This is a genomic window from Paenibacillus sp. NPDC093718 (assembly GCF_050279985.1).
GTDB lineage: Bacteria > Bacillota > Bacilli > Paenibacillales > Paenibacillaceae > Paenibacillus_AQ.
The window spans coordinates 111,694-227,036 of the sequence record NZ_JBNNUS010000011.1; the positions used below are offsets into that span (position 1 = coordinate 111,694).

Below are 115,343 nucleotides of genomic sequence, written 5' to 3' on the forward strand. Positions count from 1 at the left end.
AGTGGGTGACCTTGTAGAAACCGCTGGTACGCTTGCAAAAGGACCGCTGGAATTGGTCAAGGGTGCCATGGATTTGACCAAGGGGATGTTTGGTGGCGGTGGTGCCAGCGGCATCGTTTCCGGAGGCGCGGCGGGCGCTGTTAAGACCGGAGCAGGATCAGATGCAGTAAAACAGGCAGCTGACGGCAGCGCTGGAGCGAGTGCAGTGAAAAATGCCGGCAAAAGCGGTCTAGGCTCCGGCTTGATGAAAGGCCTTGGCAAACGGGTCCTCGGCCCATTGAGTTATATAGCCGATGCGACCGCAATTGCCTCAGCCAAGCCGGGGAAAGAACGAAACCAAGCCATAGGCTCTGCCGTCGGCGGAGGCATTGGAAGCACGATCGGCGGCATCATCGGATCCGTGATTCCGGTTGCAGGTACGATGATCGGCTCAACGCTCGGCGGCACCGTAGGAAGCTTTATTGGCGAGAAGGTGGGCGGCGCTATTACCGGGATTGGTGACAAGTTCAAAGAAGGTAAGGAGACGGTATCGAAGTGGTTCTCCAACACGTTTTCCTTCGGGAAAAAAGACAAGGAAGCTGCTCAACCGAAGGATGTTCCAAAGGCACCACCCTCTAGTGCGGCTGCCCTTCCGGCTCCCATCATTCCGAAACCAGCACCGGCTGATTTCAGCAAGCCGCTGCTGCCGAATCCAGCTTTGAACCCGTACGGCCCGTATGTCCCTCCTAGCCATGCTGTAAGCATGAGTACTTTTGGGCCACCCGCAAGTGCAGCGCAAAACCAAGCTTTTGCAGGGAAGCCAACCTCCCCGCAATCTGTTCAGATCAGCCCGGAGCAGATGAGCACGATATCCGGCTTGCTGATGGATTTCAAAACGGAGACAACCGTGAATTACAATCTTCCTCCAGGCGCGGTGCAGGTAACGGTGCATGAGGAACACCCAATCGATGTAGAAGGATTGATCCTTCTGATCGGGCAACGGCTGAGAGCCGAATTCAGCAAAGCGGCGCAGAACCGGAAGCCGACTCCGATGGCCTATTGAAGATGATGGTTAACAGCAGGCCTAAAGTCGGTCCGAAGGCATCCATACAGAAAGGAGGGGGCCCAGGTGGAGTTTCTTTTGAAGAACGCAAAAGGCATGACGTTCCTATTCCCGGTCAACCCCGAAGAGGTGACCATTTCACGCCAAAAGGGACTGGAAACAGCTACGATTCTCAACTATGGGGAGTTTGATTTTCCGCAAGGCAATCGGATTAAGGAGATATCATTCTCTTCCTTTTTTCCACAAGAGTATGATGCAGCTTATTGCAAAGGAGAAGAGAAAGATCATATTAAACCGCAAACGGCGATGAATAAACTTAACGAGTTTCTGACTTCTAAAACGCCCCTGCAATTCGTTATTACCAAGACGGCAGTGAACGTGCCGGTGTACGTCGCCTCCCATCAGTCCACGTTTCGTGGCGGGGAGATCGGGGATGTGTATTTTGACATCACACTTCGGACATGGAGTGAAATGAAGGTGGCCAAAACAGCAGGCAGCAGCGGGGCATCTGGAACGAATAAAAAGCCCCGGGCCGACATGAAGGAAAAGAACAAGACGTACACCGTGAAGTCAGGGGACTCACTCTCCAAAATCGCTAAGCTGGAGCTCGGGGACAGCTCGAAATGGAACCAGATCTACAAGCTGAATCAGAAGATGATCGGTAAAGATCCGAACGCCATTAAGCCTGGCCAAACGCTGGTGCTGTCATGAGTTACAAGGTGATTTTGCAGGATCAATACGATTTATCTCCCTTGGTGGAAGCTATCAGTCTACGGGATTCGCTTGAACAAGTCGCTTATCAGGGAACCGTCAATCTGGTCGTAACGCCGGATATGCCGCCGATCTCGCCGGGAATGGCGATCCGGATCAGCGGAATTCCTTACGGTAAAAAGGACTATGTCCCCCTGCTGCACCCAGCTGTCGTGTGGGAAGTGGAAACCTCGAATAACGGCGTGAAGCGGATGACCCTCACGATGTACGATCGGACGGTATATCTGGATAAATCGGAGGATGAATATCTGTTCCCGGCAAAGCAGACGGCTACCCAGCGATTCAAAAAGTACGCGGCGGACTGGAACCTGAAAATTGCGGTTTTGCCCGATACCGAGAAGCAGCTGGGGCGTTCCGTTTACCGGACGCAGTCGATTTACGCGAGCATGTTCGCTGATCTGCGGGAGACGGCCAAAGCCGGCGGCAAGCTGTATCATCCGCGGATGATCGCTTCAGGGCTTGAGCTGTATGAGTTGGGAACGAACAAAGAGGTTTACATCCTGGAGGCCATCACGGATACTACGCAATCGCGGACGTTGGAGGGTGCGGCAACTAAGGTCAAGGTGCTGGCGACAGGCGCAAGCGAGACCGGAAAAGAGGTTCCTTCCAAGGTGATGGCCATCGAGGAGAAGGATATCGCCAAATACGGACAGCTCCAAGCTATTATTCAGGATGATGAGGTGAAGTCGCCTGCGGCCGCCCGCCAGCTGGCCCGGAGCAAACTGAGGGGGATTCGGGAGACCATCTCCCTGAATGCACCTGATGTCAATACGATCCGCGCCGGAGATGCGGTCATGCTGGGCTCGATGAAGCTGCTCGTGATTTCCGTCAGTCGGGAGCTGGGCAGTCCCGGAAGCATGATGCTGGAGCTGGGGAGCTATGACGATGTAAAAAGGAGGTTTTACCTTGAATAAAGACCCCTATGGACAATTGGCGTCCTCCTTATACGCCTCAATGAACAAGCAAACCCGTCAAGCCATGGGCGGCGTAGGGGCCGTACTCGGCACGATAACCTCGACGGGACTCAAACTGGATGATTTCAAGCATGAGTTGCAGGACTATATGGTAGCGGAACTGCCAGGAATGCTGTCCTTGCCCCGTTATATGGCTAAGGGCACCGTGACATTGGGGGGCCAGCAGCAGGATATGACGTTTGATGCCGAAGAGAACGAAGTTGAAGATACCCTTTTTGAATTGGGAAAAGGTTTGAAACCGGGGGACCGCGTGCTCGCCGTTCGGGTCAACAGCGGCAATGACGTGGTGGTCGTGTGCAAGGTGGTGAGCAGTGGTGGCTAATTTATTCCCGGAGAACGATGAAATGATCTGGACGGATGTCACAGATCCGGATGTACTGGAAGGAGAAGGGGCTGTTTTTGGACGGAGCTGGCGGTATGATTTTGAAGCTGGCGAGTTCGTGATGTCCCCGACCCGGAAGATTCCGGTTGCGGACGAGAAGGAAGCCTGGGTCATCTGGTGCGAAAAAGCGATTCGCACGCCGCGTTACCGTCATTTGATCTATACGCGCGACTACGGCAGTGAGCTGGAGGAGCTGGTCGGCAAAGGCTATGACCGATCTCTGCAAGAAAGCGAGATTCAGCGCATGGTCACCGAGACGCTGTTGGCGGACGCGCGGACGGAGAGCGTGGATCAGTTCCTTTTTGCCTGGGAAGGAGAAGCTTGCCGTTTCAGCTGCCGCATTACGAGTGTCCGGGATGAGACGGAAATTATAGAAAGCGTGGTGATCTGATGGCAGATTTGCCGTTATATTTGTTGGATCAGACGGAAGAAAACATTATGAACCGTATGCTGAACAAAGTGCCTTTGGACATCGACAAGTCGGAGGGCTCTTTTATTTGGGATGCGCAGGCGCCGGTCGCGTTTATGCTGTCCGAAGCCGCCTTGTGGGCACAGGAGCTGCTGCGCCGAGGCTTTGCAAGCACCGTGGCAAGCGATCATCCGGATATCCGTTCCGCCGAACTCGATCTGAGGACGGCAGAGCATGGGATTACTAGGCGGGAAGCGGTCGCTTCGTCCGGTAGCGTTCTGTTTACGGGGAAGCCGGGGACGACCGTGCCTGCCGGAACCTACGTAGCTACGCCAGCCGATGAGGGCTCCGGGGAATCCTCCGTGGAGTATGTGACCACATCAGACGTTACGCTTAGTGACTACTTGGGTACCGGCGCGGCGCCGATCCGGGCAGTCACGCCGGGCAGTAATGGCAATGTTCCCGCAGGCGTCATTCAGCTCATGATGACGTCGGTCAGCGGCGTAACATCGGTTACGAACCCGGAGCCCACGCGGAGCGGGACGGATACCGAAAGTGATCAGTCGCTCCTGGAGCGTTTTTACGCTAAAGTCCGAAGCCAGGGGACGAGTGGCAACAAAGCGCAGTACATGCAGTGGGCCAATGAGATTGCCGGCGTTGGCGGTGTGGAGGTAGCGCCGTTGTGGAAAGGACCCGGTACCGTCGGGCTGTATCTCATAGATACGGACAAGCGTGCGGCAAGCCAGGATATCGTGAATGCCGTTCAGCAGTACATTGACCCGTCCCAGGATGGACAGGGCGAAGGCGTTGCTCCGGCCGGTCCGGTTATCACGGTGATGCCTGCGGCGGAAGTAGCGATTGATATCTCCGTCAAAGTGCAGCGTACGCAGGAGCAGCCTTCGACGATGGACGAAATCCGGAAGCTGATCGAGGATGGCGTTCGGACGTATTTACAGCAGATCGCTTTTAACCGAAAGGACCCATTGGTGAGGTATACTCGGATTGCCGCCGTACTGCTGGATATTCCGATTATCGTCGACTACTCGGATTTGACGATTAACGGCCACACCGAGCAGCAAAATATTGAAATTGGCTCCGGTCAGGTCGCGGTGCTGGGGACGGTGAGCGTAAGTGAATAATGCCCGAATGAACAGCTTGCACGGTCGCGAGCTGTTTTCTTATCTTCCGGCCTATTACGAGACCTCTCGCGTCATGCAATCCGATATGGAAGCCAAGGGCAGCGAGCTGGATGCGCTCTACCAGGCGCTGAACTCAGCCGCAGACCAGTTTTTTGTCCGTACAGCAACCTGGGGCCTGGAGCGCTGGGAGATGGAGCTCGGCATTCCAACCGACCGGAACAAGCCGATCGAGCAGCGGCGGGCGGTACTGGAGTCCAAGCTGCGCGGAGCGGGAACCTTCTCGGGAGCTCTCGTGAAAAATGTGGCAGAGGCTTATGATGGCGGCACGGTCGATGTATCTTTTCAGCCCGAGGAATGGGGCTTTACGGTTAAATTCGTCGATACGCTCGGCATCCCGCCGAATCTGGAGGACTTGAAGTCCGCGATCGAGGAGATCAAGCCGGCGCATCTGGCGGTGGCGTATGCGTTCAACTACTTGCTCATACGCGATATTCATGACGTGATGACTATGGGCCAGCTGGGGCAGACGCCGTTAAACAAATTTGCAGGAGGTGTATGAGTTGTCCAGTAACACACCGAATTTAGGACTATTAAAGAAAGACCCGATGGTGGATGGCAATGAGACCTTTAACATCGAGACGATGCTGAATGAGAACTGGGATAAGATTGATGAGGCCGTGGGGAATGTTCAGGTGGAGATTCCTGATTCGAGTACAACTCAGAAAGGGATTGTGCAGCTGTCGAATGCTACGAACGGATACCGGGAAAATGTGGCTGCGACGGAGAAGGCCGTAAAGGATGCTGCTCTTCAGGCGAAGTCATACACCGACCAACAGATTAGCCTGGTCACGGAAACAGGCATCCCGAAACTGGTCAGCTACCCGCTATTGGTGACGGCCACAGCCGATAATCAGAAGGTATTCGAGATCCCGCTTGATCTTTTCGACGCCAACACCGACACCTTGCTAGTAGCAATTAACCGGGCCGCTCTGGATCCGACACAATACACCGTGACCAACACAGTCCGGAACGAAGCCGGGGAAGTCACGCAGCGGGCGAAGATTACGCTTCTTTCCGGCGTGGACTCAACGTCTGAGATGGCCATGGTCGTCCTGAAAAACGTCCCTCTCGGTGAAGACGGATCGATCAATGGTGCAGTGCTGGCGGTTGGTAGCGTCCCTATCAATCGGGTAAATGGGTTGCAAGATCAATTAAGAGAGGCTTTTCAAGCTGGCAATGAGCGGAAAGCGGAAGTGGTTGCCGCGCTTGTTGCCATCGGTGTACCGGCATCCACTAGTGAGACATGGGCGCAGCTCATACCCAAAATAGCGGCACTTATCCGGGCGACGGGGAATGCAACCGCGACTGACATCCTTGCGGGGAAAACTGCATCTAATGTAAATGGACCAATAACGGGTACAATGCCGCACCTTACCGGAAATAGGGCGGCGACAGGAACCTCACAATGGCCAGATGGATCACTAGCCGTATACCCTGAAAAGGGTTATCAAAAAGGTGGACCTGGTGATGGAGAAATTAAAGTCACAACAGCACAATTACAGACAGCCGAACCGAATCTATCTCCTGGGAACATCCTGAGAGGGAAGAAGATTTACGGGGTTGATGGAACGCTTTCGCCTGGAGGCCGCGCCATTGTAAACAATAACCCTCCAGAAAAGAACATTCCTTCGCAGAACACTTGGTTGATTACGGACCTGTTTGTAATCCCGTCTAGCGGTAACTATGTGGACGTCTTCACAACAAAAGGTAACACAGTCAACAAAATAGAAGCGTATACCACAACAGACAACTATAGCACAACAAAAACCGCCGCCTTGGTCCTTATTGATGAAGCCGGAGTAATGCACACGCTAGTAACAATCTCATCAGGCGGGGCTGAAGTCAGTAGAAATCTTACAGGTTTTCAAATCGACAGAAAAGGGCGAACGGGAATCATGTATAGCAGGCCTTGGGGCTCAGGCGTTGATCCTGACGTTACGCCAATACCTCAGATTCCTGCTAACTTTAATCTTCTAGGACAGTTGCGATTCTGTGCGGCTCATATGTACTCAGGAAGTGATATTAGACCTATAGGGAGGTCATATGCCAGAGACTTAGTGGTCGTAACAACTTAAAACAAAGGAGGATATGGATATGTACGTAATATACCAAAGGATATCTGACAAGACAGGGCAGGTTCAGGAAGTCATTTTTATACCCACTCCGGCAGATAATAACCGGGAGGGCATAGAAATTGACGCGCCAATGATTTATCCCGAGATCATCCCAAATTTGATACCAAGATTGATGGTAGACTTGGAGGAAAATGAACTGTATTACGATTATTACGCCCCAGAAACATTTGAAACCAAGGTATCTGATTTACAACAGGTGAATACTGAACTGAACCTGATCATCGGGAATCTTATCTTGGAGAGTGCCAACGACAAAGCCACAATTTCATCTCTGGAGGAAACAGTCGGTACGCTGCTCTTTGAAGTGGCCGCCCTGAAAGGAGGCGCAGCATAAATGTGGTATCCGATCGTCAAGCTTTATTACGACAACCAGTATCCTTTATACAATGAAGATAGTTTAAAGACCTTTGTTGTAGCAAAGATGATCACTCCAGAAGAATACAAGCAAATCACAAACGTTGATTATGCAGCATAACGCACTGAGAGGCGTATTTTTTATGCCCCTGGCTAGTCCGGGGGTTACGCCATAACAAGGAGATGAAAAAATATGGCAAAAGGTATCACATCACAGGAGTTGGATACTACGACGGCATCGGGCCTTGTCCCACATCTTGGCCTAACGACTAATAGCGGCAATTCATACAGCGTTACATCCAACACGCCTATCCGCACGAATCAAAAGTTTACGATAAAGTTCAACGTTGCAAGTTCTACAGCACCGACACTCAAAATCAATGACGATACAGCACTACCAATTAAAAATGCAAATGGCAATAACGCAAAGTTATTTGCTGGTGTCTATACACTGTTCCGGGACGGATCGGCTTTTATCTTACAGGGTGAAGGGGGTGAGTATGGAACAGCAACAGCTGCAGATGTACTGGTTGGTAAAACCATAGGGACTGACAACGGACTTGTGCTGGGGGCTATGCCAAACCGGAGCGCGGAAAATCAACATATGCCAGGGCTTGAGAAAACAGCTTGGACTGGAGACCGATATTTTATAAAACCCCCACCGGGGTTCTACGATGGTGCATCATGGGTGACAGCACCCGAACCTCAACTAGTTGCTGAGAATATCAAGCGAGGTGCTAGGATTGGCAATATTGACGGGGTCATGGCCCCAAGCGTTGCAGGTACTGCTCAACTTAACCACTACATTATTGCTCATTTCAGTACATTACGAAACCAGATAGGTCAAACCGTTGAAAACAACGTTATCACCATTCCAGCAGGAGTGCGGTATATCTTAGCTGTGAACGCCCCATCCTTCGGCTCCAGAATGGATAACAACTACGCCTCAGACTATATGGAAGCCTGGTATGTACTGAAAGATAATCAAGGTAATGTATTTACCAAGTGGTTCAGTTATAGACGCGGCGCCCCCCATAACTACCCCGAAGAAAAGCATAGTAATTATTTGCTGGATATTGAAACCGACATCAAACCCACGATTCCCTCATTCAACAACCAAGGTCCTATGACTATTGTCGAGAGACGTATCTACCAAACAGTGAGCCCTCAAGGTAATGACTTCTACCTTACTCGGTGGAATACGGTCCTACTTTACAGTTAAGGAGTGATAGCGATGTATCACGTATAACCCAATAACAGATCAAGTGGGTGAGGTCAAAGCCATCATCCATAATCCGACTCTTGAACAAATCGAAGCCCACGGGATCAACCTAACCGGAGACATCCCACAACCGTTAGAAATCCAAGGCTTCTATCCAGCACCCGGATCGATCTCGTTCAGGAAAAACTATATTTCGATTACATTACCCACGAGTACATTGAAACCAAAATATCAGCGCTTCAAAAAGCAGTAGATGAGCTGATTTTAGGAGGATCATGCAATGGCTGAATATATGGCAACCCGCATCATAGGTCACAGCGGATCGCATTGCTATATCCGAGGTGTCTTGCACAGAAGTCTCAATTGAGACAGTATGTTGCGTTTGGCGTGATCACCTCGGAAGAATATGAAGTCATCACTGGCGAGGCATATTAAACGCTGCTTTGAAAGGCCTAACATGAATGGCTTCAACGGAGAAGGCGGAATCATGCTGGAGAAGCTGAGCGGTCGCCTTTGCCCACGGATTTTAACCCTATCCCTAAAGTTTCAGGAAAATCCGGGGGCAACAGCGATTGGAAGCATGATCCGCATGCGAAGTGGTGTACTGCTTAAAAGGTGTATCTGTGTATTTCTGTTAAAACAGCTATGAATAACTTCAACCCAAGCCCTCGGCTCCCCCGAGGGCTTTTTCACACCTGCAAAACCCTATAAAAGGAGGAAGAATTATGTATGATCACATCGGTCAGTTTTTTAAGATGCTGGTGGCGGGGACGGGGGCCGTGACCGGGTACGTCTGGGGCGGATGGTCGCTGCCGCTGCATCTGTTGTTGTGGTTCGTGGTGATCGATTGGTTGACCGGGTGGGGCGCGGCCTGGATGAACGGCGAGCTGCGTAGCCGTATTGGTTATACTGGTATTGCACGCAAAATGACCATTTTTCTCATTATCGCCTTGATGCATCTGGTGGACCGGGTGCTGGGGGAGATGAATTATTTTCAGAATACGGTGATCTTCTTCTATCTCGCAAATGAGCTGCTGTCTATTATTGAGAACGTAGGAAGAATGGGGGTACCGATCCCCCAGTCCCTGCGTAATGTGGTACAGGTATTCCAGATCAAATCCGAAGAAGGGGATAAGCAAACGGCACGAAAGGAGGAGAAAAAGGATGAAACCCTCTGAATTTATTGCCAAGCTGGCACCTATAGCCACTCAGGACATGCGTCAGTATGGGGTGCCTGCTTCGCTTACGCTTGCCCAGGCAATCCTGGAATCCAACTGGGGAACGAGCGGCCTGACGCAAAAGGCGAACAATCTGTTCGGCATCAAAGGAACCGGTCCGGCGGGAAGCGTCACCATGCAGACAACCGAATACCGGGGGCAGACGCCCTATACGACCAATGCCCAGTTTCGTAAGTACAACAACTGGCATGAATCGGTTGCCGATCATACCCGACTGGTCCTGAATGGCACGCGCGACAAGCCACAGCGCTACCATGGTGTGTTATGGGCGGATTATAAAACGGCGGCGACCGAGATTTGGAGAGGGGGCTATGCCACAGACCCCAATTATCCCAAAAAGCTCATTTCCATTATGGAGCAGAACTCGCTCTATCAATATGATGTGCCTAATCCAGAGGAGGAACGTATGAAAATCGAACAATTAACGGCCGAGCTGCAAAAAACACAAGAGCAAATGCAGCAGCTTAGTAAGCAATATGCTTCTGCGATGAAACTGCTAACGGAGCAAAGCAATACCATTCAGCAGATGAACGTAAGGCTGAAGGCAGTTGAGACCGAGAAACCAGCTAAAGTCCCAGTTTGGGCGGAACCAGCAGTAGAAGCTGCACAGCAGGCAGAAGTATTGCATGATCCTGAGGGGAGTTTTGATTTTTATCGAATCATGACCGTGCTGCACCGTTTGGGAATTTTCGATAGATCGAGTAAGTGAATCGAGAATATAACGTGCAAACTGCTCTCTCAGGTCACATCTATATAATGAAGCGTTATTTTGAACAATAAAGCTGCCCAACCGTAATAAGACGGTATGGGCAGCTTTTGTTGTATGGGTAGATTTATATCAGTTAGTGTTTCACTAGCATATTCGGTTATTCAATTCCCGGAATCGTTCGTATTTTTTAGTGAATTCGAACGTTCCTTACCCTTCCGGCGCATGTCATGCTTAATTGTTCGATGAATCCATGTCCATGCATTCACAATATAAATAATTCACTACGTAAACGTAAAATAACATGCTCCTCATCGTGTGTTACTTAACCAATACAACCCAGCTCACTTCACCCTCACCGTCCCTACTGCCTGCGCTTGATTCCCCGCATGGTCCGTAACGGTATAAGTCACCGTGTAGATCCGGCTTTGGCCACGCTCCGACTTCTCGGCTCGCAGCCGGAAATGGGTATCATTCGTACCGAATTCCGCATCCTGAATATCTGAACCCGTTTTGCCTCCTTTATCTTTATTCCCACTCTCATGTCTACCCGTTTCCTTAACTTTCCCGTTCAAATTCTCTTGTATATCCCAGCCATGCCCTTTGCCGCCTGCACTCTCGATCATGATAGAGGTCAGCACGACTGACGCAACGCCAGATCCCTCATCGCTGGATTCGAGGTCAGCGTGAATATCGACCATTTTGTGGTTCGACGCCTTTAGTACGGAAGGCGAGAGTGTAACCGTAAGCACCGGGGCGATTTTATCGATGTTCGTTACGGTTGCCGTTATCGTACCTTCGTTGCCGTCTGCATCCGCATATTCGAAGGTAAATGAACCGTTCTCCGTAAACCTGTAAGTAGGAGAGCCACCATTATTCGTAACGGTAATTGGACTCTCCGATACTAAGGCTGCAATAACGTCTCCATTTGTGGGGGCGGTCGAGCTGTATTCCAAACCTACCGTGAAGTCGGTATACGTGACACCCGGCGCGGCCGTAAAGTTCTCGCCGATATTGTCCAGCATATTACCGCTTAGCTTGATATTCTTGCCTGCCTTAAGCTGCATCCCGTTACTGTTCCCGGTGATGGTGTTGTTCAAAATCTGCACATTCTCCGGATCTCCGGCTCCAATGCCACCCGCGTTGGTGTCCCCGTTGTCGTGCTCGAGCAGGATGCCCCAATAATGCTCGGCGGTGTTCTGGTGGATCGTGTTGCCCTTGATGATCGTGCCCGGCCCGTTCAAAATGTTGATCCCGGCGGCGTCCGGAATGTCGATGGTGTTCTCGATCCGGTTGTTCTCAATGATGGTATCCGGCGAGCCCATCGATACGACGATGCCTTCCCGTGCATTGCGGATCGTGTTGTCGTGAACATAGTTTTGCGGGCCGGATTTGCTGTGATTGGTTGGGGCGGTTCCCCCGGTATTCCCGATGCCGATGCCGCCGCCATAAGGCATGTCGGTGATCAGGTTATTGTGAATCTCGTTAAAATACTCCAGTTCCCCATGCAGATCAATCGCATCCAGCCGGACTTGGTGGAATTCATTGTGCCGGATCACATTGTTATGGGCCACATATTGAATGAGTGCGCCGTGACGAAGGTAAGGTCCCTCGAAGGAAGAGTCCTCGACCAGATTCCACCTTGTATCATTGGCAAAACCGTTGCGGTCGACCTTCGGCACGCCCTGAATGGATACGCCGTACCCGGCACCGCCCGGCCCGAGATCCGTGGCATTTTGGAATGTGGTATTGCGGACGACGATATCATGGCTGTTCTCGATGCGGACCCCCATGCGGCTGAATTTTTCGATCGTCACGCCGTCGATCGTGATGTTGTACGATGGCGCCTCGCCATAATTAGCGGCAATGATCATCATGTCCGGACCGCCGGCATCCGGGTTGTTGATTCTGTGATCCGTCGTATATTGACCTTCCCAAGCGGAGGTCAGCGTCAGGTTGGAGATGGTCAGATCATGCTGCTTGGCGGATCTCAGCATGGTGCTGTTCCGGACCTTGTTCAGCGAGGTCTTCAGGATCGCGCCGTTCTGGCTTTCCCCCCGTAAATTGACCTCCGATTTCAGTATGAGATTGGTCAGGCCATCGGGAGCGCTGTTTAAGTTATACACGCCGTTCGGGAAAAACACCTCGTCTCCCGGGAGTGCTTCATCTATAGCTCGTTGGATCGCCGAACGGTCGTCCGAACCGTTATCCGACGGATCAGCCCCGTAATCCACCACATTCAACGTCCTTCCGGTAGCCGTATGGGCTTGATGCACCGGATGGTCGCTCCCGTCCGCATTTTTCATGCCGGGAGCGGTAAAAGGGACGGTTCCTTCCGGAGGCTGCGGCACAAAATCCGGAATGATCGCTACGGGCGTATGCCCGTTAGCGAAAGGCGGATAGATATGGACTTCCGTCAGACTCGTATAGGCACTGCCGTCCGAATTTCCGCGCCCGAGTAGCTTCACGTATCGGGCGCTTCTGTCCGGAACGTTAAATGGCTGCATCGCGGTGGTGGTTCCGCTGCTCGAACCGTTGAAAAGGGGAGACCAGGACACGCCGTCATCTGAGGTTTCGATATCGATCTCCGTAGCGCGAACATCCCCTTTATAGAAGGCAATGCCCAGGTAACCGATGTCCCGGGCCTCGCCGAGATCGTACATGATCCACGGACCGTCGCCGGCGGCAGACCAGCGGGTGTACAGATTCTGGTCCAAGGTATTATCTTCGATGTTGCCATCGCTGCCGCTTGCCGTGACGGAGGCCACTGGCCAAGGTGCTAAGGGAGCGCTAAGCGTCGTAACCGACAGCGTCAGCGGAACCGGACTGACGTTTCCGGCGGCATCCACGGCCTCGACCTCATAGCTGTACTCCGTGTGCGGAGACAGTCCTTCCGCTTCATGGCGGGTGATGTCGGAGCCCAGCTCCGATACTTTGACGTCATTTTGATAAACGTTATACTTCGCGACGATCTTGTCGTCCTCTGCCGTCGGCCATGCCAAGTGCACATAATCTTCGCCGATACTGCTGACGGACAGACGGTTTCCGTCCGGCCAGGATGGTGGCGTCGTATCCTGACTGGAATCCACCAACTCGCTTACGACCAGCGCAGGTCTTGGATTGCTGGAACCGTTGGCTTCCTTGGTATAGATATTAACGCTGACACCGGTATGGGCCGCATCCGTAAGGAGAAACGATACGCTGCCATCTGCTAGATGACTGCGGACATAGTCCGTCACATCGACGCTGTACAGCTCCGGCCGGCCGCTATTCTCGGCCTTCACCGTAAACGACCCCACATAATCGGCCGGATCAAGGTTGTTCACAGGCGCATTGTTCCAGGTCAGTTCGCTTTCGTTCCAGTCTGTATTTTCGATCCCGTAGAGGGAGAGCTCAAGATTCGTGTTGCTGGTGCCTTTTTTCGCGGCGACCCGGAATTCGTAGCGGTAGTCAGGATCGCTCAGGGTGAAAGCATCGAATTTGAAATAGACAATCTTTTTGTTGGCGGTACCGGATGAAACGCTAAAAAGACCGACGCTTGAGCCTGTAGCGGAATTGATATTGGTGTCCGGTTTGGAACTGTCGATCAAGGCATCGTCCGTGGGCACCAAACGGCCAACCTCAACTGGACTGCCCGGTGAAGGATCGGTTGGGTCGGTGGGGTCCGTTGGATCAGGAGGCGTGTAGCCGTCTTTGTAGAGGATCGGCGTGGTGACTTCCAGATTCTTCACATGCTGCTCCATGAAGGCCCAAGCTTCCGCATCCGCGGTCGTTTTGGCTTCTCCGGTAAAGCCGTGGCCCTGGCCGGGAACGATTGCGAAATCGACTACAGGAACACCGGCGGCCGTCAATTGATTGGCGAAGGTTATGCTGTCGGTATAAGGGATAGTGGCATCCGCGTCTCCATGCCGAATCCAGAACGGGGGATCATCGGGAGTGGCATACGTTCCGGGCATGGCAAGCCGCGCCTCAATCGGAACGGACAGGGCGTTATGCCCGCCGAGCAGCTTTGTGACCGAACTGTAGCGGTCGGCAAAATCGGTCGTGAAATCGGCAGGTCCGTACCAGTCCACCACGGCCTGCACCTTGGTGGAGTATTCCGGCCAGCCTCCTGCGCCTTCGATATCGGGCAGATGAACCATATCTCCGGTATCCAGCGTGACCGTATCCTCCATGGTCAGGTCTCCGGTCGTTCCCAGCAGGGAAGCGAGATGCCCTCCCGCCGAAGTTCCCCAAACGCCGATCCGGCTTGGATCGATGTGGTATTGATCGGCATGGGCACGCAAATACCGGATGGCCAGCTTCACGTCTTGAATCTGGGCCGGGTAAGGCGCTTCGGGGGTTAGACGGTAGCTTAAGGAAACGCCGATGTACCCGCGTTTTAGGACATAGTTGCAGATGCTGCCGAGGGCATTTTTACGGTCCCCTTTGTTCCAGCCTCCGCCGTGAATGTAGATCATGACCGGCATAGGCTCGGCTGGCGGCGTGCTCGGAACAGCGATGGACGTATAGAGGTCCCGGTCGCCGGCTTTGCCGATCAAAACGTCCTCATAGAGGGTAACACCTGCCGGAGCAGGGTATGGGCCGGTTTCGACCGGCGGGGGTTCAGGCACGGGATCGATTGCTGGCGGTATCCCCGGGATGGCCTGACCTGACAGCGAGACGCTGTCGATGTACATATTCGCGTTCATCGGATCACCTACCCGGAACTGGATTCGTACATTTGGGTTACTGTTGGCTTCCAGCGGCAGCGTCCAAGTCTTCAGCGTGTTGGATTCGCTGCGCGGCGCTTCGGGCGTTCCCGGGGCCAGTTTAAACTCCTCCAGCGTGCTCCAGGTCGCTCCGTCGTCGCCCGACCACTCGGCCACAATGCTTCCGCTGACATAGGATGAGGCTCTCGTGTAATAACCCAGCTTAATGTTGCCGTAACCCGTCGTATTGACGGGCAGATAGACGGAATCGGTCACGTCGATCTTCATAAGGTTCGGAGTTGAAGGAGCGCTGCCGGATACAGAGGTTTTGGCTTTGCTGCCTCCATCACCGGTCTGAATCCAAGGCAGGGGAATGACGACGCCGCCCGTGGTACCGTAGCGCTCTGAATCGAAGTTATCGGAGAAGAACAGGATATCCGGACCCTCTGGTTCCGGTAGGGGTTCGGAATCCGAGGCAACAGATTCATCCGCAAGATCGAATTCTGAAACCGATTGTGCGGATACGGCATGGAGCTGCCCTGGGGATGCCATGATGCTTATGATGATCAGCAGGCAGAGGATCAGGCATGAGATTCGGTTCAATGTCTTCTTCAACGTTCCATCCCTCGCTTTTTAATTTGTAGTTAAAGCGTGTGTAAGAAACCCGGAAGCAGTCGTTTGACTGCTCCGGAATGGGATTAGGCTAGTGGATGTTAAGGGTGCAGGTGCGTTAGAGAGAAGAAAGTAGCTTTGACATGGTCGGATTGATCCGAGGTGGTATCCGATTTGTTTTGGTTGTAGACGCCGGCTTTGAAGTACAGATACTTATCGTTATAACCGCTAGGGAGGGTATGCGTCACCGTGGTGGCCGGTCCGCCCTCAGGGGTTATTTTCACTGTCATAAGAAGCCCGGTCACCTTGATTTCATAGCTCCATTTCTGGCCGAGGGCGATGCCGTTTGCAGGATTAAGCTGGCTTGGTCCGCCGAGAATGTTCACCCAGGTGTTGTTGTTGTCCAGATCATCGGTACCAAAATAAACGGCACCTCTGCTGTCCGAAGGACGCTTGTGGTAATAGAGCCGAATCGGTTCGGTGCTTGGGCCATGGATTTGCCCGACCACGACGCGACCGATTTTATCGGCTTCGTTCCCGCTGACGGATACATGATCCACCCTTAAAGTAGCATTCATCGTTCCGTCCACGCCGCCTGCCTGAGATTTTATGGATGGGGAGGAGGTAGAGGTTACCCAGTTGTTGGCCCATGAGGAGGCGCTGTTCGTCGACGGATTCAACATTTCTCGAAGCTCGGAGCGGGTGTAAGTGCTGTTCGTGGTGGTCTCACCGATATTAGGCGATGTGAACACCATGCCGCCGGTGACGGGATCGGTATAGAACCAATCCGGATGCACATACCCGCTGGCGAGTGCTCCGGCCTGGACCTCGGACGCGTCTGGCAGGGTGATTTTCCACTTGCTTAGGTCAAAATTGCCCGAAGGAGGCTTGGCAGGGTCAAGGCCCCCGCCTCCTCCATCCGCAGTGCCTCCCCATATTTCAACCTCCGTATAACTGTTCCATTGGTTGAAGGTATTGCCGTAGCCCACAATGCGTACATACCGGGCTTCCACGACGGGGATGGTGAAGGATTGCAGCTGGTTGTTTTGAGCGCTATGGACAGCGTTTCGTGCTTGAAGCCAGTTGGAGCCGTCGGTTGAGGTTTGAATATCGAAGGTGAATGTACGCGAATCTCCGTTGTAAAACGCAATTTTAACCAGTGATACCGGTTTGGCGGACCCTAGATCCAGCCTCAGCCAAGTGCCGTCGCCTTCGGCGGACCAGCGTGTGCTTAGACTGCCGTCCACCGCTTTCGATGCATCGCAAGCGCAGCGGGTGTCATAGCTGCTGGCCGATGCGGAAGCCGAGTACTTGCTCTCTCCAGTGGCAAATCCGTGTCCTTCAAACAGAGGAGCTAACAGCATGGCTGCACTGATCAGGCAGAACGTTATTCTTTTCGAAAAAGCATGCCTTCGTTTCACAGCGATCCCTCCCGTATAATGGTGCAACTCTTATGGAATATCATTTCCCTCCTTTCCGTGGTGCGCTTTAAGACAGGAATGACAGCGCTTATCTAACAACGTAGCAAGAATGCGCGCACAGGTCTTGTGTTAATCCTATAAGCGCTTGGCGTTTTTACATAATGGAGGAATTATTGATGCTTCTGCTCCCTGAGGGTGCGAGATAGCGCGGTGGAGATTGCAATCATCTTTTTAATGATTTGCTCCATCCATCAACCTGACGGGAATATCGTGCTTAGCGGATAGCCGACGTGACTATACGGGTATACAAGGAGTGAATGGCTTACCTTGGGAATCATATTTTTCTTTCAGCTGCCGGATGGCATATAATCATAAGAACGAACGATTCCGAATCGACCATAAATAGATAAAAACAGGAGTGGGATAAATGACACTGAAGGAGCTTAGAGAGCATCGCCAATATCCGGAGCAGACGAAGTCGGATGCTTCGCGCGCGGTATACGAGCGGGATTATTCGCGCCTGATCCATTCGCCGACGTTCCGCCGGCTGCAAGGAAAATCACAGGTATTCGGTGCAGGCACCGGCGATTATTATCGGACGCGCTTAACGCATTCGCTTGAGGTTGCCCAGATTGCGCGCGAAGCGGCACGGAGCCTGACCCGCAATTACCCTGAAGTGATGCCGGAACAGGCGGAAAACGCCGGGCTGATGATTGATCCCGAGGTGGTGGAATGCGCGGCGATCGCGCATGATTTTGGGCATCCTCCATTCGGTCACAAGGGCGAAGAGGTGCTGCAGGGAATTCTGGAGAAGCATATCGATCGCAAAACCGAGACGGAGCTGACACGTCAGCCGGGCACGCCGACACCGGAGCAGGCAGCCGAGGTACAGCAGGCGATGCGGCGAAAGTATGAGCATTTTGAAGGGAATGCGCACAATTTTCGGCTGATCATGTTTTTGGAGAAAAGAGAGAACGTCAACGGACTCAATCTGTCCGATGCGGTGCTGCTTGGCATCAATAAATATCCGTTCTCCGGATTGGATAATCACAAGGGAATGTATCGGCATGAATGGGAATACATCTCCCATATCCGGAAGGAGTGGCAAATTCCTGGCACGCATCGAACGCTCGAAGCGCAGCTGATGGATCTTTGCGATGATATCGCCTATTCCGCGCATGATCTGGAGGATGGCATCAAAGCCGGGAAGATTGAGGTGCATGAACACTTTTTGCGGGACAGTCACTTGAACAAACTGATCGTGCAGAAGATCATGACGCTGGAAGACGAGGTATGGAAGGGATGGACCAAGGAGCAGATCCAACCGAAAGTGGATTTGGTGCTGGACGAGTTTCTGAAAATATGGAACGAGAAAATGCCGACCTGCGAGAATGACTATTCCCGTACCCGGCGGGAAGTCAAGGCCTACTGGGTGAGCCTGTTTGTAGGCAGCTTGGGCGTAATTACGAACGGGGATTGGAAAAAGGTAACGTTTGTCAAAGACGGCGTGGAAGACGAGGATATGCTGCGTACGGTCAGTGTCCTAAAGAGTTTTGCCTGGGTGACCATGATTCGCGACCTGCGGGTGCAGCGCCTGCAGAAGCGCAGCGAATGGATTATCAAGCGCTTGTGGGATGCTTTTCTCGATCCAGTTGCCTCTACGGCGATCATTCCGTCCGACTGGCTTCAGCGCTATGAAGCGGACCAGAAGCGGGCCCAGCCGATCTGGACATGGGAGCATATGGTGATTGATTATATCGCGGGCATGACGGACGCTTTTGCCGAGAAAATCTACAACGAGCTGTATGGCCTTAAGGTAGGCTCGATCTACGATTTGGATTAACAGTGGCGAGCAGGTGTGTGGTTGCACTGATGTTGGTTCGGCCACCATCTGCTAATGAACCTGCATTTTTTCTAATGGATGTTGGAAGGCTGCCGGAAAGGGGGATTGCATGAATAACCAATTGAAACTGAGCGTGCTTGATCTGGTTCCGCGTTTTGGAGAGAGTACGTTCGAAGAAGCCTTGCAGCAAGCGGTGATATTGGCTCAGCATGCGGAAGCATGGGGCTACGGGCGCTACTGGGCGGCAGAGCACCATGATCTGGAGCATTTGTCCTGTGCATCGCCCGAGATTTTGCTATCCCATATCGGTGCTAGGACTAAGCGCATTCGGCTCGGCTCCGGGGCCGTACTGCTGCCCCACTACAGCCCGCTGAAGGTTGCGGAGAATTTCCGCATGCTGGCAGCGCTGTATCCCGGACGCATCGATCTCGGGATTGGGCGGGCTCCGGGAGGTTCGGCACATACGAGCATGGCGCTCAGCGGAAATTTCCTAGGTCATGTAGCGGATTTGCCGCATCGGATTCGGGCTTTAACCGAACTGCTGGAGGATCGGTATCGCTACGAGGACGTTCCAGTGGCTGCGAAGCCGGTGCCCGCTACTCCGCCCGTAATGTGGATGCTCGGCACAAATACGAAGAGTGCGGGTTATGCGGCTGAATTCGGTACGGGCTATGTATTCGGCCAGTTTATGAGCGATACGGACGGGGCGGAAGTTCTCCAATCTTACAGGGAAGCTTATCGGCCAAGCGCTTTTCTGCAAGAACCGCGCACGATGGTGGCGGTAAGCGTGGTATGCGCGGCGACGGAGGAACAGGCGCAGAAGCTTGCCGCGGAGATACCCCGACCAGGGCGGGGTAGCGTACCGACGGGCCGTAAGGAAACGGCTGATCATGAACAAAGCCCAGTCTTGGCTGCGATCGGCCAAGCAGAAGTTGGTGGGGGCGGCGATACACATTCCAGTGGCAGAACAGCCACGATCCATCACAGGGATCCTCAAAGGAATTCCGCGTCAGAATCCGAAGTTCCGGCCCCGTCTGGTTCCGATTCGTCAGGCCCATCCCAGCGGCTAATCATCGGCACGCCAGCAAGTGTGCGAAACAGATTGCAGCATATGGCAGAGCGGTATCGGTGTGACGAGTTCCTGATCGTCACGCCGGTAAGTGATTACAATGCACGGCTGGAATCCTATCGGCTGTTAATGGAGCAGCAGTCAACTGCTGCACATATATAATAGAAGAGAGACAAAATAAATGATGCATTCAAACGATTATGACATTACTTTTGGTCCATCCTTCATAAGCGATAAGTCCACTAATCTGTACACGTATGCCTGTCATGAAACGGAGCGCGAGCTGTGCTTGATGGAGCTGACGGAGCTGTTCGGTCATGAGCCTGACGGTGAGGATTGGCTGGAAAGCGAGCAATGGGTTGATCCGGATCGGAGCCCGTTCTTATCAGCCTGTATCGACGTCAGGATGACTGGAGAATCCATCGAAGAAATGGCTGAGCAAGCAGGCAGTATTCATCTTAACAACGCAAGCTTCAAAGTCGTCTGTCTCAAGGCGGGAGATCGGTTCAGTTATGAACAATCACGCGGGTATGAGCGGGTGGTAGGCCGCCAAATTACAGGAATTGCACAGATGAAAGCCCCGGATGTCACGCTCGGTATGATATCAACAGGCGGCATCTGGAGATTGGGACTTCTTCATGAACCTGAACGCGCATGGCTGAAGCATAAACAGAAGCCGCAAAATTACTCCACAGGCCTAAGCTCGCGCATCGCGAGGGCACTGGTCAACCTGGCAGTTCCTCGATTAAGCGAAGTGACGCTCCTGGATCCCTGCTGCGGTATGGGGAATGTATTAATTGAGGCGTTCTCGATGGGAATCGCGGCCGAGGGGCGTGACATCAATCCGCTTGCCATTCGGGGAGCGAGGGTGAATCTGAGGCACTACGGTTATGATGACAACAAAGTTGCCATTCAGGATATGAATACATTGCAAGGGCATTATGATGCCGCGATCCTGGACCTGCCGTATAATCTGTGTTCTGTTTTCCCTGAAGAAGAGAAGCTGCAGATGCTGCAAAGCTTACGCCGGTTGTCAGATCGAGCTGTCATCGTCAGCACAGAGCCATTACGTGAGCAGTTGATGAGTACGGGCTGGAAGGTCCTGCGTCATTGCACGACCCATAAGGGGAGTTTTGTGAGGGATATCTGGTTGTGCGAATAATGGGGCCTGCTATTTATTCCCCAGGGTCATAACGATATTTCTCTAAATCGATGATGCCTTTGGGATTGACGGCAACGCCCTCGCCTTGGAGGTACAGCTCCTGCATGAGTCTCGATTCATCGTCCTTGATGGCGATTTCTCCTTTTGCGTTGACAACCCGATGCCACGGCAGTTTGTGAATGTGACTGAGGGTGTGAAGTATTCTGACGACTTGTCGTGCGCCCCTTGGGCTGCCGGCCAGTCTGGCTACCTGTCCATACGTCATGACATATCCTTCCGGAATGCTCCGGATCACTTCAATTACACGTTGCGTATACGGCTGCATCGATTCTCTCTCCCATTGCGTATAAATGTAGTTAAATAAATAAAAAGGGGCGTCCCGGAAGGTGTGGAAAGTGAAAACCTCGGGACGTTCCTTTTGTTGTATAGATCTTGTGGTCTTTGTTGCACGATCGATCCCCGGCTCCTTTGAGAGCAGGATTAAAGCTGTATTTAAGAACTTGTTACCTGGTCTTAGTACGACTTGCTATAGTCGATTACATTTCGTGAGAGCGGCTTTCCGCTTACATAGCTCTGTAAATTCTCCAGGAAAATATCCGCGGCACGCTCGCCGTAGCGATCCGTATCGCCCGCCATGTGAGGGGTCATGATGACGTTGTCCATTGACCACAGCGGATGGTCTGACGGAAGCGGCTCTTCCTCGAACACATCCAGCCCCGCACCCGCCAATGACCCGGCTTGAAGCGCCCGAATCATGTCTTCGGTTACTACGGTTTGACCCCGGCCCACATTAACGAAGAAGGCGGAGTCCTTCATCGCCGAGAATCTTGCCTCATTGAACAGTCCGCGGGTATCTTCCGTGAGCGGCAGGATGTTCACGATATAATCACCTTCAGCCAGCGCTTCATCGAGCTGATCGACCTTATACATCGCTTCCACATAAGGATCGGATTTGCCGGAATGACGGACACCGACGGTCCGCATACCGAACGCCTGGGCTACGCGCGCCGTATGACTGCCGATCTGGCCGACGCCGACGATGACGATGGATTTGCCTGCCAATTCCGTGAACGTGCCGGACGTATCCCATTTATTGTTCGATTGCTGTCGAATGGCGAGATGAAGGTTGCGCGTGAAGGCCAGAATCATCGCAAAAATATGCTCTGTGATCGGAACGCTATGTACGCCGCTGGCATTGGTAAGCTGAATGCCCTTTTCTTCGAGCTCTTTGAGCGGCATTTTATCGACACCGGCTGACCATGCTTGAATCCATTTCAGTTTACTGTCTGCAGACAATATATCCTCCTGTACGGAGCGTGACCAGCCGATCATGATTTCGGCATCCTGAACGATGCTTGGCGTAAGCTCTTTCGCTTTCGTAACCAGCAGCTCGTAGTCGGGGGCGATATCTTTGATTTTTTGCTGTTGTTCCGTGGTTAAGTCGTGTATGGAAACGATTTTCGGCATGGTGCTACCTCCTAAGGAATGTGATATAAACCAGAATAAAAGTGTTAAACTCTTTGGGAACATATTATCAGAAATCATCACTTTGCGCATGGACGAACTGTCCCGATTGGAAAATTTGTACATGAATTTTTGTCCGGTTTATGGTAAATTGAAGCTTCATCATATTTTTAGGCGAATTTGATGTACCCCTCATACTATTTTCAGGTATTGTTGCTCAAACTATAAACGAACCAAGAAAACATGGTGCTTATAGCGGCCAGCGGCTGCTTAGGATAAAAGAGGATTGGAAGGAAGTGTCTTAGTTGAGCCATTCGGCTGAGGGAGCTATGGATCGTTTATTTGTTGCCGTACATCTGCCTTCGGAGGTGTCGTCCCGGATTCAGGATTGGACGGAAACATTGGGAGAGCAAGTAACTTTCAAAAAATGGGTTCATCCGCAGGATTACCACATTACCTTACAGTTTCTAGGCGATACGCCGTCAAATCGAATAGCAGAGCTCACAGCGGCGCTGCAGGAAGTCGCTAAAGAGCATAAGCCCTTCAAGCTTGGTCTTTATGATGCCGGCGTGTTCGGGGCAAGCGCCTCGCCAAGAATTTTATGGGCGGGAGTCGGTGGGGATTTGAATGCTCTGTCTCAGCTTCAGCAATCGGTGGTATCGAGGATGGAGGCTTTCGGATTTGTGCCGGAGGAGCGACCGTTTCGTCCGCATATTACGGTTGGCCGGAAGTTTCAAGGGAACCAATTTTCATTGGATGTTATCGGAGCAGGACCCAGGCCCATCCAGTGGGAAGTGCAGCAGCTCGTTCTTTTTCGAACAAATTTGCATGCAACTCCAATGTACGAAACAGTAGGTGTGGCGCGGCTTTCGACCATTTTCTGAAACTGAAAATAGAATGTTCATAAAATTACCATGTTTTCAACGCCTAAAAATGTGGTTACATAGTGTAGGAATGTGCCGACATCATAGGAGGAAAAATATGGTTATGAAAGTGCTACGGCAAAATCGCTGGGTTGCGCTGCTCATCGGAGCGCTCTTTGTGAGTTTGTCTCTTATAAGTTTACTTGGAATGCAGACAAAGGCGGAAGGGGAAGAACAGCAGCAGGATATGCCGAAGTTCGTGACGGCTGCCCCGGCTCCTGTAAATGACCCTGATCTATTTGTAAAAGACGCGAGTACCAAGCAGGATAGGGAACCTGTCAATATTTTGTCTTCAATTGTTTTCCAAGAGTGGAATAAGCCGGGGAGCAAGAGTCATGCTTTTTCAAACGCAAAAGGCATAGGTTTGGCTGAAAACGGATATTGGAACTCGCAACAAGCATTGAAGGCTGCAGATGAGAAAAAGAAACCATCGAAATCTCAGGCTGCGGACGGGAAACCGGCAAAACAAAAGGGGACGCATGTCGTCAAATCTCAGACTGAAAGCTTAACCCCCCCCACAACTTTATTCTTCACAAGAACAAATACGTTAACCCAGGATCAGAAAGACAAAGCGACCTGGACCTATGATTTGTCAGCTGAAGAACTGCTTCTGCTCCAGAAGATTGTCATGGCAGAGGCGGAAGGCGAACCGTACGAAGGCAAAGTAGCCGTTGCTAACGTTGTCTTAAACCGGCTGCGGTCCGCTAATTTTCCCGATACGATTACCGATGTCATCTATCAAAAGCACCAATTTAGTCCTGTAGCGAACGGGCGTCTTAAACGTGTCAAGCCGAACAAAGAGACGATTAAATCCGTGAATGCGGCACTTCATGGCCAAAAAGAGGTAAAGGACGATACGTACTTCTTCCTGTCTTTGAAGCTGGCTCAGGACCTGACGGTACATCATTCAAGAACATTTGTTAAAAAAATAGGAAATCACTCTTTTTACAAGTAGTCCCCGTATGGGTAAACTAGGATGTAGGAGGTGTGTTTAAGCATGAATATTACGTATTACGGCCATTCAAGCATTTTGGTGGAAGAAGGCGGAGTTCGTGTGATCATCGACCCGCTGCTATCAGGGAATCCTGGCTCCGGCATTGAGCCCAAGGACGTAAAGGTGGATGCGGTTGTGCTGACGCATGGGCACTCCGATCATTTTGGCGATTGCATCGAGATTGCGAAGCAGAATGATTGCCCGATTATCGCGGTCTATGAACTCGCTGTGTATTGCGGCAGCCTGGGTGCCAAATCCCATGGAATGAACATCGGCGGAAGCGCGCAATTCGATGGCTTTAGGGTGAAGTTTACCCCTGCCTTTCATTCTTCATCCATTTCGGTAGGGGACAACTGGATCTATGCAGGGCAGCCTGGCGGCGTCATTCTGACGATGGGCGGGAAAACATTCTATCATGCAGGCGATACGAGTTTGTTTGGCGATATGCGCTTGATCGGTGAGATGAACAACATTGATGCAGCTGCGCTGCCGATTGGGGATTTATTGACGATGGGCCCACAGGACGCCCTGTTGGCCGCACAGTGGATCCGTGCGAAGCATGTAATCCCAGTCCATTATGACACGTTCCCGGGCATTAAACAGGATGCAGGGGCCTTCTGCGACGAATTAGCCAAAACAGGCATTCAGGGACATCCATTGAAGGACGGAGAAACGCTGGAAATATAGATGGATTTTTCATATAAAAAGCTTCCCTGTCACGAAGACAGGGAAGCTTTTTTGGGGTAAAAGTTCAAAGGCGGGAATTATAGAGCATGCTATAAATATTAGGGCTGGTCCGCCAACAGTTTGACGACTTCCTCACGACAATCGGGCATGCGCCCTTCGGTCAGCAATCCCATGACCTGGCTGGCGCAGTGGTCGGGCTCCAGATGCGGTATGCGCCGCCGGCCGGCTCCATTACGTTTCTTACTCACCTGATCATAATGATCGGACAGCAGGTTCAGCCATTTGTCGACCACGGAAGGAGAGTCCAAAATTTCCGCATAGCCTTCGCTGACAAAGAAATGGGAATTCACTTCTTCCTGTCCCGGGATAGGCTCATAGAACAGCATGGGAATTCCCTTGGCGGCTCCCTCTGTACAAGTCATCCCGCCTGGCTTTGTAATGAGCAAATCCGACACTTCCATGAGGTTATGTATATCGTCGCGATACCCGAGAACATGAATGTTGGGATGCTGAAAGATCGGGTCTTCACGCATGCTGGCAACCAGCTTCTCGTTCTGTCCCATACAGAAGACCAGCTGGATATCATCGGCCCTGCTGGCCAGCTTGCTGAGCAGCTCCTTGTTGAATACGAGACCCCAACCGCCCCCCATAATCAGTACGGTTGGCATGTTCTTTAATTGAAGCTCGGCTTGAAGCGCTTCTCGATTGCCTCTTTCCCAGAACTTGGGATGCACCGGAATGCCGGTCACATGAATGAATTCGGGCTGAATGTCCCGCCGCAGCAGCATTTGTTTCACATGAGGCGTTGATACGAGATATTCATCCACTTCCGGATTGACCCAGGTGCCATGGGCATCATAGTCGGTAATCAGCGTATAGAGCGGAACCTCGAGTCCCTGACGCTTCAGGCGGGAGACCACGGCATTAGGGAAGGGGTGGGTACATATGATAAGATCCGGTTTCAGCTGCTCGATGACCTGCTGAGCCTGCGCGTAGAAGATACGGTGCAGCGCGAGCCGCGTCAAACGGTTTAGCGATTTCTTATATTGCGAACGGTACAGCATGCCGACAAGGCGCGGACGGGTGCTGACGGTTTTTCGATAAGCGGATAAGATTAACGGCCCCACGGTTGGATTCAAAAAATTGCCGAGCTCAATGACACGGCAGTGGATGCCGGGATTCATCCGTTGTATACCTTCAGCCAGCGCATACGCTGCTTGCGTATGACCTGTGCCGAAACCCTCGGAAAAGAGGAGCACTCTTGTATATCGCATGGTTTCACCTACTTCTTTCTCCCTCTATCTTACAAAACAGGAATCATTTTTTGAAGAGCGGCGCGAAAAAAAGAGTATGCATCATAAGTATACGCGCAAAAGGGAAAAGCATTTCAATTATTTTACGGCTGGGAGTCAGAGCGTACACTTACATTAGACGTCATGATATAATTTGAACCCTGCATTCAGAATATTAAAAAATTTAACGAAAAAATATTGCAATGCCTCCGATTATCTGGTAAAGTGATTTTTGACCGATTGACCGAAAAAGTATTTTGGTCAGTTTTGGAATGAAGGCCAATCTAAAAAGATCAAGAAGGAGGGGTAAGCATGTCAGCTGTGGACCGTCGGAAGCAGGTGCTGGATGCTGCCTCCAAGTCGTTTGCTTTGTTCGGATATAAAGCGACGACGATGGAACAGGTGGCGAAGATTGCAAATGTAGGGAAAGGTACGATCTACACGTTTTTCACGAATAAGGATGAGCTGTTTGACGAGATTTTGCTGTCGGCCATTATGGAGATGAAGCGTATTGCCGAGCGGGAGATCCGGAAGGACAGAGATTTCTTCGACAATCTGTATCGGGTGCTGGATGCGCTGCTTGAATTCCGAGGCGAGCATGAGCTGTTCATTAAGCTATCGCAAGAGGTGCGGGATATTGGCACGCCGAAGGCGCATGAAGGGTTGACGAAGGTGGAGAACGGGATTGTCGGATATCTCGAGGGAATTGTGGAGCAGGCCATATCGATCGGCGAGCTCAAGCCGCTGGATGCTCAAGTGGTATCCTTCGTGATGCTGAAACTGTATGTTGCCCTCACGACGGACTTCAATCAGCTGCACAAGCCGCTGAGCAAGGAACAGATCAAGGAATATATGATGGTGTTCTTGGCTGACGGGTTGAAGGCTACTTCATAAGAAGGATACAGGAACCTCCTTCGTGATGAGGAAGGCGGACTCTCTAGGCTTTGAGGGATCGTCTTCCTTGCCAGGGATCGTTTTTTTTGGCCCAAACTGACTAATTGAGGATATTGGTCATTCTGTACTGGAATGTGATCTGCCACGATGCAGATTCATGTCGGCTGGTTATCTAGAGAAAAAAAGGAGAGAGACTGGATGAAGTCATTATCTGTATTTGCAAAAGATCTTGGCGCTGCCGTTCGGAATAAAAAAATATTGATTCCGATCATCGCGGTGCTGTTCATACCGGTCATGTACAGCGGTATGTTCCTCGGGGCCTTCTGGGACCCGTACGGGAAGATGGAGGATTTGCCCGTTGCGGTCGTCAATAACGACCAGGGCGCTGTTTTTGAAGAGAAGACGCTTCACGCTGGCGAGGATTTGGTTGCCGAGCTGAAGAAGGGAAAAGATTTTAATTGGCAATTCGTTGATCGGCAGGAAGCGGAGCAGGGCATGCAGGATAACAAGTACTACATGACCATCAGCATTCCCGAGAATTTCTCGCAGCAGGCGACCACTTTAATGGATGACCATCCGCAGCCTGCGCAGATCGTATTTGAGCCGAATGAAGGCTACAACTTCCTGGCGGCCCAAATCGGCGGATCTGCGGTGAAGCAGATTCAGTCCAAGGTGTCCGCGAAAGTGACGGAAGCCTATACGGAAACTCTGTTCGATCAAGTAGCCAAGGTATCGGATGGCTTGAGCGAAGCGGGAGACGGTGCAACCAAGATATCCGAAGGTGCCGTGAAGCTGGATGATGGCGCCGTGAAGCTGAAGGAAAATTTGGCTAAACTTGTCAGCGGCACACAGGAGCTTCAGGATGGAATCGCGCCTTTGACCAAAGGCGTGCAGGAGCTGAACAACGGTGCAGGCAAGTTGAACACAGGAGCCGGCACTCTCGCTTCCGGTTTGGATCAGCTTAAAGCGGGTCACAGCAAATTGCAAGCGGGAGCCGAGGAAGCTAGCAAGGGCGGTGCCAAGCTGCAAGCGGGGATTGAATCTGCCGCAGCCGGCAGCACCACACTGAATGAAGGCCTGCAAGCCAACCAGGCAGGGGCTTCCCAGCTTGCGGCAGGCGCGAAAAGCGCTCATGAAGGCAGCAGCAGCCTGAAAGCCGGGCTGAATCAATCGCTGGAGGCTACGGCTTCCTTGGAGCAAGGCGCCAAGGCCGTTGCAGACGGATTGAAGAAGCTGGCTGAAAGTAATCCGGAGCTGGCGCAAAGTCCGGAGGTTCAGCAGCTGCTGGCTGCGAGCCAATCCGTTGCCACTGGCACAAGCGGGCTGAATGCTGGCCAGAAACAGCTGGCACAAGGCGCAGCCGAGCTGAATCAAGGCACGTTGCAGCTGCAGGAAGGCGCCGGCAAGCTGAGCGCCGGAGCGAACCAGCTGGCTGAAGGCGGCAAACAGCTCGCAGCTGGCGGTCAAGAGCTGCTGGCTGGTGCCAAACAGCTGAGCGCCGGTCAAAGCCAATTGGCTGACGGCATGAAGCTGTTCGGCACGAAGCTTAGCGAAGCGGCAGCTGGGGGTAAACAGCTTGCAAGCGGAGCAGCCACCCTTTCGCAAGGGACGCAGCAGCTTGCAGGAGGAGCGGGCAAGCTCGGAAGCGGCGTTACCACGCTTGCCGACGGCTCGAAAAAGCTGGATTCCGGAGCCGGTGAGCTGGTAAACGGGATGAGTGAATTGAAGGAAGGCAGCGGAGAGCTTGCAGGCAAGCTGAACGAGGCTGCCGACAAGACAGGCGATATCAAAACAACCGACGAAACGGTCACCATGTTTGCCGGACCGGTACAGGTTGAAGAGCACAAAGTGAATGAAGTGCCGAACTACGGTACGGGATTCGCACCATACTTCCTGTCGCTTGGTTTGTTTGTCGGAGCACTGCTCTGTACGATTATTTTGCCGATCCGCAGTGCATCGGTACCGAATGCATCGGGCTGGAACCGGTTTGTCAGCCGTACGCTGTCCTTTGCCGGAATGGGATTGATTCAAGCGCTGCTGGCATCGGTCGTTATGCTGTACGGATTGAAGCTTGAGGTGCAGAGCGTTCCGCTCTTCTATCTCTTCTCCATCATTACGAGTTTGTCGTTCATGTTCCTGGTGCAAATGTTCGTCACATGGCTGGATCAGCCTGGACGCTTCGTTGTCATCGTTATCCTGATCCTCCAATTGACAACAAGTGCAGGCACGTTCCCGGTAGAGCTGATTCCGAACTGGATGAAGGCATTGAATCCGCTTCTGCCGATGACTTACAGCGTAAAAGGCTACAAGGACGTCATTTCCACAGGAAGTTTCGACGGCATGTGGGCCAATGTGGGTGTACTGGCCGGATTCGGTCTCGTATTCCTGGCTCTGACCGCCGTGTATTTCCTGGCTACCCGAAACAACAAGAAGGCAGCAGACACCGATACAGCGGTGACTGCATAAGCAAGATATCTATTATATGAAGGAAGAGGCTTCCCTGAAGGTCGATCAGATCTCGGGAAGTCTTTTTTTTGATGTCCGGGCGAAGCGTGGCAATGGAGAACCAACCTTGGAGCTGCATCATCTTATATTGGATCATGATCACTTGCCTCTCCCGTTGGAGAGAAGCTGAAGGGAAAAAGACGAGCGGATGGTTGTGGAAATGAGATAAGGTGAACAAAACCGCCTGTTCGGAATGTTATATTTGCATGTTTTTTTGCACTATTCTACATAAGTTTTAACTGTGTATTGTGATAACTCTCATAAAAACAATTCTTATCAAATTCATAAAAACTTTGAATTGCCTGCACTGTATGACGGTGATAAAATATATAGAACTAATAAATCTTACGTGTTAGGTAAATGTTACCCCTTGCCGCTTTTGCACAATACTGCATCACCTCAAGACAGTGTGTCCACTGCAGGAGAGGATTGATGTCCAACCTTTAAGAGGTTGTTCAAAAAGTCCGCTTTTGATCACGAGGTGAATCAGGAAGCCACTCGGCATCGAATCTTGAATTCAGCCGGGCCTTCCGGTGCTCACGTACCAAAAACGTACGCTCCACTCCTCAGTCCCTAGCTTCATCCAATCTTCTCGGTGCTGAAAACCGACCTTTTTGAACACGCGCTTTATGTTTTCTGTTATTGATCAGCAGCATTTTATTCTATACAAAGAAAGGTTGCATCTTATGAAACATACTGATTTTCCCCAGAAACAGGGCCTCTATGATCCGCAGTTTGAAAAAGATGCTTGCGGTATGGGTTTTGTTGCCCATATCAAGGGTAAGCCATCCCATGAAATCGTTAGCAGCGCGCTGACCATGCTTGCCAATATGGAGCATCGCGGCGGACAGGGCAGCGAGCCGAACTCCGGTGACGGTGCTGGGATTATGCTGCAAATTCCTCACTCCTTCTTCTCCGCCGAAGCAGCGAAGCTGGGCTTTGAGCTTCCGGAAGCCGGGCATTATGGTGCCGGCATGCTGTTCCTATCCCATGACCCTGCCGTCCGCTCGGCCCATGAGGATCAGTTGGCTTCTATTATTGCTGAAGAAGGCCAGACCCTGCTCGGATTCCGTGATGTCCCGACCCATGATGAAATGTTGGGTAAATCCGCAAAAGCGGCAAAGCCGTACGTCCGCCAAGTGTTCATCGGACGAAGTTCCGACATTCAGGATGATCTCTCGTTCGAGCGCAAGCTGTATGTGATCCGCCGCCGCGCCGAGCTGGCGATCCGTTACAGCGGCAAGCCCGAAGGCGACAGCTTCTATGTATCCAGCCTGTCCTGCCGGAAAATCGTGTACAAAGGTATGTTAACGACGGAGCAGGTAGGGGAATTTTACCTGGATCTGCAGCAAGAAGGATTGGAATCCGCTATTGCGCTGATTCACTCCCGTTTCAGTACGAACACGTTCCCAAGCTGGGAACGCGCGCATCCGTACCGCTTCATGATTCATAACGGCGAGATCAACACGCTGCGCGGGAATGTAAACTGGATGCACGCCCGTCAATCGCTGTTCGAGCATGAACTGTTCGGAAGTGATCTCGAGAAGGTTAAACCTGTCATCAACCCGGACGGATCCGATACCGGGATGTTCGATAATACATTTGAATTCCTGTATCTCAGCGGTCGTTCCCTGCCGCATGTGGCCATGATGATGGTCCCTGAGCCGTGGAGCAACCATGAGAGCATGGATAAGACCAAAAAAGCGTTCTATGAATACCACAGCACGCTGATGGAGCCATGGGACGGCCCGGCAGCGATGGCGTTCACGGACGGTGTTCAGATCGGGGCTACCCTGGACCGGAACGGACTGCGTCCATCCCGTTATTACGTAACGAAGGATGATCTGATCATTCTGTCCTCCGAAGCGGGCGTTCTGGATATTCCGCCGGAAAACGTGCTGTACAAGGACCGTTTGCGTCCTGGCCGGATGCTGCTTGTTGACACGAAGGAAGGCCGGATCATCTCCGACGAAGAAGTCAAAGCAAGCATCGCCGAGGAACTTCCATACTCTGAATGGCTGGATGAGCATCTGGTAGAGCTTCATGATCTCCCTGACGCGCCGGAACTGCCGGATCCGAAGCATGAAAATGTACGTCAGCTGCAGCAAGCCTTCGGGTATACGTATGAGGAACTGCGCAAAGTCATCGAGCCGATGGCGATCACGGGTGCGGAAGCTGTCGCATCCATGGGATACGATGCACCGCTTGCGGTGTTGTCCGACCGTCCGCAGCGGCTGTTCAACTACTTCAAGCAGATGTTCGCCCAGGTGACGAACCCGCCGATTGATGCGATTCGTGAAGAACTGGTCACTTCAACGGCAACAACGATCGGTCCGGAGCGTAATCTGTTGAAGCCCGAGCCTGAAAGCTGCCGTCACATCCGTCTGGATTCGCCGGTGCTTTCGAATGAAGATTTTGCGAAGCTGCGCCACGTTCGTCGTCCCGGCTTCAAGTCTATGACCATTCCGATCTTCTTCCCGGCAGCGGAAGGAGCAGAAGGGCTTCGTCAAGCGATCAATACCCTCTGCGAGGCAGCGGACCGGGTCATCGCCAAGGGCCATAACATCTTGATCTTGTCGGACCGCGGTGTGGATAAAGACAATGCGGCGATTCCATCGCTGCTTGCCGTATCATCTCTTCATCATCACCTGATCCGTCAGGGAACCCGGACCAAGGTGGCGATCCTGCTTGAATCCGGTGAGCCTCGCGAAGTACATCATTACGCCCTGCTGCTCGGTTACGGCGTGAGCGCGGTCAACCCGTATCTGGCGTTCGAAACACTGGATGACATGATTGCGGAGGGCATGCTTCGCGGGATCTCGCATGAGAAAGCCGTGAAGAATTACATTAAAGCGGCAAGCAAGAGCGTCGTTAAAGTTTTATCGAAAATGGGGATCTCCACGATCCAATCTTATCGCGGAGCTCAAATCTTTGAGGCTGTCGGCCTCAAAGAAGATTTCGTAGAAAGCTATTTCACACGGACGCCGTCCCGTATCGGGGGGATCGGTCTGGAAGAAGTGGCCAAGGAAACCCTGGCTCATCACGAGCGTGCCTTTACTGATAAGGACGGGAACGATAAAGCGCTGGATTCGGCCGGCGAATATCAATGGAGAGCTGACGGGGAAGAGCATTTGTTCAACCCGAGAACCATCCATTTGCTGCAGCAGGCGGTCCGCACCAATGACTATGCAACTTACAAGAAATATGCAGAGCTTGTGAAAGGTGAGAATGAGCAGCATCTTACGCTGCGCTCACTGCTTCAAATCAAGCCGGTCGGCGAGCCGGTACCACTGGATGAGGTTGAATCCGTAGAATCCATCATGCGCCGATTCAAAACGGGCGCGATGTCATTCGGCTCGATCAGCAAGGAAGCGCATGAGAGCCTTGCGATCGGGATGAACCGTATCGGAGGCAAGAGCAATACGGGTGAAGGCGGAGAGGATCCGGCCCGTTTCATCCCGGATGCTAACGGCGATTCCCGCCGCAGCGCCATCAAGCAGGTGGCTTCGGGACGTTTCGGCGTAACCTCCAACTACCTGGTGAACGCGGACGAAATCCAGATTAAGATGGCACAGGGCGCGAAGCCGGGCGAAGGCGGACAGCTGCCGGGCCGTAAAGTGTATCCTTGGGTAGCCGAGGTTCGCGGCTCGACGCCGGGTGTTGGTCTGATCTCCCCGCCGCCGCATCATGATATCTATTCCATTGAGGATTTGGCAGAGCTTATTTACGACCTGAAGAACTCCAACCCGCGTGCGGATATCAACGTGAAGCTCGTATCCGAGGTGGGTGTGGGCACGATCGCTGCAGGTGTTGCGAAGGGCCGCGCGGATATCATTCTGGTCAGCGGTTACGATGGCGGTACGGGGGCTTCTCCGCAAGGCTCGATCCGTCATGCGGGCATGCCGTGGGAGCTTGGCCTTGCCGAAACCCATCAGACGCTCATCATGAACAATCTGCGTGACCGCGTCGTGCTCGAGACGGATGGCAAAATGCTGAACGGACGCGACTTGGTGGTAGCGGCTCTGCTTGGAGCCGAGGAGTATGGGTTCTCTACGGCACCATTGGTTGCCATCGGATGTATCATGATGCGTGTCTGCCAAATGGACACTTGTCCTGTTGGCGTAGCCACTCAGAATCCGGAGCTGCGTAAGAACTTTACAGGAGATCCGGAGCATGTTGCCAACTTTATGCGCTTTGTCGCTCAAGACATGCGCGAGCTGATGGCAGAGCTGGGTTTCCGCACCGTTAATGAGATGATTGGACGTACCGACTGCCTGGATGCTGTCAAAGCGGATCATCACTGGAAGAAGAAAGGCGTGGATATTTCCGCATTGCTGTATACGCCGGAGCTTCCGGAAGGCAGCACTCGCTATCGCAGTCAAAGACAGAATCATGGCCTGGAAGAAACGCTGGATATCCGTTCGCTGCTAGACAGCGCTGCGCCTGCATTGGAATCGGGAGCGGCGGTAGAAGGCACCTTCCCGATCACAAACGTGGATCGTGCAGTGGGTACGATTCTGGGCAGTGAAGTCACGCGCAAATACGGCGCTGCCGGACTGCCGGAAGACACGATTCGATTTAACTTCGTGGGTTCCGCAGGTCAGAGCTTTGGTGCCTTTGTGCCGAAAGGGATGACGCTGACGGTTGAAGGGGATGCGAATGACTATATCGGTAAAGGCCTTTCCGGCGGCAAGCTGATTGTGAAGCCGTCACCGAAAGCAACCTTCAAAGCCGAGGAGAACATCATTGCCGGTAATACCGCGTTTTATGGTGCTACAGGCGGCGAAGCCTACGTAAGAGGCATTGCCGGCGAGCGCTTTGCCGTTCGTAATTCGGGTGCGAGCATTGTGGTTGAAGGTGTCGGCGACCATGGCTGTGAATACATGACCGGCGGCCGGGTAGTCGTTCTCGGTGAAACCGGACGGAACTTCGCAGCCGGGATGTCCGGTGGGGTGGCCTACGTCTATGATCCTGAGGGAACTTTTGTGGATCGCTGCAATCTGGAGATGGTACTCCTTGAGCGCGTAGAGGAAACAGCAGAAGTGGAAGCACTCCATCATCTTATCCGGCAGCATGAGCAGTACACCGGCAGTGTGCCTGCACAGCATATTCTAGGGGACTGGGATCAGGCGCTCAGCCGCTTTGTTCGTATTATTCCGAAGGATTACAAACGCATGCTGCTGCATATCGAGAAGGCTCAAGACCAAGGGCTGGCAGGTGAAGCTGCGCTTCTCGCCGCATTTGAAGCAAATATGAAAGAGTTGGCTCGTACAGGGAACTAACATCTGATGATAGATCAGCTGAAACCACATTGTGTTCTTTAATGAATGCAATGTGGTTTTTTTTCATATATAAATAAGTTACGATGGTCTTGTTAAGAAACTATGGTTTTCAACAAAATATTCCAAAAGAAAATTCGACAAAATTAGAACCCGAAGCATAGGACAAAGGCTCCACAAGACGACAGCATCATGTGGATTCGTTCGTTATAATATTGGTAAGTAAGTTGTTTAATAGGTTGTTGCTGTATACATGGTAATTTCAACAAGTATTAGCAGCTGGGATGGAGAGGAAATTATAGATAAGCGAGGTAGTTGTGGAAATGAGTGTGGACAAGGAGAGAGGCTCCGGAAGCACCGAGCAGCGGCTTGACCAGCAGAAAACGAACATTGACATCAATAAGCTCATGACTCAATTGGGAATCCATCCTGATAAATGGCTGCAAATGGAGGAATTAAGAAAAGATTAAATATGATCTTATGGAGGCAAAAAAATCCCCGGCTTGTAGTAATGAACGTATCCTACACGGCGGGGATTTTGTAGTTCTTAGGCATGAGCATTATTTCATGGCCCGTTCCATGCGAACAAATGCAATAAATCGCTTGGCTTCATCTTCGGTTAGCTTGCGGCCGTCCACCGTAAGGTTAAAGCGTTCCAATAAATCCTCATCGGATAGTTCAAGGCCGTCCACAAATGATCGAACCTCCGCATCAAGCACCGTTTTTTCCTGTGTCGTTCTCCCGATCAGATAATCTATGGATACGTCAAACAGATCTGCCAGGCGGGTCAATGTTTCGAAATCGGGCTTGCGCCGATTTTTTTCATAATGGGATAGTGCAGCACGTGTAATACCGACAGAGGTAGCGAGCTCTTCCTGAGTCCACCCATGTTGTTCACGTAATTCAGATATTCGTTCTCCGTAGTTCACGCATTGATCCCCCTTTCGAATGGCTTGTATCTATAGAAGTTAATTGAATAAATCAATAAAGTTAAAATTACCGGTTTATTATATACATAAAAAGACTACTTTTTATTGACTAGATACAATGTGTATCGTATTATAAACATTAATGAGATACATATCGTATCTGCAATGTAAAGGTTTGGGTACAGTTAGTATCATTTTATCCAGCGCAGAAATGTCCCATACCAAAAAATTATAATAAGGAGCGGATGGGTTACCTCCAATGTTACGAGAACGGCAACACCAAATTACGGTAAGGATTAGAGTCATGCAGATCGGGCAATTAACCATTCATGGGAAAAGTCATTCCGTTACACCGCTAGAGTTGGTGCCAAGTGGTCTTGTATTCCTATGTCCTTGGGAAATACCGATTCATTCTAATATTATATTGGGTTACGAAATTGATGATAATGTGGATCATATTCTGCTTTCGGGCCACATTGAATCAAGGGGACTCTTTTATGGACGCCAATTGTATCATACAGAATTCCATACAGACGGCGATAAAAAGACCCGTATCGTGGGTATGTTGAACCGAATGATGTTCGGTCACAGCGAGTCGAATAAAATGAGTCTCTATAATTGAAACGTAATTTATGGATAGCCTGCAGTGAACAGGGAATCCCGATGCATTATTATCATGGTTTATTGCTATTCTACTATATTTACGTTGCTTGGTCATTAGTTCTTTTACCTTAAATCCGTATGCATGATGAGGGATAGGTTTAGAATATCGTTGTTTTTCTCCTACTAATAAAGAGACTTCATTATATGATTTCATATGTAGATTTTTATCTAATCTCGAATCGGAGTTATATATTTAGTTCATTGTGATCATGAAACATCCTCGATACATATTTCTGCTGGTTTCCCTTCTCCTATCTTTGTTCAAGATGATTTCACGGTATTAATTTATTCTTTAAGTCGTGATTTAACATTGACCTTTAACGGGACAGTATAAGGTCAACGCAATGGAGGCATCACTGGATGAAAATGACAAGGAAATGGGTCCTGTGGCTGCTGGCTATTCTTATACTGCTGCCTTCAGCTTATCTTTTGTATACGTATCAATCCATTAAATCGACAGCAGTTCGGATTTACGAAGAGCGGGAGCCTTCGCCTGTAGTTCCAACATTCGTACATGATCGGACGACTATTCAGCTCGGAGAGAAAAACATGAAGAACGCTGATCCATTTACTGTTCTGGTTTTGGGCGTAGACCAAAGGCCCTATGATCGTGGACGATCCGACGTCATGATATTAATGGCCGTAAACCCTGCAAAGGGGTCAGTACTCATTTTTAATATTCCACGTGATACCAGGACTGATATTGTAGGACATGGAACGGTGGATAAAATTAACCATGCCTATGCCTTTGGAGGCGTTGAGATGTCGATCAGCAGCGTGGAGAATTTTTTGCAATTCCCTATCGATTACTACATTAAAGTGGACATGGAGGGCTTCTCCAGCATTGTAGATTCATTGGGTGGAGTCACCGTGGATAACCATATGCGTTTCGAATATGCAGGCTATGACTTTGATCAGGGGGAATTGAACTTAAACGGTGAGGAAGCATTGGCATTCTCGCGTATGCGGTTTGAAGATCCTAAGGGGGATTTAGGCAGGAATGCAAGGCAACGGGAGGTTCTGAAGGGGATCTTAAATAAGTTGATAAGGATTTCGACTGTTTTTAAACTGGAATCACTGTTGGATAACATTGGAAACAGTGTCAAGACGGATATTTCGTTTGAAGAGATGAAGATGTTTGTAACAGAGTACCGTCAAAAACTGAAAAAGGTTGAGCAGGTTGAAATCGCAGGCCACGGTCAAAAAATGAATGGAATTTGGTATTATATCGTCGCTGATCAAGAAAGAGAAAAGATAAGGTCTACGTTACAAGCGTATATGGAATGACTCGTAACACAAAACCCCCTTTTTGAGTAGAGGGGGTTTTTGTGTGTGAAGTAGAATATCGAAGTTTTTGGTTATTTTGATTATTTTTGAGTGGGGGGGCTTGAACAGACTATCTTCCAATGATTTGATCAATCGTGGTTTGAAATACGTCCGCTAATCTTGTTAGCGTTTCCAAGTTTGGTTCTCTGCGATCTTTCTCATAATGCGATAAAGAAGCCCGACTGATACCAATACGTTCGGATAGCTCTTCCTGGGTCCAACCTTTTTGCTCCCGCAATTTTGCAATGCGAGATCCATATGACATTCACAATCACCTCTCTACAGGTTCCATTAATTTAGAGCAAACCTATATCATATAAAATATCTAATATGATACAAAATGTATCTTAAATTCTGTTGATCGTCAATACATATTGTATCATTTATTAAAAATTTAGAAAAAAATGTATCTTTATCATTCCGATATAATGAGTATCCCAGGTCCTGTAGTCTCATCATAATTTGGTTGATTTAGGTTTGACAAAGAGTAACAATTTATATAGAATTTTTGTAGTGGATACATTTTGTATCATACTGTGCATAGATATAGATGCATCTATCCCGAAAGAGGAGATGACGGGATGAAAGAAGTAATGATGTATTGCGTCAGTTGCTGTCGGATGCTTCCTATTGCACAAAGCCACAGCTTGTATAAAACCGGATTCTATAAGCATAATGTTCCGGCGGGAGTCTGCAAGGCGTGTCAATCGGCTTTGTTGGTGCATCGCGAGTAGACGGCTCCATTAATAGGCAATATAGGGGTCATGCATTCAACAATTTTGTCCTTTGCTCTAGTATTGTATAATTGTGGAGATTGCATGATACAAGGGCAAAGGAGAATAGATTACATGAAGCAGGAACCGCTGGTAAGACTGCTCGGGGTTACGAAGAAAATCTCGTCCAAGGTTTTAGTGGATAATGTGACTTTAGATATCCCCTCTGGACAAATCTTCGGGTTTCTTGGACCGAACGGGGCTGGCAAAACAACGACCATTCGGATGATGGTCGGGCTGATGTCCATCACTCAAGGGGATATTACCATCGGGGGTTACAGCATTCGGAAGAATTATGAGCAGGCAGCCGCCCAGATTGGCGCGATCGTCGAGAACCCGGAGATGTATAAATTTTTGTCTGGTTATAACAACCTGAAGCATTTTGCGCGCATGATGCAGGGCATTACCAAGGAACGTATCGATGAGGTAGTGGAACTCGTAGGGCTCGGGAATCGGATTCATGAGAAAGTGCAGACCTATTCGCTGGGGATGCGCCAACGGCTCGGCGTGGCACAGGCACTGCTGCACCGGCCGAAGCTTCTGATCCTGGACGAGCCTACGAATGGCTTGGACCCGCAGGGCATTCGGGAGCTGCGAGATTATTTGCGCAGATTAACGCAGGAGGAAGGGATGACCGTATTCGTCTCCAGTCATTTGCTGTCCGAGATGGAGCTGATGTGCGATACCGTTGGCATTATACGCCACGGCAAGCTGATTGATATCCGGCAGCTGCGGACGGCTGAGGGAGAGCGCGTGTTTGAAGAGACGGCATTTACCGTCAATGACGCGGAAGCAGCGGCGGCCCTGCTCCAAGAATTCCAAGCGTCAGCCCGCGATCATCGAATCATTGTCCGCGGTGACGAGAATATGATTGCGGATATCAACGCGGCATTGGTCGGAGCCGGCATACGCGTTTATGCCATACAGCCGGTGACCCGGTCGCTTGAGGATCAATTCTTGGAAATGACGGGAGGGGGATTCGTTGTTGAATAACTTCACCCGTCTCGTAGCCAATGAGAATATGAAAATTTATTATCGCGTACGGACATGGGTCATGCTGGCGATTCTTCTCTTGTTTAATGTGGCTATGCCTACGATGCTGTACTTTACGAATGCGCCGATGGATGTCTGGACCGTATTCACCTGGACGGAGAGCTTCACCATCTACCTGAGTACGATCTTCACGGTGATCATCGCGGCGGATATCGTGGCAGGGGAGTTTGCCGGAGGGACTATCAAATTGCTGCTGATTCGGCCGTGGAGCCGAGGGAAGATTCTGTTGTCCAAATTCACCGCTCTGATTCTATTCGGTCTGCTCTGTGCAGGAATCACGGCTGTGGTGGGGATCGCTATGTCGCTGCTGTTATTCTCCGGAAGTACCGGATTGTCGGGCGGATTCGAGGGATCTTCGATGAACAATTCGCTGCTTCTCCTGCTGACCGATACGATCCAGGCGCTGATCATCTCGCTGATTGCGTTTATGCTTTCTACGGTGTTTCGTTCTGGCGGTTTGGCGATTGGATTATCGCTGCTGGTGCTGTTCACCAAGGATATTTTCGGCTTTATCTTTAATCCGGAGCGGTTTGCATGGGCGAAGTACTTACTCTTTCTCCACACCGACCTGAGCGGCTACATTCAGTCGCCGGCCGGACCGGGGGGAGTGGGGCTCGGTTTCTCCATCACGATTCTGGTTGTCTATAGCTTGTTGTTCATGCTCATCTCTTGGTTGGCCTTTACGAGGAGAGACGTTGCAGCTTAATTTATGAATAAGAAAAGAGCTCCTTCTGCCCGTGTGAACATGGATGGGAAGGGGCTCTTTGATGATGTCGGCTGAAAGAGCCAGCCGCTCTATATAAAACTGCCGGGTTCGAGTGGTCGTCCATACGCTTAGGTTACCCTGCTTCCGAACGCTGAAGCGGCAGTGTGGTGTCCGTTGACTCCGCAGCATCCTGATTGGAGGTTGGATGGTCCATCCGGCTTGCTCCATTCAGGAGTCCGCCTTCCATAACGATCAGGGAAGCGGCGTAAACATCCCCGTACATTTGTCCCGTAGGCGTAATGGTCAGTTTGTTTTCCGCCGTTACATCGCCATACACCTTGCCGGCCACGATGACCTCCCGAGCGGAGATATTGGAGCGGGCAATGGCTTCTTCGCCGATGGTGACACAGCCTTGGCTTTCGATGGAGCCGTTGAAGCGGCCGTCAATCCGCAGGTTCTCTTCGCATTGAAGCACACCTTCCACTTCGCTTCCCGGCCCAATCAGCGTATCCGTTCGCTCTGAAGCCCGCTTGTTCTTGTTTTTCTTTTTCATATTATATTCCTCCTCATTAAAAATGGATGTTGTTACTGCAGATAAGGCAACGGGTCAATCGTCTGGTTGTTTTTGACGACCTGAAAATGAAGATGAGGGCCTGTGCTTCGCCCGGAAGACCCCAGCTTGCCGATGGTATCACCTTGATCGACATGATCGCCTACCGACACGTCCAGGCTGTCCAGATGCATGTACCAGGTCTCCAGTCCATTTGGATGTTTGACGACGATATAAAGTCCTCGAGCTCCGCTGCGTTCCGCTGCCGTCACCTCGCCGGCGCCGGCGGCATAGATCGGATCGCCGGTTTTACCGGCAATATCGATGCCGGCATGATAGGCCGAACGCCCGGTAAAAGGATCGCTCCGATAACCGAAATTCGATGTCAGCCGCTTAGAGGTGGTCGGCCATAGAGAGGGTGTGCCTTCACGTTTCTCTTGGGTTTCCTGAGCCTGATCCAGCGTACGCGGAATATGCTGCTCCATGCGAGAAATCAACTGCTGAATCTCCTCAAAATCATCCTGAGTCTCCTTCGCGAGACTTAACATTCCATTCTCATGAACGGCAATGAATTCCCCTCCGACATGCTGCTTATCCTCAGCTGTGATGGAGGAGGTCTGTCCTGACAAGCTGCCGTGCTTCTGAATAAACTGCTGAAGCTCCTGCTCCAGCTGCTGAACGCGCTCCATCTGGACCTTCGTTTGCTCTGCTTCGCCCGACAGCTGAATGATGGCTTTGTTTAGACGTTCTATGGCTTCTTCCTTGTCGGTAACCGTCACTTCCATCTTTAAGGCTTCCAGGTTTTTGAGCATCAGCTGCTGCTCCAGCCCCGAGATCGTCTGGGCCGACTGGATCTGCAGGGAAACGATCAGTCCGGCGATGGACAAAATAGCGGCCGCGGGCACCGCTATCATTAGAGGCTTGGACAGATGGATCTGTTTGACTGAATGCTGGGCATCCCGAAGCACCAGCAAGGTTAAGCGTTGTTTACGGTGTGTGGTTTTCATGGCATCTCCCTTCCATACATCGTTTATGGATCATGGTACCCGCTAGACTTGGCCAGCTCCTTATCTAGTATGTATTCTATTCTTTCGAAGAACATGTCAAAAATTATTAGATAAGAGAATTTATTCAGTATGGTGCGCCATTGGGTAATTGAATAAATACATATGGAATTGGTCAATGATGTAGTGTAGTTATTCGATTCAAAATACGACTATTATTCATGGTGAGGAGGCTGCCGGTATGGTGTGGCTTCTGGTTGCACTTATTACTTTTATTTTGCAGATGGTTGCAGTGCTGTTGCTGGAGTTTCGGAATCCGTCCAAGGCCGTGGCCTGGCTGTTTATTTTATTTTGCCTCCCATTGATCGGGTTTGTACTCTATTTCTTTGTGGCTAGGGACTATCAGAAGCGGTTGAAGATTCGCAAGCGGGGCTCCAGACAGTTTCAGGAGCTTAGGGGACACTTGTGGGATCGGGCCGCCGTTGTTCGGAACAAGGAAGGCATGAACAATCCGGAATTTCATCATAATGACCGTTTGTTCAATCTGCTCAATCACTTGTCGGAGAGCCCGATTACAGGCTGTAATCAGAGCCGCGTGTTGACGGATGGAGAAGAGACTTACGATGCCATGCTGAGTGCTATGGAACAAGCTAAAGACCACATCCATGTGGAGTTCTATATCTTTCGTCATGACCGGATTGGCACGAAGTTTCAGGAGGTCATGATCCGAAAGGCGCAAGAAGGCGTCAAGGTACGCCTGGTTTGTGACGGGCTTGGCAGTTATAAACTCAAGAAAACGTTCATTCGGCGGTTCAAGGAATCGGGAGTGGAGTTCTATTTCTTCCTGCCCGCCATGGTTTCGATGTTCAGCCGCAGAATCAATTACCGGAATCACCGTAAAATCGTCGTGGTGGATGGCATAATCGGTTTTCTTGGCGGGATTAACGTCGGGGACGACTATCTGGGCGAATATCCGAAAATGGGCTACTGGCGCGATACGCATCTGGAGGTAAAGGGCGATGCGGTTTACTTCCTTCAAAATGTGTTTCTGCACGATTGGAAGCTCGCATCCGGAGAGCGCATTGCGGATTTCGGGCTGTTCCCGGAGCATCAATGCACCGGGGATGAGCAAGTGCAAATATTGAGCAGCGGACCGGATTTGAACTGGAATGCCATCCAGGAGATGTGCTTTGGGGCGATATCCGTAGCCAAAGAACGGATATGGATCACCACGCCTTATTTCATTCCGGATGAAGGAATATATGAGGCGCTGAAGACGGCGGCGGTGAGCGGTGTGGATGTACGGATCATTATTCCGGATCATGCGGATTCCCGTTTTGTGAAAATGGCGAGCTTGTCTTATGTGGAAGAGCTGCTGGCAGCGGGAGTTACCTTCTACGAGTATGAAAAAGGATTTATCCATGCCAAGGTGCTCATTGTGGACGAGCTTCTCGGCTCGGTCGGCACGGCCAATATGGATATGCGGAGTTTTTTCTGTAATTTCGAGCTGACCGCCGTGCTGTTTGATCAGCTGCCCATAGAGCGGTTGGTTGCGGATTTTAAGGAGGATCTCAAACAGAGCAGGCTTATGGATCCGGAGGTGTTTCGTCAGCGCGGAAGATGGCAGAAAGCTGCCGAAATATTATGCAGGATGCTGTCTCCCATGCTTTAGCTTTAACATCTTACGCGGAATGCAGGGCAAACAAGTGAAATTCAGGAAGAAGCCTGAAAGTTTTATGTCCAGCATTTGTTTATATGATAGAATATTTATAAGGGTTTCACTTATAAATATAAATTAACTTATTTTTCATAAGTTGAACGGGGGAGATTTATGTCAAGTGATGTGAAGATTCTTGCACAAGTGAAAGCGGAGCAGCAGAAGCCGGAGAATCCCAAGGCAGGCTCAACCACCTTGAAGCTTCTCCGTCGTCTGGTGTTCTTAACTTTCGGTGCAGTACTAATGGCAGTAGGGCTGGAGATCTTTCTGGTACCCAACAAAATTATTGACGGAGGCATTACCGGGATATCCATTATGGTTTCCCATATCACGGATTTTCCGCTTGGTATATTCCTGACCTTATTCAACCTTCCATTTTTGTTTATGGGATATAAACAGATCGGGAAAACTTTTGCATTATCCACGCTGTTCGCTGTAGTGGTTATGTCCATTGGAACTTATTTTCTGCATCCGGTCGATCCGATTACCATCGATCCGCTGCTAGCGGCCGTGTTCGGCGGCGTTCTGCTCGGGATCGGGGTTGGTCTTGTAATCCGGTCCGGCGGCTCCTTGGACGGCACGGAAATCGTAGCCATTCTGATCAACAAGAAGACACCGTTCTCTGTTGGTGAAATCGTGATGTTCATTAACGTATTTATTCTGGGCAGCGCAGGATTTATTTTCGGTTGGGATCATGCCATGTACTCGCTGATTGCTTATTACCTGGCGTTTAAACTGATTGACATTACAATCGAAGGCATCGATCAATCCAAATCGGTATGGATAATCAGTGATAAGCATAAGGAGATCGGTGATGCGTTAACCCAACGTTTGGGACGCGGCGTAACCTATCTGGATGGAGAGGGTGCTTATACCGGGGACAGCAAGAAGGTTATCTTTGTTGTCATTACCCGTTTGGAAGAAGCGAAACTCAAATCCATCGTGGAAGATTGGGATTCCCAGGCTTTTGTTGCCATCGGTAACATCCATGATGTGAAGGGCGGCCGTTTTAAGAAGAAGGCCATACATTAATAACCATGAAGTGCTATGTTCCACCCACGTTGAGAGTTAACACGGGTGGAACGTTTTTTTGTTTAGGGGTTGTCTGTGTGCAAGTGAAGCGTCTTCTTCTCCCGCCCATAATGACGAATGATTCTTGTCATCGCCTGCACAGCCGCGGATTGACCGACAGCCTGGTTCACGGTTCCGGTGAAATAGAGTCCTGATTCGGGGTGATGGAAGGCAAATGCGCCGGATTGACCCCAGTGACCGATGAGTCCCCGTCCCAGGCTGAATGGAGATAGCGGCTGTCTTGAAATGCCGGTACCATAGAAAAAGGGGCCCGGTGCCCAGAGAAAATTCCATTGTCTCTGGAGTTCATCCAGATCACCTATCGGAAACAGTTCCCCGTTAAAAAAGGAGCGCAGGAACATCATCGTTTCCCTTGCCGTTGAGACGATGCCGCCTTCCGCTCCGATTGACGCCATGTACAGAGGAAGGTCCAAACGCTTTTTCTTATAATAGAAAGGAACGGGGCTTGTATCCTCGGGATCATGGAAAAAATACGTTTGTGTCAGATTCTGCCTGTCGAAAATGTACTCCTTGAATACGTTCTGAATGGGTTCGCCCTTGATATTCTCGATCATTCGTCCAAGCAGCCGGTAATTGGTGTCGGAATATTGGGCTTTATTTCTCTGGCCTGGTTTGAATTTGGGTTTTTGCCGTCTGGCCGCATTCAATGTTTTGTCCAGACTCCAAGCCTGATCATGCCCGGCGATGAGGTCGGAGAAGACCTTTCCAGAAAAATAGTCCGGGATGCCTGACGTATTGGACATTAACTGTTTTACGGTGATTTCTTTGCTGTAATCCCTGTTCTTCATCATATGGAGTCCCGTCATGATCTCTTCGGGGAGGTACTTGCCGATAGGATCATCGAGCCCAATCCGCTGCTTGGATCGTAATTTCAATATTACGGCTGTCACGTACAATTTGGTCACGCTGGCATTGAAGTAGCGGTCTTCAGTCTTCATTGCCCCGCCGCTGCTGACAAGGGATAGTGATTGCTCCTGGTCCTCGACGCACAGAACCGTGCTAAACACATTCTTTTTATTGGCGATCCGTTCCAACCATTCATCCAGAAGCGACTGCTCCAGGGCTCTTCCCATTCTCCGTATACCTCCTATAGATCGAAATGTATCGACACCTAACGCAGATTCATTTCTCTTGCTGTTTCCGCAACCGAGCGGCACGTATGAAATCTTGAGCAGCCTCGTCCATCATATGGATCATCTTGTCGTCATCAACGCTCTCCGTGAACAGATCATTGGCTAGCATGACACAGAGACCTGTCTGAAAGGTTTGCATTTTCAATAAAATAGATTGCAGCTCCTGATCAGAAAATCCCGCAAGCTCTGGATCCAACTTCATTAACCCGATAACCTCACGAATTTGTTCGGGGGTATTCTTCATGTGGGGATTGTTCTTCATTATCAAATCCCGGTAGAGCACAGGGTATTCCTTGGCGAATCGGAGACTTGCCATGCCGATATCCCGGAAGGGCTGACCGGACTTTTGCTCTGTAATCAATCCTCGGGCAACCTGGAAGGTCTTTTCGACGACCTGTTGAATCAGTTCTTCAGCATCGTTGAAATTGACATAGATCGGCGCGATGGAGCTGCCCAGACGTTCAGCTACTTTACGAATCGTAATGGACTCGATCCCATCGGTCTTGGCAATGTCAAATGCGGCTAGCACGATATCTTGTTTGGTGAACCTCGTTTTCGGTGCCATGACTGTCTGCAACTCCTTAGATAATTTATATGTGGAACAGTTGATACATATCACATGATATTTAATGATTATAAAGCGTAAATGGACGGAGTTCAACCGGTTACCACGAAGCGTGGTGGAGGTTGGTTTGTAAATCCAGTAAAATCCACTTATAATAAGAACATATGTTTGTTAAAATATGAAATAATTCAAGATAACAATACAGGATCAGAGGGGAGGAAGAGGAATGGCTCGTACGCAATATGAACGTATAACCACCAAACAGACTTTAAATAGAGTGAAGGAAGAGAGGATGCCCTTCGATTGGTCCATCAATCCGTACCGCGGGTGCGGGCATGGCTGCAGCTTTTGTTATGCTCGCGCTTTCCAGTCCTTTATCGGAATGGGGGCAGAGGATGAGTTTCAGCATCATATCTTTATGAAGTCGAATGCAGCGGAAGCGCTGGAGAAGCAGTTATCGAGTGCAGCAAGGAAGTTTGATCATGATATTGAAGCGATGCGGAGATCGATAGGACAGGTTACGATCGGTACGGCAACCGATCCGTATCAGCCGATCGAGAGCAAGGAGGGCATTACGCGGGAGTGCCTGAAGCTGCTAGCTAAATACCGCATCTCCACGAGCATTACAACGCGATCTCCGCTCGTGCTCAGGGATATGGACATATTGACCCGGATGGAGAATGTATCCGTCAACATGAGCCTCAACACGCTGAATGGGGACGTCATCCGGAAGCTGGAGCCGGCATCGCCTCATCCGGAGGGCAGGCTCGATACGATCCACCGATTATCGGCTGCAGGCATAAGAACGGGTTTGTTTGTGGCGCCTGTGCTGCCCTTTTTGACGGATAAGGAATCGGAGCTGAGGGAGCTTATGTCGCAGGCGAAGGTAAGGGGCGTTTCCTTTGCCATGATCTCGCTGCTGAGACTCTCACGCGATGTGAAGAAATGGTATATCGAAACACTGAAACACCAGTTTCCTGAAGTGGTTCAGCCTTACCGTGAGTTATATGCGCAGGGCGCATATGCCGAAGAGCATTACGTACGTTCCTTCAAGTCGATGGCAGCCAGGCTGCTGAACGAATGTGATCTGAATGGACTGACCCCGGGGGCATCTGCTGCTGGCGTGAGCCAGTCCGGGACGATCGGAAGCGGGACTTCTCAAGAGGATGGGGCGCAGGTGGAAGGCGCTCGCGATCAACTTCGTTCAGCGCAGGATTTGGCTGCTCCTGCACAGCCAAGGAAGCTGCCGCAACCGGCCGCGCCGGTCTCCGGGGAGGAGCTTATGCCGGATGTTGAGCAGCTATCCTTTCCTTTTTGACGCCGCCTTTCCTTGTGGCTTCAGATGTCGGATGACGTTCTCTATCGGTTGAGGAGGCAGGGTCTGCAGCAGGTCCCCCTTCTCTCTTAGCCGTTCCTCGATGTTCAGCAGATGAAACTCCGTGGGAGAAACGTCCTGACGGACCTCGTCCCAAGTGAGCGGCGTAGAGACGGTCCCCAGCCGCCTGGCCCGCGGGGTATAAGGAGCGGCGAGTGTCCTTCCGCTGTAATGCTGAAGATAATCGAAGTAGATTTTATCGCCGCGATTCTTCTTCAGCCGTTCAATGGTGAACAGCTTGGGGAACTTCTCGGTTACATATTGCCCCACGAATTGGCCGACCGTTCGAAGTTCATCGAACGTAATGCCTTCCTGAATGGGGACGATGATCTGGACCCCGGTAGCACCTGAGGTTTTCGGGACGGAGGACAGGCCCAACGAGCTCAGTACGTCCCCTACAATGGCAGTCGCCTCCATGATGCGCGGCTCCTCCGGCAGCGTTGGATCCAGATCAATCATCCATTCGCAGGGCAGATTGCTGCCTGCGAGGTGCAGTGAAGGGTGAAACTCAAGCGCAGCCAGATTCCCCAGCCAGAGCAGCTCCGGCAGTCCGTTGAGCAGCACGTAGTTAATATTTTCGTGCACATAGGTCTGAACAAAGGGAGGCAGCGGCTCCGGCGCATTTTTCTGATAGAAGGACTCGCCTTCGGCTCCGTGCGGATACCGGATGGTCGTGAGCAGCCTGCCCCGGCAGTACCGGAGCAGGAACGGGGAGATGGCCGCAAGCTTTTGCAGATACATCGCTTTGGTAATGCCGACTTCCGGCCAAAGCGGTTTGTCTGGATTCGTAATTTGAATCTCCTGTCCCTCGATCGTCAGGGTGCCTTTGACGGTACGAGCCATATGGTTTACACCCCCTCAATCGATACGAGTTTGGGATGGCGCATCATGCCATCCTGACTCCACTCGAGAAATGTGACCTGAACTGAAAGCGGCTGGCTAAGCCAGGCCAGCTGTTCCTTCTTCAGGTCGGTATGGAGCGTACTCCATATCGCGTCAGCACGATGCATTTCGGCATATTGCAGCAGCCTCTTCTTCGTCTGCTCATTAAGCCCCAGGGAGGCACGGCCGATGTAATTGCCATCGTCATCGGCAATGACAAGGCTGGCCACACGGCCTTCCCTGATGATCATGGCGACGGCGGTGGCTGTCATGTTCACGGCAATCTTTTTCTTGTACCAATCCCGGTGTTTTTTGCCTTCACGATAAGGAGAGGAAAGACGCTTCATTACAATGCCCTCCCATCCCCGTGCTTCGGCCCAATTCCATAAATGCTCGCCTTCAAGAAACAGATCCGCGGTCAGCAGGCCCGGCGTGTCGGAAACAATCTCCTTCAGGCGGTGGTGACGTTCAAGATAGGGCAGCTTACGCAAGTCTTGGTCGCCGTCCACCAGAATATCGAAGAGAACATAAGTAAACAGAGGAGCGTTCGTGCTGATCGCACGCGAACGCTCCCGCTGAAGAACCTTCTGAAACACGGGACGACCCAGCTCGGGATGAAAATAGACAACCTCACCATCCAAAAGAAGACGCCGTTCATGCAAGCCGGATAATGCCTGAACGACTTCGGGATACAGCGACGTTTTATCGAGCAGCTTGCGGGAATATAGCGATACGCGGTTTTGATCAAGTCCGGCCAGTATGCGCACACCGTCCCATTTCAGCTGATAACCCCAATCCTCGCCCGTCGTGATCTGATCCGTCGAGATCGGTGCCATCGGCTCTTTGGGCAGCAGATTCTGCATTTGTCCCATACGGATCAGGATGTGGAGTCGGTTTTCTTGGATTTGGTTGTCCGGCGCTTCGGCTTCGGTGCGTCAAGCTCGCCTTCTCCGCCGCTGACCTTGGCAGCAGGTTCTTTGGCTGCCGTCTTCCGGGTCGTTTTACGCGGCTTCGGTTTGGTGCCCGGATCCGTTCCGATCGGCTTTACGGCTTCGATGCTTGCCTGGAGGGCAGCCATCAGATCGACAACGTTGGTCTCCTGACGGGCAGGGGCAATCTTGATCTCTTCGCCGGATACTTTGGCGTTGATCAGATCCAGCAGACGTTCCCGATAATCATCCGTATATTTCTCAGGGTCAAAGGGAGTCGACAGCTGGTCAATCAGCAGTTTGGCCATATCGAGTTCCTTGGAGTTGACCTCGGTTCTTTCAGGCAAATTCGGGACCTGGGAGATCGGCCGGATCTCATCCGGGTAGAAAATCGTCTCGATCGACAAGCATTCATCGAGCACCCGGATCGCGGCCAGACTGCTCTTCGAGCGAATGGCGATTTTGGCGATGCCGATTTTGCCGGACTGCTTCATCGCCTCCAGCAGGAGCCGGTATGCGTTTGCGCCTGCTTGATCCGGCGAGAGGTAGTATGTCTTTTGAAAATAAATCGGGTCAATTTCGGTCAGATCAACAAAGTCCAGAATCGTTATGTTTTTGCTGTTCTGTTCCGCCAGCTGCTCCAGTTCCTCTTTTTCGAAGAGCACGAATTTCCCCTTCTCATACTCGTATCCCTTCGTAATTTCCTCCCAGGCCACTTCCTCTTCACATACCGGACATTTGCGGATGTAAGAGAGGGGGCTGCCGCACTCCTTATGAATGTACCGCATCGAAATATCCTTATCTTCCGTGGCCGAGAACATCTTGACAGGCACATGCACCAGACCAAAGCTGATCGCGCCCTTCCATACCGTATGCATTCTATGAAACCTCCTATCAAATTCTAATATGTTTGGGTATGACCGTGTAGTAAACGTAATAAACGACTACTATGACTTTTTTGTACTACCTCTATCAGTGTGCCCAAAAAAAGACTCTAGTATGAGTTATAGCTCAGGATTGCATAAATAGAACCTGTTTGTGGCATATTGACGTTGAACGATGCCTGTATAAGGAGGAAATTTCGTCATGACGGAGCCTAGAGAAACCGAAACGTCGGAAGAGTTACAGAAGGACAGAGCCTCGGATCATTCCGCTGCAGAATCGGTGAACGGGGACATGGTGGATTGGAACAGCCTGACCTCGGAGGAGAGCGAGATCTCTCGGGAATCTACGATGTTCGATATTGACCGGATGATCAACGAAGGCCTTGGCGGAGGCAATGTCACCATAGATAATGGGCTGATCGGCCCTTCCACAACCGATACGATGGACATCGTGGACGAATCGCCAAGAAATTGGGAGAAGGAGGATTAAACGTATGGAGATACAGCGCGCGGTAGAGATTTTTAACTCCAAGGATATTTACAAGGTCAACCTGGAAGGGGAGTCCGTGTGGATCGAGCATGTGGATCAGCAGAACGGAATGGCCACCGTCCAGGTTGGCTCCGGTCCGACCAATACGCTGACCGTAAACGTAGACCGGCTAAAAGAAGGCGAATAGCTTATTGCAGGGCCTCAAGAATTCCGGGTAACTGTAATAAACACGAAAAAACACACCTTGCTCGGGACGTCGTACATTGGAACCCGGATAAGGTGTGTTTGTGTTGTCGGCGCCGTTAACGAATCTCTCTGAAAAATAACCGGATATCTTCCGTCAGCAGATCAGGAGCTTCCAATGCGGCGAAATGGCCGCCGCGGTCAAACTCTGACCAATGGACGACATTGTACTGCTGCTCTACCATACTGCGAATAGATAGATCCTTGGGGAACACCGCCACGCCGGTAGGTACTGAGGAATATGGTGCCGGCGCTCCCCAATTGTTGGAGCTTTCTTTATAGATTCTTGCGGAGGAGCCTGCCGTTGCTGTCAGCCAATAGATCGAGACATTCGTAAGAAGGAGCTCAAGGTCTACCGCATCCTCGGGAAGATCTGCTGCTGGATCGGTCCACTCCTTAAACTTCTCCACAATCCATGCAAGCTGCCCAACAGGGGAATCCGTTAAGCCGTAGGAAAGTGTCTGGGGTCTGGTCGCTTGAAGGATGGCATATCCGGACCCTTCAAATCCGCCACCGGCTAATTCATCATAGCGTAGTTTCTCTACAGCTGTAAGGTTCTCGCTTTCAGCCGGATCTCCGGTTGGAAACACCGACAGACCGTTACAATGTACGCCAACGATTCGCTCTGCAGCGATCCGGCCTAGTTCCGCTGAAACCATGCTCCCGGTATCGCCCCCCTGTGCTCCATATCGTTCATAGCCCAGGCGGCGCATTAATTCATCCCACACTTTAGCGACACGCTCGATGTTCCATCCGCGTTCGGTGGTGTGCCCGGAAAAGCCGAAGCCTGGGAGGGACGGGATCACGAGATGAAATGCATCGGACGGGTTTCCACCGTACTTGCCGGGATTGGTGAGCGGTTCAATCATACGGGTAAACTCCACAATCGATCCGGGCCATCCATGGGTTATGATTAGAGGAAGCGCATCAGGCTCAGGGGAGCGAACATGCAGGAAGTGAATGTTTTGCCCATCGATGGTGGTCATGAATTGTGGGAATTCATTCAACATGGCTTCATATTTACGCCAGTCATAAACTTCCTCCCAATAGGTGGATAACTTTTTCAGGTAAGACAGCGGCGTGCCATATTCCCATTGATGATCCTCCAGGTCATCAGGCCAGCGAGTGCGGGTTAAACGTTCCTTAAGGTCAAGCAGGTCCGACTCTGGAATTTGAATGCGAAATGGAAGTATGGTTTCTTCTGAATATGGGGCTGTATTCGATACATTCGTGCGGTTCATCATAATCCTCCTCAAATCTTTTATCATCGTTATGGTCTCACTATAATGTCTGATAATTGACTACGTAGTGTCAGTGTTTGAAACCTGGTTTGACGTTTCTTTTTCTCACCTGAGTTATGAAGGCGAAACTCATGTTCTTGCAGCGGGTTGGGAGGACCGATATAATGAAGATCAAGTATTTTGAGATATGGGCAAACTAAGTAAAGGGTGGGTTATCAGTGAACAATGGCCGTACGGAGGGCCAGTTTCGAATGATTTCAAGCAGTCTGGAGGAGACGGAGCAGCTTGCTGCTTGGCTGGCCGCTAGAGCGGAGCCAGGGACTGTCATCGGACTGGACGGGGATCTTGGAGCAGGAAAAACGGCATTCTCCCAACAATTTGCACAGCACCTTGGTGTGAACGGGGTTGTGAATAGCCCGACATTTACGATTATTAAAGAATATGAGGGGCGTCTGCCGCTCTACCATATGGATGTGTACCGTTTGTCGATTGATGAAGCGGATGAGCTCGGGCTGGACGAGTATTTTTTTGGCGAAGGGGTTTGTCTCGTGGAGTGGAGCAGCCTGATCACTGAGCTGTTGCCTGAACGGTATCTGCATATCCAGCTTGAAACGACAGGCGAAATGCACCGGACGATCACACTTTCAAGCCAGGGCGAGCCCTATGGCGAGTGGTGCCGGGATTTGAATGAAAAATGGGGTAGCTGGAATGAACAACAATGACATGAAGCCGCAGCAGCGGTTTTTGGCGCTGGATACGTCTACGGCGTCGCTGGCGGTATCCGTGATGGAGCAGGACAAGCTGCTGTCGGAAGTGAACACGAACGCAGACCGCAATCACTCGGTGCATCTGCATCCGGTGATGGCACAGGCGCTTGCTGAAGCAGGCCTCGGCATGGACCAGATGGACGGCATTGCCGTGGGAGTAGGGCCGGGATCTTATACAGGGATCCGGATTGCGGTAACGGCCGCCAAAACATTGGCATGGGCTAATCGCATCCCGGTTGTCGGGGTATCCAGCCTGCATGCCTTGGCATGGGGGGGCCTGAATTCCGGATGGCATCAAGCCGAGCTAAAGAATGGAGTCCACTGGATCATTCCGCTGCTGGATGCAAGACGGGGTCAAGTGTACACGGCATTATTCGCTGCCGATTCAGAGAGCAAGGAGAGTGCACCGATACGCCTGGAGGCAGACGGTATTCGCCTGATGCAATCCTGGGTGGAAGCCATTAAGGAACGTATCAGCAAGCTGCCTGAAGAGGAACGCCCTGTTTGCCTTTGGTTTATTGGGGAAGTGGAGCTCCATGCCGAAACCGCCCGCGGGCTTGAGCCGTGGTTTGGAGACCGGCTGCATATTCATCCGTACTCGCTTGAAGGCCGCTGGATGGGGTACTTGGGAGCAGCCAGATTGCTCGCTGGGGAAGCGGATGATGTGCATACACTAATACCCAACTATACACAGCTTTCCGAAGCGGAAGCGAACCTGCTGCGTAAGCGGTGAAGGGAGCGTTGGATTCGTCATGGATCAGCAGAAGAAGCCGGTAGATGGTGAAGACGGTTTGTCCTTTCGGTTGATGACCCTGGAGGATATTCCGGAGGTCCTCGTGGTGGAGCGCGAAGCGTTCACCGTGCCCTGGACCGAGGAAGCTTTTCACAATGAGCTGAAACTGAATCATTTTGCCCGTTATATGATTATGGAGTACGAAGGCAAAACGGTAGGATATGCAGGCATGTGGACGATCGTGGATGAAGCACACGTTACGAATATTGCGCTTCTGGAGCAGTACCGCGGACGCAAGTGGGGCGATCGTCTGCTTACGGAATTGATGAAGACTGCTGCCTATATGGGAATGGAGAAAATGACGCTGGAAGTTCGGGTATCCAATCACGTTGCCCAGCACTTATATATCAAAAAAGGGTTTAAACCAGCCGGTGTCCGAAAGGGGTATTATTCCGATAATCAGGAAGACGCACTCATCATGTGGGCAGATCTGCCCCCTTATCGGGAGGACGAAGGCGAGGAAGGAAGTCTAAGGCTATCATGAATGAAGAAAGAGTAGACCGGCAGCACAGCTGCATATTGGCGATAGAAACGAGCTGCGATGAAACCTCGGTGGCCGTTGTGAAGGATGGCTGCGAGGTTTTGTCCAGTGTCATTGCCAGCCAGATTGAAACACATAAAGCTTTTGGCGGGGTGGTGCCCGAGGTGGCTTCCCGCAAGCATGTGGAGAGTATCACGCTCATTATTGAACAAGCCGTAGCTGAGGCCGGCATTGAAATGAAGGATTTGTCGGCGATCGCCGTAACACAGGGTCCTGGCCTGGTTGGAGCGCTTCTCGTTGGCGTTATGGCTGCTAAAAGCCTGGCGTTTGCGCTTAGCAAGCCGCTGATTGGCACGCATCATATTGCGGGTCATATCTATGCCAATCGTTTTGTGGGAGATATCGCTTACCCTTGCATGGCGCTGGTTGTTTCCGGCGGTCACACCGAACTGGTCTACATGAAAGACGAAGGCAGCTTTGAGTTGATCGGCAGGACGCGGGATGATGCGGTTGGCGAAGCGTACGACAAGGTGGCCAGGGCGCTTGGCTTCCCGTATCCCGGGGGTCCGCATGTTGACCGAATGGCATTGGAGGCCGAGGAGGTCGTGGAGCTTCCCCGCGTATGGCTGGAGCCGGATTCCTACGACTTCAGTTTCAGCGGTCTGAAATCGGCTGTATTAAATGTTGTCAATCAGAGCAAAATGCGTGGAGAGGAAGTCCGGACGGAAGCGATAGCCCGGGGTTTCCAGGAATCAGTGGTCGAAGTGCTCGTGGAAAAGGCGGTTCGCGCGGTCAGAGCATATGATGCCAAGCAGCTGCTGCTGTGCGGCGGCGTTGCCGCCAATCGCGGACTCCGTAAAGCCTTGGCTGAACGCTCCGAGCAGGAAGGGATATTGCTGACGATCCCGCCATTTCAGTATTGTACCGATAACGGAGCGATGATAGCTGCCGCGGCGCATCTGAAATGGAAGCAGGGGAGCTTTACGCCGCTCGATATGAAGGCCGACCCTCAAATGTCGCTGGAGCTATGGGCGGAGCCATTAAGCTAAAGCCACTTGACACGTATTTGTATAGGAAGTATAATCTTGATCAAATTCCAGAATGTTGAAACGCGAAGAACAGGACCAGTAAGGTGAACCTTGGATGAAGAGAGCTGCGGGACGGTGCAACGCAGACGTGAGGGACCTGAACTCACCTGGGAGCGGAGCTGGGGAACCTTGCGCAGCGAAGTGCGATCAAGCACGGATTGAATTGCGGAGTTTGACCTTGCTACGGGATGGCCTCCGTGAGAATGGCTGCGCACAAATCATTTGTGGTTTGGCGATCTGAGGGGGCTTTAGGTCCGGGAGACAGCATTGATAATCCCGGGAGCTTAGAGTCAACAAGAGTGGTACCGCGATAGGATAGCCTGTCGTCTCTTGAATAAGAGATGGCAGGCTTTTTTGCATGCTTGGACAGCTAAATACGAATCAATCTGATAAAGAGCTTCACTTCCAATCCGCAGATAAAAGCGGAATCTCCGGGTACGGTGATCCGAAGGATATGATAGTCAGCATAACAACATATCGAATAAACGCAATGAACGGGAGCAGTACAAGGGAGCCGTCTACAGAGAGCTGCGGGTTTGGTGGAACGCAGCGGCAGCAACCTTCGAATCTCGCCCGGGAGCGGAAGAGGGGAACAGCAGCACGCATCGGTTGATGGAGCAAGACAGACCAACGACGCTGAATGCAGCTATACTCTCTTACGGAGTTTCCTTCGTCATCAGGATGTCCATTCTCTTCATGACCGGCCGGTATGAGGAGACCATGGACAGGGAGTGGACGTGTATATGTCGCGGAAGAACAGCTGCGAACTTAGGCGCGTCAATTAGAGTGGTACCACGGAGGGTCTAAGCCCGTCGTCTCTTATATGAAGAGATGGCGGGCTTTTTTGCTGCCGGCAGCAGCAGGGTGGGATGCGGACGCAAGTCGACGTGCGGACGTAAAGCGAACATATGGAACAGACGGAACAACGTTCCCGTAGGAAATCGGGTCATACCATAACCAAGGAGGAGTATGCAAAATGAGTGAATCCATGAGAAGCATCCAAATATTCGATACAACGTTGCGGGACGGGGAACAGGCACCGGGAGCAAGCCTGCAGCCTGAACAGAAAATTGTGCTGGCCGGAAAGCTGGCTGAGCTGGGCGTTGATGTGATGGAGCCCGGATTTCCGGTGTCCAGTCCCGGGGAGTTTGCCGCTGTGCAGGCCATCTCGAGACAGCTGCAGCAGGTCGAGATATGCGGATTCGCGCGGGCCGTGAAAGGGGATATTGATGCTGCCGTCAAGGCCACCCAGGATACGGCCAGAAGGCGAATCCATCTATTTATTTCGTCTTCCGACATCCATCTTCGCCACCAGCTGCGCATGAGTCGTCCGGATGTAGTGGCAAGGGCACGTGAGATGACAGCTTATGCAAAGCAGTTCAGCGACGTGGTTGAATTTACGGCGATGGATGCCTCGCGTACCGGCATTGACGACTTGATTGAGATGGTAGAGGCCGTCATTGAAGAGGGTGCAACGATAATCAATTTGCCCGATACGGTGGGATATGCGCTTCCGAATGAATACGGCGAGATGTTCCGACGTGTGCGGGAAGGCGCTCGTGGCGGAAAGACGGTCGCCTATAGCGCCCACTGCCACAATGATCTTGGTTTGGCTGTGGCCAACAGCCTGGCCGCGATCGAGAATGGCGCCAGCCAAATCGAGGTTACCGTGAATGGGGTGGGCGAGCGTACAGGCAACTGCGCACTGGAGGAGCTGGTCATGGCTCTATCTACCCGGGGTGACATGCTGCGGGCAGAGACGGGCATTACGGCCGAGAAGCTGTATGAAGTATCTCGTCTCGTTAGCGGTGCGATGCATTTTCCGATCGCTTTTAATAAACCTGTGGTTGGCCGGAACGCCTTCCAGCATGAATCCGGCATCCATCAGGACGGTCTGCTGAAGGATCGAAGCACCTACGAGATTATGGATCCGGAAAAGCTGGGGATTCCGCGGAGCATGATTGTGCTGGGCAAGCATTCCGGTCGTCATGCGCTGAAGGACCGTCTTGCCCGGTACGGTGTTCAGCTTGATGTAGACGAGATGGAGTCCTTGTACGATACCTTCAAGGAGACGGCTGATCGTCAGAAGGTGGTCAGCGATGACCAGCTGCTGCAAATGGTGAGCAGCACTTTGGGCAAACCAGCCCAAGTATATGAGCTGACCGAGGCGCAGGTCATCTCCGGAACGGGCAGCAGCCGGGTCGCGGCCGTCACGCTGCGTCATCTGAGCGAGCAAACGGAAGCCACCTACTCCAGCGTGGCGGACGGTCCGGTGCAAGCCGTTATCTCGGCAATCAGCCAAGGAATTAGCAGCGATATCCGCTTTGGCGATCTGGAGCTCCACTCGTTAAGCAGCGGCGAAGACGCGCATGCCGAGGCGGCGGTCACGGTTGAGAAGGCGGGCAAGATCTTCCGCGGAACGGCTGTGCATCAGGATATCGTGATGGCCGCAGGCCTGGCATACGTTGCTGCATGCAACTCGGCGTTGATGTCGGTCTAGGCAAAAAGCTGAATAGGGGAACCTTAGCATCTCCACTTCTATGATTGATGGCACAAGCGACCTTACCGACCGGATTGGAGAGGGTCGCTTTTTTTAAAATCAAGCTTGATATAACTTGCCGATAACAAGAGAAAGTCTATATAGCTGCCATCTATATAAGACATATAATTCTGTCAAGTTGTGAACAACGTTATCCACATATTCGCTGAAAAATGTGCATAAGCGAGAAAAATGTCGATAAATCGGTCTTTTGCAAGACGCTGAAAAGAGGGGACAGGATTTTCAAATTTTCCGGTGGAAACTGTGGATAATGTGAATAACTTAGTGGATAAAGCTGGATATAGGACCAGGAGTGGGCGTATAACAACAAAAAAATGGCCGTTTCGGCCATTTTCATGGTAAACTTATGCACCATTCTTGGGGATAAGTTTGTGTATAAATGAAAAACTCCATTTGAAACACTTTTGTGAACTTTTTTAATCTTCCAGCAATGACTCCCATTCGGCAAAAATTTGCTCAAGCTGACTCTTTTTCTCCTCTAGCGACTGCTGGCGTTCTTGGAGTGCCATATAATCCTGATAGATCTCCGGCAGGGTCATCTCGGCCTCTAACTCGGATATGTCCGATTCCAAAGCATGGATTTGCTCTTCCAGACTTGTGAGCTTGCGCTGACGGTTCCGTTCCTCCCGTTTGGCTTGCTTCTCGGCTTCAAAGGAAACGGCTCCCTGTTTCTCGACGGCAGCTTCGGCTTTTCCTTCCTGTTTCAAGGTGTGACGAGCAAAAGGCTCGGAAGGTTCGTCATTCATATCGAGAATTTCCTGCTTTTTCTCCGTATAGTCGTCATAATTACCCAGGAAATGTTGAATGCCGTCCGGATGAAGCTCGATGATGCGCTCGGCCATTTTGTTAAGGAAGTAACGGTCATGGGATATGAACAATAAAGTGCCTTCGTAATCCATGAGTGCCGATTCCAGAACCTCTTTTGCAAATAAATCCAGATGGTTCGTCGGCTCATCCAAGATGAGCATGTTGGCTTCCAGGAGCATCAGCTTGGCAAGCGAGACGCGTGCCTTTTCTCCGCCGCTTAAGGAGCTGATTTTCTTGAGCACATCTTCGCCGCTAAAGAGGAAGTTGCCCAGAACGGTACGGATGCGGGCTTCCTCCATATGCGGGTAGGTGCCCCATAGCTCTTCCAGAACGGTATTGCTCGGATTCAGCTCGGATTGCTCTTGATCGTAATAGCCGATCTTCACTTTTGTACCCCATTGCAGCGATCCAGCCGTTGGCTTCATGGTACCGATTAAGCATTTCAGGAGCGTCGATTTGCCCACCCCGTTAGGACCGATCAAAGCTACGGTTTCACCGCGGCTGAGATCAAAGGAAACCTGCCGAAACAGCGGTTTGTCCTGCTCGAACGCAAGCGACAGATCCCGTATATGAAGGACGTCTTTACCTGACATATACTCGGCTTCAAAAGAAAAATGAGCTTTCTTCAAATCGCCCAGCGGTTTGTCGAGCCGTTCCATTTTATCCAGCGCTTTGCGGCGGCTCTGTGCGCGCTTGGTCGTAGAGGCCCGGACCAGATTCCGCTGAATGAAGGTCTCCATTCGGGAGATCTCATCCTGCTGCTTCTCGTATTGCTTCAGCTGGGATTCGTATTCCGCTGCCTTCAGCTCAATATACCGACTGTAGTTGCCCGTATATTTTTTGGAATGACGGCGTTCAATCTCAACGATGGTCGTTACAAGACGATCCAGGAAATAGCGGTCGTGGGAAACGACCAGCAATGAACCGGAATAGCCGCGCAGATAATCCTCCAGCCATGTGAGGGTTGCGATATCCAGATGGTTCGTTGGTTCATCCAGCATGAGCAGGTCAGGTGCCTGCAGCAATATTTTTGCAAGTGCCAGCCTTGTCTTCTGTCCGCCGCTTAATGTGGCAATGGAGGTGTCCGGCGAAAAACTGCCAAATCCCATGCCGTGAAGGACGCTGCGGATTCGTGTTTCGATCTCATAACCGCCCTGATCCTTGAACCAGTCCGAACGGATCGCATAACGATCCAGAAGTTCCTGGTATTTCTTCGGATCCTCGCTCGACTTCGGGTCGGCAATTTGTTCCTCCATCTGACGCAGCTCGCGCTCCATCTCCAAAAGGGGAGCAAAGACATCCAGCATCTCGTTCCATATCGACGAATCGGACTGAAGCCCGCTGTTCTGGGCAAGATAACCAACGGTGGTTTCCTTAGCCTTGAAGATTTGTCCGCCATCATAAGACATCTCGCCTGCCAAAATTTTGAGCAGGGTCGATTTCCCGGCTCCATTGACTCCGACAAGACCGATTCTTTCGCGTTCAAGCACCTGCAGATTGATCCCGTCAAGGACGGGCGTAACTCCGTATAATTTCGTAATGCCATTGGCTTGCAGCAGCATGTTATGTGAAACCTCCATCATTATATATGTTTGTACCATTAATACTTCATTATAAGAAAAACGTTTCCCGACGTACATTCTCAGAAGATAGACCGCGTATAGCGGAAGTTTTTCTTGCGAGATAAGGAGGGTAGCCTCTGATGAATAAACATTCTTATCTCTAAAGAAAAACGTTTCCCGACGTACATTCTCAGAAGACAGACCGCATATAGCGGAAGTTTTTCTTGCGAGATAAGGAGGGGAGACTCTGATGTATATACAATCTTATCTCTAAAGAAAAACGTTTCCCGACGTACATTCTCAGAAGACAGACCGTTTATAGAAGCTGTCATCTGTTGCGATATCAGGATGGTCATGATTTTGAAGTTATACGTTCTGATATCTTAAAGTAAGTGTACATGAAAATGGCCGAACAATCGACTATGATTGGCGACTTCCGGCATTCTTGGCTAAAGGAAGGAACAGTGGTAAACTAAACTTAATTATAAGCGTGAGAGGAAAGATCACGTGTTGAACCCTGAGGAAGAATTGAAGCGGGTATCCGCAAAAGAAGCCCTGCGCAAAGTGATGACATTACGCAGGGATGAGTTATCCGGGGAAGAGCGTTCGAAGCGTTCGAAGCAAGCCTGCAAGTTTGCTTCAGAGGTCATGAATCGGTTTCAATTTCAAAGCATGATGATTTATGTCCCCTTTCGCTCCGAACTGGATTCCCGGCCGCTGGTTGAATGGGCTTGGAAGCAGGGGATTCAGGTTATCGTTCCCCGAAGTCTGCCCCAAGACCGTTCGATGGAATTGTATAAGCTTCAGGCATGGAATGAGCTGATTCCCGGAGCTTACGGCATTCCGGAGCCTGATCCGTTGCGGTCGCAGAAATGGAATCATCCCGGACCTGATATCATCTGGGTGCCCGGGCTTGCGTTTGACAGGAAGGGCGGAAGACTTGGATACGGAGGCGGTTATTATGACCGGCTGTCGGACAGGCTTAGTCAGGGAGCGCAAGACAACGCTCAGATCGGTGGACCTTTCTGGATGGGAATTGGCTACGAGGTTCAAGTCTTAGAGCACGTCCCTATGGAAGAACATGATAGGGTATTGGACGGTTTGGTTACGGAGCTGGGACATTCGGCAACGGCCAGACCTGCAGCGGAGGGATAAGAGATGGAATTGAGTCATTTTAACGGCCAAGGCAGAGCACGCATGGTGGATGTCAGTGATAAGGATGTAACAGCCCGGACAGCGGTAGCGAAGACTACGGTTTGTATGCACCCGGATACGCTGATTCGCATCCAGGAGGGGAAAATCGGAAAGGGAGATGTGCTTGCCGTAGCGCAGGTTGCGGCTATCATGGCTGCCAAAAACACGTCAAACTGGATTCCCATGTGTCATCCGCTGCCGTTGACCGGCGTGAATGTGGAGTTCAGCGACAATGCTAGAGATGAGTTATATATAGAAACGACTGTGAAGACCACAGGCAAAACCGGTGTTGAAATGGAAGCTTTGACAGCAGCTTCCGCCGCTGCGCTGACGGTCTATGACATGTGCAAAGCCTTGCAAAAAGACATGGTCATCGGCCCGACCTACCTGGTAAGCAAAACCGGAGGGAAGAGCGGGGATTACATACAAGAAACAACATAGGATTGCATAGAGATAGGAGATTCGGACGAGTGGGAAGGAGAGAGGGCAGATGGTGTGGAAAACGGCGATCCTGACGGCGAGCGACAAAGGTTCGCGGGGGGAACGCGAGGATACGAGCGCTCAAGTGATCCGGGAATTGGTGGAGGAAGAGCTGAGCGGAGAAATTATTGAATACCGGATCGTACCGGACGAGCCGGATGAAATTATCGCGGCATTGATCGAACTGACGGATTATTATCAAGTGGACCTTGTCCTCACGACTGGCGGAACGGAGCTGGCGGTCCGGGATGTTACGCCGGAGGCAACCAAGCGGGTCATCGAACGCGAAGTGCCGGGCATAGCGGAAGCGATGCGCGCTACCGTCATGCAGAAGAATCGGAGCGCGATGCTGTTTCGCGGCGTATGCGGCGTCCGCGGCCGTACCTTGATTGTCAATTTGCCGGGTTCGCCAAAAGGCGTGCACGAGAATCTGGCGGCGGTCATGGATCAGCTTCCGGAAGCACTGCTAATGGTAACGGGCCAATATCGGGAGCAGCTCTAGAGAGTATCTATTAGATAATTATGTAAATAAACTGTCACGTTTCTAGACTGTATATGTGATTTACATTATGGTATGATGGCGGTATATGAGCTTGTTTCAACTGTAGTAGTCGGATTATGATCATTAGTTAACACCTGTTGTAGTGCAAGGCATGACGGATTTAGATCATCCTGAAGTCCTTTGTTGGCATTAAGCAGGACGAGGAGGAGAATAGATATGAGTGGAATTGGAGTGCCGGGTATTATTTTGCTCGTTATTTTGGCGCTGCTTTTGTTCGGACCGAACAAACTTCCTGAACTGGGACGTGCGGTCGGAAGAACATTCCGTGAGTTTAAGGACGGTGCGCGGGAGATTATTGCTGACGATGTACCGGCGAAGAAGAAAGAAGAGGCTCCCCAACAAGCCGTTGTCGCTGAGCCAACCAAGGTTGAAGACAAGCGTCTTCCGGAATAGAAAAAGCAAGGCTTGAAGTCCCTTCCTTCGGGAGGGATTTTGTTTTGTCAGGGTCACATATAGGGTGGTGGTTAACATGTCGGAGCAAGTGAAAGATATGGCGCTTGTGGAGCATTTGGGCGAGCTTCGCAAACGAATTATAATCGTGCTCGTGGTATTCGTAGCTGGCCTGATCGGGGGACTTTTCGTTGCGGACCCGATCTATCATTATTTGACGGCGGCCGAGGAAGCCAAGAACTTTGAGCTGCATGCCTTCTCCTTCTGGGATGGCATCGGGATTTACATGAAAATCGCCGCCATTTTCTCGCTTGTCATTTCCGTTCCGCTGATCTTCTATCAGCTGTGGGCGTTCGTCAAGCCGGGGCTGCGCAAAGAAGAGCAGAAGGCAGCCATACGTTACGTGCCGTATGCGTTTATTCTGTTCATCGTGGGGATCGCGTTCGGCTACTACATCGTGTTTCCGATGACGCTGTCGTTCACGACGGCGATTACGCAGGGCATGGGACTCCAGGAAACCTATGGCATTACCAATTACTTGAATTTCATGTTCAATCTTGTACTGCCGCTGGCTTTGCTGTTTGAGCTGCCTCTTGTGGTGATGTTCTTAACAAAAATACGCATTCTGAATCCGCTGCGGCTTCGAAAAATGCGCAAACTCGCGTATTTCGCGCTCGTTTTCATCGCGGTTGTCATTACGCCGCCGGACTTCATATCGGATTTCCTGGTCACGATTCCCCTGCTGCTACTGTACGAATTCAGCGTGTTTCTGTCCTCCGTGATCTATCGCAAGCAATTAGAGGCGGACATGGAACGGGACAGCCGCTACGTAAGGGCAGACGAAGAGGATTGACCGTGATATTTTTTGCAAAATAGGATCCTTTTAAGAATAAAAACAACCCGCTTAACCACTCCCCACGGGAGTATGGTTTGCGGGTTGTTTTTTTTGTTCAAAGAATGATGGATTAGAAATCAATTTGCATCACTGCATCATTGCATCAGTCTTCGGTCTTCATGGGAATCATGTCTTGTCGTTCCGAGCTCATCTTGAGCATATCTCGCCAGCGCCATCGCTGCGGTTTCCTGCATTCGGGCCTGCAGCGTGCTTCCTTCCACGACTTTCACCCGCAGTCCGAGAAAGCGAATACGGGAGAGCAGAAAGTCGCACTCATCCTTCAAATAGGAGACTTTAATGCGGTAGGTATTGAAATCCTCATCATAATGGACGGTCTTGTCAAAGCAGGAGAAAGCGTATAGGATCCGTGACAATTCCCCGTTGTATCGCCGATGGATTTCAATTAGGGCTTGCTTCTCACGATTGTCCATCAGATTCTGCAGCCGTTCCTTGATGCGATCGATTCGAAAAGACGGAAGTGATGTCCCTTGGATATATAGAATATGATCGAGTTTCGTGTACATGAGTCCTCTTCGGCTTTTGCTGTACCAGATCAGCATCCATTCCCGTTTGATCATGGAATACTCCAGTTTGTACGGGAAACCGGACTGATTGCTGCGCGTTTCTCCAAGCTTCGTTCGATAGCTTAAGCGAAAGCCCTGATCCTGCATGATCATTCTTCGCAAGGTGCGAAGGTGCGGGTGATATACGCTTCGTTCCTGTCCCTTGGCCTTCTCCAGGATAATCTCCTTCATCTCGGCACCGCTATGCTCCATGTGAAGGATTTGTTCGAGACGCTTTAAGGTTTCAGGCGTAAAGGCGTTAGCTGCCTCAGGGTGCACCAGCATCATCTTGAGCCATCCCCGTTCTTGAGCGGTTATGGCAATCGAGTCCGTTTCCTCAAGCCGCGTCATAATCTGATAATTAAAAATTTTCTCGAACGGATTCTGGCTCATAATAAGCGGCAATCTCCTTCCATTCCTTGATGAATTCCTGCCGAAGGGAGCGGGGCTTGAGCACCTCGCAGCTGGAGCCGAAGCTCCGGAGCCAGGGCTTGATTTCGCTGGTGCCGTTCACTTCGATTTCATATAGAAATGAATCGTCGGATTCTATCGTAACGGTCCCCCATTGCCCTTGCGCCTTAACCCGGTTCAGCACGAAATTCACTTTGCTGTCCGCCGGATTAAAAAATCTGGCCACGACCTTGGTGGGATTACGGGTATCGGTAACCCAACTATTCTCAAATTCGGCAAGCACTTCCTCCAGGCGCTGCTGGAAGACTTCTTCCTCAACCACATCGCCTTCTTCAATCTGAGTCAATCCCTCCATACGAAACTTCATGAGACCTTGTCTGCCGTTATGACCGATCAGGTACCAACGGCCGTATTGATGGTCATAGATCACGCGCAGCGGCAGCACCGTTTCCCGAAGCCCTTTAGACTCCCTGTGGAACAGCGGATTCGTATTTTGGGAAACATAGCGTGAAGTGCTTTTGGGTGATAAATACAGGAAACGGATTCTTGCTCTTTTGGTGATAGCCTGAAAAATGGTATGCAGATGCGCCTCATCCAATATGCGTGAAGGATAATGATATTTATAAATATAAGCAGCGGTTGAGTGCGCAGCGATGTCACGCTTCCGCAAAGCCCGCTTTAAGTTATCCCTGAGCATATAACCCTGCACGGACGGGAGCTGCGTATTCGACATGACGTCCACATAATCGTAGAGATCAAGCAGCTCGTCATCCGACAACGAATCGATCAGATCACGGGCGCCCCTGTAACGGTAAGGTCTTTCTGTGCCTGTCTTCACGATGACTCCGACTTCCTCCAGGTATTTGAGATCTCCGCGTATCGTCTTCTCATCCGGGAGTGATTCCCCGTCAGGGAAGTGATCGCCGCATAGGTCGATTAGTTCTTTGGCGGTTAACTGCTGATGCTGCAGCTGGGTGAGGATCGTGGACAGCCTCAAGCTTTCCGATGCCTTAAGCGATTTGCCGCGGAACAACAGCAGCAGGAGTGGATCTGCGGTTTCATAGTATGAATAGCGCAGCCCTTCGGACAGGGTGAGACTTTGTTCTTCCGAGAGCTGCGGCTGAAGCGATTCAATCCTATTTTTTAAATTTCGGAGCGTTTTGTCATAGGTATGTACCGAAATGCCGAGTCGATCGGCCAGTTGTTGCCGGTTGTATGCTCCTCCGGCCAGCGCCAGAATGCGAAGGAACTGGATTTCTTTATCGAAGCTTTCCCGAGCCATGGCGCCCTCCTTCAAGTCATATATTAGATCGTACGTGATCCTGTCTGTAACTATTGTAGCAAGGATAGGGAACTGCATAAAGGATGGAAATTATAACATCTTTTTGTTATCGCCATACTTTTGCCCTGTTGAAATAGGAGCGCATAGAAGACAATAAGGATATCGGAAATCACACGGCAGCTACAGAAGGGAGCGATTCCGGATATGAATATAACGCAGGAAATGAAATCGACGATTCAACAGGAATTGGAGCGAATTGAGCAGGAGGAAGGAATCCTTATTCTGTATGCCTGCGAATCAGGCAGCAGGGCCTGGGGCTTCCCGTCGACGGACAGCGATTACGACGTAAGGTTTATCTATATCAGACCCGTGGAGTGGTATTTATCGATCTTCGACAAGCGAGATGTGATTGAGCGGCCAATCAACGACAGGCTGGATATGAGCGGTTGGGATTTGAAAAAAGCGCTGGGGCTTTTTCGCAAGTCGAATCCGCCCCTGCTTGAATGGCTGGAGTCCCCCATCAAGTATAAGGAGACGCTTGGCATCGCCCAGCAGATCCGCAGCATATCTCCGCTTGCGTTCTCGCCTAAATCTTGCATGCACCACTACCTGAACATGGCCAAAGGCAATTACCGGATGTATTTGCAGGGGGGAGACGTTAAGATCAAAAAATATTTCTATGTACTGCGTCCGATCCTGGCATGCGACTGGATTCAAACCTACAACGAGATGCCTCCCATGGAATTCGAGCTGCTTACGGATCGCCTATTAGATCAGGGAAGTGCACTGAAAAAGGAGATTGATCAATTGCTTCTTCGCAAACGTTCAGGTGAAGAGATGAATGTTGAACCGAAGCTTCCTACCATTAATGCATTCATTGAAGATAAATTGAACGAATATGAGCTGCTAGCCAAGGATAAGAAGCATCAAGATACCGATCTGGATCAAAGGCTGGATGCTTTGTTTCGGGATGCGCTGGTCGAAGCATGGGGAACCGGCGGAACGCAGTCATTCACGGTTTGACGAAAGGAGAGAGTCATTTTGGCAATTATACAGCTCACATCAACGAATCCGCAGTTTTCGTTTCTCATGAAGAAGAACCCGAACTCCGGCATGCAGCTTCGGAGCGTGAGGCAAGGAACGGCATACGGATGGTATTCCGAGCCGGCTGCGTTTAACGTGTATTTCAAGGATGCGGATAACGAAGTATCCTTCAAACAGCATCAAGGGGAGAGCTTCGAGTATTTGAACGTGTCCCGTTATAACACACCTTTGTTTCCGCTGGCAGCCATTAACGAGTTTTTTGCAGCTCCCTTCAAAAAACACGATGAACGGGACACGGAGGGATACGAGCATGTTTTTTACATCAATCTCATTCATATTGAGAAGACGCGTTACATTGAATTTTTTCAAAAGCATCTCGAAGAATACTCGTTCTCGCTTCGGCACGAGGCCCATAAAAGCTATGCCCTCACGATAACCACCGGGAAGAGCCTGTACCATCTGCTGCATACGGTCAATGTGTTTTGCCTGTTCCTGGCAATGTTCGGGAGCGAGTATCTCGATACCTCGGATAAAGTGCTTGAAAAGCACATTCGCAGCCTGAATGTCATCGATGCCCCCTACTACATACGAAGTCTGTTCGTGCGCAATTTTTTGAATAATCGGGATCGATTCAAGCAGTTCAAGCAGGAGCTTGAGTTTACGCCTAGATACAGCATCCATTTTGCCTATGGAAACACGGCTATGCAGCGCAGAAGTTACATCGCTCAAGTGCTGCCATTCAACAAGCCGATATTGGATATCGGCTGCGGTGAAGGCTTTTACGCCCTATCTTTTGCCGGAAAAATAGAGGAAACCTATTATGCGGTAGATATTAATGAAGCTTTGCTGGAAGTGGTAGAGCGTAAAGCGGAAGCCAAGGGCCTGGACAATCTGGTGACCTTTCCGTCGATCGCTCACTTTCTTGAGGGGTATGACGATGAGTACGTAGACGTTATTTTGACCGAAGTGATCGAGCATATGCCGGAAGCGGAAGCGGCGGACCTCATCCGCCAAGTCGTGCAGGAGATCCGGTTCGAGAAGCTGATCCTTACGACGCCCAATGCCGATTTCAACCCGTATTATGAGCTCGATGGTTTCAGGCATGATGACCATAAGTGGGAAATGGGGCAGGAGGAGTTTATATCGTGGTGTGACGAAATCCTGCAGAAACTGGGCGTTCAATATGAGTATGTGATGATCGGTGACAGCGTGGACGGCATGCATACAACGCAGGGAATAATTGTTACGAGGAAGGGGGAGTAAGGCCATGGAATTGCATACCAAAATGCACACGATTTTTATGCTGGTCGGTCCGACAGAGTGCGGAAAAACGACGTTTGCAAAGGAAATCCTGATTCCATCCTTGCAGTGGGAGTACCCCGAGCGCAACTACAGGAGCAATGTCCAGTACCTATCATCGGACGCCATTCGTCAGGAGCTGCTCGGTTATGATTATGATAAATACGATCAGGTGATGCTGGAGGCGAGCTCGCATGCGTTTCAGTTATTATTTGAGCGGCTTAGATTGACAACTTCTTTTCCGATTCAGGCTGACTTTGTTGTAGTGGATACAACGGCATTGGCCGATGATTTCCGGAGCAAGGTCCTTGAAATCGCGCATGAGAACAACTACCGTGTGGAAGCCATTCTGTTTGATTACCGGAAACGGGAAGATTACTACGCCTCCGATCGCTCCAAGAAGCTGATAACCACGCATATTAGCCGCTTGAAAAAGGAGGTGCTCCCCGTCCTCGCACGGGAAGGATACGATGCCATTCATAAAGTGCGTGCGAAGGATTTTCTTAACAAGGAGAAGGAGTTGGCGAAACCTGCTTACGAAGTGATTGTGGACAATAAAGAGGAGTATCTGTCCTCGATTCTGAGTCAGGATATGGAATACATTGTGATCGGGGACGTGCACGAGCGTGTGGACGCGCTTCAGGGGCTTTTGAGAAGTTATGGTTACGGGATGACGGACGGAAAGTTATCCGTTCCGGAGAAACTCCGAAACACCCGGATCATTCTGGCCGGGGATTGGATCGACAAAGGGAAGCAAACCCGGGCCATGATCGATTTCCTCTACGACAATATGGAGCATTTCCTTTTCGTTATGGGGAATCATGAGAACTTCGTTTATAAGTACCTGAAGGGAGAAATTAAGGGCGTAGAGCCGGAGCTGCTGCGTTCCTACTTTGATTCTATGGAAACGTTAGGCCAAGATGAAGCGCTGCGGCAGCGCTTCGATGAACTTGTAGGCCGGGCTAAGCCATTTTATCGATATGTGGGTCAGCAGGGACCTTCTTATTACGTAACCCATGCTCCTTGCCGGAATAAATATGTCGGTAAACTCGACTCGAATTCCTTGCGCCATCAGCGTTCCTTCCGTCTGGAACGGAGCAACCCGGAAGTCACGACAGAGCAGCAGCTTCTATTCTTAAGCGAAGAAGCGGTCAGTAATCATCCTTACCATGTGTTCGGTCATGTCGCCGCGGTGAGACCGTTTCGGATCAAGAACAAAATTCACATCGATACGGGAAGCGTGCACGGGCATATGTTGACGGCCGTTCAAATCGGCCAAAAACCGGTCTATCGCAGCTTTAAATCGCCGTTTAGGGAACAAGACCCTGTGTTCCTTCATGAACAATTACCGGATTTGTTTGCCAGATCAGAGCGGAGCAGCATCGATCTCCGGGATTTAGATCGCGAAGCCCAGCGAAGATTGTTGTATTGCGCGGAGCATAAAATCAATTTTATTTCCGGAACGATGTCGCCGGCGGATAAGGATTTGGCTAAGGGAGAACTGGAGTCCCTCGCAAGAGGACTCCATTATTACAAGGACCAAGGGATTGAACATGTGGTGCTCCAGCCTAAATATATGGGCTCCAGATGCAGCATCTATCTGTTCCGGGACCTGGAGCGCTGCTATGCCGTTAGTCGAAACGGTTACCGAATCAGCGGGATTGATTTATCTTCGGTGTACGAACGGCTGCTGGAGAGATTCTCGTCCCATATGCAGGCCGAAGGCATCGAAATGATGCTGTTGGATGGGGAGCTGCTGCCATGGAAGGCACTCGGGAAAGGACTGATCGACAGGCAGTTTCAACCGATTGCGGCTGCGCTTGAGTCGGAAACAAGGTTTCTGAAAGAGACGGGTTTTGAGGAGGCATACGCTCAGCTGCTCACAGCCTATGACGCAAGCGGCTTTGAGAATGAACAGTTTCGACTATCCAAATCCGTGCTTATAGAGAAGCACGGCTCGAGCAGCTATCAATCGTTTAAACATATACGGGATGTTCGGAAAGCTTATGTGCCGCTCGGGAAGCATGAGGAAGCTTATCGCCTGTACAAGAAGCAGCTCGAACTTTATGCGGGGGACGCGGAATTGGATTACAAGCCGTTCGCCATTCTTAAAGAAATTCGGGATACCGGAGAAGAAGTCATGCCTGATATGAATACCTCGGCCATGTTCCGCTTCCTGAATGACGATGAGATTCTGGTTCTGGATTTGCGTGAGCGGGAGAGCTTTGAACAGGCGGAGGCTTTCTTCTCCACGCTGACGACCCGGAACCGAATGGAAGGCGTTGTAATCAAACCGGAAGAGGAGCGGGAGAACGCTGCCCCTTACTTGAAGGTGCGAAATCCCGAATACCTCTCGATCATTTACGGTTACGATTACCGTTTTCCGCACAAATACGCGAAGCTGTTGAAACAAAAAAACACGCATAAGAAGCTCCGCACTTCGATCGCCGAGCATCAGCTTGGAAAGCGCATGCTTGGGGTTAAGTATGACGAGATTTCCCCGAGCCACGGGGATTACCAAGAGATTGCGATGCGGCTGCTGTTCGAGATGGAGAAAGAAAAGGAAATCGACCCCAGGCTTTAAGCCGATGGGGGACAGACATTTCGCTGAACCTTAAACAGCCTGAAAGATGGCACCCTTCCTAAGGGAGGGACCTGATTTCGGGCTGTTTTATTTTCGTAGAATGATGACTGGATCAATAGTTCCAGCCGTACAGTGTCACTTAAGACTCAGGCATATTTTGGCTGGTCATGGATACAATGGAGAAGGGGGTTTGGGGACAACCCCTCCCTAAGTCCGGATTGCAAAAAAATGATCAAAAAATCATGCAAAGGACTTGAAATTTTAAGACAACTTGAGTATCATAAAGTTGGTTGTTAGCACTGAGGGTTGTCGAGTGCTAATACATAAAGCTTTGAAAAAAGCATCACAACATATTTAAAGGAGGCTATTTTTTCATGATCAGACCTTTAGGTGAACGCGTATTGGTAGAACCGATCGAACAAGAAGAAACTACGGCATTCGGGATTGTACTTCCTGACTCTGCTAAAGAAAAGCCGCAAGAAGGTAAAGTTATTGCTGTAGGCAGTGGCTCCCTGAAAGACGGCGCACGTGTACCTTTGGAAGTTAAAGAAGGCGACCGCGTCATTTTCTCCAAATACGCTGGAACAGAAATCAAATACGAAGGTAAAGAATATTTGATTATGAAAGAAAGCGACATCCACGCGATCTTAGGCTAATGAACGCCTGAATATATCTTTGTTTCACTATTTCATAATCCACTAGGGAGGTATGTAATACCATGGCAAAAGACATTAAGTTCAGTGAAGACGCCCGTCGCTCGATGCTTCGCGGTGTAGACGCTTTGGCAAATGCAGTTAAAGTAACACTCGGACCGAAAGGCCGTAACGTGGTTCTTGAGAAGAAATTCGGAAGCCCGCTCATCACGAATGACGGTGTAACCATCGCTAAAGAAATCGAGCTGGAAGATGCATTCGAGAACATGGGTGCTCAGCTTGTTAAAGAAGTAGCTACCAAAACCAACGATGTTGCCGGTGACGGTACAACAACGGCAACGGTTCTGGCTCAAGCTATGATCCGTGAAGGTCTGAAGAACGTAACAGCTGGCGCAAACCCAATGATCATCCGCAAGGGGATCGACAAAGCGGTTAAAGCAGCTGTGGCTGAACTTCAAAACATCGCGAAAGAAGTGAAGAACCACCAGGAAATCGCTCAAGTCGCTTCCGTATCCGCAGCTGACGAAGAAGTTGGCCAACTGATTGCAGAAGCGATGGATAAAGTGGGCAAAGACGGCGTTATCACCGTTGAAGAATCCCGCGGCTTCTTGACGGAGCTTGAAGTGGTAGAAGGTATGCAATTCGACCGCGGCTACATCTCTCCATACATGATTACCGATACGGATAAAATGGAAGCTGTTCTTGAGAATCCATACATCCTGATCACCGATAAAAAAGTAACCAACACGCAAGAGATCCTGCCGATCCTTGAAAAAATCGTACAGCAAGGCAAACCGCTCGTTCTGATCGCCGAAGACATTGAAGGCGAAGCGCAAGCGATGCTGATCGTGAACAAACTGCGTGGTACATTCAACGCTGTTGCTGTTAAAGCTCCTGGCTTCGGTGACCGTCGTAAAGCGATGCTGCAAGATATCGCTGCATTGACTGGCGGCCAAGTGATTACGGAAGAGCTTGGTCTCGACCTGAAAACAGCTTCCATCGATCAATTGGGTACCGCTCGTCAAGTGCGCGTAACCAAAGAGAACACGATCATCGTGGATGGCGCTGGCAACAAAGAAGACATCGAAGCTCGCGTGAAGCAAATCCGCAATCAATTGGAAGAAACGACTTCCGATTTCGACAAAGAAAAACTGCAAGAGCGTCTGGCTAAACTGGCTGGCGGCGTAGCGGTTATTAAAGTCGGCGCGGCTACTGAAACGGAATTGAAAGAACGCAAACTACGCATCGAAGATGCCCTGAACGCAACTCGCGCTGCGGTTGAAGAAGGTATGGTATCCGGTGGTGGTACAGCGCTCGTTAACGTATACAAAGCTGTTGCTGCTGTTCAAGTAGAAGGCGACGAGAAAACAGGCGTGAACATCGTTCTGCGTGCTCTTGAAGAGCCAATCCGCACGATTGCAGCTAACGCTGGCCAAGAAGGTTCCGTTATCGTTGAGCGTCTGAAAAAAGAAGAGATCGGTATCGGCTACAACGCCGCTACAGACACTTGGGTGAACATGTTCGAAGCAGGTATCGTTGACCCTGCGAAAGTAACACGTTCCGCTCTTCAAAACGCAGCTTCCGTTGCGGCGATGTTCCTGACAACCGAAGCGGTTATCGCTGACAAGCCAGAACCAGAAAAACCAGCTATGCCTGACATGGGCGGCATGGGTGGAATGGGCGGCATGATGTAACAATAGTCCCCAAAGCCTGTCATATCAAGGGAAAAGAGACCTCTCGGGGTCTCTTTCGTATTATTAGGTCAGCCAGAGATTTCTGGTTGGCCTATTTTGGTAGGCATTATACGATGGTGGTAGCCGGGAGAACGAGGGTGGCTTAGGGACGCAGATCCCGTCAAAAAAACTGTTCTCTCACTACCGTCCAACAACTATGTTTGAGCTGGTAGAGGCTTTAGACCTCGCATCACAAGCGAAGCTATGGGGTTGGAGGCCATGTGGGAATGCCGGTAAATCGAATCAAGGAGGTTATTATGCAGCCAGTAGTAGGAATAGACGTTGCAAAAGGGGTTAGCGTCATCCAGGCCTTTATCGGTCGCGAAGAACCCTACGGGAGGATGGAGAAGCTTCAGCATGGGGAGGAAGGTTTTGAACAGCTAGGGGAATTGTTAGGAATGCTCAAACATAAAAGTGGTGTCGAACCCGTTGTTGTCCTTGAGGCAACCGGACATTACCATCGAAGTCTGGCGGGGTATCTTAAACGCAGTGGATGGACTCATTACATCGTCAACCCTCTGCAAGCGAAACGATCGAAAGGCACACAACTTCGCAAGGTGAAAACAGATGCAGCAGATGCATGGCATTTGGCTGAAATGTATTACCGAGGGGACGTTAAAGCGCATCGTGAGTGGGAAGAAACCTACACCGAGCTTCAACACCTAACGAGGCAACATGAGTTCGTAACCGCGATGTACGTACAGGCCAAGTTAAACAGCAGAGCTTTGCTTGAGCAGGTGTTTCCGGAGTTCATCGGAGTATTTCGTAATCTGTATGCGACCACATCATTAAAAGTGCTAGAGCGATGTTTGGAGAACAAGATCGAAGATGTGGAGGATCTCATCCGTGAATGTGTAGGTAAATCCCATTCCAAAGGATGGATTACTGAGAAAACGAAACGGTTGAAGGAACTCATGTTGAGTTGGAAAACACAAGAGAGGAGTCAATCCCAGAGCATAGCGTTGACTAGCATGGTCTCACTGCTGTTGGAATTCGATAAACAGTTAAATCATTTGGAGAAGCAGATGGAAGAACTGGCTGAGGAGTTGCCTGGAGTGGAATTGGTCAAAAGTATCCCGGGTGTAGGGAACAAGCTGGCGGCAGCCATCGTGGCAGAGCTTGGTGATGCAAGCCAATTCAAGGATGCGAAGCAACTTGTAGCCTACGCAGGATTAGATCCGGGGATCTACAGCTCAGGAAAGTTCACGGCTACAAGCAACCGGATCACGAAACGAGGCTCAAAAAGGCTACGCCGAGCACTGTATCTTGCTGTACAATGCGGAATTCGCAGATCTGTAAACCGCAGGATAAGTGATTACTACGACAAGAAAAGAAAAGAGGGCAAGCCCTACAAGGTGGTCGTGATCGCTTGCGCCAACAAGCTTCTTCATCACATTTATGCCATCCTAAGTAAAAGCGAACCCTACAAAGACTAAAACCATATTTTCCCATAACCTTCACGCCAATGAAGGTAAAAAAGTATATCAGTTTTCTATTGTTTAACCAAGTTGTAATGCTTGACAAGTATTAGCTGGTTTTTTTGTATAAGGTCCAAACGTAAGCCGGGAACCTTTCGGTTCTATGCCCATTATAAGGGAAGCATTACTTCGGCCGACGTGCTGGTAGTGCGTGCATCCAAGCGAGATTCTAAGAAGTCTTGCGTGTGACTTCATTGACGAGTGTCGAAATCAAAAGTATCATTCATCCTTAATATCACCGGACTAACTTCTAATCATTTTCTAAATTGACCGTGCCGCTGTCTCTCGGGTCGGTTATTGTTTTGCGAGCTATGAGATCTCCTTCTTCATTAAAGCCCTCGATAGCAAAAGGTGTGGAAATGGCCGGGGGCAGAAACACGAACCAGATCATTTTTTCATTTCCCACGGTCGCCAGTTTAGCTTGATATGTACCATTATTCTGACTCTTGACAGTTACATTCTTGATCGAAGGATTCAGAATATCCCCAAAAACCATGGGAAAGGGGGTTGAGATATGATCTAGTTTAGGTATGCTCATATAGTTTAATGATGATTTTGATTGTAGAGATTCACTGATCCCGAATCCCCCGCCCCAAACCCACTTCCATCCAATCCATGTTTTCCGGACATACTCTACCTGAAGATTGCTGCTATCCGTTTGATTGTATCGTCTCATAAATAAAAGGGTGCCCCCTTTAACAGGTTCTCGGTGAATGACTTCCATCGACGATGGATCTCTAAACCGTTCAACCGCATTATCCGGGGTCTTCCCGAGTGGGATATGAAGGGTAACTTTTTGCCCCAGCGCACGGGACATGCGCCGATCCGATAATCCCCCAGGGCGTTCCATCATATAAATTATGGCGTAGAAGAGAACGGTGGAAAGTAACAACAGTAAGGCAGTAATTCCAATGATTCGTTTGTGTTTGACTTTCATAATCCTGTTCCACCACCAAAAATTTATAATAATATCTCTAAAATCGAACAACGACTCCTCCAATATACCATAATTTAGGTGTTTGCTAAGCTATGCATGATGAAAGCAGACGAAAAAAAGGCCAGTGTATCTTAGAGGGATGAAACGTCCTTATATCAATTCCAGTCCAGCAGGGAAAACACACTTTATGTCGAAGTTGATGTGGGGGGTGCTTACATGCTAAAAACGTTGAAAGTTGAGCTCTTTAGCGATTCCAATCTGGACGATTTGCAAGAACAGGTTAATGAGTTCCTGTATAATATCCATCCTGATGATGTCAAGGATGTTAAGCTTTCGTCTGCCGACGGAACGTACGATATTTTGGTCATTTATAAAGAATAAAGAAAAGCACCGCTAAAGGTGCTTTTCTTTATGTCCAGGTATCACCGCTTAATAGAGCATCTATAAGAAACAAACTATTCCGTTTTCTCAATCGTGGACACACCGATAAGAACGGAATTCGTGGTTCCGCCACCTACATTTTCAAATGAATAAAATGTTGTCGGCACTCCTCGCATCGTGACGTAATCGTCTTGCAGAATATCGCCGGTAGTGTGGGCGTAAAAACCGATAATGGAGTTATCGTTATCATCTACGATGTGTATTTCGGCAAGTGTAATGCCCTCGTCTAATTCCTCTTCCATGATATCAACAACGTATCCACTTACCTCGATCACCTGATCTAAATAGGGACTCAGATTTTTGTTGAGGTGGCGAGACGTGATATTGGGATCGACTTCTGCCTTCGCTCTCTTTTGAGCTTCGGGTGTAAGCGCTGGAAATAAACTCATAATGCTCAACAAAATAATTATAGGTGAGCTCGTCTAGAGCTCCGTCTTCAATTTCAATCGGGATCACATAAGCCATGATTTCAGCGAAAAGGTTCTCTTCCGTTAATCCTTCGACACTACTGCCAGCGTTAGTATTCGAGTCTTCCACCTGATTACTAACTTTAACGGTTTCGAACGAGTCCATTATGTTTTGGACACTCGCTTTTCCTCCATTATCGTAGGCTGTCTTGGAATAGGATATGGAAAGCGTATAAAGCTCATTGCCATTTGGGACAAAATATTGAGTCAGTATGACTTGGGCGTTGGACTCTCCATGAGTGTATTCCGATTCCAGGATTCCCGCCGCCTTTTCGGGAACGTCGATGTAGTTCAATTTTTTGAAATTTTGTATTAATGGTCCTCCATCTCCATTGGTTAAACCTTGTACGGCAACATTAGCTGCTTCCTCGGGGGTAGCAGACGATTCCTCGATAACGACATTTAAATTATCAACAAAAGCTCCTTGGGGATTGGGATTTACGAATGCCGCGACGACTTGAGGGACGTTAAGCTCTGCATCCTTCCATGTCGAAGGGTAGGAAAAGGAGAAATTCTCTCCCTTAAATGTTTGAGTTTGGTCAGGTTCTTCATTCGTTTCCGTATTTTCAGTGGCAGTGTTTGTAGAGTGGATTTTGCCAGGCTTTTCATTTCTTCTTCTCTTTTCTTGAACTATTACTTGTGAATAATAGCCTTTCCCATATCTCACCATAGTAACACTGGTGTACTTACAACTTTTTATGTTCCCCTAATGAAGCTTTAAGGTTTCATTAAGCTGCAGATCTTATGATGGAATCACCTCTTAACAATAGATTAGGAGCCCCTCTAATTCCGTGGTTAGAGGGGCTTCTCTTGTTTACATACTTTTTTGGCCCGCCCGTGGTTTGATTGTTGCTATTTTTTTGGGCTATGATAGACTAGTGTTTTTTAAAGCCATACAAATGTTGTAAAGAAAGTAGGAGAGTTATGGAAGATTTCATCTTGTGGTTGAAGTACTTGCTGCTGGGTATTGTGCAGGGAGTTACGGAGCCGATTCCGGTATCCTCCAGCGGTCATTTGATTGTCGCCCAGAGACTCATGGGCATGGAGCAGAATGGGCTGTCGTTCGAGATGCTGACCAATATGGCCTCGTTGATTGCGATTGCGTTTATCTATCGCAAGGATTTGCAGAGACTGATCGTGAATGGTCTAAGTTATTTGCGCACACGAAAATCGGAGTATAAATCCGATTTCATGTTCATTTTGTATATTATTGTAGGTACAATTCCGGCTGTCATTATCGGTCTATTGTTCAAAGATCAGATTGAAGAAATATTCGCTTCTGTACATACGGTAGGCATTGCGCTGCTGTTCACGGGGGTCGCTCTTTGGCTCATACGGAATCTTCGTGGCCGCAAGCTGGACAATGATCTATCATTCAAGGATGCGCTTATCGTGGGTTTGGCCCAGGCGGTTGCACTGATCCCGGGTATTAGCCGATCCGGTTCGACCGTCATTACGTCGATCGCTGTTGGGATGAAGCAGGAGACAGCGCTTAGGTTTTCCTTCATGCTCTATATCCCTATAAGTCTCGGCGGTATGGTGCTGGGAGTGTCGGATATCACATCGGATCCCGACTTTTCACCGTTGTTCATTCCCTATTCGATCGCGTTTATCGCGACACTGATTTGCACCTATTTTGCGATGAAATGGCTCATGAATATCATGGCGCGCGGAAATCTGAAATATTTCGCCTATTATTGCTTTGTCGTCGGTATTTTGCTGCTTGTCTTCTTATAAGAATGGCGTAAGGCTCCTCAAAGGTTGCTTGAACTTGTGGGGAGCTTCTTTTCGTACAGTGAAAAGCCGTAATGAATGTTATAACAGAGGTATAATAGGTAGCTAATAAGGGGGGCAACTACGATGACAAGAAGTCCTTTTCAGTCCATCATTACATCGGAGGAGGAGCTTCGTGACCTGTTCGGGGAGTCCAATCACGTGGTCAAACATAAAGCGATTGATCGATTGGATCATCACTGTAAAGACTTTATTGCGAAGAGTCCCTTGTTGTTTATGGCTACTTCCGACGCATCCGGATTCTGCGACGTTTCGCCCCGGGGAGATGCGGCGGGCTTTGTGCATGTGATGGATGAATCCTGTTTGGTCATTCCGGAACGGCCGGGCAATCGACGGTTTGATTCGCTGCGGAATATCCTGTCCAACCCGAGAGTCGGGATCGTGTTTGTCATACCGGGTTTGAAAGAGACCTTGCGTGTCAACGGCAGCGCCGTCTTGGTTAGGGACGAAGAAATTTTGGATCAGCTCAGCGTACAGGGCAAACGGCCATGGCTTGGCATCGGGGTACGGGTCGAGGAATGCTACATCCACTGCGCAAAAGCTTTCATGCGTTCGCAAGCATGGAATCCCGATTCCTGGATACCAGGCGAACAGCTGCCGAATCCGTCCAAGATCATAGCGGATCATGTGAATCAGGATAGCGTGACGGAGGAGTCCGTTACCCGGGGACTGCAGGACAGTTACACTAAACGTCTCTATTGATATTCATTTATAATAGGTTTAGCGACATAATGAAACGATGATATATGACGGTCAGTTTGAAGATAAGGGGACCGATAGCTTTGATAACGACCAGAGAACAAATTTTGGATCGATTACATAAGGGAATACAGACGCAGGAGCGATTGATTGGCGTTGCGGCAGGGGCAGGAATCTCGGCAAAATATGCGGTTAAGGGCGGTGCTGATCTTATACTGGCCCTGAATTCGGGCCGTTTTCGGCAGATGGGGCTCGGCTCCCTGGCGGGTTTCATGCCCTATGCGAACTGCAATGAAATGGTGATGGAATTCGGCTCGCGGGAGATTCTGTCGGTGGTCCGTGACATACCGGTCATCTTCGGCCTATGCGGGACAGATCCAACCATTCAGCTTCTCGATTACTTGGCAATCATCCGCGGCAGCGGTTTTGCCGGCATTATCAACTATCCGACCGTGGGACTGATTGATGGACAGTTCCGTGAAGCCTTGGAGGAAGAAGGCATCACCTATCTGCAGGAGGTGGAGGCCATCCGGGCTGCTCATGAGCAGGATATGTTTACGATGGCCTTTGTTTTTACTCCGGAGCAGACGAAGTGGATGCTGGATGCGGGAGCCGATATCATCTGCGCCCATTTGGGTGTCACGGCAGGCGGGTTGATGGGCACCACGAAAGCATGGTCGCTGGAGAAGGGGGCGGAAATCGCCAGAGACATATTTGAAGTATGTGACGCTTCGGGCAGACGGCCGATCAAGCTGGTGTATGGCGGTCCGGTCCATACGCCGATCGATGTTCAGTATATGTATGACAACACGTCAGCCATGGGTTACGTGGGCGGCTCGAGCTTTGAACGAACACCGACGGAAGAAGCCATTGTGGATGCAACGTTTCGTTTTAAGTCAACGGGCCATCTGGAGCAGGATCGGCAGCTGATGGAGAAGCTGACGCGGCTCGAAGAGCCGATGGATTATGTTGCATTTGTGAAGGAATATGTTGCCGAGAATTACGCGGACCCGATTTCAATGACCGAGCTGGCAGAGCGAATTCATGTTTCACGAACGCATCTGAGCGCACTTTTTAACAGGGAAGTGGGGTGCAGCTTTCCGGAATATATAGCCAAATACAGGATTCACAAAGCGCAGGAAATCATGAAGCACAGCAAGCTGTCCTTGGGCAGAATAGCCGAACTGGTAGGCTACCCGGACTATGTTCATTTTAGCAAATCCTTCAAGAAATACGCGGGAACTTCTCCTCAATCCTATCGTCAGCATATGAAAGACAAATATACATAAAGATCGTACATCGATACGATCCTTTTTATTTGAAAGCGCTGTATTATGGTCTTGTAGGGATCCTATGCCGGACCTGTCAGGACGGGTGCAAGCGATCCTTTAGATGAGATATGGAGGAGGTCTGCACGGTGAAGACAGTAGCTATTGCGGGGACTTTTGATTCGAAGGGTGCCGAGTTTTCATACGCTAAATCCGTCATCGAGAGCTTGGGGCTAAAGACGTTTACGATCCATAGCGGTGTGTTTGAACCGATGTTCACGCCGGATGTATCTAACGTCGAGGTTGCGGCGGCAGCTGGAGTGGATATACGCGAGGTCGCGGCCCGGAAGGACCGGGCGGCAGGGACTGAAGTATTGGCTCAAGGGATGGAAAAAATCGTGCCGAGGCTGTATGCCGAGGGCAAATTCGACGCAATGCTGTCATTCGGAGGTACTGGAGGTACTTCGATCGTCACAGCAGGCATGAGGGCATTGCCGATCGGCGTTCCGAAACTGATGGTGTCCACGGTCGCATCCGGCAATACGGCACCTTATGTGGGGACAAGTGATATCATCATGTTCCCGTCCATCGTGGATGTATCCGGACTGAACTCGTTTTCCACCAAAATATTCACGAACGCGGCACATGCGATTGCCGGTATGGTTCAGTTCGAATCGGCGCCCCCGCTGGATAAGAAGCCGCTGGTTGCTGCGACGATGTTTGGAGTCACGACGCCTTGCATCGATTATGCCAGGGCGCATCTGGAGCTGCATGGTTACGAAGTGCTTGTATTTCACGCAACAGGTACGGGCGGACAAACGATGGAAAGCCTCATTGAGGCCGGATATATAGACGGTGTGCTGGATTTGACGACAACGGAATGGTGCGATGAGCTGGTGGGCGGCGTTTTGGCGGCTGGTCCGCATCGGCTGGAAGCAGCCGGTCGCTGCAAGGTGCCGCAGGTCGTATCTACGGGAGCGCTGGATATGGTCAATTTCGGTCCACATGAGACCGTGCCAGAGGCATTCCGGGAACGGAATCTGTACAAGCATAACCCCTCGGTTACGCTGATGCGGACCACGGTTGAGGAGAACCGGCAGCTTGGCGAGAAGATTGCAGAGAAGCTGAATGGTTCGCAAGGTCCTACGGTGCTTATGCTCCCATTGAAGGGCGTATCGATGCTCGATGTAGAAGGTGAAGCATTCCATGGACCGGAAGAGGATGAGATGCTGTTTGATACGTTAAGATTACGCATAGATCATAAAACCGTTGAGTTGATCGAGATGAATACGGACATTAATGACCAAGCTTTTGCCGTAGCTGCGGCCGATAAGCTGATGGAACTGATGAAACGGCAGTGAGAAGGGGAAGCCAAACGCACCAAGTATTTATACTGAAGGAGGAACATATATCATGGCCATGCAAACAAGAGCGGAAGTGTTAGCGAAATTAAAATCGGAGGTAGCAGCCGGTAAGGTGTTATTGGGAGCGGGAGCAGGAACAGGGATTTCGGCCAAGAGCGCCGAAGCCGGCGGCGTAGACTTGATCATTATTTATAACTCGGGCCGTTACCGGATGGCGGGGCGCGGCTCGCTTGCCGGACTGATGGCATACGGAGATGCAAACCAGATTGTGGTGGACATGGGGAACGAGGTGCTGCCGGTCGTGAAGCATACGCCGGTATTGGCGGGGGTTTGCGGCACGGACCCGTTCCGGATTATGGATATTTTTCTGAAGCAGCTTCAGGAGCAAGGCTTTGCGGGAGTTCAGAACTTTCCGACGGTTGGCTTGATTGACGGCGTATTCCGGGCGAATCTGGAAGAGACGGGCATGGGGTATGATCTCGAGGTTGAGATGATCCGGAAGGCGCATGAGCTGGGTATGGTGACCACCCCGTATGTGTTTGATGTCGAACAAGCGAAGAAGATGGCCGAAGCCGGAGCCGATGTCCTGGTTGCCCATATGGGTCTTACCACGAAAGGAACCATAGGTGCGAAAACGGCACTGACGCTCGACGATTGCGTGGACAAGATTCAGGCGATTTGTGATGCCGGTAAAGCCGTCAACCCGGACATTATGATTCTGTGCCATGGCGGTCCGATTGCAGAACCTGAAGATGCGGGGTATGTATTGTCCAGAACCAAGGGCGTGGAGGGATTCTTCGGAGCATCCAGCATCGAACGTTTTGCCACGGAGGTTGGCATTAAGCAGCAGACAGAAGCATTCAAGAATATCTCGAAATAAAGCAACAAGATAAAGAGTGATCGGAATCATATGGAATGAAAAAGGCTCCCATGAAGGGAGTCTTTTTCATGTACAGTGGCTAGAGAAGAGGGTTGATCGGGTCTAAACTTGTATATAGGTCCGAAAACGACGCGTAATAACCTCTCTAGCATCAGGCGGCTTGTTCGCTCGTTCGCTTAATCATCATCCTTGTGCTTACTCTTGGATGCAGCTATAGCAAAGGCAATAATGATAAGCGGAATGAAGATGAACCAAGGGATCGTAATCGTCGTCCCGAATAGAATGGCAAGCAGTAACAATCCAACCATACCAATAATAATGTACAGGCAGCCTCTGCCGAACGTCTCCATGATCCATCAGCTCCTTAATACAAGGATAACGTAATGGACAAGATCCAAGTTTTACGAATCATGATAAAAAGGCAGAAGCCTTGCTCTTGCCATCACGCCCTTGCCGGTCACGCTGACAATGAATGAAGGTTTCCACCCAACCTCAGTGTAAAGTATGAAAAGCATACCAGATCAAGACTTCTTTTTATCGTTGTTCATCTTTTGCATTCATCTTATAACCCTTCAGTGCGCTGAGATTAGCCCTGGAAATTCCAAGGGGCGGTTTCTGATCGCCAGGCTGCTGGGGAAGACGGTGCAGGACTTCCCGGAGCAGGGCATTATTTTCCCACACGATTTCATGGATTTCACCTACTGTATAGAATATGCGCCCGAGATCGCACCGCTAATCAGCCAAGTAATTCCGGTCAACCAATTGCCTTCCATGATGATATGAACGATGACTCCTCCGATAAAACCGCTGATGAGCCATACAGCTCCCAGTGTCTTGAACAGTTTCGACATGCCGATACCTCCGTAGGGGTGATATATATAATCGTACCAAAAAAAGTAAGACGTGGGTATTGTGTACACGCTAGCGCATCAGCTTTTTACTACAGGGTTACCTCTCTTTGAATAGGGGAAGCAATCATGATAGTATCAGGAAGGAACCAGTGGAGGAAGGGGGCTTGATGGATTGTGGCTAACATTAAAGAGATTGCCAAGCTGGCAGGCGTATCGGTGTCAACGGTATCCCGGGTGCTGAACAACCATCCCTATGTCAGGGAAGATAAGCGGAAACGCGTGTTGGAGACCATGAAACAGCTCAAATACGCCCGGAATATGAACGCGGTTCATCTGATTACAGGGAAAACGATGAATATTGCTATCATGCTGCCGTTTATTAATCATGCCTACTTCTCCTTGCTGATGGAGGGGGCTGGCCAAGAAGCGCTTGCCGCCAGCTATCGCCTGATCCTGTGCCAAACCGGGTATGCGCCGGATAAGGAAGTGGAAGTGCTGGAGATGCTGCGTAACCGTGAGATTGACGGCATCATTATTTTATCATCGGCCGTGACCCCGAAACAGATTGAAGCCTATTGTGCCTATGGACCGATTGTATGCTGTCAGGATGCGGGCGAACGATTATTTTCTTCTATATATATAAACCATGCTGAGGCATTTCGCAGTGCCATGCACTATTTGATAAAGCGGGGACATCGACGCATCGGCTTCACGGTGGGAAGACTGGACAGTCCGAGCACAAGAGCACGCCAAGAGGCATATGAAGAAGTTCTTAAAGAGATCGGGGAGCCTTACCGCCAGGAATGGATTTTGGATGGCTGTATCGATCTGGAAGACGGTGCGGCAATCATGGATCGGCTGTCCGCTATGGAGGAACGTCCAAGTAGTTTATTGGTAACGGGTGACCATGTGGCCGCGGGTTTGATCTATGAAGCTGAGAAGAGAGGACTGTCCATTCCGCAAGAGCTCGCTGTCATTGGCTTCGATAACCAACCGATCGGCAAAATGCTGGGTCTCACCACGATTGATAACCGACTCTTTGATATGGGTTCGGAGGCCTTCAAGATGCTGTATGCGCATATTCAAGGGGAGAGGAAAGAGCCGATTCGCAAGGAGCTTGCCTTCGAGCTGATCGAACGTTCATCGGTATAATGGCTGCACAGCCAAGTTCTAACAAACGGATTACAAAGTTCGACAATTATGATATTCTTATTTATGCAAGTTCCATGTTTCACAACGTTAACGTCTGCAGCTGTCTGCAGGCGTTCTATTCTGTATTATAGAAGGAAAGGAGCATAACCAAAGTGGATGCCCTTGAACAGTTTAAAAAAGCTTCCCGAATCAAAGTGATCCCCGTTATGCTGATTCCGGTTGCTTTAGGAGCACTCGGGGCTTATGTATGGACAGGTGAATTTCATATAGGCCTCTTTTTATTGACCTTGATCGGGAGCGGCGCAGCCCATCTGTTCTCCAATATGGTGAACGATTTGTGGGACTATAAGAGCGGAACGGACACGGAAGCGCAGGAGCATGTAGATGCGATCTCCACGCATTCCGGTTTTCTTACGAAGGGCGTCTGGTCGCTCCGTAAATTCGAGATCGTTACCTGGACGCTGTTCGGGATTGCGGCGCTGAGCGGCATTATCCTTAGTTTGATCAGTGGTTGGTGGGCCTTCATCTTTGGCGGACTTGGCGGGCTGATCGCTTATTTCTATGTCGCACCGCCGATTCAATTCGGATACCGCGGCAAGGGTTTCAGCGAAATTGCGATTTTGCTATCCTTTGGTATTTTGCCGGTGATGGGCGCATACTACGTTCAAACCTCACATATGGATGTTCGGGCCTTGCTGCTGTCGCTGCCCATTGGGCTGCTGACAACGCTGATTTTGTTTAATCATCACTTTTTGCATTGGCAGGCGGATCGTCAGGCTGGGAAGAAGACCCTGGTTGTGGTATGGGGCGAAAAAAGAGCGCTGAGCTTCTCGAGAGTTCTGCTGCTGCTGGCCTGCTTGTCTTTGATAGCCTGCGTATTGGCCGGGGCGCTCCCGCCTTACGCATTGATTGCACTGCTTACGATGATTCCGTTGTATCTTGTCTATGGAAGACTGAAGGACAACAACCGTTCCGAAGCGTATTTACCGCTGATGGGTGCGTCAACGATGACCACCATGCGCTGCGGCGGCGTGCTGATCCTGTCATTGATCATTCAAGGAATCATTCAGACTTTGTAAGGAAGAAGGGGAATTTGATGGAACAACAACGCATTTTTGGTGATTTTCACTCTATCCTGTCCGAGAGCGGGGCTTGGAAGATCGGCGGTTTTCCGCTGCCGGACGGTTCATTCTGGGAATATCGCGAGCCGAATGCAGTCGTGATCGTCCGCAACGGAATCCTGTACGTGCGGGCGCCGCTCAGCCGCCAGAATGATCAAATCCAAATTCTCGATAATGCCAAGCATATGTATTATTCCAATGAAGAGGTGGACGTGCCGGAATCCGGTGAGGTCACGTTCGAACTGCAAATTCGGGCACGCACCCAGGGTACGGTTCCCGGCGACTTGTATGACGGTTACGTATCGTTGAATCTGCTTGATTTCAGCACGGGCGCAGCACTGGACTTTTTTGCCTCGAACGACAAGTATGCCAGCGTGTATGCCGTCCTGCCGTTCCCGGGCGTGCAGGTGCCGGAATCGGACAAGACCCGTTACTTCTGCATTTTCAAAGAGGAGGATACGCATTTTACACCGCGGGAATTCAACACGTACAAAATCACGTATAACCGTGCCGAGGACGAAGCGATCTTCTATGTGAACGGCGAAGAGATCCGCCGGGAGAAAAACATCCCGGTCAAGTTTAACAAGTTCACCATCGCTTTGGGGATCATGACCGAAAAAGACCTTACGCCGCAGGGCAGCGTATCCGTGCATGGACAAACCGTTATTGCCGAATACTCTCCTGTGACGGTAACGATAAAAGAGTAGTGCTTATATAGTAGAAAAAAGATCATGCTCATCTGTGGGCATGATCTTTTTTGTGAGCGAAGGGCGAGCTCTAACAGTGCTCGTGGAGGCCGTATCGGGGAAAGCTGCAAGCCCCCGATAGGGCAAGGAAGCCAGCCTGGCAAACCTGTGAGTCCAGAGGATTCACAGCATGCCCGGCAATAAATCAGTCTGACCGTGTAGAACAGGTCAGACTCTCAAGCCGAGCCGGCAAGCCTGTGAGTCCAGAGGAGTCACAGCATACCGGGCAATGAATGAGTCTGACCGTGTAGAACAGGTCAGCCCCTCGAGCCGAGCCGGCAAGCCTGAGTCCCAAGAGGATTCACAGCATGCCCTGCAATAAATCAGTCTGACCGTGTAGAACAGGTCAGACTCTCAAGCCGAGCCGGCAAGCCTGTGAGTCCCAAGAGGATTCACAGCATGTCCGGCAATGAATCAGTCTGACCGTGTAGAACAGGTCAGCCCCTCGAGCTGAGCCGGCAAGCCTGTGAGTCCCAAGGGGATTCACAGCATGTCCGGCAATAAATCAGTCTGACCGTGTAGAACAGGTCAGACTCTCGAGCCGAGCTGGCGAGCCTGTGAGTCCCAAGGGGATTCACAGCATGCCCGGCAATGAATCAGGCAAGCTGACCGTGTAACAGTGGTCAGCTTAGCCTCTCCCACGCACCGCCCCAAAAAAAGCCATCCCAGACGAAAGGGATGGCTCTCTTTGTGGGAAAGATTAGAGGCCGAGCCCAAGAACAGAGGATGTATCCGTGGAGGAGACCTGGCGTTCGCCTTTGAAACCGGGAAAATACCGCAAAAATATCATCCTGTTTTCCTGGTTTCAACAGCGACCGGAGCGGATACATCCTCCTCAGAACAGAGGCCGACAATCTTGATCACCAAAAAAGAAAAGCCACCCCATATACGATGGGATGGCTTTAACCACTTTATTTCAAATCCTCAATCGAATTTGCTTCCACGTAGGACGGAACCACCAGGCCGGTTTTTACGCCTTCCATGTTAGCGCCAAGGTCTTCGACTTGGTCCTTGAACTTATCCCAGTAATCGGCATGCGTCAATGGCAGCCAAGCCGCTACGGTTGCATCCACGTCGCCGTTGGCAACGCCGGTCCACATTGGGCCTGCTTCGACTTGAAGCGCCTCAACTTTGTATCCGAGCTTGTCTTCCATGATCACTTTCAGCAGATTGGTGCTGGCGATCTCGGAATCCCAAGCGACATAACTGAATTTGAAGGTTTTGCCGTCAACGGGCTGAACGCCTTCGAGCCAGGCGTCGACTTTCTCCGCATTGCTGTCTGCCCATTCCTTCGCGGCAGCTTCAGGGTCTTGACCTTCTTGAATCGCCGTCATAATCTGACCCATATCGTCGGAGGTCCATTTGAAATTGCTCAGGAACTTGTAAGCTTCCGGATGTTCTTCTTTCAGTCCAAGACGGACAACGGTGTGAATCTCTTCCGCTTCACCGAATACTTTCTTTGGATCTTCCAGATACTTCAGGTCATACTTGGAGAACATCCAGTGCGGAGTCCAACCGGTAATAATGATCGGATCCTCATTCTTAATGGCTTTGTTAAGGGTTGCCGTCATGGCAGCTCCGGAGCCTTCGACCAGTTTCCAGTCGGTCAATTCATATTCCTCAATAGCCGCCGCGGTCGCTTTCATAATGCCTGCACCTGGATCAATACCGATGATTTCATGTTTCACTTGTTCGCCGAGGGAAGCAGTAGAACCGCCGTCAGCGCCCTGGTCCGTCGTTCCGTCCGTACCGCCGTTTCCGCCCTGTCCGCAAGCAGACAGGACCAGAATAGCAGCCAAGCTGAGTAACAACCAAAACTTTTGTTTTTTCAAATTAAGCACCCCTTTTTTTCGTTTTAAATATATTTTGTGTAAAGCGGTCGAGAACAATCGCCAATATGACGACAGCCAAGCCGGCTTCAAACCCTTTACCAATTTGCAGCTGAGTTACAGCCCGGTAGACCTCGGCACCGATACCTTGGGCACCGATCATCGAAGCGATGACGACCATCGACAAGGACAGCATGATGGTCTGGTTAATGCCGGCCATCAAGGTTGGCATCGCCAGTGGAAGCTGAACCTTGAACAATTTCTGTCCGGAAGTCGAACCGAATGCATCCGCAGCCTCCGTTAATTCACCTGATACTTGCATAATGCCAAGACGGGTCAGGCGAATCGTTGGTGGAATGGCGAAAATAACCGAAGCGATAACCCCTGGAACCACGCCCAAGCTGAAGAATGTGACGGCAGGGAGCAAGTATACAAACGCCGGCATGGTCTGCATGAAGTCAAGAACCGGAATGATCACGCGGGATGCCGACTTGCTGTAGGCCGCCCATATCCCCAGCGGAACACCCAGTATAACGGAGATCAAGGCTGCCGTGATAACCAGGCTGAGCGTGCTCATGGTCTGTGACCAGTAACCCAAGTTATCGATGAGCAGAAAACCGATGGCTGTGAACAAAGTCAACGGCAGACGGCCTAATAGGTAGGCAATGACGGCCAGGATGACAATGAACAGATACGGATGAGGAAGCATGAACAAATCCGTAAACAGCTGCACGACGTTTTCGATGATGAAGGAGATAGCGTCAAAGAAACCGGAGAAGACGTCGCCCATCCATTCGACCAAGGAATCAACCCAGCTTGCGAGAGGGATCTTAGGCATCTTGCGTCACCTCCTCGCTTTTGCTTTCTCCGGCCAGGGCACCAAGAACAGCACCGCGGACGATAACGCCCATCAACCTGCCGTTCTCATCCACAACGGCCAACGGCACCTTAGCCATACTCGTAACTTCAAACAATTCATTTAGCAATGTATCGGGTCCAACACTCGGACCGTCTGTGATGAGAATATCCGCGAGTTTACGATTATTCTTCATGGCATCCGACGCATCTTCAGCCGTAATGACGCCAAGCAGCTTCTTGGAACGGTCGATGACGAACAGGTTCGAGATCCCCCGTTCACGCATAAGCTCCAGCGCAACGCGAGGCCCGCGATCCATCGTAATGGTCTCCGGACGGCGCATAACGCGTGAAGCGGTAAGCACCTTGGACAGATCCACATCTTCCACGAACCGTTCAACGTAATCGTTCGCAGGCTGGGTCAAGATTTCTTCCGGCGTTCCGATCTGTACGATCGAACCGTCCTTCATCAAGGCAATGCGGTCGCCGATCCGAAGAGCTTCGTCCAGGTCATGCGTGATGAACACGATGGTTTTTTTCATTTTATCCTGGAGCTCTATCAATTCGTCCTGCATGTCTCTGCGAATGAGTGGATCCAATGCGCTGAAGGCCTCATCCATCAGCAGAATCTCGGGATCATTAGCGAGTGCGCGGGCTAGCCCGACACGCTGCTGCATACCGCCGCTAAGCTGATCGGGCATTTTTTCCTCCCAGCCCTTCAAGCCTACAAGCTCAAGCGACTTCATGGCCGCTTCGTGCCGCTTGCTTTTGTCTACCTTTTGAATTTCCAATCCGTACTCCACATTCTCTACAACCGAACGATGAGGGAACAAGGCGAATTTCTGGAACACCATGCTGATTTTTTTGCGTCGTACTTCACGCAGCTGTTCCTTGTTCATTTTTCGGAGATCCTTGCCGTGGATCAATATTTCGCCCGATGTTGGTTCAATCAACCGATTTAGCAAACGGACCAATGTAGATTTACCGCTGCCTGACAGCCCCATGATGACAAAAATCTCGCCTTCGTGGATATCGAAGCTGACACGGTTAACGCCAACCGTTATGTTCTTTTCTTTCGCAATTCGCGCTTTACTCCAGCCTTGCTCCAGCAATTGAATCCCTTGTTCCGGATTCGCGCCGAACAATTTGCTGACTTTGTTAACTTGCAGAATAGCCAAAAGTACTCCTCCTTTTATTGTATAGAGACGCGTCCATTTGACCGAGTCTTCTTATTCCTGTCGTCTCGTAAACCCATGTCACCCATTGTAACAACCGATACGTAAAGTATCAAACGTTATATCCGTACGTAAAGTACGTACAGTAAAAACTGTACAAAGTTATCCTTTGAAATGCTCCCATATGCTCCGATATCCTCTAGAGCGATCTTCTTTACTTTTAAAATAGCTTTCCCTACAATAGATCAGAGAATGTGTGTGGATTCGGCTTGTTTAGATTTCATGGAGATCGTTCACACTACACTTCGAGTCCACCTAGTTTTGTTATGTTGACATGACTTCTTGGATGGCTACAGATAGAGGAGGCTGCAAGCATGGGCTTGTACCATTTAGATGATGAACGGCAGGCAGCCGTGCATAAGATTCGTAAGCGTGTCATTGAAAATATTGGACGAAATATGGATTTGTACGGCATTCCACTCTCAACGGGACATTTATACGGACTGCTTTATTTTGCGGATAAGCCGATGAACCTGGATGAAATGGGACAGGAAATGAAGATGAGCAAGACCAGCATGAGTACAGGCGTGCGGACGCTGCTCGATTATAAAATGGTAAACAAGGTGTGGGAGAAGGGTTCCCGCAAGGATTTGTATGAAGTGGAGTATGACTGGTACCAGACCTTTTTGGATTTCTTCGATATTAAATGGCGTAAATCGGTGGAGAGCAACATTCTGGTCCTGCGCAAAGCGCTCGACGAAACGGAGAAGCTCCGTAAAGCGCATGAAGATGACGAAGAGCTGGCAGCGGTGCTGCAAGAGGATCAGGCGAAGATGCGCGAGGCCGTTGCTTACTATAAATGGCTGGAACGATTGATTGATACTTTTGTGGATGGCGATATCTTTAAGTATGTGCCGAAAGAACCGCCTGAAGGTGAATCCTGATATTGAAAATGGGGAAATTCCCCAGTATAATGTGGAGTAAGGCAATGCTTACCCAAGAGGTACAACCTGATTTTATCGGGTTGTGCCTTTTTTTGTTATCTGGCATCGCCTGGATGAATAACTGCATGCAAGTGCATGTGGTGCAAAAATAGTCAGGAGGGGTTAGAATGGTCAGTATGTCCTCAAGAATGGTAGAAATTGCAGATTTTCCATCGGTTAACCTAAGCAATACCCGAAGTTTGTATGTATATCTTCCACCCAGTTATCATGAGAATACGGAGAAGCATTATGCCGTACTCTATATGCATGACGGGCAGCATGTATTTGCAGCGGATGAGCGAGGCGGCTCGTGGGATATGCATGTCACCGCAGATCGGCTGGTTTTCGAAGGACGGATGGAGGAGATTATCATCGTTGGCATCGCAACGGTTCCCCATCAAAGACTGAATGAATACTTCCATGACAATCCAAAGATGCATGAGGTGTTTGATCCCCCGTTTGCCGGCGAACGCTACGAATTATTTATTATTGAAGAAGTCATAACCTATATCAATCAGAACTTTCGCACGTTGAGGGGCCCTCAGCACACGGCCATGATGGGTTCGTCTGCGGGCGGGATCGTCACCTACAATATCGGCTTTAGAAGACCAGACGTGTTCGGAAGCATTGCGGTCATGTCGCCTTATTTCGTCAAAGCCCATTTTGATGCTCAGGGGGAGCTTAAGGAACACCCTTTTTATGAAAGATACGGTACGCACCCAAAACTTAAGTTATGGCTTGATATGGGCGGCGCAGAAGGGGTCTTCATGGAGAAATACGCACGTGAGGAAGCGGAGCGCTTGGTCCAAGACGGCTTTGTGCCTGGAGAAGATCTCATGCTGTTCCTTGATCCGGGGGCGGCTCACAGCCAAAGCGACTGGGCAGGCAGAGCGCAGGGGCCCCTGCTGTATTTTTTCGGCGATATTGGAGAACCGGCCTCGATTAAGCTGTATGGAGATGGCGTCGTAGGGGTAAACGGACCGGTCAAACAACTGAATCCGGTCATTACATACGACAGCGGATTTGTGCAAACGTTGATGAACGGAACATATCATGTTGAGGATCCGGAATTGCTCACGCTGCTGCCAGACGGAACGCTGAAGCCTCGAACTCCTGGCAATACCAAGATTACGCTGCAAGTGGGAAATTTAATGGCGGATAAAGAGATTACGATTGTAGAAAAGCTGCCTGAGTTTGTGAAAGTCACGATTCAGGTGAAGGTACCGCCTTCCACACCGGTTTCCCCCACGATCTATGCCGGATTTGAGATTCCTTACTGCGGAGAGGGCTTATATAAGGGAAGCGCGATGGTACCACATGGTTTGTCTTTTACGTTCAAGGTATCAAGAGGGTTTGGACTGCACGAGAAGATCGGGGATCCTGAAGTGAAACGGCGTTCTTTTACAGCATCGTCCGAGATGGAGCTGTTTTATGAAGTTGAGGACTGGGATACTTGAATTATGAAATTGCATTGAATTGTAATTGGAGGATGAATAGGCATGAGCATCAGATCAGCTAGACCACAGGATGCAGCTGCAGCGGTAAGGCTGCTGTACGACGCACTGCACGATGTGGCGCATCAATTAACAGGGGAAGACAGTGAAGAGAAAGTGCTTGAAGTGCTGGAGCAATATTTCCGGGCAGACGAGGGCAGGCTCAGTTACCGTCAGGCTGCCGTGAAAGAGAGCGACGGCGAGGTAGCGGGCATTATCGTTGCTTACGGCGGGGATCAAGCGGCCGAATTGGATCGTCCGATTCTGGATCGTTTGCGGAAGCATAAGAATGACCCTTCCGTAGCGCTGGACAAAGAGGCAGACGAGGATGAGTATTATATCGATACGTTATCCGTCTCTCCGCAGTTTGGAGGAAAGGGGATCGGTTCGGCGCTCATAGAACATGCAGAGAACCGGGCAAAGGAGCTTACGTATCGTAAAATTGCTCTCGCAGTGGTAACGGACAATCATCGCGCTCATTCTTTGTACGACAGAAGAGGATATAAAACGGATAAGGAAATCATGATTAACGGGCATGTTTATTATCATATGGTCAAACCCGTTTAGAAAAAAATAAACAAATTTATAAGCCGCCTATTTACAAATGGTAATAGGTGGTTTATTATTGTGTCATACCGATCTAGAAAATTAGAATGATAAACTAAAATGGAATGAACGGAAATAACCGTATAATTTACGCAATTAGAATGAATTTAGAATGGAGTGTTGAGCTATGGAACAAGATCAAAATCAAAGCATCGAAATATCGGTGGAACAAGCGAAGCTGCTCGGGAGCGCCCAGCGGGTGAAAATTCTCGGAACCATACTGGATACGGCTAAAACATCAAAGCAAGTAGCAGATGAATTGGGAGATTCGCCGGGAAGCATCCACTATCATATTCAGAAGTTATATGACGGCGGGCTGATAGATTTGGTGGAGACCCGGACGGTCGGCGGCATCGTAGAGAAATATTATAAATCCAAAGCGAAGTGGTTTAACACCAAGGGAACGCAAACGATGGACCCGGTTCTTGCCGAAGATTATGCAGCGGCGACCCGTACAAGGATCAGCTTGAGGCTGCAGTTGGACGCAGACCAATATGAAGAGATGACAAAGGAATTCAAGGAGCTGCTTGAAAAATGGGTGAACAAGACCCTCACGACCAAAGGGCAAGACAGCAAGGAGTATGCCGTCGGGATCAACGTGGTTTCGGCGGAAACGTCCGATTAGGAAGGGGCTTCTTTAGCCTCTTCGCTCCAAAACTACTAAACTTTAAAATCAAGGAGTGTTCCTCTATGGAAATATTAAAAAATCGCAATTTCCTGCTGTTGTTCGTTGGCCGAATTCTTACGAATATCGGCGACAGCCTGTACGCGGTAGCGGCCATGTGGCTGGTGTACGATCTCGGAGGCTCGACGCTGTATACAGGGCTTGCCGGCTTCCTCTCGATCCTTCCCCGAATCATTCAACTGCTATCCGGTCCGATGATTGACCGCGTTCCTATACGGGGGCTTCTGGTGTACACCCAGTTATTTCAGGCGCTTCTTCTGTTGATCGTTCCGCTTGCATTTTATTTCGACTTTCTGACGGTCGGCGTTGTACTGGCGATTACACCGATTCTGTCCACGCTGAATATGTGGGTATATCCGGCCCAAATGTCGGCCCTTCCCAAAATTCTCGATAAGAAGCAGCTGACGCAAGGCAACTCGCTGTTCTCCTTAGCCTATCAAGGCATCGATGTCGCTTGCAACGCCATATCCGGCGTGTTGATTATTGTGCTGGGCGCAGTATCCCTTTACTTATGGAATTCCATTGGATTCTTCATCGGAGCGCTGTTATTCTCGCAACTGAAAATCAAGAAATCTATCAAAACTTCAGATAACAACGACAATAAAACATCAATGAATAATACCGTAACTTCAAAACCTAAGCGTAATGCCCTTAAAAATTATTGGGCGGACATGAAGGAAGGTCTTCGCTACATTCTGGCAACCCCGCTCGCACGGGTACAAATGGGGATGATTGTCATCAATGCTGCGGGCGGCGCTACCTTTACGGTTATGCCAGCGTTTGCCGACAGCCTCGGCGGAGCCGGCGTATACGGTATATTGCTCATGGCCCAGGCTTTCGGAAGTTTGCTGGGAGCGATCCTGGCTCCATATTTGAAGCTGGAGCGCCTGCCCCTTGGATATATTTTTGCCGGAGCGTTCTGTTTATCGGGCGCTGCCTGGTGTCTCAGCGTATTTACCCCTTGGACTTGGCTTGTCGTTCTGGTGTACGGTCTGGCATGGTTTCCCGGAGGGATTACGAACGTTATCATCAATTCGGTCATACAGAAGGCAATACCCGAGAAAAGATTGGGCACGGTGTTCGCGGCAGCTAGCGGACTCAGCGGAATTGCCATGCCGCTTGGCAGCCTGATCGGAGGTGCCCTTGGCGTAGTTGCGGCAGGTTCCTCCGTTATCGCGGGATGCGGAATCGTCGTGTTCTGTGTAGGGTTCTTCTGGATCTTTGACTCGACCACCCGTAGTCTTCCGTCACCTGACAATGTAGATGAGGAATGGTTCGCGCCTTATACGAATACGGCTCCTGAGAAGTGCGTTTCTATGCACACAGCCCCTTAGAGTTGGTTAAGGTCTATCAGCTTCTATACTTACAGAGACCTATAAGAAGAGGGTTTGTACTGATTATTTTCATATATCGAGCCGAGGATGAATCAGCGATCGACGGATTCATTCTCGGCTCTTTTTTTCGCTTAAGCGAAGTGTAAACGCCCGCCGCATCCCAACGCAGCGGTGCTTGTCAGGCTAGTCTGCATAATGTGACCAAGTCCCTCATAGACATGTATCAATCAAGTCAAAACAAGTGTTGAAGGGGATGATGACATGCGCCGGATTTCATGGGTGCTGCTCGCGGTAGTATTATGCTTAACAACAATACTGGCGGGATGCGGGAAGAAGAATGCAGACAGCGTTGTAAAGGATCTGGGCAAGGTGGCTGATAAGCTGGAAAGTGCCAAGGGCGCTTACCAGGGAGCGGGCGTTATGACCATACATACCGGTTCGGCGCCGCAGGAGTATCAGGTTGAGGTATGGTACCAGTCTCCATCTTATTACCGGATCAGCTTAACCAATGGACAAAAGGATATTACGCAAATCGTGCTTCGCAACGATGACGGCGTGTTCGTTCTGACGCCGAGCTTAAACAAGAGCTTCCGCTTCAAGAGCGACTGGCCGGATAATCAGGGACAGGTATATCTGTATCAAACGCTGCTCAGCAGCATTCTGAGCGACAACACCCGTCAGTTTGCCGAGGATAAGGATAGTTACGTGTTTGATGTGGCGGCCAATTACCACAGCCATTCCTTGATTCGTCAGAAGATTTGGCTCGCCAAGGACAACTACACGCCGAAACAGGTACAAGTGTCGGATTCCGAAGCCAATGTGGTCGTTGAGGTGAAATTCAACACCTTTACCTTTGATACGAACCTGACCAAGGATTCATTTGATACGAACAAGAATCTAAGTGCCATGAACGATGCGAAGGGGACCATGGCGGAAGTGGACGAGAACGGGGTACCGGTGGCTTCCAGTACGGAAGGTAACGGCACTCAGGGAACCGAAGGTTTGACGGAAGCGGCTTCGGGTCGCGATATGGGATCCTTCGGCATCATCTATCCGGAATATGTTCCTGCAGGGGTCACGAACAAAGACACGATGGAAGTTCCGGAGAGCAAGGATCATGCGGTTATTCTGAAGTATGACGGTGTGTATCAATACACGATTATGGAATCCAGACCGGTGGATCGTGCGGTTTCCCTCGTACCGGGCGAGGCCGTGTATATCGATTTCACAACGGTTGGCCTGCTCACCGGCGATCAGCAAAGAACGCTGACCTGGAATTCGGAAGGCGTGGAATACCGAATTACGAGTGCCAACCTGCCTGTTGAAGAAATGAAGAAAGTCGCTGCTTCCATGCAGGGAGAATCGGGTAAATAATACGAAGTAGGCGGATACCGAGCATTGAAGGAGGGCAAAATTCCGACAATGAGGCCATTCGCCTCTTTTCCAAATAAAGGCACTCCATCCGTGGGCTCATCGCTATTTCTTGCAGATATTCCGATGTTTCACCAAGTTTCGCACCCGGGGGGAACCACGAGCCTCATAAATAAGCAATTTGCCTCAATTGACAGTTGCCCCCGAGAACATTACCATTAATCTAATGTAAAGCATAATGCTTTTTTCAAAATGGTAAGAAGGTGACTGGAATTGCAAGCGATATATCGACCTACCCTGGCGGAGATTAACCTGGACCATCTGCGCGCCAACTATAACGCTTTTCGTGAGGCGCTGCCAAGCCACATGAAATTGCTTGCTTGTGTGAAGGCTAACGCCTATGGTCACGGAGCTGTAGAAGTGGCACGCGAACTTCAGCAACTGGGGGCGGCTTACTTAAGCGTAGCTTTCCTGGATGAAGCGCTCGAGCTTCGGCAAGGAGGCATCTCCAGCCCGATCCTGGTGCTCGGTTATACACCACCGGAGGCTGTAGAGATCGCTTATGAGCATGATGTAACCATAACCCTGTTCAGTTCGGAAGTGCTCCAAGCGATAAAGGCACTGCCGGTCCAGCCGGAGAAGCCACTCAAGGTACACATCAAGATTGACAGCGGAATGGGTCGTTTGGGCCTGCTTCCAGGCGAAGATGCAATTTCTTTTATAGAAGAAGTATTTTCGCTGCCGCAGGTTGTTGTCGAAGGAATGTTTACCCATTTTGCAAGAGCGGATGAAAAGAACAAAGACTATACATTGGGACAGTATCGCCGTTTTCAGGGCGTAGCGGACGCTCTTCGGGATAAGGACTACCATATCCCGCTCATACATACGGGCAACAGCGCTGCTGCGATTGATACACCCGAATTATCCTATGATATGGTTCGTGTCGGCATCAGCTTGTACGGACTGTATCCTTCGGATGAGGTGAATCGAAAGACAGTGAGCCTCCGCCCTGTCATGACGTTAAAGACAAAGCTTGTCTACGTCAAAAATGTACCTCCGCATTCCGGTATCAGCTACGGGACGAAGTATGTAACGGAGGAGGAAGAACAAATTGGAACCCTCCCCATCGGTTACGCCGATGGCTTCTCTCGTATGCTGAGCGGTAAAGTGGAAGTACTGATACGCGGCCGCCGCGTCCCTGTTGTCGGAACCATCTGTATGGACCAATGTATGGTATCGCTCAAACCTTTCGCCGATGAGGCGGAACAAATTAAAGCTGGTGAAGAGGTTGTACTCATCGGTCAGCAGTCTGACGAATGCATCACGGCAGATGAGCTGGCGTCCAAGCTGGGGACGATCCACTACGAGGTCGTCTGCATGATTGCCCACCGGGTACCACGTCAGTATATACGCAATGATATACCCGTGAAGACCGTAAATGCACTCTGGAGCAACCTTTAAAAAGTCAAGTCACCATAAGTAATTTATTCAGGAAAGAAGGAATAAGTACAGACCTTCCCGAATTAGGAATATGTCGTTTAAGTCTGTACGAAAGTGTCGATTGTAGTTTATAATGATATGCAGCATACTTGATATACCTTCGGCATATATATTCTTTTGTATAATTTTCCTTGAATAATGTAATACTGGTGCACAGGGCGAGAAGGTTGTGGGGGTGTAATAGAGGGTGGCCAATATGCAGAACACCAAACGAATCATGATCAGTTTACCGGATCATCTTTTGCAGGAAGTGGACGGGATCGCTCAGCTGGAAAATTCCAACCGCAGTGAGCTTATTAGGCAAGCCATGAAGTTGTACCTGAATGAACGGAAGAAACGTTACATTCGTGAATCCATGCAGCGAGGTTATATGGAAATGGCCAAAATTAACCTGACCATGGCTTCTGAGGCGTTTCACGCGGAGGAAGATGCAGACAACACTCTAGACCGCTTAGTAAGCGGGGTGTAGACAGTGATCGTTAAACGGGGCGACGTATTTTTTGCGGATTTATCACCAGTTGTCGGTTCTGAGCAGGGCGGCGTAAGGCCGGTCCTTGTCATTCAGAACGATATCGGCAACCGGTTTAGTCCGACTGTGATTGTTGCAGCCATTACGGCACAGATTCAAAAAGCCAAGCTGCCGACTCACGTCGAAATCGACGCGGCGTCGCATGGATTTGACCGGGATTCCGTCATTTTGCTAGAGCAGATCCGGACGATTGATAAGCAGAGGCTAACCGACAAAATCACCCATCTTGATGATGAAATGATGAGTAAGGTGGATGATTCCCTGCAAATAAGTCTGGGCTTGATTGATTTTTGATTCCATTCAAGCGCTAACGTTTTCCACATAGAATGTTATGACTAAAAACCCTCAAGGAATAACTCCTTGAGGGTTTTTATATGGATGGTATGTTTGAAGGGCACGGTAATGGCTGCATGAGAATGGAGAGTGGCGGATTACGCGTTTGTAGGTATGAGGATGTAGGCCGTTGTAACCGCCGCTGCGATAAACAAAAGGCAGACAACGGACCAGGCAATCGCATGTTTGTCATTCATCTTAGGTGACCCCCTGATTGTAATGAGGTGCAGATATCCGGCAGCAGCATTTTTGTACACTAAGAATATAAATTAAATCTTAAAATCAGATGAAATTGACATTAAAAGCAGCTTAAAGCCTTATGAAGTGAGCGATGTAGTGGAAATGAGCGCTTAAGTTTGGGATAATAGCAAATATAGTTTCATTGAAGAAAGAGGGATATCATTGTCTGAATTAGAAGCTGTTGTGGAAGTAAATGAGGAACAGATTCGCAAGGAAGAATCGAAACGGATCGTGAAGCAGATCGCGAAGGAGCTTCAATTGTCCGAAAAACAGGTGCGAACGACCGTTGAACTTCTGGATGAGGGCAATACCATACCGTTTATTGCGCGTTACCGTAAGGAAATGACAGGCGAACTGGATGAGAACCAATTACGTGATATTGAAGAGCGGACTGGCTATCTGCGCAATTTGGAGATCCGCAAGCGGGAAGTCATCCGCATCATAGAGGAGCAAGGCAAGCTGACGGAAGATCTGAAGGCATCGATTACGGCCGCCGTTAAGCTGCAGGAGGTAGAAGATCTCTACCGTCCGTATAAGCAAAAGCGTAAAACCCGGGCAAGCGTTGCCAAGGAAAAAGGGCTTGAGCCGTTGTCGGAGTGGATATGGTCGCAGCCGAAGCAGGCTGATGTGATGGTTGAGGCAGCCAAGTATGTGGATGAGGAGAAGGGTGTGGCTTCGGCAGAAGAGGCTGTGCAAGGCGCGATGGATATACTGGCTGAAAACATTGCCGATGACGCAACCGTTCGTTCCTGGGTACGCAGATACAGCCTGGACCACGGCATATTGACCTCAGAGGCGAAGGATACCGAGGTGGAATCCGTATATGAGAACTATTACAATTACCGGGAATTGGCGAAGAAAATGCCGCCGCACCGGATTTTGGCCATTAACCGGGGTGAGCGTGAGAATATTCTGAAGGTAGGGCTTGATGTTCCTTCCGAATCCGTTCACGCGTATATCGGCAAGCAGGTGCTTAAAGGTCCATCTGCCGTCACGGACATTCTTACGGCGGTGATCGAGGATTCATACAAGCGTCTCATTGCCCCATCGATTGAACGGGAAGTACGGGGGGAGCTGACGGAAAAAGGGGAGAACCAGGCGATCTCCATCTTTGCCGGGAACCTGCGCAGCCTGCTGCTGCAGCCGCCGGTGAAGGGACGCTGTGTGCTGGGTGTTGACCCGGCATACCGTACCGGTTGTAAGCTTGCGGTGGTCGATGATACGGGCAAGCTGCTTGAGGTGGCCGTAACCTATCCGACGCCGCCGGCCAACAAGAAGCAGGAGGCCGCCGCGAAGTTTAAAGAGCTGATTGGCAAATACGGCATCAAGCTGATTGTCATTGGAAACGGTACGGCATCCCGTGAAACGGAACAGTTCGTCGCCGAAGAAGTCATTGCGGAACTTGCTGACCCTGAGCTGGCATATCTCATTGTCAATGAAGCGGGAGCAAGCGTGTACTCGGCCTCGAAGCTGGCTCAAGAAGAGTTCCCGGACCTTGATGTCGCCGAGCGCAGCGCGGCCTCGATTGCACGCCGTGTGCAGGATCCGCTGGCAGAGCTGGTGAAGATCGATCCGAAATCGATCGGCGTGGGCCAATATCAGCATGACGTCACCCAGAAGCATCTGGAGGAGAGCCTGAAAGCTGTCGTGGAGTCTGCGGTTAACCATGTCGGGGTGGATGTGAATACGGCATCGCCGTCGCTGCTTTCCTATGTGGCTGGCATCAATGCCACCATTGCCAAAAATATCGTGAAATACCGGGAAGAGAACGGGAAGTTTGTCAGCCGGAAGCAGCTCCAGAAGGTTCCGCGTCTTGGTGCCAAGACTTACGAGCAGTGCGTGGGCTTTATGCGGATTTCGGAAGGCGAGAACATATTGGACCGTACCCCGATTCACCCGGAATCCTATGCGGTGGTTGACCGTTTGTTCCAGGAGCTTCAGGTTTCTCTGGACAAGCTCGGAAGCAAGGAGCTGGCTGAACTGCTGGATGCCCAGCAGCCGGAGAACCTTGCCGTGAAGCTGGAGGTTGGCGTGCCGACGCTTCGTGATATTCTGGACAGCTTGCAGCGTCCGGGACGCGATCCGCGGGAGGAGTTGCCGCTGCCGATTTTCCGCCAGGATGTGCTGAAGATCGAGGATCTTATGCCAGGAATGGAGCTGCAGGGAACGGTACGCAATGTCATAGATTTTGGCGCCTTTGTTGACATCGGCATCAAGAGCGATGGTCTGGTGCATATTTCCCAGCTGAGCGAAGGCTTTGTCAAACACCCGATGGATGTTGTCTCAGTGGGGGATAACGTTACCGTGTGGGTGCTGAATGTAGATTTGAAGAAAGGCCGCGTCGGATTGACGATGCGCAAGCCGAAAGATCAGTCATAGGAACTGCTGCGTATTAGAAGAAGAGCCGTAACTCCTTGAACTGTACCCCAATTGTTAGATATGACCTAACATTCGGAGGTGCAGTTCCCTTTGGGGAGAACGGCTCTTTTTTTGCATAACTTGATCTGGAGTAAAGCTAACGGGGCATGTCCTGGCCGCTGGCTTAGCCATGGCTCAGCTTTAGCAGCAGGACTTTTTTATCGTATCTTTCGAGACACCAGTGATATTTTGCTGGAATTTTGGGTTCGACTGCCGGAGCATTTACATCGACTTCATGAAAATCAAACTTCTTATAGAAATGCTGCAGCTCCTCAAACGGAATGCAGTAAATCGTCTTTAAACCTAGTCTTTTTGATTCTTCCACCAGAAACGAGACGACTTCGTGCGCGAGGGATTGGCCTCTAAACTTGTCCAGAATATAAATACCGCCGAGCTCCGCCTCGTGTTCATTAAGTTTAACCAATCGACCGACTCCTGCGTAGTCGTCTTGCGACATGACGATGGCAATGATTTCATTGTCCAGTGAACTTGGCTGAAAGCCGATGTATTCATATTGTTGATTGACCCAAGGCAATTCTGCTTGAGTTACCCTTTTGATACTCATGATTACTCACCTCAGCTTCTTTAAAATGTATGTGGAGGTTTACAGCGCGCAGCATAAGCATTCGCTTAGTCCTCGCTGTCAGAAAATTGCTGCTTTTTCTTCGCCCGGAATCGTCTGACCTTCATCAGATTCCCGCACATTTTATCGTCGCAATATCGTTTGGAACGGTTTCGCGTGTCGTCGTAATACACCCAGAGGCAATCGGGATTCGTGCAGATGCGGAACCGGGATAACTCGCCTTGCTCGATGGCTTGCGCAAAGGAGCCGGCAATCTCGGCAGCCGCTGCTTGCAGGCCAGGATTTTGGAGGATATAGGACAGTGCCAAATTTTGATCCTCATCTATCTCCAGATGGCGAATAACGGGTCCGGCAGCCATCCAGCGGTTTAATTCCTCTATCTCCCTGGGCGAAGGTGACTCACCCGCGACGATGTGTTGAACACACGTCAACAGGAAGGAACGAAGCTGTCTCAGCAGCCCCAGTTCATCCGGGGTCAGGGGCAGGCTGACTTGCAGCTGATATTGGTTCATGAAATCGGTGAGCCAATCCTCTCGGGCAAGCCGGTCCTCGGATCGGCCGCTGCCTCTCCAGTCATGCCATTCGCTGTTTATAAAATCATCCCACAACATGAAACTCATCCTTTCTCATCTCATTATTGTAACAAGTAAATATTAATGTTGCTAGTTACTTGTAATGGGGTCTGAAATGTGTTAATTTTTATGTAACATTCTATTTAATTTATGCTGGTTACAAATTTGAAACGGAGGCGATCGTTATGAACATGAAGGAACTGCTGCTCCAAAACTGGGATTATGCGATGGGACAGGAGGATTGGTATCCGCCGATTCTTCCTGCTCTGAAGGACGTAACTATTGATCAGGCTTTGTGGAAACCGCAAGGGCAGGCGGCAAATTCCATTTGGGAGAACGTGCAGCATTTGCTGTATTACAAGCAGCGTCTGCTCGCGAGATTGGAAGGAACGCCGCTTCCTAATGAAGGAATCGGCAATGACGAGACGTTTCTCATTCATGACACAAGTGAGGGGGCATGGAATACAGCTCGGGAGCAGCTTCAGGATGTTCATGCCGCTTTAAGGCAGAAGATTGAAGAGATGACGGAGGCGGAGATCATCGAATCGCCGCAGCGAATACTTAGCTTAATCATGCATGATGCGTATCATACGGGACAAATTGTTTTTCTCCGGAAGCTTCAGGGCTCCTGGCCAGCTAAACGCAGCGATCTATAAGTATAACATTCGTCCATTCAGCCATCATAATAAATGCAAGAATAAGCCGGACAGGGTGTCCGGCTTATTGTCATACCTATGGATCGGTTGCAGTGCACTAACGGGCATTTGAGTTTTCTTCGCCCGGGGAATTCCGGTAAAAGTACCAGCATTCGTTCAGCAGCTTGATCTGACGTCTGTCCTTTTTGCGAAAAGCGCGTGTCAATTGATTGCAGAGCCATTGCGGCAAGGGTATCTCCTCCTCTTGCTAATTCCATCTGTATGGATAGCATATGGGGAAAAAGCCCAAAGCGTGCAGGTCTACCTCGATTATTGCGCTTCTTCCTCGTACCATTGCTCAAGCTGCGCTTGGAGAGCACGAATTTCGGTAAGCAACGAGATGAGCGGATATTCCGTTTCCTTAAGGGAAGCAAATGCCTGCTCAAGCTCATTTATGTATTCCAGACCACCTTGAATGCTCAGCGATTCCTGAAGCAGATCCAGATTGTCGCATTCGGCTACAGCAAGAGGCAGCTGAGGTTTGCCTGCGGCGGTGAGTTTATCGATTTCCTTATTGAGGCGTAAATTTAGAGCACTGAGCTGGTAAGCATAGTCACTGGGCATTTCGACAAATAACAGCTCGTCCTGTCCTTTTAAAATAACGTAGCGCATGTTCGGCATGATTGCAGGTTCTCCCTCCATACTTTCTACTTGACAGTGTAGCCCAGAGAGAAGTTAAAATTCAAGTAGCATTTATAAGGCAAAAGGAAGGATCAGACATGGTGACGATCAACGAGATGAGTAACGAAGAACTGCAGGTATGGGTTGAGAAAATCTCGCTGGAAAGCTTCCGGGTTCCGTTCAGGCATCAGGCTACGTTTAACCGGCGATTGTCTTCAACGGGCGGGCGTTATTTCATGAAAAGCCATAACATCGAGATCAATCCGCATCAGCTTGCTACGAACGGTAAGGAAGAGGTGGAGAAGATCATCAAGCATGAGCTGTGCCACTATCATCTGCATATCGCGGGCAGGGGATATCGGCATCGGGACGCTGATTTCAAAAACCTGCTGCAGGCCGTAGGAGGGAGCCGTTTCTGCAAATCCTTGCCGAAGGGCAAGGTCGCGGGCCGTCGTCAACCGGAACCATACCGATATAAACTACGCTGCAGCTACTGCGGAACCGAATATCTGCGTAAACGAAAGATGAATCCCGCCCGGTATCGGTGCGGAAAGTGCAGCGGACGCCTTACACTCCTGAAGCTTGACTCCCCTATGAAGTCATGATAAATTATTAATATCCAACTTAATGTTCCCTGATAGCTCAGTTGGTAGAGCACTCGACTGTTAATCGAGTTGTCACAGGTTCGAGTCCTGTTCGGGGAGCCATATGGAGAGATACCCAAGTGGCTATAAGGGGACCCTCTGCTAAGGGGTTAGACTGCGTAAGCGGTGCGAGGGTTCGAATCCCTCTCTCTCCGTTGAGCGTTACATCGAAGAAAGCTCCCATCACCAAGTGATTGGGAGCTTTTTTGCAAGGGATGAGAACCCTGAATAGGGTTCGTCGGAGCATAAGCAGCGTTAGGAATACTTCGCAGTCTCGACCGAAGGGAGAGTACCCCTTTCTTTCGTTGAGCGTTACATCGAAGAAAGCTCCCATCACAAGGTGATCGGGAGCTTTTTTTGCATAGGGATGAGATATGCTGCTGATGATGGGGTTGCATTGCATTTTATGGACGGACGGTTGGATCGAATCGTAAGTTCAAGGGAAAATGCACATGCATACCATGTGGAGCGTGAAGGAAATTGCGTTCAAGAAGTGAAGTTAATACCGGATTTTTTAGGCTGATTTACTGGCCGAAAAAGCTCCAAAAATAAATTTTGAAATTTACGAAAAAAAAGCTTGCCAGCATTTTTGGAATTATGCTATACTCAATCTTGTCGTCACGGCGACGTGGTTAAAGCGGCCCGTTGGTCAAGGGGTTAAGACACCTCCCTTTCACGGAGGTAACAGGGGTTCGAATCCCCTACGGGTCACCACTTTCTATATAACCTCGGGATGAGAACCCCGTCGGTTCGTCGGAGCATAACCTTCGTTAGGATAAGCTTCGCAGTCTCGAACGAAGAGAGAGTATCCCCTACGGGTCACCACTTTCTATATAACTTTCTTATATGGCAGCAGCACGATTGTCATCGAGAGCCATTAGCTCAGTTGGTAGAGCACCTGACTTTTAATCAGGGTGTCGAAGGTTCGAGTCCTTCATGGCTCACCATTTTTTTACAAAGCAATGAAACGATGTACTCCTTATATTATGCGGTAGTGGTGGAATGGCAGACACGCTATCTTGAGGGGGTAGTGGGTGTATACCCGTGGAGGTTCGAGTCCTCTCTACCGCATACGAACAGTAAGAAAAAGCTCCGCACCTTGTGCGGGGCTTTTTTTTGCGCTTAAGATCTCAAATGTATAAACTTCAAAGCATCACGGTTTTGATCGATTTTCATTGCACATTTATGCACAACAAGTGTTTCATCTCTGGTCAGGAGTTTAATATCATAACGTGGACGAGCAACAACTTCAAATTACCTATAAGGAGTGATTCAGAATGGCTAATAACAACAATGGAAAGATGAGCCGTGAAGAAGCAGGACGTTTAGGTGGAGAAGCAACTGCGAACAACCATGACAAAGAGTTCTACCAAGAAATCGGACGGAAGGGCGGCGAAGCAACCTCCCGTTCCCATGACAAAGAGTTTTATCAGGACATCGGTAAAAAAGGAGGAGACTCCACGTCAAACTCCCATGATAAAGAATTTTATCAGGAAATCGGCCAGAAGGGCGGGGAAGCGACTTCCGATTCCCATGGCAGGGAATTCTATGAGGACATCGGACGCAAAGGCGGCGAGGCTACCTCGGAATCCCACGGACGTGAGTTCTATCAAGAGATTGGACAGCAGGGCGGCGAAGCCAGAAGCGGCAGCGGCAGCAACGGGGACGGCAAGATGAGCCGTGAAGAAGCGGGCCGCAAAGGCGGCGAGGCAAGAGCAAGACAGCGCCAGCGGGGGAACTAATGACAATCCGGATGATTTGAGAAGAAGTCCCTTTGGAGGGGACTGGAATACTTGCATGCGAAAGATCCGCCTTCATACACAATATTTGAAAAGCAGCAGCTACGTCTCCCTGACAGGGAGCGCATGGCTGCTTTCTTTTTGTCTAACGTCTCATACGGCAAGGTGGACAAGAGAAAGATCGTGCTGGACTTTTGGGGCGGTGTATGATAATTATATGATAATGATAACCATTCTCATTTAAGGTTGGGGTCTGTATATATGTTAAACCTGTCGACGAATAGCAGTAGCAAAAAAGATTCGCGTGAATACAGCGGGCTAATGGCCCGTTTATGGAATATGGATATTGTTCATGGTCAAGCGCTCTCCTTGGAGCAGCAGTTGGCAGTGCAGCCAGCCCTGATTATCCCGCTTAGCGGGGAAACCTGTTTGCAACAGGCAGAACAAATCACCCGTATGAATAAGGGATGCGTTTATTGTTGTGCAGCGGGGACTACTTTCGGAATTACGAGTGTCGATCACAAGAGTTCCGAGGAACACGAGCAGGCTTCGGTTGCGATCTTTCATTATAGTTTCATGGAAGGGATATCAAGCTGCGGTCGATTGCATGAGGTGGATTGCGCCGATTTCATGCCCTATGACGGCATCTTTGTCATCAACTCTCCGGACCGCTTGAATCTCGTCTGCCGATCGATGTATAAGGATTTTCACAGCAAGGAGCCCATGAAGCATTGGAGGGTTCAGCTGGATTTTCAAGAGCTGCTATATACGACGATTGCCGAATGCAGCCCTTACTCCAAGAATGATAAGCGGCAAGCGCTGGAGCGGGTGAAAGAGTATATCGAGGAGCATTATGATGAAGATTTAACGATTGAACAATTGGCGAACCTTTCGGAGTTGAGTCCCAAATATTTTGTTGAAGTCTATAAGAAGACGTATGGGCACAGCGCAATGGATTATTTGGCGCATGTTCGTTTGAACAAGGCGAAGCAGTTGATGCTGGGCTCGGATTCTTTGCTGCGCGAAGTGGCGCATATGGTGGGGTATAAGGATGAATTTTATTTTAGCCGCAAATTTAAGAAGGCATTCGGGATATCCCCCTCGGTGTATATGAAGACAAGGAAAAATAAACTGGCGATGTACGGCTCAACGGCCCTCCTGGGTTACGCCATGCCGCTGGATTTCACGCCGTATGCGGCTCCGCTTCATCCGAAGTGGTCACAGCATTACTATAACATGCTTGGGCCGGATATCCCTGTCCATCTGGATGCTTACCGCCAGAATCATAACAAATATGCCAATCTGGAGAAGCTGGCCTCGGCACGTCCAGAGCTCATCGTCTGTGCACAGGGGGTGGAGGATTGGGAGAAGGAGCAGCTTCGGTTGATTGCACCTCTCTACGAAATGCCGGAAGAACAGGAAGGGTGGCAGTTTAATCTGTTAGGTCTCGCTAAATTGCTGAACAAGCTGCCTGAAGCAGAGCAGTGGATCGAAACGTTTCATCATAAAATATCGACCTACCGTGAGAAGCTCCCCGCTGAAATGATGGAAGAACGCACGCTTTTGACTGCACGCCTGCATCAGGATGAACTGATGGCTTACACCCATCCGGGCATGAAGGAACTATTATTTGATTATTTTAATTTTCAGCCGGCTAAGCCTGTGGACTGGGATGCTGGATGTTTAACGATTGAGCAGATCAAGGAAAGCCGGGCAGACCATATGTTGCTCTTGATCCGTCAGGATTCCGAAACGCTGGCGAATTGGAGAAAACTGCAGGCAACACCGGAGTGGATGACCATACCCGCGGTGCGAGACGGAACGTTCCATCAATTATCCTCTTACCCTTGGCGCGAGTACTCTCCCATTGCGATGGAGCAGATGGCGGAGGAAGCCTTCCGGTTGTTTTCCGGAAATTGTCCATGAGGAATCCGGTGATTTGTCCATGGTACTAAGAGAGCAAATCCTATACTATGATCAATAATGATAATCATTATCAATTATTGAGTGGTCATAGATCATGGAAGGGGTAATTGGAGAGAGATGAAACGAATGAAATGGATGTTGGGGTTATTGCTGGTATTTGCGTTGGTACTGTCCGCTTGCGGTGGAGGTAACGAGGCTAAAGATACAGACGGAGCAAGCGCGAATAATGCAGCAGAGAGCGAGAACACAGCCGGGGAGGATAACGCTGCGCAAGAGAAAGCGACTCCAGCGCCGTCCGATACTAAAGTTGTGAAATACCTCGATCAGGAATATACGCTTCCGGCCAAAACGGAGCGCATCGTTATCACCGGTGCCGTTGAAGCCATGGAGGATGCCATTGTGCTGGAAGTTAATCCGGTTGGGGCCATTACCTTCTCGGGTAAATTCCCGCCGATGTTTGAGTCGATTACGAAGGACGCCCAATCGGTTGGTGAGAAAATGGAGCCGAATTTCGAAACGATCCTGTCTTTGAAGCCGGATGTGATTTTGGCATCGTCCAAAGCTAAGCCTGAAGTCATTGAACAGTTAAATAAAATCGCTCCCACGATCCCGTACTCCCATATATCGACCAACTGGGAGAGCAACCTGAAATTGCTCGGCGAGTTAAGCGGCAAACAGGAACAAGCGGAACAGGCAATCGCGAAATATAAAGAGGACTTGGAAAAAGTCAAAGCAACGATTGGAGATAGCCTGAAGGACAAGAAGGTTCTGGCGCTTCGGATTCGTGCAGGCGAGATGTACATCTACCCGGCAGGTGTGTTCTTTAATCCGGTATTGTATGAGGATTTGGGGATTGCAGTACCGGCTGAAGTAGCCGCAGCCAAAGCACAGGAACTGATCTCGAAAGAGAAGATTGCAGAGATGAATCCGGATTACGTATTTGTCCAAGTCTCGCCAGATGAGAATAAGGATACGCCGAATGCTTTGGAAGAACTGCAGAATGATCCGATCATGAAGAACTTGAATGCATTCAAGAACGGCACCGCTTTTGTCAATGTGGTGGACCCACTCGCTCAAGGCGGAACTGCGTACAGCAAAATCGAGTTTCTGAAAGCTGCGGTCGAAAGTCTGACAAAGTAACATCCAACATTTCAGTATAAACCTATAAGGCGTGTTGTTCATGAGGTTCAAAAAATCACTGCCGGCTGTCATCCTTGTGATGGCCCCGGCAGTCTGCTTCTTGCTCATAGCGGCCTCCATCCTGTATGGAGCCAAAAATATTACGATGGATACCGTTTGGGATTCCATCTTTGCTTTTGATTCGGAGAGCATCGATCATCAGATTATCGTGAGCTCCCGATTGCCGAGAGTCGTCGGCGCTATGCTCATCGGCGCTTTTCTCGCGGTATCAGGCGCTTTAATGCAAGGAATGACAAGGAACTATTTGGCGTCCCCATCCATTATGGGGGTATCTGATGGTTCGGTCTTCGCGGTGACACTGTTCATGGTATTTATCCCGAACGCCAGCTCCAATATGTATATTGTCAGTTCGTTGATCGGCTCAGCCATCGGAGCGGCCGTCGTGTTCGGCTTGGCATGGCTTATTCCTGGCGGACTCAGCCCGGTTCGACTGGCTATACTCGGAACCGTAGTGGGGACGTTTCTTAGCGGTACCGCAGAGGCATTGGCGGCCTATTTTCAGATATCACAAAATATCAGCTTCTGGTACAATGCCCGGCTGCATGCCATGGACCCGGAACTGATTAAACTGAGCATTCCGTTTGCAATCGTTGGTTTGTGTCTTGCTGTTGTATTATCCAAATCGATCACGCTGCTGTCGCTCGGGGACGAGACGGCCAAGGGGCTCGGTGTGAATACATGGCTGATTAAAGCCCTTGCGATGGTGGCTGTTGTGATTCTGACCGGCGTATCCGTGGCTCTGGCGGGTAAGGTTGCCTTTGTAGGTTTGATTATTCCTCATATTGCCCGTTTTCTGTCCGGCTCGGATTATCGATGGATCGTACCGGTGTCGGGCGTGCTTGGCGGCATGTTTCTTGCATTATGCGATATTCTCGCACGGTTTGTAAATTATCCGTTTGAGACGCCGGTGGGTGTTATAACTTCGTTGATCGGGGTTCCTTTCTTCCTCTATTTGATCAAGACGAGGGGAGGGGCTCAGCGTGCGTAACACCTATTATCGATTCCCGATGGTTCTGACTGGAGGAATCTTGGTTGTATTGACTTCCGTATATTTCAGTCTCACCAATGGGACGTTTGATATGTCCATCAAGGAAGTATTTCAAACTTTGCTCCGGATGAATCCCAATTCGGATTTCGATCTCGTTGTGTTCGAGTTCAGGCTGCCTCGTATTGTGCTTGGCGCTCTCGTCGGGTTTGCGCTGGGTATGGCCGGTGCCGTTATCCAGGGGGTTACCCGCAACGGACTTGCGGATCCGGGCATTCTTGGCATCAATGCAGGTGCAGGCATGGCGGTTGTGTTGTTTATGTTCCTGCTGCAAGGGCAGATCACGATGACCGGGTGGCTCGGGGTTATGATGATGCCGATGTTCGGTAGCGCTGGGGGTTTGGCGGCAACTACGGCCATATTGATGTTCGCCAGAGAAAACGGAAAGCTGGATCCGCAGCGGCTAATTCTTGTGGGGATTGCGATTGCATCGGGTTTTGGTGCTATTACGATGTTCCTCTCGCTCAAAATGAATCCATCGGATTATGAAATGGCTGTAGCTTGGCTGGCCGGCAGCCTTCACAGCGCTAACTGGAAGTTTGTGGTCACGATGCTTCCTTGGCTCATCATGCTGCCGCCTGTCATTTGGCTCCGCTCTCAAGTGCTCGACTTGTTCCAGCTGAGCGAGGAAAGCGTGAAGAGTGTCGGGGTAACCGTTGAACGTGAGAAAAATGTATTGCTTCTATGCAGCATCGGTTTGGTCAGCGCGAGTGTTGCCGTATCCGGCAGCATTGGGTTTGTCGGTCTGATCGCTCCGCATCTGGCGAGGCAGCTGGTTGGACTGCGGCACAGGCATATCATCCCGATCAGCGGTATAGCAGGTATGGCGATTGTGGTCATAGGCGATTTCATCGGCAGAACGATATTCGCTCCGGCCGAGTTGGCTGCAGGCATTGTGGTGTCCGTGATTGGGGTTCCATATTTTATCTATCTATTAATTCGCATGCGAAAATAAAAGCAGCTTTCGGGAGGATTACATGAATCGTTATCAACGGCTGGTGGTTGAGGACAGGGAACTCACACTGTATTTACCTCCTTCTTATCATGAGTCGGACCGTTCCTATCCTGTTGCCTACGTACAGGATCAAGGAGATATGTTCACGTACTGTCTCAACTATCTGAACCATCTATATGCAGCAGGCCAACTGGTCGAGGTCATCCTGGTCGGGATATCGTCAACAAACCGGAACCGTGAGTACACGCCTTGGCCGGCCGAGCCGCTGCTGGAGGGTAATCCGCCTTTTGGCGGGGAGGGCAGAGCTTATGTCGATGAGGTTGCGGATGTCATTAAGGCGTACATAGACAGACAGTACCGTACGCTCGCAGCGCCCGAACATACAGCCATCATTGGCGGTTCCTTGGGCGGTTTGATTTCGATGTTCGCGGGGTATTGGCGCGCCGAGACCTTCGGACGGATCGGGATGCTGTCGGCTTCGTTATGGTATGACGGGGTTATGGATTACATCAGGGAGCAGGGGGAATTGCCTGCCGGGCTGAGGGTGTATATGTCCGTTGGACAGTTGGAAGGTGCGTATAAGAACAATGCGCAAAAACATATGTATCCGAATAACGTCGAGACCCATCTATTCTGGATGGAACAAGGGGTGAGCCCCGAGCGGCTCCAGCTGGCGGTAGATCCTGATGGGACCCATGATCCCATCTTTATGGCCAGAAGATTTCCGGAAGCGCTGCGGTGGTTGTTCGTCAAGGAAGAATATGACCAAGAATCAGAGATGGTGCGGGCTCAGCATGAGGGTATGGGTAACCACGAAAAGGGCGAAAAGCACGAAAAGGATGAAGAGCACGATAACCGCGATGACCATAACCATGATAACCACAATAACCGCGATAACTGCAATCACCACGAAAAAGATCCTCTGTTTTGCATACCGGGAACGGTGACATGGTCCATGCAATCTGACGTCACAGGCCGTGAATACCGTATTTTCATTGCCGAACCGATGGGACCGCCTCCTGAAGGCGGTTATCCTGTATTATATTCGCTGGATGCCAATGCGACCTTCGGAACGCTTGCGGAGGCAATCCGACTGCAATCCCGGACGCCCCGTGGCATTCCCTCGGCGCTTATTGTCGGGATCGGCTTTGACAGTGACAGTCCGATCGTGAGCAGCGAGCGTTTTTACAACTTTACTGAATATGCTGAAGACCATGAATTGCCGGTCCGCCCTAACGGATTGGATTGGCCGGAAACAGGCGGCGTCGAAGCATTCCTTACGTTCATCGAGTTTCAGCTGAAGCCGGCCGTGGAGCGGCAATACGCGGTAAATCGTTCGAAGCAGGCGCTGTTCGGGCACTCACTCGGTGGTTTTTTCACCTTGTATACATTATTCACCAGACCGGAGACCTTTTCGCGGTATATTGCGGCTTGTCCCTCGGTGTGGTGGAAAAACTACGTGCTGTACAAACGATGGAAAGAGGGGAGGCTCCGTTTACAACAGAGTGGACAGCGTAAAGAGCTGCGTCTGTACGTTGGAGCTGAGGAGAAGCCGTCCATGGTGCAAGACGCCAGGGAACTCTATGCATTCCTCAAAGGGCATGATGAGGTGCTGGAGACTACGTTTCATGAAATTGAGGGAGAAGGCCACGTCTCGGTGCTGCCTGCTCTGATAAGCCCTCTGCTTCGTTTTGTGAACGCGTAATATGAGAATGATGACTTAAGCATGAATAAGCAGCCTCATATCCAGGGATAAAGCCGGATCATGAAGCTGCTTATTCCGCGTTGCTGTATACAGGCAGAGTGTTAATCGAGTAATTCCGGATCATCAAGGATGGAAGAGTACTTTGGGTATAATCTGCGAATGCAATCCGGACAGATATCGTGGGTAAATTCAATGGGGAGGCGGCTCTCCAAATAGCTCTCCACAGGCTCCCACTCTTCCGCGTGGTGAACGTATTTGCATACGGCGCAGATGGGAATATGCCCGGGAAGGGGAAAGCTGTGAGCCAGCGCTTGTTCCAGCAGCAATTCCTTGCGTTTGAACTTGGTAATATCCGTAAATGATATCATAGCTCCGTGAATACGGCTGTCCTTGTGGATAAGCAGCGGCAGTACCTCACATAAAACCCAATTCTCTTGGTCGTTCCATTGCACGGCATATTCAAAGGAATAATCAGATTGCTTACCCAGCATAACATCTCTTACGGAGGGCACATCCAGCTCATGGAAAAAATGATCGAATGAAGCCAAACTCAAGCGCTGGGAAGCGATATTAAAAAAAGATGCCCCCTGCCATCCAAACTCAGGGGAAACACCATATCTTTCGGCCATGGTAATGAGTGGATCGTTAATTTTGTCTATGATGCCATCCGGCGTAATGATCATCAATCCTTTATTCAAGGAATGAACCGCATTATTCCAAGATGTGATCATGGTATCGTAGGGCAAATGACTCGCTCCTCATACTGAATAGACTCATGAGTAAAAGATACAACGATCCATGAGTACTATGGTATAATTTAGGCAATATATATTTGATTATACACGTAATTAAGTGGTTTTGCAAGAGAAAAATACGTACATAAGTAATTTTCTTTCAAAGAGAACTAGGAAGGCGGTTGTTTGATGCAGTCTATTTACCAACGAATCGAACATCTCATAGAAAGCCGAGGTATGACCAAGAAGGCGTTTTGTGAAACCCTCGGGATCAGCACAGGAAATTTTGGTGATTGGAAAAGGGGGAAAACAACGCCGAGCACAAATAAATTGATTGAGATTGCTGCATTCTTTTCCGTAAGCTTGGATTGGTTGATTATTGGCAAGGGCAATCCCACCCGACT

Annotated in this window: 106 protein-coding genes, 5 tRNA genes, 1 pseudogene and 1 other annotated feature (2 of these 113 only partly in view); of the genes and pseudogenes, 81 read left to right on the forward strand and 31 right to left on the reverse strand. The window is 50.2% G+C overall.

Annotated features, from left to right (window positions below):
* The 14 genes from ACQKPA_RS27110 to ACQKPA_RS27175 form a co-directional block, all read left to right on the forward strand.
* Nucleotides 1-1,042: the 3' portion of a hypothetical protein gene (locus ACQKPA_RS27110; protein ID WP_427495551.1), read on the forward strand. The gene continues 734 nt to the left of window position 1, outside the view; only the last 1,042 of its 1,776 coding nucleotides appear in the window; its start codon lies off the left edge, out of view; its stop codon occupies nucleotides 1,040-1,042.
* A 66-nt stretch (nucleotides 1,043-1,108) separates the two neighbouring features.
* Entirely contained in the window at nucleotides 1,109-1,753 is a 645-nt protein-coding gene (locus tag ACQKPA_RS27115) for a LysM peptidoglycan-binding domain-containing protein (protein ID WP_427495552.1), read from the forward strand.
* Nucleotides 1,750-2,727: an XkdQ/YqbQ family protein gene (locus ACQKPA_RS27120; protein ID WP_427495553.1), complete on the forward strand. Its 978-nt coding sequence runs from the start codon at nucleotides 1,750-1,752 to the stop codon at nucleotides 2,725-2,727. Before ACQKPA_RS27115 ends, ACQKPA_RS27120 begins: the two co-directional genes overlap by 4 nt.
* On the forward strand, nucleotides 2,720-3,109 hold the full coding sequence (locus tag ACQKPA_RS27125) for a hypothetical protein (RefSeq protein WP_427495554.1): 390 nt from the start codon (nucleotides 2,720-2,722) through the stop codon (nucleotides 3,107-3,109). Before ACQKPA_RS27120 ends, ACQKPA_RS27125 begins: the two co-directional genes overlap by 8 nt.
* Nucleotides 3,102-3,560, forward strand: coding sequence for a DUF2634 domain-containing protein (locus ACQKPA_RS27130; RefSeq protein ID WP_427495555.1), 459 nt, complete (start codon nucleotides 3,102-3,104; stop codon nucleotides 3,558-3,560). The genes ACQKPA_RS27125 and ACQKPA_RS27130 overlap by 8 nt, the downstream gene beginning before the upstream one ends.
* Nucleotides 3,560-4,717, forward strand: coding sequence for a baseplate J/gp47 family protein (locus ACQKPA_RS27135; protein WP_427495556.1), 1,158 nt, complete (start codon nucleotides 3,560-3,562; stop codon nucleotides 4,715-4,717). The genes ACQKPA_RS27130 and ACQKPA_RS27135 overlap by 1 nt, the downstream gene beginning before the upstream one ends.
* Before the next feature lie 7 nt (nucleotides 4,718-4,724).
* Nucleotides 4,725-5,276, forward strand: coding sequence for a YmfQ family protein (locus ACQKPA_RS27140; protein ID WP_427495659.1), 552 nt, complete (start codon nucleotides 4,725-4,727; stop codon nucleotides 5,274-5,276).
* Nucleotide 5,277: 1 nt separating this feature from the next.
* Nucleotides 5,278-6,852, forward strand: coding sequence for a phage tail protein (locus ACQKPA_RS27145; protein WP_427495557.1), 1,575 nt, complete (start codon nucleotides 5,278-5,280; stop codon nucleotides 6,850-6,852).
* Between the two features lie 19 nt (nucleotides 6,853-6,871).
* The gene (locus tag ACQKPA_RS27150; protein WP_427495558.1) at nucleotides 6,872-7,246 is read left to right on the forward strand and encodes a hypothetical protein; all 375 of its coding nucleotides are present in this window, start codon (nucleotides 6,872-6,874) and stop codon (nucleotides 7,244-7,246) included.
* Nucleotides 7,247-7,387 (forward strand): XkdX family protein, encoded by a 141-nt coding sequence (locus ACQKPA_RS27155; protein ID WP_427495559.1) that lies wholly within the window; start codon nucleotides 7,247-7,249, stop codon nucleotides 7,385-7,387.
* A 72-nt stretch (nucleotides 7,388-7,459) separates the two neighbouring features.
* Nucleotides 7,460-8,488 (forward strand): hypothetical protein, encoded by a 1,029-nt coding sequence (locus ACQKPA_RS27160; protein ID WP_427495560.1) that lies wholly within the window; start codon nucleotides 7,460-7,462, stop codon nucleotides 8,486-8,488.
* 327 nt (nucleotides 8,489-8,815) lie between these two features.
* Nucleotides 8,816-8,923, forward strand: coding sequence for an XkdX family protein (locus ACQKPA_RS27165; protein ID WP_427495562.1), 108 nt, complete (start codon nucleotides 8,816-8,818; stop codon nucleotides 8,921-8,923).
* 290 nt (nucleotides 8,924-9,213) lie between these two features.
* Nucleotides 9,214-9,666, forward strand: coding sequence for a phage holin family protein (locus ACQKPA_RS27170; protein WP_427495563.1), 453 nt, complete (start codon nucleotides 9,214-9,216; stop codon nucleotides 9,664-9,666).
* Nucleotides 9,653-10,435 (forward strand): glycoside hydrolase family 73 protein, encoded by a 783-nt coding sequence (locus ACQKPA_RS27175; protein ID WP_427495564.1) that lies wholly within the window; start codon nucleotides 9,653-9,655, stop codon nucleotides 10,433-10,435. Before ACQKPA_RS27170 ends, ACQKPA_RS27175 begins: the two co-directional genes overlap by 14 nt.
* A gap of 341 nt (nucleotides 10,436-10,776) precedes the next feature.
* Here ACQKPA_RS27175 and ACQKPA_RS27180 read toward each other — a convergent pair whose 3' ends face one another.
* Both ACQKPA_RS27180 and ACQKPA_RS27185 read right to left on the reverse strand, forming a co-directional pair.
* On the reverse strand, nucleotides 10,777-15,738 hold the full coding sequence (locus tag ACQKPA_RS27180; RefSeq protein ID WP_427495565.1) for a DUF7594 domain-containing protein: 4,962 nt from the start codon (nucleotides 15,736-15,738) through the stop codon (nucleotides 10,777-10,779).
* 98 nt (nucleotides 15,739-15,836) lie between these two features.
* Nucleotides 15,837-17,156 (reverse strand): polysaccharide lyase family 7 protein, encoded by a 1,320-nt coding sequence (locus ACQKPA_RS27185; RefSeq protein ID WP_427495566.1) that lies wholly within the window; start codon nucleotides 17,154-17,156, stop codon nucleotides 15,837-15,839.
* A gap of 427 nt (nucleotides 17,157-17,583) precedes the next feature.
* Between ACQKPA_RS27185 and ACQKPA_RS27190 the strand changes: the two genes are divergently transcribed.
* From ACQKPA_RS27190 to ACQKPA_RS27200, 3 genes are all read left to right on the forward strand, one after another.
* The gene (locus ACQKPA_RS27190; protein WP_427495568.1) at nucleotides 17,584-18,999 is read left to right on the forward strand and encodes a deoxyguanosinetriphosphate triphosphohydrolase family protein; all 1,416 of its coding nucleotides are present in this window, start codon (nucleotides 17,584-17,586) and stop codon (nucleotides 18,997-18,999) included.
* Between the two features lie 109 nt (nucleotides 19,000-19,108).
* Nucleotides 19,109-20,230, forward strand: a complete 1,122-nt coding sequence (locus ACQKPA_RS27195; protein ID WP_427495569.1) for an MsnO8 family LLM class oxidoreductase — start codon at nucleotides 19,109-19,111, stop codon at nucleotides 20,228-20,230.
* A 19-nt stretch (nucleotides 20,231-20,249) separates the two neighbouring features.
* Nucleotides 20,250-21,230: a TRM11 family SAM-dependent methyltransferase gene (locus ACQKPA_RS27200; protein WP_427495570.1), complete on the forward strand. Its 981-nt coding sequence runs from the start codon at nucleotides 20,250-20,252 to the stop codon at nucleotides 21,228-21,230.
* A gap of 13 nt (nucleotides 21,231-21,243) precedes the next feature.
* Here ACQKPA_RS27200 and ACQKPA_RS27205 read toward each other — a convergent pair whose 3' ends face one another.
* Both ACQKPA_RS27205 and ACQKPA_RS27210 read right to left on the reverse strand, forming a co-directional pair.
* Nucleotides 21,244-21,555 carry an MGMT family protein gene (locus ACQKPA_RS27205; protein ID WP_113061058.1) on the reverse strand — a complete coding sequence of 104 codons (312 nt, stop codon included), beginning with the start codon at nucleotides 21,553-21,555 and terminating at the stop codon, nucleotides 21,244-21,246.
* Between the two features lie 188 nt (nucleotides 21,556-21,743).
* A complete protein-coding gene (locus ACQKPA_RS27210; protein ID WP_427495571.1) occupies nucleotides 21,744-22,697 on the reverse strand; it encodes a D-2-hydroxyacid dehydrogenase in 954 nt (317 codons plus the stop codon).
* Nucleotides 22,698-22,999: 302 nt separating this feature from the next.
* Here ACQKPA_RS27210 and thpR point away from each other — a divergent pair, with 302 nt between their 5' ends.
* From thpR to ACQKPA_RS27225, 3 genes are all read left to right on the forward strand, one after another.
* Entirely contained in the window at nucleotides 23,000-23,578 is a 579-nt protein-coding gene (gene thpR, locus ACQKPA_RS27215; protein ID WP_427495572.1) for an RNA 2',3'-cyclic phosphodiesterase, read from the forward strand.
* Between the two features lie 97 nt (nucleotides 23,579-23,675).
* A complete protein-coding gene (locus tag ACQKPA_RS27220; protein ID WP_427495573.1) occupies nucleotides 23,676-24,572 on the forward strand; it encodes a cell wall hydrolase in 897 nt (298 codons plus the stop codon).
* Nucleotides 24,573-24,614: 42 nt separating this feature from the next.
* Nucleotides 24,615-25,298 carry a metal-dependent hydrolase gene (locus ACQKPA_RS27225; RefSeq protein ID WP_427495574.1) on the forward strand — a complete coding sequence of 228 codons (684 nt, stop codon included), beginning with the start codon at nucleotides 24,615-24,617 and terminating at the stop codon, nucleotides 25,296-25,298.
* A 98-nt stretch (nucleotides 25,299-25,396) separates the two neighbouring features.
* Here the strand turns inward: ACQKPA_RS27225 and ACQKPA_RS27230 are convergent, their stop codons facing one another.
* Nucleotides 25,397-26,572: an MGDG synthase family glycosyltransferase gene (locus tag ACQKPA_RS27230; RefSeq protein ID WP_427495575.1), complete on the reverse strand. Its 1,176-nt coding sequence runs from the start codon at nucleotides 26,570-26,572 to the stop codon at nucleotides 25,397-25,399.
* Nucleotides 26,573-26,902: 330 nt separating this feature from the next.
* On the opposite strand from ACQKPA_RS27230, the gene ACQKPA_RS27235 reads away from it, so the two are divergent.
* The 4 genes from ACQKPA_RS27235 to ACQKPA_RS27250 all read left to right on the forward strand — a co-directional run bounded on the left by ACQKPA_RS27235 (nucleotide 26,903) and on the right by ACQKPA_RS27250 (nucleotide 35,738).
* Complete coding sequence (locus ACQKPA_RS27235; protein WP_071222484.1) at nucleotides 26,903-27,484, forward strand: TetR/AcrR family transcriptional regulator; 582 nt, start codon at nucleotides 26,903-26,905, stop codon at nucleotides 27,482-27,484.
* 198 nt (nucleotides 27,485-27,682) lie between these two features.
* A complete protein-coding gene (locus ACQKPA_RS27240) occupies nucleotides 27,683-29,950 on the forward strand; it encodes a YhgE/Pip family protein (RefSeq protein ID WP_427495576.1) in 2,268 nt (755 codons plus the stop codon).
* Nucleotides 29,951-30,675: 725 nt separating this feature from the next.
* On the forward strand, nucleotides 30,676-35,271 hold the full coding sequence (gene gltB / locus ACQKPA_RS27245) for a glutamate synthase large subunit (RefSeq protein ID WP_427495577.1): 4,596 nt from the start codon (nucleotides 30,676-30,678) through the stop codon (nucleotides 35,269-35,271).
* Nucleotides 35,272-35,591: 320 nt separating this feature from the next.
* Nucleotides 35,592-35,738 (forward strand): hypothetical protein, encoded by a 147-nt coding sequence (locus ACQKPA_RS27250; protein ID WP_179090689.1) that lies wholly within the window; start codon nucleotides 35,592-35,594, stop codon nucleotides 35,736-35,738.
* Nucleotides 35,739-35,828: 90 nt separating this feature from the next.
* Here ACQKPA_RS27250 and ACQKPA_RS27255 read toward each other — a convergent pair whose 3' ends face one another.
* Nucleotides 35,829-36,197, reverse strand: coding sequence for a helix-turn-helix domain-containing protein (locus ACQKPA_RS27255; protein WP_076324736.1), 369 nt, complete (start codon nucleotides 36,195-36,197; stop codon nucleotides 35,829-35,831).
* Between the two features lie 1,212 nt (nucleotides 36,198-37,409).
* Here ACQKPA_RS27255 and ACQKPA_RS27260 point away from each other — a divergent pair.
* Nucleotides 37,410-38,147, forward strand: coding sequence for an LCP family protein (locus ACQKPA_RS27260; protein WP_427495578.1), 738 nt, complete (start codon nucleotides 37,410-37,412; stop codon nucleotides 38,145-38,147).
* A 112-nt stretch (nucleotides 38,148-38,259) separates the two neighbouring features.
* Here the strand turns inward: ACQKPA_RS27260 and ACQKPA_RS27265 are convergent.
* Nucleotides 38,260-38,451, reverse strand: a pseudogene (locus tag ACQKPA_RS27265) (helix-turn-helix domain-containing protein); the annotation flags it as partial.
* A 583-nt stretch (nucleotides 38,452-39,034) separates the two neighbouring features.
* Between ACQKPA_RS27265 and ACQKPA_RS27270 the strand changes: the two are divergent.
* Entirely contained in the window at nucleotides 39,035-39,952 is a 918-nt protein-coding gene (locus ACQKPA_RS27270; RefSeq protein WP_427495579.1) for an ABC transporter ATP-binding protein, read from the forward strand.
* The gene (locus tag ACQKPA_RS27275) at nucleotides 39,945-40,718 is read left to right on the forward strand and encodes an ABC transporter permease (protein WP_427495580.1); all 774 of its coding nucleotides are present in this window, start codon (nucleotides 39,945-39,947) and stop codon (nucleotides 40,716-40,718) included. The genes ACQKPA_RS27270 and ACQKPA_RS27275 overlap by 8 nt, the downstream gene beginning before the upstream one ends.
* A gap of 133 nt (nucleotides 40,719-40,851) precedes the next feature.
* Here the strand turns inward: ACQKPA_RS27275 and ACQKPA_RS27280 are convergent, their stop codons facing one another.
* Nucleotides 40,852-41,271: a bactofilin family protein gene (locus tag ACQKPA_RS27280; protein ID WP_071222492.1), complete on the reverse strand. Its 420-nt coding sequence runs from the start codon at nucleotides 41,269-41,271 to the stop codon at nucleotides 40,852-40,854.
* A gap of 32 nt (nucleotides 41,272-41,303) precedes the next feature.
* Nucleotides 41,304-42,275: a M23 family metallopeptidase gene (locus tag ACQKPA_RS27285; RefSeq protein WP_427495581.1), complete on the reverse strand. Its 972-nt coding sequence runs from the start codon at nucleotides 42,273-42,275 to the stop codon at nucleotides 41,304-41,306.
* A gap of 238 nt (nucleotides 42,276-42,513) precedes the next feature.
* Between ACQKPA_RS27285 and cls the strand changes: the two genes are divergently transcribed.
* Nucleotides 42,514-43,944 carry a cardiolipin synthase gene (gene cls, locus ACQKPA_RS27290; protein ID WP_427495582.1) on the forward strand — a complete coding sequence of 477 codons (1,431 nt, stop codon included), beginning with the start codon at nucleotides 42,514-42,516 and terminating at the stop codon, nucleotides 43,942-43,944.
* Nucleotides 43,945-44,103: 159 nt separating this feature from the next.
* The gene (locus ACQKPA_RS27295; protein WP_427495583.1) at nucleotides 44,104-45,021 is read left to right on the forward strand and encodes a YitT family protein; all 918 of its coding nucleotides are present in this window, start codon (nucleotides 44,104-44,106) and stop codon (nucleotides 45,019-45,021) included.
* Between the two features lie 62 nt (nucleotides 45,022-45,083).
* On the opposite strand, the gene ACQKPA_RS27300 is transcribed toward ACQKPA_RS27295, so the two are convergent.
* Both ACQKPA_RS27300 and ACQKPA_RS27305 read right to left on the reverse strand, forming a co-directional pair.
* Nucleotides 45,084-46,154, reverse strand: a complete 1,071-nt coding sequence (locus ACQKPA_RS27300; protein WP_427495584.1) for a serine hydrolase domain-containing protein — start codon at nucleotides 46,152-46,154, stop codon at nucleotides 45,084-45,086.
* 49 nt (nucleotides 46,155-46,203) lie between these two features.
* Entirely contained in the window at nucleotides 46,204-46,779 is a 576-nt protein-coding gene (locus ACQKPA_RS27305; protein WP_427495585.1) for a TetR/AcrR family transcriptional regulator, read from the reverse strand.
* 226 nt (nucleotides 46,780-47,005) lie between these two features.
* Between ACQKPA_RS27305 and ACQKPA_RS27310 the strand changes: the two genes are divergently transcribed.
* Nucleotides 47,006-48,097, forward strand: a complete 1,092-nt coding sequence (locus ACQKPA_RS27310; RefSeq protein ID WP_427495586.1) for a radical SAM protein — start codon at nucleotides 47,006-47,008, stop codon at nucleotides 48,095-48,097.
* On the opposite strand, the gene ligD is transcribed toward ACQKPA_RS27310, so the two are convergent.
* From ligD to ACQKPA_RS27325, 3 genes are read right to left on the reverse strand one after another with little or no spacing between them, the layout of a single operon-like run.
* A complete protein-coding gene (ligD, locus tag ACQKPA_RS27315) occupies nucleotides 48,080-48,997 on the reverse strand; it encodes a non-homologous end-joining DNA ligase (RefSeq protein ID WP_260067935.1) in 918 nt (305 codons plus the stop codon). The genes ACQKPA_RS27310 and ligD overlap by 18 nt on opposite strands.
* A 5-nt stretch (nucleotides 48,998-49,002) precedes the next feature.
* Nucleotides 49,003-49,899, reverse strand: a complete 897-nt coding sequence (locus ACQKPA_RS27320) for a DNA ligase (protein WP_427495587.1) — start codon at nucleotides 49,897-49,899, stop codon at nucleotides 49,003-49,005.
* Nucleotides 49,900-49,913: 14 nt separating this feature from the next.
* Nucleotides 49,914-50,843: a Ku protein gene (locus tag ACQKPA_RS27325; protein ID WP_100539127.1), complete on the reverse strand. Its 930-nt coding sequence runs from the start codon at nucleotides 50,841-50,843 to the stop codon at nucleotides 49,914-49,916.
* A gap of 208 nt (nucleotides 50,844-51,051) precedes the next feature.
* On the opposite strand from ACQKPA_RS27325, the gene ACQKPA_RS27330 reads away from it, so the two are divergent.
* Nucleotides 51,052-51,339 (forward strand): hypothetical protein, encoded by a 288-nt coding sequence (locus ACQKPA_RS27330; RefSeq protein ID WP_427495588.1) that lies wholly within the window; start codon nucleotides 51,052-51,054, stop codon nucleotides 51,337-51,339.
* A 4-nt stretch (nucleotides 51,340-51,343) separates the two neighbouring features.
* Nucleotides 51,344-51,526 carry an H-type small acid-soluble spore protein gene (locus ACQKPA_RS27335; protein WP_427495589.1) on the forward strand — a complete coding sequence of 61 codons (183 nt, stop codon included), beginning with the start codon at nucleotides 51,344-51,346 and terminating at the stop codon, nucleotides 51,524-51,526.
* A 115-nt stretch (nucleotides 51,527-51,641) separates the two neighbouring features.
* Here the strand turns inward: ACQKPA_RS27335 and ACQKPA_RS27340 are convergent, their stop codons facing one another.
* On the reverse strand, nucleotides 51,642-52,823 hold the full coding sequence (locus tag ACQKPA_RS27340; RefSeq protein WP_427495590.1) for an epoxide hydrolase family protein: 1,182 nt from the start codon (nucleotides 52,821-52,823) through the stop codon (nucleotides 51,642-51,644).
* A 251-nt stretch (nucleotides 52,824-53,074) separates the two neighbouring features.
* On the opposite strand from ACQKPA_RS27340, the gene tsaE reads away from it, so the two are divergent.
* The 5 genes from tsaE to ACQKPA_RS27365 all read left to right on the forward strand — a co-directional run bounded on the left by tsaE (nucleotide 53,075) and on the right by ACQKPA_RS27365 (nucleotide 58,452).
* Entirely contained in the window at nucleotides 53,075-53,545 is a 471-nt protein-coding gene (gene tsaE / locus ACQKPA_RS27345) for a tRNA (adenosine(37)-N6)-threonylcarbamoyltransferase complex ATPase subunit type 1 TsaE (protein ID WP_427495660.1), read from the forward strand.
* Nucleotides 53,532-54,323, forward strand: a complete 792-nt coding sequence (tsaB, locus tag ACQKPA_RS27350; protein WP_427495591.1) for a tRNA (adenosine(37)-N6)-threonylcarbamoyltransferase complex dimerization subunit type 1 TsaB — start codon at nucleotides 53,532-53,534, stop codon at nucleotides 54,321-54,323. Before tsaE ends, tsaB begins: the two co-directional genes overlap by 14 nt.
* A gap of 19 nt (nucleotides 54,324-54,342) precedes the next feature.
* Nucleotides 54,343-54,867 (forward strand): ribosomal protein S18-alanine N-acetyltransferase, encoded by a 525-nt coding sequence (gene rimI / locus ACQKPA_RS27355; protein ID WP_427495592.1) that lies wholly within the window; start codon nucleotides 54,343-54,345, stop codon nucleotides 54,865-54,867.
* A complete protein-coding gene (tsaD, locus tag ACQKPA_RS27360) occupies nucleotides 54,864-55,913 on the forward strand; it encodes a tRNA (adenosine(37)-N6)-threonylcarbamoyltransferase complex transferase subunit TsaD (protein WP_427495593.1) in 1,050 nt (349 codons plus the stop codon). Before rimI ends, tsaD begins: the two co-directional genes overlap by 4 nt.
* 520 nt (nucleotides 55,914-56,433) lie before the next feature.
* Nucleotides 56,434-56,775, forward strand: a binding site (T-box leader).
* Nucleotides 56,776-56,928: 153 nt separating this feature from the next.
* Entirely contained in the window at nucleotides 56,929-58,452 is a 1,524-nt protein-coding gene (locus ACQKPA_RS27365) for a 2-isopropylmalate synthase (RefSeq protein WP_427495594.1), read from the forward strand.
* A gap of 476 nt (nucleotides 58,453-58,928) precedes the next feature.
* Here ACQKPA_RS27365 and ACQKPA_RS27370 read toward each other — a convergent pair whose 3' ends face one another.
* Nucleotides 58,929-60,881: an ABC-F family ATP-binding cassette domain-containing protein gene (locus ACQKPA_RS27370; protein WP_427495595.1), complete on the reverse strand. Its 1,953-nt coding sequence runs from the start codon at nucleotides 60,879-60,881 to the stop codon at nucleotides 58,929-58,931.
* 507 nt (nucleotides 60,882-61,388) lie between these two features.
* Between ACQKPA_RS27370 and ACQKPA_RS27375 the strand changes: the two genes are divergently transcribed.
* From ACQKPA_RS27375 to tatC, 5 genes are all read left to right on the forward strand, one after another.
* Complete coding sequence (locus ACQKPA_RS27375; RefSeq protein WP_427495596.1) at nucleotides 61,389-62,036, forward strand: 5-formyltetrahydrofolate cyclo-ligase; 648 nt, start codon at nucleotides 61,389-61,391, stop codon at nucleotides 62,034-62,036.
* Nucleotides 62,037-62,039: 3 nt separating this feature from the next.
* A complete protein-coding gene (gene moaC / locus ACQKPA_RS27380) occupies nucleotides 62,040-62,516 on the forward strand; it encodes a cyclic pyranopterin monophosphate synthase MoaC (protein WP_427495597.1) in 477 nt (158 codons plus the stop codon).
* A gap of 49 nt (nucleotides 62,517-62,565) precedes the next feature.
* Complete coding sequence (locus ACQKPA_RS27385) at nucleotides 62,566-63,057, forward strand: MogA/MoaB family molybdenum cofactor biosynthesis protein (protein WP_071222524.1); 492 nt, start codon at nucleotides 62,566-62,568, stop codon at nucleotides 63,055-63,057.
* A gap of 216 nt (nucleotides 63,058-63,273) precedes the next feature.
* The gene (locus ACQKPA_RS27390) at nucleotides 63,274-63,510 is read left to right on the forward strand and encodes a twin-arginine translocase TatA/TatE family subunit (protein ID WP_427495598.1); all 237 of its coding nucleotides are present in this window, start codon (nucleotides 63,274-63,276) and stop codon (nucleotides 63,508-63,510) included.
* 76 nt (nucleotides 63,511-63,586) lie between these two features.
* Nucleotides 63,587-64,360: a twin-arginine translocase subunit TatC gene (tatC, locus tag ACQKPA_RS27395; protein ID WP_427495599.1), complete on the forward strand. Its 774-nt coding sequence runs from the start codon at nucleotides 63,587-63,589 to the stop codon at nucleotides 64,358-64,360.
* Between the two features lie 137 nt (nucleotides 64,361-64,497).
* Here the strand turns inward: tatC and ACQKPA_RS27400 are convergent, their stop codons facing one another.
* The gene (locus ACQKPA_RS27400; protein WP_427495600.1) at nucleotides 64,498-65,358 is read right to left on the reverse strand and encodes a WYL domain-containing protein; all 861 of its coding nucleotides are present in this window, start codon (nucleotides 65,356-65,358) and stop codon (nucleotides 64,498-64,500) included.
* A complete protein-coding gene (locus ACQKPA_RS27405; RefSeq protein ID WP_427495601.1) occupies nucleotides 65,327-66,658 on the reverse strand; it encodes a helix-turn-helix transcriptional regulator in 1,332 nt (443 codons plus the stop codon). The genes ACQKPA_RS27400 and ACQKPA_RS27405 overlap by 32 nt, the downstream gene beginning before the upstream one ends.
* Nucleotides 66,659-66,862: 204 nt before the next feature.
* Here ACQKPA_RS27405 and ACQKPA_RS27410 point away from each other — a divergent pair, with 204 nt between their 5' ends.
* From ACQKPA_RS27410 to ACQKPA_RS27435, 6 genes are all read left to right on the forward strand, one after another.
* Nucleotides 66,863-67,681, forward strand: a complete 819-nt coding sequence (locus ACQKPA_RS27410) for a nucleotidyltransferase domain-containing protein (protein ID WP_427495602.1) — start codon at nucleotides 66,863-66,865, stop codon at nucleotides 67,679-67,681.
* Nucleotides 67,682-67,699: 18 nt separating this feature from the next.
* The gene (locus tag ACQKPA_RS27415; RefSeq protein WP_427495604.1) at nucleotides 67,700-68,965 is read left to right on the forward strand and encodes a methyltransferase domain-containing protein; all 1,266 of its coding nucleotides are present in this window, start codon (nucleotides 67,700-67,702) and stop codon (nucleotides 68,963-68,965) included.
* A gap of 4 nt (nucleotides 68,966-68,969) precedes the next feature.
* On the forward strand, nucleotides 68,970-71,585 hold the full coding sequence (locus tag ACQKPA_RS27420; protein ID WP_427495606.1) for a metallophosphoesterase: 2,616 nt from the start codon (nucleotides 68,970-68,972) through the stop codon (nucleotides 71,583-71,585).
* 374 nt (nucleotides 71,586-71,959) lie between these two features.
* The gene (gene groES / locus ACQKPA_RS27425; RefSeq protein WP_006212454.1) at nucleotides 71,960-72,241 is read left to right on the forward strand and encodes a co-chaperone GroES; all 282 of its coding nucleotides are present in this window, start codon (nucleotides 71,960-71,962) and stop codon (nucleotides 72,239-72,241) included.
* A gap of 62 nt (nucleotides 72,242-72,303) precedes the next feature.
* Nucleotides 72,304-73,932: a chaperonin GroEL gene (gene groL, locus ACQKPA_RS27430; protein ID WP_427495607.1), complete on the forward strand. Its 1,629-nt coding sequence runs from the start codon at nucleotides 72,304-72,306 to the stop codon at nucleotides 73,930-73,932.
* A gap of 296 nt (nucleotides 73,933-74,228) precedes the next feature.
* Nucleotides 74,229-75,407, forward strand: coding sequence for an IS110 family transposase (locus ACQKPA_RS27435; RefSeq protein ID WP_427495608.1), 1,179 nt, complete (start codon nucleotides 74,229-74,231; stop codon nucleotides 75,405-75,407).
* 292 nt (nucleotides 75,408-75,699) lie between these two features.
* On the opposite strand, the gene ACQKPA_RS27440 is transcribed toward ACQKPA_RS27435, so the two are convergent.
* The gene (locus tag ACQKPA_RS27440; RefSeq protein ID WP_427495609.1) at nucleotides 75,700-76,386 is read right to left on the reverse strand and encodes a hypothetical protein; all 687 of its coding nucleotides are present in this window, start codon (nucleotides 76,384-76,386) and stop codon (nucleotides 75,700-75,702) included.
* Nucleotides 76,387-76,602: 216 nt separating this feature from the next.
* Between ACQKPA_RS27440 and ACQKPA_RS27445 the strand changes: the two genes are divergently transcribed.
* Nucleotides 76,603-76,767: a sporulation protein Cse60 gene (locus ACQKPA_RS27445; RefSeq protein WP_162487647.1), complete on the forward strand. Its 165-nt coding sequence runs from the start codon at nucleotides 76,603-76,605 to the stop codon at nucleotides 76,765-76,767.
* Nucleotides 76,768-76,841: 74 nt separating this feature from the next.
* Here the strand turns inward: ACQKPA_RS27445 and ACQKPA_RS27450 are convergent, their stop codons facing one another.
* Nucleotides 76,842-77,069 carry a hypothetical protein gene (locus tag ACQKPA_RS27450; protein WP_427495610.1) on the reverse strand — a complete coding sequence of 76 codons (228 nt, stop codon included), beginning with the start codon at nucleotides 77,067-77,069 and terminating at the stop codon, nucleotides 76,842-76,844.
* Nucleotides 77,070-77,073: 4 nt separating this feature from the next.
* The gene (locus ACQKPA_RS27455) at nucleotides 77,074-77,964 is read right to left on the reverse strand and encodes a PsbP-related protein (protein WP_427495611.1); all 891 of its coding nucleotides are present in this window, start codon (nucleotides 77,962-77,964) and stop codon (nucleotides 77,074-77,076) included.
* A 254-nt stretch (nucleotides 77,965-78,218) separates the two neighbouring features.
* Here ACQKPA_RS27455 and ACQKPA_RS27460 point away from each other — a divergent pair, with 254 nt between their 5' ends.
* The 5 genes from ACQKPA_RS27460 to ACQKPA_RS27480 all read left to right on the forward strand — a co-directional run bounded on the left by ACQKPA_RS27460 (nucleotide 78,219) and on the right by ACQKPA_RS27480 (nucleotide 83,299).
* On the forward strand, nucleotides 78,219-79,031 hold the full coding sequence (locus ACQKPA_RS27460; protein WP_427495612.1) for an undecaprenyl-diphosphate phosphatase: 813 nt from the start codon (nucleotides 78,219-78,221) through the stop codon (nucleotides 79,029-79,031).
* Between the two features lie 123 nt (nucleotides 79,032-79,154).
* Nucleotides 79,155-79,790, forward strand: a complete 636-nt coding sequence (locus ACQKPA_RS27465) for a pyridoxamine 5'-phosphate oxidase family protein (protein ID WP_427495613.1) — start codon at nucleotides 79,155-79,157, stop codon at nucleotides 79,788-79,790.
* A gap of 44 nt (nucleotides 79,791-79,834) precedes the next feature.
* Complete coding sequence (locus ACQKPA_RS27470) at nucleotides 79,835-81,076, forward strand: phosphoenolpyruvate hydrolase family protein (RefSeq protein ID WP_427495615.1); 1,242 nt, start codon at nucleotides 79,835-79,837, stop codon at nucleotides 81,074-81,076.
* Between the two features lie 128 nt (nucleotides 81,077-81,204).
* Nucleotides 81,205-82,416, forward strand: coding sequence for a Tm-1-like ATP-binding domain-containing protein (locus ACQKPA_RS27475; RefSeq protein ID WP_427495616.1), 1,212 nt, complete (start codon nucleotides 81,205-81,207; stop codon nucleotides 82,414-82,416).
* A gap of 52 nt (nucleotides 82,417-82,468) precedes the next feature.
* A complete protein-coding gene (locus ACQKPA_RS27480; RefSeq protein ID WP_427495617.1) occupies nucleotides 82,469-83,299 on the forward strand; it encodes a phosphoenolpyruvate hydrolase family protein in 831 nt (276 codons plus the stop codon).
* Nucleotides 83,300-83,475: 176 nt separating this feature from the next.
* Here the strand turns inward: ACQKPA_RS27480 and ACQKPA_RS27485 are convergent, their stop codons facing one another.
* Both ACQKPA_RS27485 and ACQKPA_RS27490 read right to left on the reverse strand, forming a co-directional pair.
* A complete protein-coding gene (locus tag ACQKPA_RS27485; protein WP_427495618.1) occupies nucleotides 83,476-83,649 on the reverse strand; it encodes a hypothetical protein in 174 nt (57 codons plus the stop codon).
* A 348-nt stretch (nucleotides 83,650-83,997) separates the two neighbouring features.
* Complete coding sequence (locus ACQKPA_RS27490; RefSeq protein ID WP_427495619.1) at nucleotides 83,998-84,150, reverse strand: hypothetical protein; 153 nt, start codon at nucleotides 84,148-84,150, stop codon at nucleotides 83,998-84,000.
* A gap of 174 nt (nucleotides 84,151-84,324) precedes the next feature.
* On the opposite strand from ACQKPA_RS27490, the gene ACQKPA_RS27495 reads away from it, so the two are divergent.
* The 3 genes from ACQKPA_RS27495 to ACQKPA_RS27505 all read left to right on the forward strand — a co-directional run bounded on the left by ACQKPA_RS27495 (nucleotide 84,325) and on the right by ACQKPA_RS27505 (nucleotide 87,130).
* Nucleotides 84,325-85,302 (forward strand): LacI family DNA-binding transcriptional regulator, encoded by a 978-nt coding sequence (locus ACQKPA_RS27495; RefSeq protein ID WP_427495620.1) that lies wholly within the window; start codon nucleotides 84,325-84,327, stop codon nucleotides 85,300-85,302.
* Between the two features lie 152 nt (nucleotides 85,303-85,454).
* Nucleotides 85,455-86,381, forward strand: coding sequence for a prenyltransferase (locus ACQKPA_RS27500; RefSeq protein ID WP_427495621.1), 927 nt, complete (start codon nucleotides 85,455-85,457; stop codon nucleotides 86,379-86,381).
* Nucleotides 86,382-86,398: 17 nt separating this feature from the next.
* Nucleotides 86,399-87,130, forward strand: coding sequence for a DUF6081 family protein (locus ACQKPA_RS27505; RefSeq protein ID WP_427495622.1), 732 nt, complete (start codon nucleotides 86,399-86,401; stop codon nucleotides 87,128-87,130).
* Nucleotides 87,131-88,080: 950 nt separating this feature from the next.
* On the opposite strand, the gene ACQKPA_RS27510 is transcribed toward ACQKPA_RS27505, so the two are convergent.
* From ACQKPA_RS27510 to ACQKPA_RS27520, 3 genes are read right to left on the reverse strand one after another with little or no spacing between them, the layout of a single operon-like run.
* Nucleotides 88,081-89,001: a glycine betaine ABC transporter substrate-binding protein gene (locus ACQKPA_RS27510; RefSeq protein WP_427495623.1), complete on the reverse strand. Its 921-nt coding sequence runs from the start codon at nucleotides 88,999-89,001 to the stop codon at nucleotides 88,081-88,083.
* A gap of 1 nt (nucleotide 89,002) precedes the next feature.
* Nucleotides 89,003-89,836, reverse strand: coding sequence for an ABC transporter permease (locus tag ACQKPA_RS27515; protein WP_427495624.1), 834 nt, complete (start codon nucleotides 89,834-89,836; stop codon nucleotides 89,003-89,005).
* Nucleotides 89,829-91,031: a quaternary amine ABC transporter ATP-binding protein gene (locus tag ACQKPA_RS27520; protein WP_427495625.1), complete on the reverse strand. Its 1,203-nt coding sequence runs from the start codon at nucleotides 91,029-91,031 to the stop codon at nucleotides 89,829-89,831. The genes ACQKPA_RS27515 and ACQKPA_RS27520 overlap by 8 nt, the downstream gene beginning before the upstream one ends.
* Nucleotides 91,032-91,402: 371 nt before the next feature.
* Between ACQKPA_RS27520 and ACQKPA_RS27525 the strand changes: the two genes are divergently transcribed.
* The 10 genes from ACQKPA_RS27525 (at nucleotide 91,403) to ACQKPA_RS27570 (ending at nucleotide 102,481) form a co-directional block, all read left to right on the forward strand.
* Complete coding sequence (locus tag ACQKPA_RS27525) at nucleotides 91,403-91,972, forward strand: GbsR/MarR family transcriptional regulator (protein WP_100539090.1); 570 nt, start codon at nucleotides 91,403-91,405, stop codon at nucleotides 91,970-91,972.
* Between the two features lie 167 nt (nucleotides 91,973-92,139).
* Nucleotides 92,140-93,468, forward strand: a complete 1,329-nt coding sequence (locus ACQKPA_RS27530; protein ID WP_427495626.1) for an alpha/beta hydrolase — start codon at nucleotides 92,140-92,142, stop codon at nucleotides 93,466-93,468.
* A gap of 42 nt (nucleotides 93,469-93,510) precedes the next feature.
* Nucleotides 93,511-94,071 (forward strand): GNAT family N-acetyltransferase, encoded by a 561-nt coding sequence (locus ACQKPA_RS27535; RefSeq protein ID WP_427495627.1) that lies wholly within the window; start codon nucleotides 93,511-93,513, stop codon nucleotides 94,069-94,071.
* Between the two features lie 166 nt (nucleotides 94,072-94,237).
* Nucleotides 94,238-94,735 (forward strand): helix-turn-helix domain-containing protein, encoded by a 498-nt coding sequence (locus tag ACQKPA_RS27540; protein ID WP_427495628.1) that lies wholly within the window; start codon nucleotides 94,238-94,240, stop codon nucleotides 94,733-94,735.
* Between the two features lie 65 nt (nucleotides 94,736-94,800).
* Entirely contained in the window at nucleotides 94,801-96,129 is a 1,329-nt protein-coding gene (locus ACQKPA_RS27545) for an MFS transporter (protein ID WP_427495629.1), read from the forward strand.
* Nucleotides 96,130-96,390: 261 nt separating this feature from the next.
* A complete protein-coding gene (locus ACQKPA_RS27550) occupies nucleotides 96,391-97,503 on the forward strand; it encodes an outer membrane lipoprotein-sorting protein (RefSeq protein ID WP_194544419.1) in 1,113 nt (370 codons plus the stop codon).
* A 270-nt stretch (nucleotides 97,504-97,773) separates the two neighbouring features.
* Nucleotides 97,774-98,961 (forward strand): alanine racemase, encoded by a 1,188-nt coding sequence (alr, locus tag ACQKPA_RS27555; protein ID WP_427495630.1) that lies wholly within the window; start codon nucleotides 97,774-97,776, stop codon nucleotides 98,959-98,961.
* Between the two features lie 226 nt (nucleotides 98,962-99,187).
* Nucleotides 99,188-99,469 (forward strand): CopG family ribbon-helix-helix protein, encoded by a 282-nt coding sequence (locus tag ACQKPA_RS27560; RefSeq protein WP_028406492.1) that lies wholly within the window; start codon nucleotides 99,188-99,190, stop codon nucleotides 99,467-99,469.
* A 3-nt stretch (nucleotides 99,470-99,472) separates the two neighbouring features.
* Nucleotides 99,473-99,823, forward strand: coding sequence for a type II toxin-antitoxin system PemK/MazF family toxin (locus tag ACQKPA_RS27565; RefSeq protein ID WP_006212388.1), 351 nt, complete (start codon nucleotides 99,473-99,475; stop codon nucleotides 99,821-99,823).
* A gap of 441 nt (nucleotides 99,824-100,264) precedes the next feature.
* Nucleotides 100,265-102,481 carry a Tex family protein gene (locus ACQKPA_RS27570; RefSeq protein WP_427495632.1) on the forward strand — a complete coding sequence of 739 codons (2,217 nt, stop codon included), beginning with the start codon at nucleotides 100,265-100,267 and terminating at the stop codon, nucleotides 102,479-102,481.
* A gap of 163 nt (nucleotides 102,482-102,644) precedes the next feature.
* Here the strand turns inward: ACQKPA_RS27570 and ACQKPA_RS27575 are convergent, their stop codons facing one another.
* Together ACQKPA_RS27575 and ACQKPA_RS27580 are read right to left on the reverse strand one after the other, a co-directional pair.
* Nucleotides 102,645-103,085: a GNAT family N-acetyltransferase gene (locus tag ACQKPA_RS27575; RefSeq protein WP_427495633.1), complete on the reverse strand. Its 441-nt coding sequence runs from the start codon at nucleotides 103,083-103,085 to the stop codon at nucleotides 102,645-102,647.
* A gap of 65 nt (nucleotides 103,086-103,150) precedes the next feature.
* Entirely contained in the window at nucleotides 103,151-103,714 is a 564-nt protein-coding gene (locus ACQKPA_RS27580; RefSeq protein WP_427495634.1) for a CGNR zinc finger domain-containing protein, read from the reverse strand.
* A gap of 146 nt (nucleotides 103,715-103,860) precedes the next feature.
* On the opposite strand from ACQKPA_RS27580, the gene ACQKPA_RS27585 reads away from it, so the two are divergent.
* Nucleotides 103,861-104,331 carry a DinB family protein gene (locus ACQKPA_RS27585; protein ID WP_427495635.1) on the forward strand — a complete coding sequence of 157 codons (471 nt, stop codon included), beginning with the start codon at nucleotides 103,861-103,863 and terminating at the stop codon, nucleotides 104,329-104,331.
* A gap of 97 nt (nucleotides 104,332-104,428) precedes the next feature.
* Here the strand turns inward: ACQKPA_RS27585 and cmpA are convergent, their stop codons facing one another.
* Together cmpA and ACQKPA_RS27595 are read right to left on the reverse strand one after the other, a co-directional pair.
* Nucleotides 104,429-104,560: a cortex morphogenetic protein CmpA gene (cmpA, locus tag ACQKPA_RS27590; RefSeq protein ID WP_015737250.1), complete on the reverse strand. Its 132-nt coding sequence runs from the start codon at nucleotides 104,558-104,560 to the stop codon at nucleotides 104,429-104,431.
* Between the two features lie 80 nt (nucleotides 104,561-104,640).
* Nucleotides 104,641-104,991, reverse strand: a complete 351-nt coding sequence (locus tag ACQKPA_RS27595) for a hydrolase/acyltransferase (protein WP_100539079.1) — start codon at nucleotides 104,989-104,991, stop codon at nucleotides 104,641-104,643.
* A 98-nt stretch (nucleotides 104,992-105,089) separates the two neighbouring features.
* On the opposite strand from ACQKPA_RS27595, the gene ACQKPA_RS27600 reads away from it, so the two are divergent.
* The 12 genes from ACQKPA_RS27600 (at nucleotide 105,090) to ACQKPA_RS27655 (ending at nucleotide 114,205) form a co-directional block, all read left to right on the forward strand.
* Complete coding sequence (locus ACQKPA_RS27600; RefSeq protein ID WP_427495636.1) at nucleotides 105,090-105,596, forward strand: SprT family protein; 507 nt, start codon at nucleotides 105,090-105,092, stop codon at nucleotides 105,594-105,596.
* 26 nt (nucleotides 105,597-105,622) lie between these two features.
* Nucleotides 105,623-105,698: transfer RNA gene (locus ACQKPA_RS27605), tRNA-Asn, on the forward strand.
* A 3-nt stretch (nucleotides 105,699-105,701) separates the two neighbouring features.
* Nucleotides 105,702-105,790: transfer RNA gene (locus tag ACQKPA_RS27610), tRNA-Ser, on the forward strand.
* Nucleotides 105,791-106,274: 484 nt separating this feature from the next.
* A tRNA-Glu gene (locus ACQKPA_RS27615) sits at nucleotides 106,275-106,349 on the forward strand.
* A 157-nt stretch (nucleotides 106,350-106,506) separates the two neighbouring features.
* A tRNA-Lys gene (locus tag ACQKPA_RS27620) sits at nucleotides 106,507-106,582 on the forward strand.
* 41 nt (nucleotides 106,583-106,623) lie between these two features.
* Nucleotides 106,624-106,706, forward strand: a tRNA-Leu gene (locus tag ACQKPA_RS27625).
* A 206-nt stretch (nucleotides 106,707-106,912) separates the two neighbouring features.
* Complete coding sequence (locus ACQKPA_RS27630; RefSeq protein WP_427495637.1) at nucleotides 106,913-107,377, forward strand: KGG domain-containing protein; 465 nt, start codon at nucleotides 106,913-106,915, stop codon at nucleotides 107,375-107,377.
* A gap of 258 nt (nucleotides 107,378-107,635) precedes the next feature.
* A complete protein-coding gene (locus ACQKPA_RS27635; RefSeq protein WP_427495638.1) occupies nucleotides 107,636-109,300 on the forward strand; it encodes an AraC family transcriptional regulator in 1,665 nt (554 codons plus the stop codon).
* 117 nt (nucleotides 109,301-109,417) lie between these two features.
* Nucleotides 109,418-110,440 (forward strand): ABC transporter substrate-binding protein, encoded by a 1,023-nt coding sequence (locus tag ACQKPA_RS27640; protein WP_427495639.1) that lies wholly within the window; start codon nucleotides 109,418-109,420, stop codon nucleotides 110,438-110,440.
* 40 nt (nucleotides 110,441-110,480) lie between these two features.
* Nucleotides 110,481-111,488, forward strand: a complete 1,008-nt coding sequence (locus ACQKPA_RS27645) for a FecCD family ABC transporter permease (RefSeq protein ID WP_427495641.1) — start codon at nucleotides 110,481-110,483, stop codon at nucleotides 111,486-111,488.
* A 19-nt stretch (nucleotides 111,489-111,507) separates the two neighbouring features.
* Entirely contained in the window at nucleotides 111,508-112,500 is a 993-nt protein-coding gene (locus tag ACQKPA_RS27650) for a FecCD family ABC transporter permease (RefSeq protein ID WP_427495661.1), read from the forward strand.
* Nucleotides 112,501-112,522: 22 nt separating this feature from the next.
* Nucleotides 112,523-114,205: an alpha/beta hydrolase gene (locus ACQKPA_RS27655; RefSeq protein ID WP_427495642.1), complete on the forward strand. Its 1,683-nt coding sequence runs from the start codon at nucleotides 112,523-112,525 to the stop codon at nucleotides 114,203-114,205.
* Between the two features lie 101 nt (nucleotides 114,206-114,306).
* Here the strand turns inward: ACQKPA_RS27655 and ACQKPA_RS27660 are convergent, their stop codons facing one another.
* On the reverse strand, nucleotides 114,307-114,951 hold the full coding sequence (locus ACQKPA_RS27660; protein WP_427495643.1) for a hypothetical protein: 645 nt from the start codon (nucleotides 114,949-114,951) through the stop codon (nucleotides 114,307-114,309).
* A gap of 177 nt (nucleotides 114,952-115,128) precedes the next feature.
* On the opposite strand from ACQKPA_RS27660, the gene ACQKPA_RS27665 reads away from it, so the two are divergent.
* On the forward strand, nucleotides 115,129-115,343 hold the 5' portion of the coding sequence (locus tag ACQKPA_RS27665) for a helix-turn-helix domain-containing protein (protein ID WP_113061772.1). 148 nt of this gene lie beyond the right edge of the window; the window shows 215 of its 363 coding nt (coding positions 1-215); its start codon is at nucleotides 115,129-115,131; its stop codon lies beyond the right edge, outside the window.

Bases quoted from the DNA above. Each gene is read 5' to 3' on its own strand.
- ACQKPA_RS27120 (WP_427495553.1), top strand. From the start codon at position 1,750: ATGAGTTACAAGGTGATTTTGCAGGATCAATACGATTTATCTCCCTTG.
- ACQKPA_RS27135 (WP_427495556.1), top strand. From the start codon at position 3,560: ATGGCAGATTTGCCGTTATATTTGTTGGATCAGACGGAAGAAAACATT.
- ACQKPA_RS27140 (WP_427495659.1), top strand. From the start codon at position 4,725: ATGAACAGCTTGCACGGTCGCGAGCTGTTTTCTTATCTTCCGGCCTAT.
- ACQKPA_RS27150 (WP_427495558.1), top strand. From the start codon at position 6,872: ATGTACGTAATATACCAAAGGATATCTGACAAGACAGGGCAGGTTCAG.
- ACQKPA_RS27155 (WP_427495559.1), top strand. From the start codon at position 7,247: ATGTGGTATCCGATCGTCAAGCTTTATTACGACAACCAGTATCCTTTA.
- ACQKPA_RS27160 (WP_427495560.1), top strand. From the start codon at position 7,460: ATGGCAAAAGGTATCACATCACAGGAGTTGGATACTACGACGGCATCG.
- ACQKPA_RS27170 (WP_427495563.1), top strand. From the start codon at position 9,214: ATGTATGATCACATCGGTCAGTTTTTTAAGATGCTGGTGGCGGGGACG.
- ACQKPA_RS27175 (WP_427495564.1), top strand. From the start codon at position 9,653: ATGAAACCCTCTGAATTTATTGCCAAGCTGGCACCTATAGCCACTCAG.
- ACQKPA_RS27190 (WP_427495568.1), top strand. From the start codon at position 17,584: ATGACACTGAAGGAGCTTAGAGAGCATCGCCAATATCCGGAGCAGACG.
- ACQKPA_RS27195 (WP_427495569.1), top strand. From the start codon at position 19,109: ATGAATAACCAATTGAAACTGAGCGTGCTTGATCTGGTTCCGCGTTTT.
- ACQKPA_RS27200 (WP_427495570.1), top strand. From the start codon at position 20,250: ATGATGCATTCAAACGATTATGACATTACTTTTGGTCCATCCTTCATA.
- ACQKPA_RS27205 (WP_113061058.1), bottom strand. From the start codon at position 21,555: ATGCAGCCGTATACGCAACGTGTAATTGAAGTGATCCGGAGCATTCCG.
- ACQKPA_RS27210 (WP_427495571.1), bottom strand. From the start codon at position 22,697: ATGCCGAAAATCGTTTCCATACACGACTTAACCACGGAACAACAGCAA.
- ACQKPA_RS27220 (WP_427495573.1), top strand. From the start codon at position 23,676: ATGGTTATGAAAGTGCTACGGCAAAATCGCTGGGTTGCGCTGCTCATC.
- ACQKPA_RS27225 (WP_427495574.1), top strand. From the start codon at position 24,615: ATGAATATTACGTATTACGGCCATTCAAGCATTTTGGTGGAAGAAGGC.
- ACQKPA_RS27230 (WP_427495575.1), bottom strand. From the start codon at position 26,572: ATGCGATATACAAGAGTGCTCCTCTTTTCCGAGGGTTTCGGCACAGGT.
- ACQKPA_RS27235 (WP_071222484.1), top strand. From the start codon at position 26,903: ATGTCAGCTGTGGACCGTCGGAAGCAGGTGCTGGATGCTGCCTCCAAG.
- ACQKPA_RS27240 (WP_427495576.1), top strand. From the start codon at position 27,683: ATGAAGTCATTATCTGTATTTGCAAAAGATCTTGGCGCTGCCGTTCGG.
- gltB (WP_427495577.1), top strand. From the start codon at position 30,676: ATGAAACATACTGATTTTCCCCAGAAACAGGGCCTCTATGATCCGCAG.
- ACQKPA_RS27250 (WP_179090689.1), top strand. From the start codon at position 35,592: ATGAGTGTGGACAAGGAGAGAGGCTCCGGAAGCACCGAGCAGCGGCTT.
- ACQKPA_RS27260 (WP_427495578.1), top strand. From the start codon at position 37,410: ATGAAGAACGCTGATCCATTTACTGTTCTGGTTTTGGGCGTAGACCAA.
- ACQKPA_RS27270 (WP_427495579.1), top strand. From the start codon at position 39,035: ATGAAGCAGGAACCGCTGGTAAGACTGCTCGGGGTTACGAAGAAAATC.
- ACQKPA_RS27280 (WP_071222492.1), bottom strand. From the start codon at position 41,271: ATGAAAAAGAAAAACAAGAACAAGCGGGCTTCAGAGCGAACGGATACG.
- ACQKPA_RS27285 (WP_427495581.1), bottom strand. From the start codon at position 42,275: ATGAAAACCACACACCGTAAACAACGCTTAACCTTGCTGGTGCTTCGG.
- cls (WP_427495582.1), top strand. From the start codon at position 42,514: ATGGTGTGGCTTCTGGTTGCACTTATTACTTTTATTTTGCAGATGGTT.
- ACQKPA_RS27295 (WP_427495583.1), top strand. From the start codon at position 44,104: ATGTCAAGTGATGTGAAGATTCTTGCACAAGTGAAAGCGGAGCAGCAG.
- ACQKPA_RS27300 (WP_427495584.1), bottom strand. From the start codon at position 46,154: ATGGGAAGAGCCCTGGAGCAGTCGCTTCTGGATGAATGGTTGGAACGG.
- ACQKPA_RS27305 (WP_427495585.1), bottom strand. From the start codon at position 46,779: ATGGCACCGAAAACGAGGTTCACCAAACAAGATATCGTGCTAGCCGCA.
- ACQKPA_RS27310 (WP_427495586.1), top strand. From the start codon at position 47,006: ATGGCTCGTACGCAATATGAACGTATAACCACCAAACAGACTTTAAAT.
- ligD (WP_260067935.1), bottom strand. From the start codon at position 48,997: ATGGCTCGTACCGTCAAAGGCACCCTGACGATCGAGGGACAGGAGATT.
- ACQKPA_RS27320 (WP_427495587.1), bottom strand. From the start codon at position 49,899: ATGCAGAATCTGCTGCCCAAAGAGCCGATGGCACCGATCTCGACGGAT.
- ACQKPA_RS27325 (WP_100539127.1), bottom strand. From the start codon at position 50,843: ATGCATACGGTATGGAAGGGCGCGATCAGCTTTGGTCTGGTGCATGTG.
- ACQKPA_RS27330 (WP_427495588.1), top strand. From the start codon at position 51,052: ATGACGGAGCCTAGAGAAACCGAAACGTCGGAAGAGTTACAGAAGGAC.
- ACQKPA_RS27335 (WP_427495589.1), top strand. From the start codon at position 51,344: ATGGAGATACAGCGCGCGGTAGAGATTTTTAACTCCAAGGATATTTAC.
- ACQKPA_RS27340 (WP_427495590.1), bottom strand. From the start codon at position 52,823: ATGAACCGCACGAATGTATCGAATACAGCCCCATATTCAGAAGAAACC.
- tsaE (WP_427495660.1), top strand. From the start codon at position 53,075: ATGATTTCAAGCAGTCTGGAGGAGACGGAGCAGCTTGCTGCTTGGCTG.
- tsaB (WP_427495591.1), top strand. From the start codon at position 53,532: ATGAACAACAATGACATGAAGCCGCAGCAGCGGTTTTTGGCGCTGGAT.
- rimI (WP_427495592.1), top strand. From the start codon at position 54,343: ATGGATCAGCAGAAGAAGCCGGTAGATGGTGAAGACGGTTTGTCCTTT.
- tsaD (WP_427495593.1), top strand. From the start codon at position 54,864: ATGAATGAAGAAAGAGTAGACCGGCAGCACAGCTGCATATTGGCGATA.
- ACQKPA_RS27365 (WP_427495594.1), top strand. From the start codon at position 56,929: ATGAGTGAATCCATGAGAAGCATCCAAATATTCGATACAACGTTGCGG.
- ACQKPA_RS27370 (WP_427495595.1), bottom strand. From the start codon at position 60,881: ATGCTGCTGCAAGCCAATGGCATTACGAAATTATACGGAGTTACGCCC.
- moaC (WP_427495597.1), top strand. From the start codon at position 62,040: ATGGAATTGAGTCATTTTAACGGCCAAGGCAGAGCACGCATGGTGGAT.
- ACQKPA_RS27385 (WP_071222524.1), top strand. From the start codon at position 62,566: ATGGTGTGGAAAACGGCGATCCTGACGGCGAGCGACAAAGGTTCGCGG.
- ACQKPA_RS27390 (WP_427495598.1), top strand. From the start codon at position 63,274: ATGAGTGGAATTGGAGTGCCGGGTATTATTTTGCTCGTTATTTTGGCG.
- tatC (WP_427495599.1), top strand. From the start codon at position 63,587: ATGTCGGAGCAAGTGAAAGATATGGCGCTTGTGGAGCATTTGGGCGAG.
- ACQKPA_RS27400 (WP_427495600.1), bottom strand. From the start codon at position 65,358: ATGAGCCAGAATCCGTTCGAGAAAATTTTTAATTATCAGATTATGACG.
- ACQKPA_RS27405 (WP_427495601.1), bottom strand. From the start codon at position 66,658: ATGGCTCGGGAAAGCTTCGATAAAGAAATCCAGTTCCTTCGCATTCTG.
- ACQKPA_RS27410 (WP_427495602.1), top strand. From the start codon at position 66,863: ATGAATATAACGCAGGAAATGAAATCGACGATTCAACAGGAATTGGAG.
- ACQKPA_RS27420 (WP_427495606.1), top strand. From the start codon at position 68,970: ATGGAATTGCATACCAAAATGCACACGATTTTTATGCTGGTCGGTCCG.
- groES (WP_006212454.1), top strand. From the start codon at position 71,960: ATGATCAGACCTTTAGGTGAACGCGTATTGGTAGAACCGATCGAACAA.
- groL (WP_427495607.1), top strand. From the start codon at position 72,304: ATGGCAAAAGACATTAAGTTCAGTGAAGACGCCCGTCGCTCGATGCTT.
- ACQKPA_RS27435 (WP_427495608.1), top strand. From the start codon at position 74,229: ATGCAGCCAGTAGTAGGAATAGACGTTGCAAAAGGGGTTAGCGTCATC.
- ACQKPA_RS27440 (WP_427495609.1), bottom strand. From the start codon at position 76,386: ATGAAAGTCAAACACAAACGAATCATTGGAATTACTGCCTTACTGTTG.
- ACQKPA_RS27445 (WP_162487647.1), top strand. From the start codon at position 76,603: ATGCTAAAAACGTTGAAAGTTGAGCTCTTTAGCGATTCCAATCTGGAC.
- ACQKPA_RS27450 (WP_427495610.1), bottom strand. From the start codon at position 77,069: ATGGAAGAGGAATTAGACGAGGGCATTACACTTGCCGAAATACACATC.
- ACQKPA_RS27455 (WP_427495611.1), bottom strand. From the start codon at position 77,964: ATGGTGAGATATGGGAAAGGCTATTATTCACAAGTAATAGTTCAAGAA.
- ACQKPA_RS27460 (WP_427495612.1), top strand. From the start codon at position 78,219: ATGGAAGATTTCATCTTGTGGTTGAAGTACTTGCTGCTGGGTATTGTG.
- ACQKPA_RS27465 (WP_427495613.1), top strand. From the start codon at position 79,155: ATGACAAGAAGTCCTTTTCAGTCCATCATTACATCGGAGGAGGAGCTT.
- ACQKPA_RS27470 (WP_427495615.1), top strand. From the start codon at position 79,835: ATGACGGTCAGTTTGAAGATAAGGGGACCGATAGCTTTGATAACGACC.
- ACQKPA_RS27480 (WP_427495617.1), top strand. From the start codon at position 82,469: ATGGCCATGCAAACAAGAGCGGAAGTGTTAGCGAAATTAAAATCGGAG.
- ACQKPA_RS27485 (WP_427495618.1), bottom strand. From the start codon at position 83,649: ATGGAGACGTTCGGCAGAGGCTGCCTGTACATTATTATTGGTATGGTT.
- ACQKPA_RS27490 (WP_427495619.1), bottom strand. From the start codon at position 84,150: ATGTCGAAACTGTTCAAGACACTGGGAGCTGTATGGCTCATCAGCGGT.
- ACQKPA_RS27505 (WP_427495622.1), top strand. From the start codon at position 86,399: ATGGAACAACAACGCATTTTTGGTGATTTTCACTCTATCCTGTCCGAG.
- ACQKPA_RS27515 (WP_427495624.1), bottom strand. From the start codon at position 89,836: ATGCCTAAGATCCCTCTCGCAAGCTGGGTTGATTCCTTGGTCGAATGG.
- ACQKPA_RS27525 (WP_100539090.1), top strand. From the start codon at position 91,403: ATGGGCTTGTACCATTTAGATGATGAACGGCAGGCAGCCGTGCATAAG.
- ACQKPA_RS27530 (WP_427495626.1), top strand. From the start codon at position 92,140: ATGGTCAGTATGTCCTCAAGAATGGTAGAAATTGCAGATTTTCCATCG.
- ACQKPA_RS27535 (WP_427495627.1), top strand. From the start codon at position 93,511: ATGAGCATCAGATCAGCTAGACCACAGGATGCAGCTGCAGCGGTAAGG.
- ACQKPA_RS27540 (WP_427495628.1), top strand. From the start codon at position 94,238: ATGGAACAAGATCAAAATCAAAGCATCGAAATATCGGTGGAACAAGCG.
- ACQKPA_RS27545 (WP_427495629.1), top strand. From the start codon at position 94,801: ATGGAAATATTAAAAAATCGCAATTTCCTGCTGTTGTTCGTTGGCCGA.
- ACQKPA_RS27550 (WP_194544419.1), top strand. From the start codon at position 96,391: ATGCGCCGGATTTCATGGGTGCTGCTCGCGGTAGTATTATGCTTAACA.
- ACQKPA_RS27575 (WP_427495633.1), bottom strand. From the start codon at position 103,085: ATGAGTATCAAAAGGGTAACTCAAGCAGAATTGCCTTGGGTCAATCAA.
- ACQKPA_RS27580 (WP_427495634.1), bottom strand. From the start codon at position 103,714: ATGTTGTGGGATGATTTTATAAACAGCGAATGGCATGACTGGAGAGGC.
- ACQKPA_RS27585 (WP_427495635.1), top strand. From the start codon at position 103,861: ATGAACATGAAGGAACTGCTGCTCCAAAACTGGGATTATGCGATGGGA.
- ACQKPA_RS27595 (WP_100539079.1), bottom strand. From the start codon at position 104,991: ATGCCGAACATGCGCTACGTTATTTTAAAAGGACAGGACGAGCTGTTA.
- ACQKPA_RS27600 (WP_427495636.1), top strand. From the start codon at position 105,090: ATGGTGACGATCAACGAGATGAGTAACGAAGAACTGCAGGTATGGGTT.
- ACQKPA_RS27630 (WP_427495637.1), top strand. From the start codon at position 106,913: ATGGCTAATAACAACAATGGAAAGATGAGCCGTGAAGAAGCAGGACGT.
- ACQKPA_RS27635 (WP_427495638.1), top strand. From the start codon at position 107,636: ATGTTAAACCTGTCGACGAATAGCAGTAGCAAAAAAGATTCGCGTGAA.
- ACQKPA_RS27640 (WP_427495639.1), top strand. From the start codon at position 109,418: ATGAAACGAATGAAATGGATGTTGGGGTTATTGCTGGTATTTGCGTTG.
- ACQKPA_RS27645 (WP_427495641.1), top strand. From the start codon at position 110,481: ATGAGGTTCAAAAAATCACTGCCGGCTGTCATCCTTGTGATGGCCCCG.
- ACQKPA_RS27650 (WP_427495661.1), top strand. From the start codon at position 111,508: ATGGTTCTGACTGGAGGAATCTTGGTTGTATTGACTTCCGTATATTTC.
- ACQKPA_RS27655 (WP_427495642.1), top strand. From the start codon at position 112,523: ATGAATCGTTATCAACGGCTGGTGGTTGAGGACAGGGAACTCACACTG.